This window comes from Tessaracoccus caeni (assembly GCF_029211185.1).
Taxonomy (GTDB): Bacteria; Actinomycetota; Actinomycetes; order Propionibacteriales; family Propionibacteriaceae; genus Arachnia; species Arachnia caeni.
This window is the reverse complement of sequence record NZ_JARGDO010000015.1, coordinates 1-113,654: the sequence shown is the minus strand read 5'-3', so window position 1 is coordinate 113,654 and position 113,654 is coordinate 1. Positions and strand designations below refer to the sequence as shown.

94 protein-coding genes, 3 tRNA genes and 1 pseudogene are annotated in these 113,654 nt (G+C 67.0%); 49 read left to right on the top strand and 49 right to left on the bottom strand.

Annotated features, from left to right (window positions below):
- The 3 genes and pseudogenes from P0D62_RS13655 to P0D62_RS13645 all read left to right on the top strand — a co-directional run.
- Positions 1 to 287 (top strand): annotated as a pseudogene (locus P0D62_RS13655) (hypothetical protein); the annotation flags it as partial.
- Between the two features lie 39 nt (positions 288 to 326).
- Positions 327 to 2,519, top strand: coding sequence for a glycosyltransferase family 2 protein (locus P0D62_RS13650; protein WP_275703098.1), 2,193 nt, complete (start codon positions 327 to 329; stop codon positions 2,517 to 2,519).
- Positions 2,519 to 3,748 carry a glycosyltransferase gene (locus P0D62_RS13645; protein ID WP_275703097.1) on the top strand — a complete coding sequence of 410 codons (1,230 nt, stop codon included), beginning with the start codon at positions 2,519 to 2,521 and terminating at the stop codon, positions 3,746 to 3,748. The genes P0D62_RS13650 and P0D62_RS13645 overlap by 1 nt, the downstream gene beginning before the upstream one ends.
- 11 nt (positions 3,749 to 3,759) lie before the next feature.
- On the opposite strand, the gene P0D62_RS13640 is transcribed toward P0D62_RS13645, so the two are convergent.
- The 6 genes from P0D62_RS13640 to P0D62_RS13615 all read right to left on the bottom strand — a co-directional run bounded on the left by P0D62_RS13640 (position 3,760) and on the right by P0D62_RS13615 (position 13,330).
- On the bottom strand, positions 3,760 to 6,159 hold the full coding sequence (locus P0D62_RS13640; RefSeq protein ID WP_275703096.1) for a glycosyltransferase: 2,400 nt from the start codon (positions 6,157 to 6,159) through the stop codon (positions 3,760 to 3,762).
- Positions 6,156 to 8,876, bottom strand: a complete 2,721-nt coding sequence (locus P0D62_RS13635; RefSeq protein ID WP_275703095.1) for an iron-containing alcohol dehydrogenase — start codon at positions 8,874 to 8,876, stop codon at positions 6,156 to 6,158. Before P0D62_RS13635 ends, P0D62_RS13640 begins: the two co-directional genes overlap by 4 nt.
- Positions 8,873 to 10,003 (bottom strand): phosphonopyruvate decarboxylase, encoded by a 1,131-nt coding sequence (gene aepY, locus P0D62_RS13630; protein ID WP_275703094.1) that lies wholly within the window; start codon positions 10,001 to 10,003, stop codon positions 8,873 to 8,875. The genes P0D62_RS13635 and aepY overlap by 4 nt, the downstream gene beginning before the upstream one ends.
- On the bottom strand, positions 10,000 to 11,307 hold the full coding sequence (gene aepX, locus P0D62_RS13625; protein ID WP_275703093.1) for a phosphoenolpyruvate mutase: 1,308 nt from the start codon (positions 11,305 to 11,307) through the stop codon (positions 10,000 to 10,002). The genes aepY and aepX overlap by 4 nt, the downstream gene beginning before the upstream one ends.
- Before the next feature lie 214 nt (positions 11,308 to 11,521).
- Complete coding sequence (locus tag P0D62_RS13620; RefSeq protein ID WP_275703092.1) at positions 11,522 to 12,493, bottom strand: NAD(P)H-quinone oxidoreductase; 972 nt, start codon at positions 12,491 to 12,493, stop codon at positions 11,522 to 11,524.
- A gap of 9 nt (positions 12,494 to 12,502) precedes the next feature.
- Positions 12,503 to 13,330 (bottom strand): pseudouridine synthase, encoded by an 828-nt coding sequence (locus P0D62_RS13615; RefSeq protein WP_275703101.1) that lies wholly within the window; start codon positions 13,328 to 13,330, stop codon positions 12,503 to 12,505.
- Between the two features lie 149 nt (positions 13,331 to 13,479).
- On the opposite strand from P0D62_RS13615, the gene P0D62_RS13610 reads away from it, so the two are divergent.
- The 4 genes from P0D62_RS13610 (at position 13,480) to P0D62_RS13595 (ending at position 16,623) form a co-directional block, all read left to right on the top strand.
- Positions 13,480 to 14,718: an ROK family transcriptional regulator gene (locus P0D62_RS13610; RefSeq protein WP_275703091.1), complete on the top strand. Its 1,239-nt coding sequence runs from the start codon at positions 13,480 to 13,482 to the stop codon at positions 14,716 to 14,718.
- 26 nt (positions 14,719 to 14,744) lie between these two features.
- Positions 14,745 to 15,989, top strand: a complete 1,245-nt coding sequence (locus P0D62_RS13605; RefSeq protein ID WP_275703090.1) for a CehA/McbA family metallohydrolase — start codon at positions 14,745 to 14,747, stop codon at positions 15,987 to 15,989.
- Positions 15,990 to 16,001: 12 nt separating this feature from the next.
- Positions 16,002 to 16,086, top strand: a tRNA-Ser gene (locus P0D62_RS13600).
- Positions 16,087 to 16,173: 87 nt separating this feature from the next.
- The gene (locus tag P0D62_RS13595) at positions 16,174 to 16,623 is read left to right on the top strand and encodes a hypothetical protein (RefSeq protein ID WP_275703089.1); all 450 of its coding nucleotides are present in this window, start codon (positions 16,174 to 16,176) and stop codon (positions 16,621 to 16,623) included.
- Between the two features lie 69 nt (positions 16,624 to 16,692).
- Here the strand turns inward: P0D62_RS13595 and P0D62_RS13590 are convergent, their stop codons facing one another.
- Positions 16,693 to 18,402, bottom strand: coding sequence for an LCP family protein (locus tag P0D62_RS13590; protein ID WP_275703088.1), 1,710 nt, complete (start codon positions 18,400 to 18,402; stop codon positions 16,693 to 16,695).
- Positions 18,403 to 18,582: 180 nt separating this feature from the next.
- Here P0D62_RS13590 and P0D62_RS13585 point away from each other — a divergent pair.
- Positions 18,583 to 18,676, top strand: a tRNA-Ser gene (locus P0D62_RS13585).
- Between the two features lie 131 nt (positions 18,677 to 18,807).
- Here P0D62_RS13585 and P0D62_RS13580 read toward each other — a convergent pair.
- The 8 genes from P0D62_RS13580 to serB all read right to left on the bottom strand — a co-directional run bounded on the left by P0D62_RS13580 (position 18,808) and on the right by serB (position 25,887).
- The gene (locus tag P0D62_RS13580) at positions 18,808 to 19,485 is read right to left on the bottom strand and encodes a DUF3800 domain-containing protein (RefSeq protein WP_275703087.1); all 678 of its coding nucleotides are present in this window, start codon (positions 19,483 to 19,485) and stop codon (positions 18,808 to 18,810) included.
- Positions 19,486 to 19,697: 212 nt separating this feature from the next.
- On the bottom strand, positions 19,698 to 20,594 hold the full coding sequence (locus P0D62_RS13575) for a 1,4-dihydroxy-2-naphthoyl-CoA synthase (protein ID WP_275703086.1): 897 nt from the start codon (positions 20,592 to 20,594) through the stop codon (positions 19,698 to 19,700).
- 3 nt (positions 20,595 to 20,597) lie between these two features.
- Positions 20,598 to 21,323 (bottom strand): glycerophosphodiester phosphodiesterase, encoded by a 726-nt coding sequence (locus tag P0D62_RS13570; RefSeq protein ID WP_275703085.1) that lies wholly within the window; start codon positions 21,321 to 21,323, stop codon positions 20,598 to 20,600.
- 74 nt (positions 21,324 to 21,397) lie between these two features.
- Positions 21,398 to 21,473 (bottom strand) — tRNA-Arg (locus P0D62_RS13565).
- A 78-nt stretch (positions 21,474 to 21,551) separates the two neighbouring features.
- Complete coding sequence (locus P0D62_RS13560) at positions 21,552 to 22,148, bottom strand: HAD family hydrolase (protein ID WP_275703084.1); 597 nt, start codon at positions 22,146 to 22,148, stop codon at positions 21,552 to 21,554.
- An 83-nt stretch (positions 22,149 to 22,231) separates the two neighbouring features.
- Positions 22,232 to 23,059 carry a siderophore-interacting protein gene (locus P0D62_RS13555; protein WP_275703083.1) on the bottom strand — a complete coding sequence of 276 codons (828 nt, stop codon included), beginning with the start codon at positions 23,057 to 23,059 and terminating at the stop codon, positions 22,232 to 22,234.
- Between the two features lie 338 nt (positions 23,060 to 23,397).
- A complete protein-coding gene (locus P0D62_RS13550) occupies positions 23,398 to 24,912 on the bottom strand; it encodes an acetyl-CoA hydrolase/transferase family protein (protein WP_275703082.1) in 1,515 nt (504 codons plus the stop codon).
- 93 nt (positions 24,913 to 25,005) lie between these two features.
- Positions 25,006 to 25,887, bottom strand: coding sequence for a phosphoserine phosphatase SerB (gene serB, locus P0D62_RS13545; RefSeq protein WP_275703081.1), 882 nt, complete (start codon positions 25,885 to 25,887; stop codon positions 25,006 to 25,008).
- 162 nt (positions 25,888 to 26,049) lie between these two features.
- Between serB and P0D62_RS13540 the strand changes: the two genes are divergently transcribed.
- Positions 26,050 to 27,723, top strand: a complete 1,674-nt coding sequence (locus P0D62_RS13540; protein WP_275703080.1) for a glycoside hydrolase family 13 protein — start codon at positions 26,050 to 26,052, stop codon at positions 27,721 to 27,723.
- A 172-nt stretch (positions 27,724 to 27,895) separates the two neighbouring features.
- On the opposite strand, the gene P0D62_RS13535 is transcribed toward P0D62_RS13540, so the two are convergent.
- From P0D62_RS13535 to P0D62_RS13525, 3 genes are all read right to left on the bottom strand, one after another.
- Positions 27,896 to 29,260: a S1C family serine protease gene (locus P0D62_RS13535; RefSeq protein WP_275703079.1), complete on the bottom strand. Its 1,365-nt coding sequence runs from the start codon at positions 29,258 to 29,260 to the stop codon at positions 27,896 to 27,898.
- A gap of 75 nt (positions 29,261 to 29,335) precedes the next feature.
- Positions 29,336 to 30,196 (bottom strand): alpha/beta fold hydrolase, encoded by an 861-nt coding sequence (locus P0D62_RS13530; protein ID WP_275703078.1) that lies wholly within the window; start codon positions 30,194 to 30,196, stop codon positions 29,336 to 29,338.
- A gap of 138 nt (positions 30,197 to 30,334) precedes the next feature.
- Positions 30,335 to 31,900, bottom strand: a complete 1,566-nt coding sequence (locus P0D62_RS13525; protein WP_275703077.1) for a glycoside hydrolase family 32 protein — start codon at positions 31,898 to 31,900, stop codon at positions 30,335 to 30,337.
- Positions 31,901 to 32,275: 375 nt separating this feature from the next.
- Here P0D62_RS13525 and P0D62_RS13520 point away from each other — a divergent pair, with 375 nt between their 5' ends.
- From P0D62_RS13520 to P0D62_RS13490, 7 genes are all read left to right on the top strand, one after another.
- A complete protein-coding gene (locus P0D62_RS13520; RefSeq protein ID WP_275703076.1) occupies positions 32,276 to 32,515 on the top strand; it encodes a substrate-binding domain-containing protein in 240 nt (79 codons plus the stop codon).
- Between the two features lie 64 nt (positions 32,516 to 32,579).
- On the top strand, positions 32,580 to 34,268 hold the full coding sequence (locus tag P0D62_RS13515; RefSeq protein WP_275703075.1) for an ABC transporter substrate-binding protein: 1,689 nt from the start codon (positions 32,580 to 32,582) through the stop codon (positions 34,266 to 34,268).
- A gap of 65 nt (positions 34,269 to 34,333) precedes the next feature.
- Positions 34,334 to 35,311 carry an ABC transporter permease gene (locus tag P0D62_RS13510; protein WP_275703074.1) on the top strand — a complete coding sequence of 326 codons (978 nt, stop codon included), beginning with the start codon at positions 34,334 to 34,336 and terminating at the stop codon, positions 35,309 to 35,311.
- Between the two features lie 13 nt (positions 35,312 to 35,324).
- Entirely contained in the window at positions 35,325 to 36,272 is a 948-nt protein-coding gene (locus tag P0D62_RS13505; RefSeq protein ID WP_275703073.1) for an ABC transporter permease, read from the top strand.
- On the top strand, positions 36,269 to 37,183 hold the full coding sequence (locus P0D62_RS13500) for an ABC transporter ATP-binding protein (protein ID WP_275703072.1): 915 nt from the start codon (positions 36,269 to 36,271) through the stop codon (positions 37,181 to 37,183). Before P0D62_RS13505 ends, P0D62_RS13500 begins: the two co-directional genes overlap by 4 nt.
- Positions 37,180 to 38,205: an ATP-binding cassette domain-containing protein gene (locus P0D62_RS13495; protein WP_275703071.1), complete on the top strand. Its 1,026-nt coding sequence runs from the start codon at positions 37,180 to 37,182 to the stop codon at positions 38,203 to 38,205. The genes P0D62_RS13500 and P0D62_RS13495 overlap by 4 nt, the downstream gene beginning before the upstream one ends.
- A 98-nt stretch (positions 38,206 to 38,303) precedes the next feature.
- Positions 38,304 to 39,605 carry a glycoside hydrolase family 32 protein gene (locus P0D62_RS13490; RefSeq protein WP_275703070.1) on the top strand — a complete coding sequence of 434 codons (1,302 nt, stop codon included), beginning with the start codon at positions 38,304 to 38,306 and terminating at the stop codon, positions 39,603 to 39,605.
- Between the two features lie 134 nt (positions 39,606 to 39,739).
- Here the strand turns inward: P0D62_RS13490 and P0D62_RS13485 are convergent, their stop codons facing one another.
- Together P0D62_RS13485 and P0D62_RS13480 are read right to left on the bottom strand one after the other, a co-directional pair.
- Positions 39,740 to 40,807: a LacI family DNA-binding transcriptional regulator gene (locus tag P0D62_RS13485; protein ID WP_275703069.1), complete on the bottom strand. Its 1,068-nt coding sequence runs from the start codon at positions 40,805 to 40,807 to the stop codon at positions 39,740 to 39,742.
- 41 nt (positions 40,808 to 40,848) lie between these two features.
- Complete coding sequence (locus P0D62_RS13480) at positions 40,849 to 41,847, bottom strand: class I SAM-dependent methyltransferase (RefSeq protein ID WP_275703068.1); 999 nt, start codon at positions 41,845 to 41,847, stop codon at positions 40,849 to 40,851.
- A 278-nt stretch (positions 41,848 to 42,125) separates the two neighbouring features.
- Here P0D62_RS13480 and P0D62_RS13475 point away from each other — a divergent pair, with 278 nt between their 5' ends.
- From P0D62_RS13475 to P0D62_RS13455, 5 genes are all read left to right on the top strand, one after another.
- On the top strand, positions 42,126 to 42,674 hold the full coding sequence (locus P0D62_RS13475; RefSeq protein WP_275703067.1) for a histidine phosphatase family protein: 549 nt from the start codon (positions 42,126 to 42,128) through the stop codon (positions 42,672 to 42,674).
- Positions 42,675 to 42,817: 143 nt separating this feature from the next.
- Positions 42,818 to 46,306 carry a transcription-repair coupling factor gene (mfd, locus tag P0D62_RS13470; RefSeq protein WP_275703066.1) on the top strand — a complete coding sequence of 1,163 codons (3,489 nt, stop codon included), beginning with the start codon at positions 42,818 to 42,820 and terminating at the stop codon, positions 46,304 to 46,306.
- A gap of 145 nt (positions 46,307 to 46,451) precedes the next feature.
- Entirely contained in the window at positions 46,452 to 47,930 is a 1,479-nt protein-coding gene (locus P0D62_RS13465; protein WP_275703065.1) for an alanine/glycine:cation symporter family protein, read from the top strand.
- Between the two features lie 8 nt (positions 47,931 to 47,938).
- On the top strand, positions 47,939 to 48,733 hold the full coding sequence (gene cobF, locus P0D62_RS13460) for a precorrin-6A synthase (deacetylating) (protein WP_275703100.1): 795 nt from the start codon (positions 47,939 to 47,941) through the stop codon (positions 48,731 to 48,733).
- Between the two features lie 42 nt (positions 48,734 to 48,775).
- On the top strand, positions 48,776 to 49,915 hold the full coding sequence (locus tag P0D62_RS13455) for a DUF2207 family protein (RefSeq protein WP_275703064.1): 1,140 nt from the start codon (positions 48,776 to 48,778) through the stop codon (positions 49,913 to 49,915).
- A gap of 156 nt (positions 49,916 to 50,071) precedes the next feature.
- Here P0D62_RS13455 and P0D62_RS13450 read toward each other — a convergent pair whose 3' ends face one another.
- Both P0D62_RS13450 and P0D62_RS13445 read right to left on the bottom strand, forming a co-directional pair.
- On the bottom strand, positions 50,072 to 52,432 hold the full coding sequence (locus P0D62_RS13450; protein WP_275703063.1) for a protein kinase domain-containing protein: 2,361 nt from the start codon (positions 52,430 to 52,432) through the stop codon (positions 50,072 to 50,074).
- Between the two features lie 81 nt (positions 52,433 to 52,513).
- The gene (locus tag P0D62_RS13445) at positions 52,514 to 53,971 is read right to left on the bottom strand and encodes an alpha/beta fold hydrolase (RefSeq protein ID WP_275703062.1); all 1,458 of its coding nucleotides are present in this window, start codon (positions 53,969 to 53,971) and stop codon (positions 52,514 to 52,516) included.
- Between the two features lie 164 nt (positions 53,972 to 54,135).
- Here P0D62_RS13445 and P0D62_RS13440 point away from each other — a divergent pair, with 164 nt between their 5' ends.
- The 3 genes from P0D62_RS13440 to P0D62_RS13430 are packed head-to-tail and all read left to right on the top strand — an operon-like array spanning position 54,136 to position 55,955.
- On the top strand, positions 54,136 to 54,900 hold the full coding sequence (locus P0D62_RS13440; protein ID WP_275703061.1) for a sensor histidine kinase: 765 nt from the start codon (positions 54,136 to 54,138) through the stop codon (positions 54,898 to 54,900).
- Positions 54,897 to 55,565 carry a response regulator gene (locus tag P0D62_RS13435; protein WP_275703060.1) on the top strand — a complete coding sequence of 223 codons (669 nt, stop codon included), beginning with the start codon at positions 54,897 to 54,899 and terminating at the stop codon, positions 55,563 to 55,565. Before P0D62_RS13440 ends, P0D62_RS13435 begins: the two co-directional genes overlap by 4 nt.
- 9 nt (positions 55,566 to 55,574) lie before the next feature.
- Positions 55,575 to 55,955 carry an ACT domain-containing protein gene (locus tag P0D62_RS13430; protein ID WP_275703059.1) on the top strand — a complete coding sequence of 127 codons (381 nt, stop codon included), beginning with the start codon at positions 55,575 to 55,577 and terminating at the stop codon, positions 55,953 to 55,955.
- Between the two features lie 168 nt (positions 55,956 to 56,123).
- Here P0D62_RS13430 and P0D62_RS13425 read toward each other — a convergent pair whose 3' ends face one another.
- The 6 genes from P0D62_RS13425 to P0D62_RS13405 form a co-directional block, all read right to left on the bottom strand.
- On the bottom strand, positions 56,124 to 57,281 hold the full coding sequence (locus P0D62_RS13425; protein WP_275703058.1) for an ATP-binding protein: 1,158 nt from the start codon (positions 57,279 to 57,281) through the stop codon (positions 56,124 to 56,126).
- 56 nt (positions 57,282 to 57,337) lie between these two features.
- The gene (locus P0D62_RS13420) at positions 57,338 to 57,832 is read right to left on the bottom strand and encodes a methylated-DNA--[protein]-cysteine S-methyltransferase (protein WP_275703057.1); all 495 of its coding nucleotides are present in this window, start codon (positions 57,830 to 57,832) and stop codon (positions 57,338 to 57,340) included.
- Entirely contained in the window at positions 57,829 to 59,316 is a 1,488-nt protein-coding gene (locus tag P0D62_RS13415) for a DNA-3-methyladenine glycosylase 2 family protein (RefSeq protein ID WP_275703056.1), read from the bottom strand. The genes P0D62_RS13420 and P0D62_RS13415 overlap by 4 nt, the downstream gene beginning before the upstream one ends.
- A gap of 124 nt (positions 59,317 to 59,440) precedes the next feature.
- On the bottom strand, positions 59,441 to 59,968 hold the full coding sequence (locus P0D62_RS13410; RefSeq protein ID WP_275703055.1) for a RipA family octameric membrane protein: 528 nt from the start codon (positions 59,966 to 59,968) through the stop codon (positions 59,441 to 59,443).
- Positions 59,958 to 60,431: a TIR domain-containing protein gene (locus tag P0D62_RS19195; protein ID WP_406708255.1), complete on the bottom strand. Its 474-nt coding sequence runs from the start codon at positions 60,429 to 60,431 to the stop codon at positions 59,958 to 59,960. Before P0D62_RS19195 ends, P0D62_RS13410 begins: the two co-directional genes overlap by 11 nt.
- On the bottom strand, positions 60,428 to 61,429 hold the full coding sequence (locus P0D62_RS13405; RefSeq protein ID WP_275703054.1) for a hypothetical protein: 1,002 nt from the start codon (positions 61,427 to 61,429) through the stop codon (positions 60,428 to 60,430). The genes P0D62_RS19195 and P0D62_RS13405 overlap by 4 nt, the downstream gene beginning before the upstream one ends.
- A 195-nt stretch (positions 61,430 to 61,624) precedes the next feature.
- On the opposite strand from P0D62_RS13405, the gene P0D62_RS13400 reads away from it, so the two are divergent.
- The 4 genes from P0D62_RS13400 (at position 61,625) to P0D62_RS13385 (ending at position 64,102) form a co-directional block, all read left to right on the top strand.
- Entirely contained in the window at positions 61,625 to 61,822 is a 198-nt protein-coding gene (locus tag P0D62_RS13400; protein WP_275703053.1) for a hypothetical protein, read from the top strand.
- A 73-nt stretch (positions 61,823 to 61,895) separates the two neighbouring features.
- Positions 61,896 to 63,002: a tyrosine/phenylalanine carboxypeptidase domain-containing protein gene (locus P0D62_RS13395; protein ID WP_275703052.1), complete on the top strand. Its 1,107-nt coding sequence runs from the start codon at positions 61,896 to 61,898 to the stop codon at positions 63,000 to 63,002.
- A gap of 59 nt (positions 63,003 to 63,061) precedes the next feature.
- On the top strand, positions 63,062 to 63,205 hold the full coding sequence (locus P0D62_RS13390) for a hypothetical protein (protein WP_275703051.1): 144 nt from the start codon (positions 63,062 to 63,064) through the stop codon (positions 63,203 to 63,205).
- Positions 63,206 to 63,421: 216 nt separating this feature from the next.
- The gene (locus P0D62_RS13385) at positions 63,422 to 64,102 is read left to right on the top strand and encodes a hypothetical protein (RefSeq protein ID WP_275703050.1); all 681 of its coding nucleotides are present in this window, start codon (positions 63,422 to 63,424) and stop codon (positions 64,100 to 64,102) included.
- Between the two features lie 77 nt (positions 64,103 to 64,179).
- Here the strand turns inward: P0D62_RS13385 and P0D62_RS13380 are convergent, their stop codons facing one another.
- The 11 genes from P0D62_RS13380 to phoU form a co-directional block, all read right to left on the bottom strand.
- Positions 64,180 to 65,064: an IS5 family transposase gene (locus tag P0D62_RS13380; RefSeq protein ID WP_275703049.1), complete on the bottom strand. Its 885-nt coding sequence runs from the start codon at positions 65,062 to 65,064 to the stop codon at positions 64,180 to 64,182.
- A 111-nt stretch (positions 65,065 to 65,175) separates the two neighbouring features.
- Positions 65,176 to 66,021, bottom strand: coding sequence for a class II fructose-bisphosphate aldolase (locus P0D62_RS13375; protein WP_275703048.1), 846 nt, complete (start codon positions 66,019 to 66,021; stop codon positions 65,176 to 65,178).
- Between the two features lie 106 nt (positions 66,022 to 66,127).
- Positions 66,128 to 67,414, bottom strand: a complete 1,287-nt coding sequence (locus tag P0D62_RS13370) for a D-tagatose-bisphosphate aldolase, class II, non-catalytic subunit (RefSeq protein WP_275703047.1) — start codon at positions 67,412 to 67,414, stop codon at positions 66,128 to 66,130.
- Between the two features lie 221 nt (positions 67,415 to 67,635).
- Entirely contained in the window at positions 67,636 to 68,688 is a 1,053-nt protein-coding gene (locus P0D62_RS13365; protein ID WP_275703046.1) for a galactitol-1-phosphate 5-dehydrogenase, read from the bottom strand.
- 18 nt (positions 68,689 to 68,706) lie between these two features.
- Positions 68,707 to 70,074, bottom strand: coding sequence for a PTS galactitol transporter subunit IIC (locus P0D62_RS13360; protein WP_275703045.1), 1,368 nt, complete (start codon positions 70,072 to 70,074; stop codon positions 68,707 to 68,709).
- A gap of 117 nt (positions 70,075 to 70,191) precedes the next feature.
- A complete protein-coding gene (gene gatB / locus P0D62_RS13355; protein WP_275703044.1) occupies positions 70,192 to 70,467 on the bottom strand; it encodes a PTS galactitol transporter subunit IIB in 276 nt (91 codons plus the stop codon).
- An 80-nt stretch (positions 70,468 to 70,547) separates the two neighbouring features.
- A complete protein-coding gene (locus P0D62_RS13350) occupies positions 70,548 to 71,000 on the bottom strand; it encodes a PTS sugar transporter subunit IIA (protein WP_275703043.1) in 453 nt (150 codons plus the stop codon).
- A gap of 5 nt (positions 71,001 to 71,005) precedes the next feature.
- Positions 71,006 to 71,773: a DeoR/GlpR family DNA-binding transcription regulator gene (locus P0D62_RS13345; protein WP_275703042.1), complete on the bottom strand. Its 768-nt coding sequence runs from the start codon at positions 71,771 to 71,773 to the stop codon at positions 71,006 to 71,008.
- A gap of 216 nt (positions 71,774 to 71,989) precedes the next feature.
- The gene (locus tag P0D62_RS13340; protein ID WP_275703041.1) at positions 71,990 to 72,742 is read right to left on the bottom strand and encodes a phosphoglyceromutase; all 753 of its coding nucleotides are present in this window, start codon (positions 72,740 to 72,742) and stop codon (positions 71,990 to 71,992) included.
- 42 nt (positions 72,743 to 72,784) lie between these two features.
- Entirely contained in the window at positions 72,785 to 73,729 is a 945-nt protein-coding gene (locus tag P0D62_RS13335) for a polysaccharide deacetylase family protein (protein WP_275703040.1), read from the bottom strand.
- Between the two features lie 80 nt (positions 73,730 to 73,809).
- On the bottom strand, positions 73,810 to 74,475 hold the full coding sequence (gene phoU, locus P0D62_RS13330) for a phosphate signaling complex protein PhoU (RefSeq protein ID WP_275703039.1): 666 nt from the start codon (positions 74,473 to 74,475) through the stop codon (positions 73,810 to 73,812).
- A gap of 180 nt (positions 74,476 to 74,655) precedes the next feature.
- Here phoU and P0D62_RS13325 point away from each other — a divergent pair, with 180 nt between their 5' ends.
- The gene (locus tag P0D62_RS13325) at positions 74,656 to 75,810 is read left to right on the top strand and encodes a sensor histidine kinase (RefSeq protein ID WP_275703038.1); all 1,155 of its coding nucleotides are present in this window, start codon (positions 74,656 to 74,658) and stop codon (positions 75,808 to 75,810) included.
- On the top strand, positions 75,807 to 76,484 hold the full coding sequence (locus P0D62_RS13320) for a response regulator transcription factor (protein WP_275703037.1): 678 nt from the start codon (positions 75,807 to 75,809) through the stop codon (positions 76,482 to 76,484). The genes P0D62_RS13325 and P0D62_RS13320 overlap by 4 nt, the downstream gene beginning before the upstream one ends.
- Here the strand turns inward: P0D62_RS13320 and P0D62_RS13315 are convergent.
- On the bottom strand, positions 76,481 to 76,981 hold the full coding sequence (locus P0D62_RS13315) for a hypothetical protein (protein WP_275703036.1): 501 nt from the start codon (positions 76,979 to 76,981) through the stop codon (positions 76,481 to 76,483). The two genes, P0D62_RS13320 and P0D62_RS13315, sit on opposite strands and share 4 nt — an antisense overlap.
- Before the next feature lie 165 nt (positions 76,982 to 77,146).
- Here P0D62_RS13315 and P0D62_RS13310 point away from each other — a divergent pair, with 165 nt between their 5' ends.
- The 14 genes from P0D62_RS13310 to P0D62_RS13245 all read left to right on the top strand — a co-directional run bounded on the left by P0D62_RS13310 (position 77,147) and on the right by P0D62_RS13245 (position 89,507).
- On the top strand, positions 77,147 to 77,632 hold the full coding sequence (locus P0D62_RS13310; protein ID WP_275703035.1) for a CarD family transcriptional regulator: 486 nt from the start codon (positions 77,147 to 77,149) through the stop codon (positions 77,630 to 77,632).
- A 453-nt stretch (positions 77,633 to 78,085) separates the two neighbouring features.
- Positions 78,086 to 78,781 carry a triose-phosphate isomerase gene (locus tag P0D62_RS13305; RefSeq protein ID WP_275703034.1) on the top strand — a complete coding sequence of 232 codons (696 nt, stop codon included), beginning with the start codon at positions 78,086 to 78,088 and terminating at the stop codon, positions 78,779 to 78,781.
- A 12-nt stretch (positions 78,782 to 78,793) separates the two neighbouring features.
- A complete protein-coding gene (locus P0D62_RS13300; RefSeq protein WP_275703033.1) occupies positions 78,794 to 79,642 on the top strand; it encodes a class II fructose-bisphosphate aldolase in 849 nt (282 codons plus the stop codon).
- 14 nt (positions 79,643 to 79,656) lie between these two features.
- Positions 79,657 to 80,187, top strand: coding sequence for a YjbQ family protein (locus P0D62_RS13295; RefSeq protein ID WP_275703032.1), 531 nt, complete (start codon positions 79,657 to 79,659; stop codon positions 80,185 to 80,187).
- A gap of 219 nt (positions 80,188 to 80,406) precedes the next feature.
- Complete coding sequence (gene srlA / locus P0D62_RS13290; protein WP_275703031.1) at positions 80,407 to 81,012, top strand: PTS glucitol/sorbitol transporter subunit IIC; 606 nt, start codon at positions 80,407 to 80,409, stop codon at positions 81,010 to 81,012.
- The gene (gene srlE / locus P0D62_RS13285) at positions 81,009 to 82,028 is read left to right on the top strand and encodes a PTS glucitol/sorbitol transporter subunit IIB (protein ID WP_275703030.1); all 1,020 of its coding nucleotides are present in this window, start codon (positions 81,009 to 81,011) and stop codon (positions 82,026 to 82,028) included. Before srlA ends, srlE begins: the two co-directional genes overlap by 4 nt.
- A 68-nt stretch (positions 82,029 to 82,096) precedes the next feature.
- Positions 82,097 to 82,468, top strand: coding sequence for a PTS glucitol/sorbitol transporter subunit IIA (locus P0D62_RS13280; RefSeq protein WP_275703029.1), 372 nt, complete (start codon positions 82,097 to 82,099; stop codon positions 82,466 to 82,468).
- Between the two features lies 1 nt (position 82,469).
- Complete coding sequence (locus P0D62_RS13275; protein WP_275703028.1) at positions 82,470 to 82,901, top strand: transcriptional regulator GutM; 432 nt, start codon at positions 82,470 to 82,472, stop codon at positions 82,899 to 82,901.
- 25 nt (positions 82,902 to 82,926) lie between these two features.
- Positions 82,927 to 84,234 carry an NAD(P)H-dependent oxidoreductase gene (locus P0D62_RS13270; RefSeq protein WP_275703027.1) on the top strand — a complete coding sequence of 436 codons (1,308 nt, stop codon included), beginning with the start codon at positions 82,927 to 82,929 and terminating at the stop codon, positions 84,232 to 84,234.
- 137 nt (positions 84,235 to 84,371) lie between these two features.
- Positions 84,372 to 85,340 carry a sugar-binding transcriptional regulator gene (locus P0D62_RS13265; RefSeq protein WP_275703026.1) on the top strand — a complete coding sequence of 323 codons (969 nt, stop codon included), beginning with the start codon at positions 84,372 to 84,374 and terminating at the stop codon, positions 85,338 to 85,340.
- 56 nt (positions 85,341 to 85,396) lie between these two features.
- Positions 85,397 to 86,158 (top strand): 2-C-methyl-D-erythritol 4-phosphate cytidylyltransferase, encoded by a 762-nt coding sequence (gene ispD / locus P0D62_RS13260; RefSeq protein ID WP_275703025.1) that lies wholly within the window; start codon positions 85,397 to 85,399, stop codon positions 86,156 to 86,158.
- Positions 86,155 to 86,631, top strand: coding sequence for a 2-C-methyl-D-erythritol 2,4-cyclodiphosphate synthase (ispF, locus tag P0D62_RS13255; RefSeq protein ID WP_275703024.1), 477 nt, complete (start codon positions 86,155 to 86,157; stop codon positions 86,629 to 86,631). Before ispD ends, ispF begins: the two co-directional genes overlap by 4 nt.
- A 15-nt stretch (positions 86,632 to 86,646) precedes the next feature.
- Positions 86,647 to 88,356, top strand: a complete 1,710-nt coding sequence (locus tag P0D62_RS13250) for a DUF2207 family protein (protein ID WP_275703023.1) — start codon at positions 86,647 to 86,649, stop codon at positions 88,354 to 88,356.
- Positions 88,357 to 88,553: 197 nt separating this feature from the next.
- Positions 88,554 to 89,507 (top strand): hypothetical protein, encoded by a 954-nt coding sequence (locus P0D62_RS13245; protein ID WP_275703022.1) that lies wholly within the window; start codon positions 88,554 to 88,556, stop codon positions 89,505 to 89,507.
- A 72-nt stretch (positions 89,508 to 89,579) separates the two neighbouring features.
- Here P0D62_RS13245 and P0D62_RS13240 read toward each other — a convergent pair whose 3' ends face one another.
- Positions 89,580 to 91,016 (bottom strand): glycine hydroxymethyltransferase, encoded by a 1,437-nt coding sequence (locus P0D62_RS13240; RefSeq protein WP_275703021.1) that lies wholly within the window; start codon positions 91,014 to 91,016, stop codon positions 89,580 to 89,582.
- Between the two features lie 147 nt (positions 91,017 to 91,163).
- Between P0D62_RS13240 and P0D62_RS13235 the strand changes: the two genes are divergently transcribed.
- The gene (locus P0D62_RS13235; protein WP_275703020.1) at positions 91,164 to 92,672 is read left to right on the top strand and encodes a gluconokinase; all 1,509 of its coding nucleotides are present in this window, start codon (positions 91,164 to 91,166) and stop codon (positions 92,670 to 92,672) included.
- A gap of 34 nt (positions 92,673 to 92,706) precedes the next feature.
- Here P0D62_RS13235 and rlmB read toward each other — a convergent pair whose 3' ends face one another.
- Together rlmB and cysS are read right to left on the bottom strand one after the other, a co-directional pair.
- Positions 92,707 to 93,651 (bottom strand): 23S rRNA (guanosine(2251)-2'-O)-methyltransferase RlmB, encoded by a 945-nt coding sequence (gene rlmB / locus P0D62_RS13230; protein ID WP_275703019.1) that lies wholly within the window; start codon positions 93,649 to 93,651, stop codon positions 92,707 to 92,709.
- A gap of 12 nt (positions 93,652 to 93,663) precedes the next feature.
- Positions 93,664 to 95,106 carry a cysteine--tRNA ligase gene (cysS, locus tag P0D62_RS13225; RefSeq protein ID WP_275703018.1) on the bottom strand — a complete coding sequence of 481 codons (1,443 nt, stop codon included), beginning with the start codon at positions 95,104 to 95,106 and terminating at the stop codon, positions 93,664 to 93,666.
- Between the two features lie 328 nt (positions 95,107 to 95,434).
- On the opposite strand from cysS, the gene P0D62_RS13220 reads away from it, so the two are divergent.
- Positions 95,435 to 96,610 carry an ATP-binding protein gene (locus P0D62_RS13220; protein WP_275703017.1) on the top strand — a complete coding sequence of 392 codons (1,176 nt, stop codon included), beginning with the start codon at positions 95,435 to 95,437 and terminating at the stop codon, positions 96,608 to 96,610.
- A gap of 158 nt (positions 96,611 to 96,768) precedes the next feature.
- A complete protein-coding gene (locus P0D62_RS13215) occupies positions 96,769 to 98,208 on the top strand; it encodes a siderophore-interacting protein (RefSeq protein ID WP_275703099.1) in 1,440 nt (479 codons plus the stop codon).
- A 742-nt stretch (positions 98,209 to 98,950) separates the two neighbouring features.
- On the opposite strand, the gene P0D62_RS13210 is transcribed toward P0D62_RS13215, so the two are convergent.
- Positions 98,951 to 100,363, bottom strand: coding sequence for an ATP-binding protein (locus P0D62_RS13210; RefSeq protein ID WP_275703016.1), 1,413 nt, complete (start codon positions 100,361 to 100,363; stop codon positions 98,951 to 98,953).
- 122 nt (positions 100,364 to 100,485) lie between these two features.
- Here P0D62_RS13210 and P0D62_RS13205 point away from each other — a divergent pair, with 122 nt between their 5' ends.
- A complete protein-coding gene (locus P0D62_RS13205) occupies positions 100,486 to 102,414 on the top strand; it encodes a hypothetical protein (protein WP_275703015.1) in 1,929 nt (642 codons plus the stop codon).
- An 89-nt stretch (positions 102,415 to 102,503) separates the two neighbouring features.
- Here P0D62_RS13205 and P0D62_RS13200 read toward each other — a convergent pair whose 3' ends face one another.
- From P0D62_RS13200 to P0D62_RS13180, 5 genes are all read right to left on the bottom strand, one after another.
- Positions 102,504 to 105,584 carry an ATP-binding protein gene (locus P0D62_RS13200; RefSeq protein WP_275703014.1) on the bottom strand — a complete coding sequence of 1,027 codons (3,081 nt, stop codon included), beginning with the start codon at positions 105,582 to 105,584 and terminating at the stop codon, positions 102,504 to 102,506.
- Positions 105,581 to 107,389: a trypsin-like serine peptidase gene (locus P0D62_RS13195; RefSeq protein WP_275703013.1), complete on the bottom strand. Its 1,809-nt coding sequence runs from the start codon at positions 107,387 to 107,389 to the stop codon at positions 105,581 to 105,583. The genes P0D62_RS13200 and P0D62_RS13195 overlap by 4 nt, the downstream gene beginning before the upstream one ends.
- Positions 107,386 to 110,193: a S8 family serine peptidase gene (locus P0D62_RS13190; RefSeq protein WP_275703012.1), complete on the bottom strand. Its 2,808-nt coding sequence runs from the start codon at positions 110,191 to 110,193 to the stop codon at positions 107,386 to 107,388. The genes P0D62_RS13195 and P0D62_RS13190 overlap by 4 nt, the downstream gene beginning before the upstream one ends.
- A gap of 125 nt (positions 110,194 to 110,318) precedes the next feature.
- On the bottom strand, positions 110,319 to 110,606 hold the full coding sequence (locus tag P0D62_RS13185) for a hypothetical protein (RefSeq protein WP_275703011.1): 288 nt from the start codon (positions 110,604 to 110,606) through the stop codon (positions 110,319 to 110,321).
- On the bottom strand, positions 110,599 to 112,182 hold the full coding sequence (locus P0D62_RS13180; protein WP_275703010.1) for a TROVE domain-containing protein: 1,584 nt from the start codon (positions 112,180 to 112,182) through the stop codon (positions 110,599 to 110,601). Before P0D62_RS13180 ends, P0D62_RS13185 begins: the two co-directional genes overlap by 8 nt.
- A gap of 347 nt (positions 112,183 to 112,529) precedes the next feature.
- Here P0D62_RS13180 and P0D62_RS13175 point away from each other — a divergent pair, with 347 nt between their 5' ends.
- A complete protein-coding gene (locus P0D62_RS13175; RefSeq protein WP_275703009.1) occupies positions 112,530 to 113,246 on the top strand; it encodes a DsbA family oxidoreductase in 717 nt (238 codons plus the stop codon).
- The last annotated feature ends 408 nt before the right edge of the window (positions 113,247 to 113,654 follow it).

Here is a 113,654-nt window from a genome sequence, read left to right as displayed (position 1 = left end):
CGGACGACCTGCTCCGGGGTGTGACGCTTCCTGCTGTTCGTCATGATCTGACCAGTCTCCCTGCCCGCGACCGCGGGCAACAGGACGACCCTCATAACGACTGGACCTACGAAACGGGGTCAGCCCACAACGATCGGACCAATGACAGTCACTATGCGGAGTACGCCGCGATCGCAACGCAAGAAACCGGAGTCCATTTCTGCGGACGCCTGGGGACGTACCAGTACACGGACATGCAGGACACCGTGTCGAATGCACTGGCGTTCGCACGGGAACAGTTCAGCTGACCGAGTAGGGCTGGAGGAGAGAAGGAAGTCGCGAGCGTCATGACCAACACAGGCATCATCAAAGTCAGCGTCATCGTTCCCTGCTACAACGTGGAGAACTACGTGTCGCAGTGCCTTGACGGCGCGTTGACGCAGACCCTTCGAGAGATCGAGGTCATCTGCGTCAACGACGGTTCCACCGACGGCACGCTCGCCATCCTCCAGGAGTATGCAGCTCGCGACGACAGGGTCGTCGTGCTCGATCATGCGAACGCGGGCTACGGATTCACGATGAACCGGGGCATCGCGGCGGCCCGGGGCGAATATGTCGCGTTCCTCGAGTCCGACGACTACATCAAGCCGCACGCCTACGCGACCCTGTATGCCGACGCCTCGCAGCACTCGGCCGACATCGTGAAGGGGGACTACTACGACGTCGTCGGCGAAGGCGATCGGCTGGTGGAGACGTACCGCAAGCTCACCGAAGACTCTTCGCTCTATGGGGTCGACCTCGAGTTCCGCACCGAGCCGCGAGTGTTCTACGTGCCGATGATGAACGTGCTCGGGCTGTTTCGCACGGACTTCCTGCGCCGGCACGAGATCCGCCACAACGAGACGCCCGGCGCAGCGCACCAGGACATCGGATTCTGGTTCCAGACGATCGCCTTGGCGCGTTCGATCCGCCTGATCCAGGACGCCTTCTACTGCTACCGCAAGGACAACCCGAACTCGTCGATCCATAACCGCGGCCTGGCCTTCTCGTCCTTCGATGAGTATGAGTACGCGCGCGGACGGGTGGCTCACCTGCCGTTGTGGGCAGAGGTCGAGCCGCTGTATTGGCATCGTTTCGCCTGCAGCCTGCTCTTCACCTTCCCTCGCATCGACGACACCTTCAGGCGCGACTTCCTACGGCGCGAAGCGGAGGCCTTCGCCGAGGTGGTGGACGACGAACGGCTGTCTTCTCGGTTCTCGGCGCACGAGACGTCGGTCTTCCGTGAGATCGTGGCGGACCCCGAGGAGTACTACTTCACGAAGGTGCGAGTGGCCTCCGCAGGCCCGGCGACTAGGGCGCCGGAGGAACTCGAGCCCTCCTGCGCCGTATCTGTCGTCGTGCCGGTGTTCAACTCCGCGCAGTATCTCGAGGAATGCCTGGACAGCCTTCTGGCGCAGGACTTCGCCGACTTCGAGGTGATCTGCGTCGACGACGACTCGACCGACGAGTCGCTGATGATCCTGCTCGGCTACGAGCGGCGAGACCACCGGGTGCGCGTGCTGCGGATTCCGCATGGGGGTCAGTCCGTCGCCCGCAACCGAGCGTTGCGCGAGGTGGGCGGCAGGTACGTCTACTTCCTGGACAGCGACGACAAGCTGGCTCCCGGCGCCCTGCGCACCATGGTGGAGCTGGCCGACAAGCGCAACACCGAAATCCTCTTCTTCGACGGCCAGACGTTCTTCGACTCGCCAGACCTCGAGAGCTCGTTCCGCGAGTACAACGACCGGTACCGTCGGCCGGTGTCGCACTCCGACATCATGACCGGCCCCGACATGTTCGCTCAGATGTATCGGGACGACACCTACCGAGTGTCCCCGTGCTTGGCCCTGATCCGCCACGACTTCCTCCGGGCCAGCCGGGTCCGGTTCCTCGAAGGCATCATCTTCGAGGACAACCACTTCATGTTCACCCTGCTGATGCAGGCCGGCCGGGTATCGCACGAGAACGCCGCCCTCTTCATGCGTCGCATCCGGGAGAACTCCACCGTCACCTCGGTGGTCTCTCCGAGGCAGTCGCTCGGCTACTTCGCCTGCTGGGTCGAGATGACCGCGTTCGCGATCCCCTATCGGTGGCCCGAGAGCATCACGGCTGCGGTGATCGGTCACCTCAAGGAGGTTCGTCGGTCTGCCATCGTCTACGGCGGCAAGGTGGATCCTGCTGAGGTGCGGGCGCTCGTCGAGCGGATCTCCCCGCTCTACCTCGACCTCTTCCTGAACACCGTCTGGCCCCCGATGCAGCAGGCGCGACGGGCCGCGTTGGCGGCTGCCGCGAGGCGGGCCGAAGCAGCGGCCTCGACGCCGGTCAAGAAGAAGCCGGATACCAGGGACAAGGAGCTCGCCCGGCTCCGGAAGAAGAACGCGAGCCTCACCAAGGAGGTGCGCATGGTCAGGGAGTCGACGTCCTTCCGCATCGGAAGTGTGCTGACCCGTGTCCCAGGCACCCTTCGACGACGGCTGGTGGCGAGAAAGAAGGCCGCCTGATGGCGCCGCGGGTGTCGGTGGTGCTGCCGTTCCACAATGTCGCCGCCTACCTGGAACAGTGCCTGCACAGCATCCTGAGCCAGACCCTGACCGACTTCGAGTTGATCTGCGTCGACGACGGGTCCACGGACGGGTCGGCGGAGATCGCGCGGGCCGTGTGCGAGGGTGATGCCAGGGCGACGATCATCCGTCAGGAGAACCAAGGAGCGGGGGTCGCGCGCAACGTCGGCCTCCGTGTGGCGACCGGCGAGTACCTTTCCTTTCTCGACTCCGACGACTTCTTCGAGCCCTCGATGCTCGAGCGTGCGGTGCATCTTGCCGACCAGACGCAGGCCGACGTCGTGTGTTTTCGCTCGGACCGTTTCGTGGAGGCGACCGGCGTCTTCGAGCGCGCCGATTGGGCGCTGAAGACCACCCGGCTGCCGAAAAAGAAGGTGTTCGCTCCGATTGAGATCCGCCCCAACGTCTTCCGATCCGCCATCGGGTGGGCCTGGGACAAGCTGTTTCGGGCGGACTTCGTGCGAGAGGCGGGCTTGACCTTTCAGGAGATCCGCGTCCATAACGACATGGTGTTCACCTACACCGCGCTCCTGGCTGCCAACCGCATCTCGGTGCTCGACAGCGTGCTGGCCCATCATCGACTGCGTAACTCCGGATCGTTGTCCAACGCGGACACCAAGATCGCGCATCTCGATTGCATCCGGGACTCGCTCGCGATGCTGCGCGACGAGCTCGCGACGCGCGGGCTACTGCCGACCTACGGCCGGGATCTCACCAACTATGCGTTGTCGCTGTTCCTCTACCACCTCGATTCGCTCGAGGGGCCGGGGCGCTGGGCGTTGCTCGGTCTGCTGCGCGACCACTGGTTCCGTGAGTTCGGGTTCGACCTGATGCCACGCGACTACTTCTACGATCGCTCCGAGTACGAGAGGTATCTCGTGATCAGGGACTCGGCGTTCGAGGAACTGCTCGCAGGTGTCGGAGCCAGCGAGACCGAGCGGCTGGCTGTCCGCGTGGACTATGCGCGGTATCAGGCCCGCCTAGCGGCGGAGCATCATGACCGGCAGCTGTCGGAGCTGCGTGAGCAGCTCGGCGCGCTCACGCTCCGGCTCGAGATGCTCGGTGCGCTGGTGGGACGGCTGGTGGAGCAGGCCGAATGCCGCAACGGCGGCCTTCCCGACGTCGCGGTTCGCGAGATGCCCGTCGATGCCACCCCGCAGAGGGCGTGACGACGCCGCGTTCAGTGTGACGGCGAACGGTGTGACTCGACCCAGGCGTGCACCTGGGAGAGCTTGTCGACGACCACGTCGAAGGTGGCCTCCAGCGACTCCGGGTAGTCCTGGCCCAGTCGAGCGAGTACTCGGGTTCCTGCCGGTGCGGCCGCAAGGATCGAGGCCTCGGTGAGCCCGCCCTTCGGGGTGGCGACGACGAGCAGGTCGTAGCGCTCGTCCTGGAGCGCGCGTCCCCACTCCAGCGAAGGGTTCTCGTCCGTCTCCGGGCTGGCAGTACGACGGACGAGCCGGATGCCGTCGGCGAGCAGCGCCTCTGCGCGGGCCGTTCTGGCCTCCTTGTTCCGGTCGGTGAACAGCACCCCGATGTCGGCGCCGGACCCGTGGATGTCCCGGATCCAGGTGGTGAGCGAGCGGGCCCGCTGCGCCGAGGTGTCGGTGGTGAATCCTCCGACATAGAGCAGAATCCGTAGTCCCGCGTCGGGATCGCCGACGACCAGAGGCCTCGGAGGGGTTGACGCGGCAGCAGCGACCGAGGGTTCCTCGGTAGCCTCCGGCGTCGACGGTGGAGCGTCCTCCTTTGCCGCGGCGCCGCTCTTGTCCCGGCGGCCGAACAGCCTCTTGGGCAGCGCCACCAAGCGGCCCAGCGCCCGTCGTCTAGGTGGCTGCGGGCTCGGGGTGTTGGTCTCGGTCTCCTGCGGCGTTTCGGGCTCCGGGGGAGCAGGCGGCTCCACCGGAGGGGCTTGCTGAGCGGCCGGCTTGGGGGCCGGTTTGGCGGGCGGCTTCTTCCGCTTGGCCTTCGCGGTCAGCCACTTCGCGTAGTCGAGGGAGATGCGTCGCGAGATCTCATGGTGGGAGGGCGAGGTGCGATAGTGCAGCAGCTCGCCGTCGTCGCCCGTGACAGGCGCGGGGTAGAGCGACGTCGTCGCCAGCCCCAGGCCGAAGTCGTTGATGAAGACGCCGGTGGCGTAGACCCGGCAGGAGTCGGGCAACTCGAGATACGGTGCGCGGAAGTCGCTCTCGATGGCGTCGTAGTCCCACTCGGCGCGTCCGGCGAAGTAGGCATCGAAGGCCGCTTCCAGCGGATCGGCGTCCTCCAGGTGCTGGCGGAACAGCGCGAGCAGATCGTCGATGACCTCTGCTCCCGGCACGGCGCCGAAGATGCGGGTCGAGACCTTGCCCGGCTCCTCGAACCCGAAGAACGAGCGGCTGGCGTGCAGCGCCCAGGCGATCGGCCCCAGCGTCTCGAGGTCGTCGCCGACGACGATACCCCCGTGTGCGGAGAGGTGGCTGAGCTGGAGGTAGTTGCGCAGCGCCTTGGGGCGGTGGGCGAGTTGCGTCGCCACCGGGTCCTCGGCGGGGGGAACCCAGGAGTCGACGTCGAGGTAGTTGGTGTCCGCGGCGTAGCCGAACCGGTCCATCCAGGCGCCGTCGACGTCGGCGGCACGTCCGCTCGACGAGAAGAGCACGGTCTTGGGAATGGTCTGGAAGTCCTCTGCCAGATACGGCTGGAGACGGACGAAGAGCCTGGGCTCGTCGAGAACGTGCTGTGAGCTGCCGATGATGTCACGGAACTCGTGCACGGCCAGCGCGAACTTGTCCGCATAGGCCGGACGCACTCGGGCGTCGAAGAGCAGCCGCTGGGCGGCCATGTAGGCCACTTGGTCGATGCGCTCGGGGTTGGCGTTGGCCAGGGCGAATCGCAGCGACGAGACCTCCTCCAGGGTGCGGACGTTGTCGTGGCTGGTGGTGATGGTGCCGTCGCGAAGGATGTAGTGGTAGAAGATCTCGGGCGTGTAGGAGATGCTGTCCGCGTACGACATGACCACCGGCGACCACGCCACGTCCTCGAACCAGGTGTCTTGGAAGGGCACCCTGCGCACCAGCTCCGCGCGGTAGATCTTGTTGACCACGATCATCACGCGGGAGTTCAGGAAGAAGCCCTCGCTGGAGAACACTTCGCCCTCGGGGAAGGGGAAGTTGCCGCCCACCACGTCGTAGCTCTTGTCGAGGCTGTAGTGACGGTAGCGGCAGATGGCGACGTCGCTGTCGGTGCGCTCCGCCTCTTCGTACAGGCGACGGTACATGTCGAGCTCGACGAAGTCGTCACTGTCGACGAACCCGATGTAGCGTCCCGTCGCATGGGCGATGCCGAGATTGCGTGCGCTGCCCAAGCCCCCGTTGGGCTGGGTCAGTGCGACGATCTTGTCCGGGTAGCGCTCGGCGTACTCGTCGATGATCGCCTGACTGCCGTCGGGCGAGCCGTCGTTGACGACGACGATCTCGATCTCCTCCAGCGACTGCCCCACCAGAGAATCCAGGCATTGAGCGAGGAAGGCCTCGGTGTTGTACACGGGTACAACAACCGAGACCTTGGGCATCTCGCGGCCCCGCTGGGGGCTGGTGCTCATGATCCCTCAGGCCCCGCAGAGCTGACATCGAGGGACTTCACGTAGAAGTCGTGCTTGCGGTGTCCTGCACCGGGAACCGGGATTCCCATGCAATTGGGGCCGTAGATCTGCGTGAGCATGTCCTCCACCCTATTGGGTACGGAGATCGAAAGGCCCTCGAACGGCAGACGTTTGCCCTCGCCGAACCACTCCTTCGGGAAGATCTGCTTGCGCAGGTCGTAATAGCTGCAGAGATTCGCCCAATGCGCCGAGGTGGGCTTGGCGTTGAACCTCGTCTGCATGTAGACGACCCAGCCGTGCACCACGGAGGTCGGCACCAGGCGGGTCACCAGGAAGAGCGGAACCCGGGCGAGCAGGTTCTTGCGCAGCCCTCGGGAGCGACCGGAGCTCATGAACAAGGCGCGGCGCAGTCCACGCAGCAGATACGCCTGCAGCATGAACTTCCAGCCGCTGGTCTTCTCGACGGGATCCACGGGGAAGATGTCGATGTGCGGACCGGGGTAGCTGGAGACGTGAGCGACCTGCGGCTGCGCGAAAGCACTCGGCTCGGTGGACTGGAGCTTCGCGCCGAACACCCAGTGCCTCGGGTTGGTCTCGAAGCAGTCGATGTTGAGCCCGGCAGGAAGCAGACCCTGCTTGTTCAGGTCCATCAGCTTGTCGTACTCGTCGCGCGGCATCATCACGTCGATGTCGTCGTCCCAGGGAATGAAGCCGCCATGCCGGACGGCGCCCAGCATGCTGCCCTCGCTGAGGTAGTAGGTGAGACCGTGCTGCCGGCAGAACTCGTCGAACTGCTGCAGGATCTTCAACTCTGCGGCTTGGAGCTCGGGCAGACGACGGTGGTCGACCTTCTCGTACCGCCCGCCTTGCCGGCCGCGGTAGCGCCGGAGCCCGGGGGAGGCGCGCAGACCCAAGGCGAACTCGTAGGCGCGTCGCAGGTCTTCGGGCGTCATCGGCACGGGGCTGTTCCCCAGCCGCTCGGCGTTGACCCCGCCCACCAGTTCGTCGACGTCGATCACGTCGTCGAGCTGAAGGGTGTCCAGGATCGCGTCGAGCTTGCCGAGCGCACGCTGGGTGGAGGTGACGCCGAAGATCTCGTTGAGCTCGGCCAGGGCCCGCCTCAGCTGATCGGCCTCAGGCCCGGCCTCTTCGGAGACGGCCTTGTAGTAGCTCCACACCCCGCGCAGGCTCAGCGCCGCGGCGTGGCCGTGGGCCAGCCCGTAGTGCGAGGTGAGGCCGTAGCTCATGGCGTGTGCGGCGGTGGTCTTGGTGAGGTTGATCGCCCTGCCGCTGTCGTTGGCGGCGAGCTGCATCCGGCGCGTGACCTCGGGATCGAAGCCGGTGCCCTTGTGGAAGTACGGGAAGAGGTTGTCGAGGATCGCCTCGAGACCGCGACGCGCGTAGCGACGGCTCTGCTCCGTGGCACCCTTCGCCCAGATGGACTCGACGCACTGCGCCAGCGCGTCGAGGATGCTGGCCTTCTTGTGATATTCGGGCAGGCTGCGCAGCAGCTCGGGCTCGAGGATCACGTAGTCGGGCAGCGTCGAATCGTGGGCGATCGAGTGCTTCTCACCCTCGATGTAGACCACCGCGAAGTGGGTGGACTCGCTGCCGGTGCCGGCCGTCGTCGGGAGAAAGATCTGCGGCACGTTGCGAACGATGGGCGCACCGAAGGCGGGGAGTTCATCGACGTCGGCCGACGCCAGGAGCTTGATGCACTTGGCGACGTCCATGGGGCTGCCGCCGCCGACGGCGATGATGGCGTCGCAGCCTTCGGCGCGGAACCGGCTCAGGCCCTCCTGCACCTCGGGCAGCTTCGGGTTGGACGAGTAGCCGGAGTACAGCACGTAATCGATGCCGGCGTCGTCCAGCACGCGCTGCACAGGGGAGCCCTGGAAGCTGCGGCCGCCGACCACCATCGGCTTGGAGGAGTGCACCTCGGCCAGCAGTTCGGGGATGCGCTCGACGGAACCCTCCTCGGAAAGGATGGGCTGCTCGTCGAAGTCGCGTAGTCGCAGCGCCGCCGAATGCACGGCGAGATCCTCGAGGGTATCGATCTCGTTGACGAAGTGGTCCGCGTAGGAGAAGGCGCGGATGTCCACCTCGCGGGCGATCTCGTTGAGTGCATTCTCCGCGTAGACCCCGGTGTTGCCGGCCTCGACGAAGTCGGCGACGCGAGCCAGCCAGGCACCGATGGCCTCGCGGCTCAACTTGTACATGGGCTGGAACGCGACGCAGTCGGCGTCGTGGATGGTCACCGAGACCTCGGTGATGAGGTCGCCGTCGAGTCGGGCCTTGAAGTCCTTCTCCGGCTGGGGCAGCGCCCGGTTCACGGCACCGAGGTTGGGGCGCGGGTCGGCGAGGATGGCCTGCAACGCGCCGCGGTTGAACACCAGGTCGCCGTGCAGCATCAGCACATCGTCGTCGAGGAGTTCGCGAGCCAGGTGCATCGAGTAGATGTAGTTGGTCTCTGCGTAGACCTCATTGGGCACGAACGAGACCTGCAACGCGGGGAACTCCGCGGCGACGCCTTCGAGCTGCTCCACATGCGGGCCCGAGGTGACGACCACGTCGGTGATGCCGGCCAGGGACAACAGCCGCAGCTGGCGGGCGAAGATGGTCTCGCCGTTCGACAGCACGGCCATCGACTTGTGGTTGCTGTGGGTGAAATCACCCATCCGGTTACCGACGCCGGAGTTGAAAATCAGAGCCTTCAACGACGAGCCCCTTCGAATTCCTTGAGCATGTCGACCTTGTTGGCCGACGGGGAGACCGTCGGCCGTCCCAGATCGGCCCGCGAGCCCTGCTGCGTTTCGATGATCAGCGCCGAGCGCGGCTGAGCCGCGACCCGGGCCACCGCGCCGGCGATGGCGTCGCCCTCGGTGACCAGCTCGATGTGCTCGAAGCCGGCCCCGCGGAGGATCTCGGGGATGTCGATGTCGAACGCGACCGTGGGCTGGCCGCCTACCGACTCGTGCGCGCCGTTGTTGATCAGGATGTAGCGGAAGTTGTCACGGGCCCGCTGCGCGATAACCGGGGCGGCGCCCGTGTGCATCAGGAAGCCGCCGTCGCCGTCGATGCAGTAGACGGGCTGCTCGGTGCCGAGGCAGGCGCCCATCGCGATCGACGAGCTGTGACCCATGCCGCCGACGGTGAGGAAGTCGCGGGCGTGTCCCTCGCCGCGGCCCTCGCGCAGCTCGAACACCTCACGGGAGGTCTTGCCGGTCGTGGACACCACGAACGCGTCGGGGCCGATCGCCTCGAGCACGCCGGCCAGGGCCTCCTCGCGCTTCAGCGTCAGGCCGTCCTTGCTGGGCGTCGCGAAGGGGTACTTGCTGAAGATGCCCTTGCGCACCAGCAGCGCCACCGGGGCGTTGGTCTCCCTCATCAGGGCCAGCGCGTCGTCGATCTGGGTTTCCCAGGACTCGGGATCGACGACGGTATAGGGCACCTCCATGGCGTCCAGCATGGCCGGGGTCAGGCGGCCCTGCGCGACGTGCTGCGGCTCGTCCTTCACGCCCGGCTCGCCGCGCCAGCCGATGATCAGCAGCATCGGGATGCTGTAGACCTCTGAGTGCGCCAGCGAAAGCACCGGGTTGACGATGTTGCCCAGGCCGGAGTTCTGCAGGTACACCGCGGCGTACTTGCCGGTCGAGACGTGGTACCCGCAGGCGATGCCGACGGCGTTGCCCTCGTTGGCGGCCACGATGTTGGCCTCGCGCGGCGTGCGCTCGTAGATGCAGGCGCACAGATCCTGCAGCAGCGAATCGGGAACGCCCGTGAACAGCTCGACGCCCTGAGTGGTCAGGTGGTCGTAGAACGCGCTGGTATCGATGGTGCTCATTCGGGGATCAACCTCAGGACTTCCTTGATGGACATGATCTCGTCGTCGACTTCCTTGCTTCGGCCGGCGTCCAGGATCTTCTGGGCGGTGCGCAGCATGGCCGGGTAGGCGCTGCGCAGCAGGTGGTTGGCGTGGATGATGACGTTGGCGCCGATCTCGTTCAACTCCTCCTCGTAGAGGTGGTTGTAGGAGGTGGGCACCATCACGACGGGGATGTCGGTGCTGTACTCGCGGAAGCGAGCCATGAACTCACGGATCTCGCTGCCGTCCTTGTGGCGGGAGTGGATCATGATGCCGTCGGCGCCGGCCTCGATGTAGATCTTCGCCCGCTCGATCGCGTCGTCGATGCCGGCCCCGGCGATGAGGCTCTCGAGGCGGGCGATGATCATGAAGTCGCGGGTGACCTGGGCCTGCTTGCCGGCGTTGATCTTCTCGGCGAAGGCGTGCGGGTCGTCGAGCACCTGCACCGCGTCGGTGCCGAACAGCGAGTTCTGCTTCAGGCCGGTCTTGTCCTCGATGATGACGGCGGAGACGCCCGCGCGCTCAAGGGTCTTGACGGTGTACTTGAAGTGCTCGATGCGGCCGCCGGTGTCACCGTCGACGATGATCGGCTTGGTGGAGACCTCCATGATCTCGTCGATCGTCTCCATCCGGCTGGACCAGTCGACCAGCTCGATGTCGGGCTTGCCCTTGAAGGACGAATCGCAGAGGCTGCTCACCCAGAACGCGTCGTACTCACGCACGCCGGGGCGGTCGGGGGAGACCGACTTCACGTTCTCGACGATCAGCGCGGACAACCCGTTGGAGACCTCCATCGCGCGGATGTAGGGGCGAAGGGCCAGCAGCCGGCGCAGCTTGGCGCGGCGCAGCTCGGTGGTGTTGATGATGGGGCGCAGCGCCTGGTCGATCTCGGAGCCGGAGACACCCTCGGTGTAGGGCACCTCGATCAGCTGGCCGCCGTACTCGGCGAGCACCTTGATCACCTCGTCGCGCACCATGGCCTGGACGCCGTTGCGCCAGTCGTCGCCGTGCACCACGTAGTCGGGCTTCAGTTCGCGGAGGTTGTCGGCGTAGGAGAGCGACTTCTGCGGAACGACGTGGGTCACATTCGACAGGGCCTCGAAGACGGCCTTGCGGGAGTCCCAGTCGACGATCGGCAGCCGCTTGTAGGTGGCGATGCTCTCGTCGGTGAGGAGACCGATGGTCACCTGCCCCAACTCGGCACCCGCCTGGATGACCTTCAAGTGTCCCTTGTGCAGGACATCCGCCGACATAGCGATATACACCGTCTTGTTGCTTGCCACTGGCTCTTCCTCGTAAAACTCGCTAGACAGAAGAATCGACGCCGCGACGAACCGGGGCATCCGTCGCCACATGCGGGCGCGCGGACCCCTGCTGCGGGTCGGTTACTGCTGGGAGCATACCGCGTGGCTTTTGGGCGGCCGAATTGCCTCGGTCATCGAAAGGTCACCGAAAGGGCATCCGGCGTTCACCGCATCGGACCGTGTCGTTGGCCCGTCAGTGCACCAGAACGATCTTTCCGACGTTGTCGCCGGCCACCAGCTGGGTGTGGGCTCGGACCACCTCGTCGAACGGGATCCGGGTTTCGGGGGAGGCGACGATGGTGCCGTCCGCGATGAGCGGCGACACCTTCTCCTCGACGGCCGCGCAGATCGCCGCCTTCTCCGCGTCCGGGCGGAAGCGCAGCGAGGTGGCCGTGATGGTGGCCTGCTTGCTGAGCAAGAGCCCCAGGTTGAGGGTTCCCTTCACGCCGCCCTGGAGGCCGATCACCACGATCCGGCCGCGGCGCGCCAGCGCCTTCACGTTCGACTCCAGGTACTTGGCTCCGATGATGTCGAGGATCACGTCCGCGCCCCGGCCGCCGGTGGCGTCCTTGACGCCCGCGACCCAGTCGCCGTGGTAGTCCAGGGCCACGTCGGCGCCGTGGGCTCGGCAATGCTCGAGCTTCGACGGGCTGCCGGCCGTGGCGATCACCGTGGCGCCGAGCGCCTTGGCGTACTGGGTGGCGAACGTGCCGATGCCGCCGGCGCCACCGTGCACGAGGAAGGTCTCGCTGCCCTTCAACTGCGCGACGTCGAGGTTGGACACCACCGTGGCGGCCACCTCCAGCAGGCCGCCCGCCGTGATCAGGTCGACAGATGCCGGAGGCGCGATCAGCTGGCCCTCGGGTGCTACGAAGTACTCCGCATAGCCGCCGCCGGCCAGCAGCGCGACCACCTCGTCGCCCTCCCTCCAGCGCCGGACGCCCTCGCCGACGCCCGCCACGACGCCGGAGGCCTCGAGGCCGATGATGTCGGTGATGCCGGGCGGCGGCGGGTAGTGGCCCTGCCGCTGCAGCACGTCGGCCCGGTTCACACCCGAAGCCACCGTCTTCACCAGAACTTCGCCGGGGCCGGGGGCGGGGGTGGGAACGTCGCCGATGGTCAGCGCATCGACGTCGCCGGGAGTCTCGACAATGACAGCTCGCATGCGCCCAGGCTACCGCCCGTCAGGCCAGGTGAGGTGGCGGCGGCTGGTGAAGCGACGAGGCGTGCCGTCAACGGGGTCGGTGAACTCGAGGCGCCAGGCGAGCAGGCGGAGTGGAGTGGAGAAGTCGTCGAGATCGGTGTCCAGGATGTCGGGGTAGAGCGGGTCGCCCGCCAGCGGGATGCCGAGTTTCAGGAAGTGCATCCGGATCTGATGGGTCTTGCCGGTCAGCGGCCGCACGATATAACGCGCCCACCGTCCTCGCACTTCGGCCAGCTCGATGTCGGTCGTGGAGTTGGCGGGCTCGTCGGGGAGTTCCTCGGCTTGCAGCACGCCCACCTTCTTGGTGAGGTGTGAGCTCACCCAAAGCGGGAAGTCCAGCTCCGGCCTGGCCGGCGCGATGGCCTGATAGGTCTTCGTGACGAGACGTTGTGCGAAGACGTCCTGATACGCGGCGCGCCACCGCTTCTCGATCGTCATCAGGAGCACGCCGGCGGTGCCGCGGTCGAGGCGATGAGCCGCCGACAGCTGCGGCAGCTCAAGTGCCGCACGGGCCTTGACCACCGCGCTCTGGACGACGTGCCGCCCGCGGGGGATGGTGGACAGGAAGTGGGGTTTGTCGAGCACCACGATCCGCTCGTCGCGGTAGAGCACCGTCAACTCCCCGGGCACCTCCGGCTCGTCGCGCAACTCGCGATGGAACCAGACGAACGTGTGCGGGCGATACGGCTCGTCGCCGGTCCAGGCCTGCCCACGGTCGTCGACGAAGGCGCCCTCGGCAAGCAGGCGGTCGACGTCGTCACGGATAGGGGCGAGTTTGTGCTTCAGGAAGTCGCGCATCGTCGGCCAGGGCTTGGGATGGGAGGGGTCGTGATCCGGCGTGCGCACCCATGCCGCTTGGAGCCCATGGCGTGGGGGGAGGGGCGAGTGGGGCGGCATGTTCGATTCTCCAGTAGTCTCTGGGGCAGATGCATCAGAACTAGGGGGCAATGATGCGGATTGGGGCCAGTCTTTCGCATGTCGGCCAATACAACGAGAATGCGGTTATTCACGCGCTGCGCGGCTTGGGGCCGACCAGCCAAACGGAGATCGCGGGAGCCACGGGGCTTTCGGTGCAGGCGGTCTCCAGCATCGTGCGCAATCTCATCACCCGGGGATATCTGCGGGAGGTGCGCACCGAATCCGTCGGGCGAGGCCGCCCTCGGGTGATCCTCGACCTGGTGGCGTCCGCGGGTTTCGCGCTGGGCATCCACGTCGATCCGTCCGTGATGACCTCGGTGATCCTGGACCTTCGGGGCAGCGTCGTGGCATCCGCCATGAGTCGTGACGTCGATCCGGACGATCCCGCGCAATCCATCGACCTGGTCGCGGATCTCACGTTGCGTCTGCTGGAACGATCGCGCATGGACCGCTCTCGGGCCGAGGGCGCCTGCCTCGCGGTTCCGGGCAGCATCGACCATCCCACGCAGTCGATCCGGGAGTCGCTGTGGCTGCCGGGATGGACCGGATCCGCCCCGGGTGAGGCCTTGGGTAAACGGCTGGGCATGAGGGTGCCCGTGGTGAAGGACACCCTGGCCGCGGTGATCGGCGAGAACTGGGTGCGGGCGGGCGCCAGCCTGGACTCCACCATGGTGTTCGTCTACATCGGCACCGGAACCGGCCTCGGCCTTTCCCTCAACGGTGAACCGGTGCTCGGATTCTCGGGCAACGCCGGAGAAGTGGGCCGGGTGCTGGTCGCGGTCGGTACCCAGGGCGGAGCCGGCCTGGACAACGACGTGGTGGTGCTCGTCGAACGGGCTCACCAGCAGGACATCCTGCCCGGCCCGGTGCCCGACCGGCGGGATCTGTGCAGCATGGAGGCCGACTTCCATGTGCTGTGCGCGCTGGCTCTCGACGGCGACCCAGGGGCCCGCGACCTGCTTCTCTCAGCCGCCGAACGAATCGCCGCCATGACGGTGATCGCCACGGAGATGGTCGACGCCGACACCGTCGTCGTCGGAGGGCCGTTCTGGCAACCGGTGCGCTCGCTCTACGAGCCCGTGCTGCGTGACGCGCTCGACCAGCCGTCGGCGCGGGGCCCGCAGGTCGTGCAGCTGCTGTCCACCGCCATGGGCGAGAACGTCGGTGCGATCGGTGCGGCTTCGGTGGTGCTGGATGCGCGCTACGTGCCCCGGGCGCCCGGCACGTATCGTCCCCTCGACGGCGGCTTCGCGGTCCACGACCTGTGACGACGTCCGTTTCGTAGAGTGACCCCATGATCGCTGTGGTGGAACGCCGGGTGCGTCTCGATGACCAGGCCGAGGACCGCTATCCGCGGATCCCGTTCGATGTGCCGGAAGGCGCCGAGTCGTTCGAGGTACGTCTCGATGTCGACGGCGAGGCCGTGATCGACCTCGGTTGCGAGGATCCGTCTGGGTGGCGTGGCTGGTCGGGCGGCGCCCGGTCGTCCTTCGTGATCACCCGCGACGACGCCACCCCTGGCTACCTGCCGGGCAACCTGCGGCCGGGACGCTGGCACGTCGTCGTCGGGCTGCACTCCTTGCCCGCGGGGGAGGCCGGCGTCCGAGTGACGGTGGAGACGCCGTCGCCCCGGCCGCCGGACCACGGACCGGTGGAAGCGCCTGTTCCGCGGGAGATCCGCGGTTCGGAGCGTGGGCTGCCCGCGCCCGCCGGACTCACCTGGTACGCCGGCGACACCCACTCCCACTCGCTGCACTCCGACGGCGCCCTCAGTCTGTGGGAACTGGCCAACGAGGGCGTATGCTCCGGCCTCGACTTCCTCTGCGTCACCGACCACAACACCACCAGCCATCACGCGCACCTGCCCGCGGTGGGGAGGCGCCATGGCATCACCCTGGTGCCCGGCCAGGAGGTGACCACCCACCGCGGCCACGCCAACGCCTACGGCGAGATCGGCTTTGTCGACTTCCGGCGCCCGGCCGGCGAATGGGTCTCGACCGTTGCCGAGCGCGGCGGGCTGCTGTCGATCAACCATCCTGTGGCCGACGACTGCGCGTGGCTGCACCCGCTCGACGAGGCGCCGTGGGGCGTCGAGCTCTACCACGGTTCCTGGTACGCCAACCCGATCGCGACCGGCGCCCTGGCCTGGTACGCGGGGCGCGACACCGCCCTGATCGGCGGCGGCGACTTCCACCACCGCTCGACTCCGCTTCGCCCCGGGCTGCCTACCACCTGGGTGCTGGCCGAGGACGACTCTGCCGAGGCGCTGCTGGAGGCCATGGCCGCCGGCCGCACCACGATCACGGCCGACGCGGAGATCGTCGACGGGGCAGGCCGGCCTCGCGTGATGACCGCCCCGATCCTGCTTCGCGACGGCGACGACCTCTTGGCGCTGGACGCCGCCGGCCTGGTGCTGGTGGGCGGCGGCGGGCGTCGCCGCGTCGTCGATACCGCGCGCCGGACGGTGACCGCTCCCCGCGAGGCCGGCCCCTATCGCCTGGAAGATGCCCAGCGTCGCACCCTGGCGCTGAGCCGCTAACATAGGGGGCCTGGCGAGGTCGCATAGTGGACTAGTGCAGCCGCCTTGAAAGCGGCCGAGTGGAAACGCTCCGTGGGTTCGAATCCCACCCTCGCCGCCGATTCGATCTCCGTCGTCGCGACACACCCCGTCGTAGAAGGCCCCATCCGAGCCGACTGTCGGCGGCTCCCGGTAGGGTGTGGGCATGGGTGAACAGATCTACCTCCTCAAGCCGCGTCCACCCGTTCGCGCGTACGGCATCGCCGCCGTGGCCTCCCTCGTGGGGGCCTTGTTCCTCGTCCTTTCCTTCTCCAACGGGTGGCATGCCGCCGTGACGGTGCTGGCCGGCATCGTCCTGCTGCTGGGCATGGGGCTGTTGGTGCTGGCGATGGTCTCCACGCAGCGCAACACCGTGCGCGTCACGCTCGACGATGACGGCTACCGGATCGAGGGCACCCTGCAGTCCCACGACGGGCAGTGGCACGACGTCTCCAAGATCACCCAGTCCGTCGAGGGCGGGCACGTGACGATCTACCACGGCAACGTCCGTCGCACGCACCTGATCTTCCCCGGCCCTGGCGACCCCGAACTCATCTCCGTCGTCCTCGATGACGTCAAGGCTCGCATCACCGAGGCCAAACGCAAGCGTTCCTGACTTTCCAACCTCTCACAAGAAGAACGACGCCTGCCGGATACCGGCAGGCGTCGTTCTTTGTCACTGGCGTCAGGGTTGCTCTTCCTCGACGGGGTGGTAGGCGCAGGCGTCGTTGACATCCTGGGTGCCCTCACCCAGATCGGCGGGGTTGCTGCTCCCGCTCGGATCCGGCTCGGACGACTCGGTCTTCTCTGGCTTGGGATCCTTCTTCGGCGGGTTGATCGCGTCGGCGACGGCTTGGCGCATCTCCTCGAAGTTAGAGTTCGCGTAGTTGTAGCCGTTCTTCCCGAGGGTGAAGCCCAGCCGCTTCATCGACTGATCCTGGATCTTCAGGGCCAGGTCGACGATGTGACGCAGCATCTCGGACGGGATGTCGGTGATCACCATGTCGCTGCCTGCGGCGGCGATGGCCTCGAAGCGCGTGACGAGGGTCACCGGGTTGGCTTGGTCGACCACCGCCTTGATCAGGCAGGACTGGCGAGCCATCCGGTCGTAGTCGTCGGTGTTGCTCCGGCTGCGGCCGTACCAGAGGGCGTCGTGACCGTCGAGGTGCTGGTTGGGGCCTTGCTCCAGGTAGCCCGTCGGCGGTCGTCCCTGGGTGTCGCCGCCGATGTTCAACCGCTGGTTGATGTTGACGGTGACCCCGCCCATCGCGTCGACCAGCTCCTTGAAGCCGTCGATGTCGAGCAGCATGAAGTAGTCGATGTCGAGGCCGGTGATGCCTTCGATGCCGAGCTTGAGGCCCTCGGCCCCAGGGTAGGTGGCGCCCGGGAAAAGGTCGCTGTTCTGCTCCGACCACGACCAGAGGTTGTTGAGCTGGGCAGCGTCGGCTCCGTCCCAGCGCAGGAAGCCGTCGGGGAACTGCTGGTCCAGCACGGAACCGTCGGGGAAGGGTGCGTAGGGTGTCTGACGCGGGATCTGGATCAGCGTGGTCTTGCCAGTCGAGGTGTCGATGGAGGCCACGATGATGGAGTCGGTGCGGATGCCGAGCCCGGTGTTGTTGTAGTCGCGCTTCTTGTCGTTGTCGGAGCCGAGCAGCAGGATGTTGAGCCTGGGGTGGCCCTCCCACGGGTTGTGGGCCTCGGCGTCGAGCGTCGGCCGGCTGTCGGCCTTGATGTCGTCGGACTTGTTGAAGATCCCGAGCGCCTTGATGGTGTCGTAGGAGTAGCGGGCGGCCAGGGCGCTGGGTACGGCGACGACGCTGCAGAGCGCAGCTACCACGCCGGCTGCGATCAGGCGTTGCGTGGTACGCAGGCCGCGGGGCCGGGTGACGAGATGGGTGACGGTGATCGTCGCCACCCACAGCAGGCCGAAGAAGATGGCGCCCACGATGACCATGGACAGGAACCCGCGGTTGATCGCGAGGCTCGCGTAGGAGCGCCAGTTGGGCAGCACGCGCAGCAACAGGTAGGCGATCACGGCGAGGAAGGCCAAGGCCAACACCGCGCCGATCGCCTTGGTGCGGCGCAGCGGTGCGCCCAGCATTCCGGACCCGGGAACGACGGTGGATGCGGCGGTCAGCGCGAGGCTGTTCTTGAAGCGCCGGTCGGTGTCGGAACGGTGCGAGCGACGCGACCCCGTCCTCGCACGCGGCGACGGTGCAGGTGCGGCCTTCGGCCTGGCGGCAGGGCGATTGGTGGGCGTCGTGTCGGAGTAGACGGTTTTGGGGCGCCCGAGGGCGAAGCGGGGCACCGCGTACTTGTCGTCCGCCTCAGGACTCGGTGCGGGCGCGTCTGAGGGCAGGCCGCGCCGGGCATCCTGAGAGTTGGGCTCGCTCATGTGTCTCTCCTCCTCCGGGCAAGTGTAGTGGCGTGCGGTGACAGGCCCTGTCAGCGGCGAGGTCGGGTGTGCCGGACCCCGCGTCGTCGGCCTGCTTTGAGGGCTCCTGTCGAGGCTCGGCGGGCACAGATCGGCTCGATTGGCGGGCTGATCGTCGCTCGGCTAGGCTTGCCCGAAGCTGGAGGTGTCGCCTAGTCCGGTCTATGGCGCCCGCCTGCTAAGCGGGTTGAGGGCTTCAACCCTCTCGCGGGTTCAAATCCCGCCACCTCCGCCAGCGGAAATCGGCCGCCCAGGTCTCACCTGGGCGGCCGATTCTCTTTGCGCGCTCGTCGTGCCACGCGGAACCTCCGGCTTAGCCGCTTGCTAACCCACCGACTTCGGTGGGTTAGCAAGCGGTTAGGGGGTTCATGAGCCAAATCGCTTCTTTATGATCTTGCGTAGGTAGTCCTTCTGTAGTGCCTGCTTGGACCGGAAGAAGAACAGATCTGATCGTGACAGGGCGCTGTCCTCCAGCTTCGCTCGGAGCAGTTCGAGTGTGCAGAACAGGTCCGCCGCTTGGAAGAGCCGGTAGTCCTTCGGCTTTACGTTGCGGAAGTCAACGTCGAAGAAGAAGGCATTGAACACGGAGTTCAGCGTCCGTGTCACCTCGGTCTGGCCGTTGTCGTAGTAGGCGATCACCTTGTCGAAGGATAGGAAATACTCAGCGTTCTGACGAAGAAACAGCCCCAACTGGCGAGCCAGCGCACCTTCGAGCTTGAGGGCGTCGCCGAACTCCTTCTTCCTGAAGACAAAGTGCTGGTAGCTGACATTCACCCGGCGTGCGAAACCGTGGAAGCGGGTGAAGATCGCCTTGCGCTCGGCGATGTCCATACCCCGATAGCCCTCTTCGCCACGAATGGCTGCCCCGGAGTGGACGACGTGCCCGCTCGTGAAACCGAGACTGCCCAACGTCGCGTCGAGAACGGCGACCTCGGTGGCGATGCTGTGTCGCTGTTCATGGAGGACGAGGGAGAGGACGTAGTAGCCCGCGCGAGATGAGTCGAAATGGCCGGACTCATCGATGAAGATGCTGAGTTCGGCCACGATCCCCCTTGAAAAGGAATGGCGGGGGACTTCCCCCGCCACCATGTGGGTCTAGACGTCTCCGCCAACCCAGTGACCTGAGTTTACCATGCGGCCTCAACGGACATCGGTAGCCAGCTACCGCCTGTGGATGGAGGTGTTGCAGGCCTTATGCAGGCTTGAAGGCCGCTCTAGACGTCGAGTTGTCACCTATCTACGGGACGGCCTCGGGTTCAGTAGTAGTACGGGAACTTGGACCAGTCGGGGGAGCGCTTCTCCAGGAAGGAGTCGCGGCCCTCGACGGCCTCGTCGGTCATGTAGGCGAGGCGGGTGGTCTCGCCGGCGAAGACCTGCTGGCCCACCAGGCCGTCGTCGATGGCATTGAAGGCGAACTTCAGCATGCGCTGGGCCGTCGGGGACTTGCCGCAGATCTTGGCCGCCCACTCCAGGGCCTCGTTCTCGAGGTCGGCGTGGTCGACCACCTTGTTCACCATGCCCATCCGGTGGGCGTCCTCGGCGGTGTAGACGTCGCCGAGGAAGAAGATCTCCCGGGCGAACTTCTGGCCCACCTGGCGCGCCAGGTAGGCGGAGCCGAAGCCGGCATCGAAGGAGCCGACGTCGGCGTCCGTCTGCTTGAACTTGGCGTGCTCGCGGGAGGCCAGTGACAGATCGGAGACGACGTGCAGCGAATGCCCGCCGCCGGCAGCCCAGCCGTTGATCAGGGAGATGACCACCTTGGGCATGAACCGGATCAGGCGCTGCACCTCGAGGATGTGCAGGCGGCCGAGCTTGGCCGCGTCGACGCTCTCCGAGGTCTCGCCCTCGGCGTACTGATAGCCGGCGCGGCCGCGGATCCGCTGGTCGCCGCCGGAGCAGAACGCCCAGCCGCCGTCCTTCGGCGAGGGACCATTGCCGGTGATCAGCACGCAGCCGACGTCGGAGGACATCCGTGCGTGGTCCAGCGCCTGGTACAGCTCATCGACGGTGTGCGGCCGGAAGGCGTTGCGCACCTCGGGGCGGTCGAAGGCGATCCGCACCGCCGGCACGTTCTTGGCGCGGTGGTAGGTGATGTCGGTGAAGTCGAAGCCCTCGACGGCGTCCCACAGCTCGGGATTGAACGGGTTGGTCATGGGTCAGCGTCCTTCCAGAGCCTCAAGAGCCCGGTCGGGGAAGTCGGTGATGATCGCGTCGATGCCCATCTCCGCCATGGCGACGATGTGCCGCGGGTCGTTGATCGTCCACGTGCGCACCGCGATGCCGGTGTCGTGGCAGCGTCGCACCAGGTCGGGATGCTGCAGAGCGAAGCCGACCGGGTGGATCGCCCCCGCCCCGACCGTCCGAGCGTAGGCCCACGGCTTGTGAAGCATGCCCTCGTAGAGCAGGGCGAGCTGCGCGGCGGGGATCCGGTCGCGCAGGCCGGCGATGCTGACATGGTTGAAGGACGAGTAGAGCACCCTCTCGGTCATGCCGACCTCGTCGACCAGATCGGCCACCTGATGGCCCATGCCGGGGTAGAGCTCGATGCTGTCCTTCAGTTCGACGTTCAGTTGCAGGTTCGTGGGCACGAGGAGTTCCAGCACCTCGCGCAGCGTGGGGATCTGGACTCCGGCGTGGTCCGCGTAACCGTTGCTGAAGTCGAGCGCGCGCACCTCGTCGAACGTGAGGTCGGCGATCGCCCCGGAACCATTGCTGGTGCGGTCGACGGTCTCGTCATGGATCACGACCAGCTCACCATCGCGGGTGCGCTGCACGTCGAGCTCGGTGCCCTTGGCCCCCAGCTGAATGGCCTTGGCGAAGGCGGAAAGGGTGTTCTCCGGAGCGAACTCGGTAGCTCCGCGGTGAGCCCAGATCTCAGTCATGGGACCAGCCTGGCACCTTGGACGCCGGAGGTAAAACTGAACCCCAAGGCGATTGCCTTGGGGTTCAGCTCACGTGGCGCGCTCGGAGGGACTCGAACCCCCAACCTTCTGATCCGTAGTCAGATGCTCTATCCATTAAGCTACGAGCGCTTGATCGGTGCGGGAAGAAACTATACGCGGGTCTTGTGGAGAAGCGCAAAACGAGGGATGTCGGCGCCTCACCAGCCCCTAGAGCAGCCCCAGTGCGACGAGGTCGGCGCGGAGCTGTGCCGCGGACTGAAACACGATGCCGGTCATGCCCACGGCCTCCGCGCCGGTCACGTTGACGGGGGAGTCGTCGATGAAGACCGCGTCCGCCGGTTCGATGCCGAGACGAGAGCAAGCCGTCAGGAAGATCTCGGGGGCGGGCTTCATCACGCCCTCGACGCCGGAGACGACGATTTCTTCGAAGCGCTGGAGTACGTCGTGAGTGCGAAACGCTATTTGGAAGGTGTCGGCCGCCCAGTTCGTGACGGCGCCGAGCCGGATCCCCGCGGCCTGAAGATCTGCGATCACCTCGCTGGTACCCGGCTCGAGATCCGTGATGGTGATCGGGAAGTGGGTGAGATAGGCGCGGATCTTCGCCTCGTCCTGGGGGAAGCGGAGCACCAGCTCCTCCGTGGCCTCCGCAGTGCTGGGTCGGGCGTCGTTGGACTTGTTCCAGGCGTCGAAACCAATGTGGGTCATGAACGCCTCGACCTCGTCCGCCGGCATCGCCTGCTCGAACGCGAGCCGCGGATTCCAGTGGATGATCACTTGGCCGATGTCGAAGATCACGGTGTTCATCGCCACATTCTGGCATTGGTGGAGACGACGGCGGGTCGTCTCCACCAAACGTGAGTGCCTCGTCGACGGTGGGCGGACGGTGGTCAGCTGAGGGCTGCCGCCTCCTCGGACTCCATCGACTCCACGAACTCGTGCTTCGTGCTCTGCCAGCGATCCTCGTTCATGCCGGTGCGCCAGTAACCGCTGATCGACACGTCTCCGCGGGAGACGCCCTGCTCGACGAACAGGAAGCGACGCAGATCCTTGACCATCTCGGCGACGCCATGCACGAACCAGCCGGTGCGCTTGGCCGGCACGCCCGCGGTGCGTACCGTGCGGGCGAGTTCCGAGCCGTAAGATGCGCCGTCGCGGGTCACCCACACCAGCTCGACGCCGTTGGGCTGGGGGATCTCGAAGGTGGAGTCGGCGTCGGCGATCTCGACGTAGGCCGTCGCGGTGGTGCCGGCGGGCAGGCGGTCGATGGCGGCTGCGATGGCCGGTGCCGCGGCCTCGTCGCCGGCCAGGACGAAGTGCTCGTAGTCCTCGGTGGGGTGCCAGGCGCCGCCGGGCCCGAAGAAGCCCACCTGGTCACCCGGCTGCGCCTTGGCTGCCCACGGACCGGCGAGACCGGTGTCGCCGTGCACGACGAAGTCGATCTTCGCGCGGCCGGTGGTGGGGTCGTAGCTGCGGATCGAGTAGGTCCTGGTCACCGGGGCCTGTTCCGGATTGGTGGCGCGGATCTGGTCGGGATCGAAGGGCCACGAGTAGTCGGCGCCGGCCGGCGGGAAGAGGATCTTCACGTAGTGGTCGGTGTGGGGGAGCGCCGCACCCACCAGATCCGGGCACTCGAACGTCAGCCGCGCCATCTGGGGGCCGATCCGCTCCACCTCGACGACGGTGGCCTGACGCGCGACGCGATTCTTCGGGGGCATGCAATCTCCTGAATAAGGTTAGGTATTCCTCACTTTATCCGGGAATCATGGTGGCGCAACCCTGGTCTGACCCATCACGCTCTTCGAGGTGCGACCAGATCACGCTCTTTGTGGTGCGAGCGAAGCGAGCCTCGACGGTCAGGGGGAGGGCGAAGAACCCCATCTACTCTCTTTGAGGTGCGGAGCGCAGCGGAGCCTCGAAAAGAGCCAGCGCGACCTTAGGCAGCGACCTCTGGATAGGGACTGTCGTTCGGCCGCAGGCTGGCTCTTTTCGAGGCTCAGGCTTGCGGCTCGTTCCTCGCCTTGAGCCTTCGCACCTCAAAGAGCGTGAAAGGGACTCACTGAGCCATGGTGCCCGTCTCGAGGAAGCGGACGTGCCAGCCGAGGGCGGTGGCCAGGTCGTGCGGCGTGTGCATGCCGTTGGCCTTCTTCTCCGCCAGCTTCACGTACTCGCGCAGCGGCTCCTTGTAGTCGGGATGCGCGCAGTTGTCGATGATCACCTTGGCGCGCTGACGCGGGGCCAGGCCGCGCAGATCGGCGAGGCCCTGCTCGGTGATGATCACCTGGACGTCGTGCTCCGTGTGGTCGACGTGGTTGACCATCGGCACGATGCAAGAGATCGCGCCGCCCTTGGCCGTCGACGGGGTGACGAACGACGAGATCCAGCCGTTGCGGGTGAAGTCGCCCGAGCCGCCAATGCCGTTCTGCATCCGCGAGCCCATCACGTGGGTGGAGTTCACGTTGCCGTAGATATCGGCCTCGATCATGCCGTTGCAGGCGATGACGCCCATCCGGCGGATGGCCTCCGGGTGGTTGGAGACGTCCTGCGGGCGCAGGATGATCTTCTTGGCGTAGTGCGCCGCGTTGTCGTTCATCTTCTCGGCGGCCTTCGGCGACAGCGAGAACGCGGTGGCGGAGGCGACGGTGAGCTTGCCGGAGTCCAGCAGGTCGACCATGCCGTCTTGGATCACCTCGGTGTAGGAGGTGAGCTGCTCGAACGGGCCGTCGAGCAGGCCCTGCAGCACCGCGTTGGCGATGTTGCCCACGCCCGACTGCATCGGCAGCAGGTTCTTGGGCAGGCGACCCTGCTTCACCTCGTTGCCGAGGAAGTCGAGCAGGTTGTTGGCGATGGCGCGCGAGTCGTCGTCGAGCAGCTTGAACGGGGTGTTCCGGTCGGGGCTGTCGGTCTCGATGATCGCGATGATCTTGTCGGTGTCCACCTTGAAGACGGGCTCGCCGATCCGGTCGCCGGGGTTCTGGATGGGCAGCGGCACCCGGTTGGGCGGCAGGGCGCCGATGGGGGAGTAGATGTCGTGCATGCCGTACAGGCCCTCGGACTGCCACGAGTTCACCTCGAGGATGATCTTGTCGGCGTAGTCGAGGTAGGTGCGGTTCATGCCCACCGACGACGACGGGATGAGCCAGCCCTCTTCGGTGACCGCGGTCACCTCGACGACGGCGACGTTCAGCTTGCCAAGGAAGCCCTGGGAGACCTGCGGGCCGACGTGCGAGAGGTGGATGTCCTGGTAGTAAGACACGCCCTGGTTGATGGCGGTGCGCATCTCGGGATCGGACTGATACGGCATGCGGTACGACACGCCGCCGGTGCGCGCGAGGGCGCCGTCGAGTTCGGGAGCGGTCGAGGCGCCGGTCCACACGCCGATCCGGAACTCCTCACCCTTGTTGTGATGGGCGTCGATGATGGCGGCCAGAGCCTCCGGGAACTCCTTGGGGTAACCCGAGCCGGTGAACCCGGAAAATCCGATGTTCCATCCGTTCTCGACGAGGGCTGCGGCGTCATGAGCCGACATGACCTTTCCCCGCAACGCATCGTTACGAATGCGACCTGACATCTGTCCTCCTTGAGAATGTGGTGCGCCCCTAACCATACCGACGTGCCCCGTGCGGTGGAGCAACACCCCCAGGTTGATGGGACTCGACTGAACTCAGGCTCGGGGCATGCCGAACGCCAGCAGGGCGACGGCGTCCAGGCGAGGGAAGCCGATGGAGGCGTCCGCCGCCTGCGCGGTGACGGGCTTCGCGCAGTAGGCGATGCCGAGGCCGGCGGCGGCGAGCATGTCGAGGTCGTTCGCCCCATCGCCCACCGCGACGGCCTGCGCTAGGTCGATGCTGTGCTCGGCGGCGAATCGACGCAGATCCTTGGCCTTCTGCTGCCGGTCGACGACGGTGCCGATCACGCGCCCGGTCAGCACCTCGGCGCCGCCCTGGAACTCGGTCTCCAAGACATTGGCGTTGTAGAAGTCCAGCTCGAGGCGCTCGGCGAGCGGTGCCACCAGGTGGGTGAAGCCGCCGGAGGTGACGCCGATCTTCGCGCCCGCCGCCTTGGCCGCCGCGACGAGGTTCTCTGCCCCGGGGGACAGCGTCATGCGGGGGGCTACCTCGTCGAAGACGGTGGTGCTGAGGCCCGCCAGCGTCGCGACGCGCTCCCGCAGCGACTCGCCGAAGTCGAGTTCGCCGCGCATCGCGCGCTCGGTGATCTCGGCCACCCTCTCGCCGGCCCCGGCGTACTCGGCCAGCAGGTCGATCGCCTCTGTGGTGGTGAGCGTCGAGTCGACGTCGAGCATCACCAGGCGTGCCGGCGTCGAGGCCAGCGGCTCGTCGACGACGGCCACCGCCACGTCGCCCGCCTGGCCGCGCAGCTCGTCGCGCAGCGCCCACGGATCCGAGCACTCACCCAGCACCTGCACGACGTGCCCGGTCTCCAGCCTTCCGCCCGTCATCCGAGGCTGCGTCATCGCCTTGTCGAGGCTCATCAGGAGCGCGCGGGGAACGGGGGAGGAGGGGGAAATCATGGTCACGCGGATCATGGCGACAGGCTATCGGTAGCGACCGCGTTTATCCCTTCCCGATCTTCGATTTTGATCTGTCCCGCGCGCCGTGCTTGAGTTGATGACAGGTACTAATTCGTGGCCCGAATTAAGTGCCCGTTCACGGTCGCACACCTCTTCACTCCAGGAGCCCTCCTCCCCATGACCACGCCCTCCGCCGACCTCACCGCGCCCGAATGGTGGCGCCAGGCTGTCGTCTACCAGATCTATCCCCGCAGCTTCGCCGACCTCGATGGCGACGGGCTGGGTGACCTGCGCGGCATCACGGCACGCGCCGACTACCTCAAGGAACTCGGCATCGACGCCGTGTGGCTGAGCCCCTTCTATCCGTCGGAGCTCGCCGACGGCGGCTACGACGTGGCCGACTACCGCGACGTCGACCCCAAGCTGGGCACCCTCGACGACTTCGACGAGATGGCCGAGGCGCTGCATTCCCGCGGCATCAAGGTGGTGGTGGACATCGTCCCTAACCACAGCTCCGACCAGCACGTCTGGTTCCAGGAGGCGCTGGCGGCCGGCCGCGGCTCGAAGGAACGCGAGCGCTACATCTTCCGCGAGGGCAAGGGCGAGGACGGCTCCGAGCCGCCCTCCGACTGGGTAGCCGCTTTCGGCGGATCCGCCTGGGAGCGCGTCGAGGACGGCCAGTGGTACCTGCACCTGTTCGCGCCCGAGCAGCCCGACTGGAATTGGAACCATCCCGAGGTGCGCGACGACTTCCTGAAGACCCTGCGCTTCTGGTCGGACCGCGGCGTAGACGGGTTCCGCGTCGACGTGGCCAACCTGCTCACCAAGGACCTCACCGAGCCACTGCCGTCGCAGGCCGAGCTCGAGGCGCTGCCCGGCGACGGCAATCATCCGATCTGGGACCGCGACGACGTGCACGAGATCTACGCGACCTGGCGCGAGGTGTTCAACTCCTATGACCCGCCGCGCACCGCCGTCGCGGAGGCCTGGGTGCCCTCCGACCGGGTGCCGCTGTACGCCAGCCCGAACAGCCTGGGGCAGTGCTTCAACTTCGACCTGCTGCAGGCCGACTTCGACGCCGCTCAATTCCGGGGGATCGTCGCGCACAACGTCGAGCTGTCCGAGCGATCCGCATCGTCGAGCACCTGGGTGCTGTCCAACCACGATGTGGTGCGCCACCCAACCCGCTACGGCCTGCCCGTGCCCGCGCGCGGCGAGGACGGCTCGCTGCCGGTGAAGCACGGCGGCGAATGGCTGCTGTCCGGCGGCACCGAGCCGGAGCTGGACCGCGAGCGCGGCGCCCGTCGAGGCCATGCCGCCACGCTGTTCATGCTCGGCCTGCCCGGCTCCACCTACCTGTACCAAGGGGAGGAGCTCGGCCTGCACGAGGTGGCGGAGATCCCCGACGAGGCCCGCCAGGATCCGACGTTCTTCCGCAGCCCCGGCGTGAACGTGGGTCGCGACGGCTGCCGCGTGCCGCTGCCGTGGACCCGCGAGGGAGTCGCTTTCGGCTTCGGCGACGCCGCCCCGCACCTGCCGCAGCCTGAGTGGATGGGTCAGTTCTCCGTCGAGGCGGAGGACGAGGATCCGGGCTCCACACTCAACCTCTACCGCCGTGCGCTGAAGCTGCGTCGTCAGTGGGAGTGCGAGGAGCGTTTGGAGTGGGTCGAGACCGGTCGCGACGACGTGCTGCGCTTCCGTCGTCCGAATGGCTGGGAGATCGTCACCAACTTCGGCGGAGTCGACGTGCCGCTGGCCGACCTGGGCCTGACGTCGGACGACGTGGCGCTGTCCAGCGTCGCGCTGTCCGACGTGTTGGCTGCCGAGTCGACCATCTGGATCGCCCCGTAGTCACCGGCCCAGACGAAAGGCCCGCCCACAGTCGCCTGTGGACGGGCCTTTCTTTAGCGTCGGTCACTCTTTTCGAGGCTCGCTTCGCTCGCACCTCAAAGAGCGTGAATGAGGTGCTTCGCCGCTCCGGATTGTCGAGGCTCGCTTCGCTCGCACCTGAAAGAGCGTGAAGTCAGCGACCCGAAGCGACGGGCGTGAGTTCGATCTGCTGTTCCTGGCCGCCGCGGACGACGGTCAGGGTGATCGGCTCGCCGACCCGCTGCGCCCGAACCAGGGCCACCAGCGACTCCGTCGAGGTGACGTTACGGCCGTTGACCGCGGTGATCAGGTCTCCCACCTGGATCCCGGCGCCCTCGGCGGGCGAGCCGGAGACCACTTCGGCGATCTGCGCGCCGAGCCGTCCCTGCTCCTGCGAGTCGGTCGCGGACACGCCGATCTGGGGATGCTGCGCGGTGCCGCTCTGGATCAGCTGATCCGCGACGTAGCGCACCTGGTCGGCCGGGATCGCGAAGCCGATGCCGATGTTGCCGCCCGTGCCGCCGTCGGAGGACTGGCTGAGCGTCGCGATCGACGACGTGATGCCCACCAGTTCACCGGCAGAGTTCAGCAGCGCGCCACCGCTGTTGCCGGGGTTGATCGCCGCGTTGGTCTGGATGGCGGCGGTGACCACCGTGTTGGACTGCGCGTTGATGCTCTGGTTGGTGTCGACCGCACGCGTGGTGACCGGGCGGTCGAGCGCGGAGACGATGCCCGTGGTGACCGTGCCGTCGAGGCCGAGCGGGTTGCCGATGGCCATCACGGGGTCGCCGACGCGCAGCTTGGACTCGTCGCCGAACGCGATCACCTGGAGATCCTCGGGCGGGTCCACCAGCTTGATCACGGCCAGGTCGGTGCTGGGATCGGTGCCCACGACCGTCGCCTGGTAGGTGCGTCCGCTCATGATCACCGTGAGATTCGCCTGGCCGCCCGAGCTGGAGATCACGTGGTTGTTGGTGACGACGTGGCCCTCCGCGTCGATCACGACGCCCGAGCCCTGACCCGAACCACCGGAGCCCTCCACCTGGATGGCGACGACGGCGTTCTCTGCCGCAGCGGCGACCTCGGTCCAGTTGGGCTCGTTGGGATCCGCCTGGACGACGGTGTTGCTGACCGCACTGCTGAGATCATTGCCGTCGGCGAGGTAGGTGGTGGCGGCCACTCCGCCGAATCCGCCGACGGCGGCCGCGGCGAGGGCCACCGCGACCAGCCCCGCGGCCCTCGCGCCGACCCCCTTCTTCCGGGGCTGAGACGGCGGCGCGGCGTAGCCGGTCTGCGGCGGGAGATAGGCCGCGAGGTCGGGCTGACGCATCGTCTGGTCTGTCCGCGGAGCGCTCAGGCGCTGCGTCGCGGGCTGGGCCTGCCAGCCCTGCGGCTGCTGCTGGGCGTAGGCCGGCTGCGGGTTCGGCAGCGGCTGCCCGCCCGGCGTCACAGGGTCACCGGCCTCCCTGCTCCAGGGATTGGGCCGCGGGTCGAACTGACCCGAATCATTGCTGCTCATCGTGTTCCTCCACACCTGAAAACCTTGACGTGATTCAGGTAACTCCTCGATTCTATGAGCCGCCTGTGAGGTCGCTCAGAGGTCACTGAGAGCGTGATGGTCGAGCCATCCGATCACGTCGGAGATCACCTCGTCGCGGTTGGTCTCGTTGACGATCTCGTGGCGGGCCTCCGGGTAGACGGTCAGGGTGACGTCGCCGACGCCGCGCTCCTGATAGGCGCGGGCCAGTCTTGCCAGGGAGTCCTGCAGTTGGAGCGGGTCATCGGAGCCGGAGGCGATCAGGATCGGGACGTCGGGGGAGAGACCCTCGGCCGGCACGCCGAACAGCCGCATGCCGTCGGCAGGGCCGAAGAGCTTGAGGATGTCAGCGTCGAAGCACAACTCGTCGGCGGCGAAGGCCTGGGCGACGGCGGGGTCACGGCTCAGCCACTCGTAGCCCGTCGTGCGAGGGCCGCCCCAGCGCTTGTTGAAGTTGCCGCTGGCCAGGTGCAGCGGGGTGCGATAGGCGCTGCCGGAGAGCACCACGGCGTCCCAGGTTCGTGGTGCGCGGTTGAGGATGCGCTGGGTCATCAGCGAGCCCCAGGAGTGCCCGAAGATCGCCACCCGCAGCTCGGGGTGGTCCGCGCGGATGCGTGCCGTCAACTGCACGATCGCGTCCTCGGTGGCACGCAGGCCGCCGGGGCCTAGGCGACCCAGCCGGCTGAGGTCGCTACCCCATTGGCGTCGCCCCGTCTCGCCGTGTCCGCGATGGTCGTCTGCGTAGACGGTGTACCCCGCCTCGACCAGTCGCTCGGCGAAATGGTCGTAGCGACGCGCGTGCTCGCCGACGCCGTGGGCGATCTGCACCACCGCCTTCGGATGCTCCGCGTCGTAGCGATACGCGGTGATCTCGACCCCATGGGTATCGACGTAGGTGAAGGCCAGCGGTTCCGTCATGACCCCATCCTGCCGCGCTCGACGCCCGCGTGCGGAGAACGCGCCCGACGAGGTGATTTCGCAGGAAGTGGCCTACTGGCAGGCCGAGCGCCGCCGCGGGGTCGGCGGCTCAAGAAGCAGACCCCGCGACGACTCGGTTCAGCGGACCTTGAGCTCCCGGATCACCAGGTCGCGGAAGGTGGCTCCGCCGTCGTGGCCGTACAGCCGGATCCCGGTGTCGGCCGGGAAGGGGAACACCCGGTTGGACTGCACGTGGCGGCCGTCGTTGACGAACAGCTCGACGCTGGTGTTGTCCACCAGGATGCGCAGCTTCACGCTCCGCGTCGAGGTGTCGAACGGCGTCTTCGACTCATCCGGGCCCGGGTAGAAGGTGGGACGCCGGTTGATGTAGGCATACGGCGCGGGCACGTAGACGCCGACGGCGATGTGCCGCCCTGTCTCGGCCGCGCGGCGCACCTCGAAGCCGGCATTGGGCTGGACGCCCTCCTTCCATTCGAGCTCGCAGGTGATCTCGTAGGCGGCCGCCTTCACCTTCAGGTCCACGGTGCCCACCACGTCGATGGTGCCGAGGCGATGGGTCTTGGTGACGTAGTCGCGCAGCGCCTTGGTGGGCGTCGAGGCCAGGTAGTACTCGCCGTCGCCCTTCTTCAGGCGCACGTCGCGCACGATCATGTCGTCGCCGTTGTACCCGTCGCTGAACACGGTGGGGGCGTTGTGCGGGTAGTCCCAGAAGTTCGCCCAGCCCAAGGCGCGACGCAGCGTCGGATCCTCCTTGCCGCGACGATCGTGGTGCGGGTAGGTGACGGCTCCGTAGAAGTCGAAGCCCCAGTCGAGCCACTGCGGCTCGTCGTGGGCGGTCGTGAAGCGCGTCCCGTCGAAGGCCCCCACCCAGTAGGCGTAGGTGGCGGGCAGCCCGCGGCCCTTCCCGTTGGCGCCGACGCCGAGGATCCAGTGCGAGGTGCCGTCGTCGGCGGTCATCTGGAAGATGTCAGGGCATTCGAGGGTGCCGATGTCCTCGCGCACGAAGTCGCCGACGTAGCTCCAGTTCTTGAGGTTGGGGGAGGAGTAGAAGGCGAGCCTGCGACCCTCCGCGTTGACCATCAGCCACTGCCGGCGCTCGGCATCCCAGATCACCTTCGGGTCGCGGAAGTCCCAGGTGCCGGGGTTGGGCAGCACCGGGTCGAGGCCACCGGCCTTGAAGGAACGCCCGCCGTTGGTGGAGTACCAGAGGTACTGAGCCTGCTTGCCCTCCGGTGCCTGGGTGACGATCGCGACGATCGCCCCCTTGCCGTAGCCCGCCGTGCCCTCCTTGTCGACGACGACGCAGCCCGACCAGCAGTCGCCGTTGGCGTTTGTGAACTTGGGGATCGCGACGCCGCGGTCCTTGAACTTCACGTGGTCCTTCGTGCTGGCCAGCCGCCACGCCGTGCCGCCCTTGCCGGCGATGTAGTCGGCGTTGTAGAGGTAGTAGTAGAGGTACTCGCCGTTCACATAGATGGGGCGCTGCGGGTCGTTCTTCCAGTTGTCCGGGGTGCTGAAGTGATAGGCGGGGCGCAGGCTCAGCTGGGGAGCGCGACCTCCGCCCTTGCCGTGCGCCTCGGCCGTTTCCGTGCCGAGGAAGCCGAGGCTGAGCACCCCGCCGCCGAGGGTGGCGCCGCCGGCGCCGAGAAACAGGCGACGCGTCGCGCCTTGGTTTTCCGTCATGATCGTGTCCTTACGTCGAGAGAGGGGAATCGGAGATCGGCGCAGCGGAGGCAGGTCACAGAGATCCCGCGCACAGGTGGCACCTCTGGGATCCACGCGCTGCGTGGGCGATCGTTTGTCCGCCGGGTTCGGGTGCTCGTCGCGTCTGCGCGGCGAGATGGGGATGACCCTCTCGGGAGGTCGACCGGCGGGGTGACGAGGAGTGGACTGAGCTCCTCTGGTCCCCAAAAATAGGCACCCGTTTCGGGGTGTGTCAATGGTTTGAACCGGAAATATCTCAGTTTGATAACAGCCCTTGACGCGAAAAACTAACACGAGTTAGTGTCAGCTAACACGAGTTAGCTCCGTGTGCAACGTTCGAAGGCGAGGTGTGCAGTGGTCAATGCGAGCGCGGACCATCGCCTTCGAGTTTCCACAGATGTCGCCGTCATCGGCTGTGACGATCGGGATGTGTTCTCGGCCTTCCCGACGCCCGGTTCGACGACGGTGGCGATGCCCTTCGACCAGAGGGGCGCGCCGGGTGCGGAAATCCGCACCCGACAGCAGGCGGGCGTACCGACCAGCACCAAGACGGTGATGGCGGACCGCCCGCTACTGGAACGCCCGTCCGTGTGACTGGACATCCCTCGGGACGAGCGTTCTTCCCCACTTCCAGTCAGACGAAAGGAACTGGACCATCATGGCACGATTCACGAGGCTGGTGAGGGCAGGGGCTTTGGCCCTCGCAGCCACGCTCGCCCTGACCGCCTGCGGCGGCAACGGAGAGGGCGACAACAAGGGCGGCGACACGCCCCCGGCGTCCTCCGGACTCGACGGTTCGCAGCTGCTGACCATCCCCCGCGAGGACACCGGCACCTTCGACCGCAACTTCAACCCGTTCTCCAACCCCGACTTCCCGATGACCAACCAGGCCATCTACGAGTCGATGTTCATCTTCAACCCCGCCAATGGTGAGGTCGTTCCCTGGCTCGCCACCGAGTGGGAGTCCAAGGAAGACGGCACCGGCGCCACCTTCACCCTCCGCGAGGGCGTGAAGTGGTCGGATGGCGAGCCGCTGGTCGCCGACGACGTGGTGCTCTCCTTCGACCTGCAGAAGAAGCTGCGCGGCGGCTACGAGTGGCTCGAGACGGTCACCGCCGTCGACGAGAAGACCGTCCAGTTCGACTTCAATCAGCCCTTCACCCCGGGCCTGATGGACATCGGCCAGCAGATCATCGCCCCGGCGCACATCTGGAGCAAATTCGAGGATCCGAACAAGGAGACCAACGCGGATCCGGTCGGCACCGGCCCGTACACGCAGATCACCAACTTCGCCGCGCAGTCCTTCGACCTGGGCAAGAACCCCAACTACTGGCAGCCGGAGAAGCAGAAGATCGAGGGCATCCGTGTGCTCGCCTTCGCCGGCAACGACGGTGCCAACCTGGCCGCGGCCAACGGCGACGTCGACTGGGCGCCCCAGTTCATCCCGAACATCCAGCAGGCCTTCGTCGACAAGGATCCCGATCACCGGTTCTACTGGTTCCCGCAGACCGGCTCGATGATCCAGTGGATGTTCAACACCACCAAGGCACCGTTCGACGACGTGCGCGTCCGCAAGGCGCTCTCGATGGCCGTCGACCGTGATCAGGTCACGGCGATCGGCATGCAGGGCTACACCTCGCCCGCCGACTGCACCGGCCTCAGCGGCCTGTACGACTCGTGGCGCGACGCGACCCTCGCCGGTTCCTGCGACTGGACCAAGCGCGACCTCGAGGCCGCCGGCAAGCTGCTCGACGAGGCCGGTATCACGCTGGGCGCCGACGGTAAGCGTGTGCTTCCCGACGGTTCGCCGTTCGCCTTCGAGTACTCCGTGGGCTCCGGCTCCAGCGACTGGGTCTCGGTGGGCAATGTGATCTCGCAGAACCTCGCCGAGCTGGGCGTCACCGTCACCGTCGGTGCGCGCGACTGGGCGGAGATCGTGGCCGGCTACGAGAACGGCACCTTCGACTCCGGCATCGTGTGGAGCGCGGGCGCTCCCACGCCCTGGCAGTACTACCGCGGCGTGATGTCGACGGAGACCGTCAAGGCCGTGAACGAGCAGACCTTCGATAACTATCACCGCTACGGCAGTGAAAAGGCCGACGCGCTGCTCAAGGAGTTCGCAGCATCGCCGGCCGAGGCCGATCAGAAGCGCGTGATGAACGAGCTTCAGGCGCTGTTCAACGAGGAGGCTCCGGTGGCCCCGCTGTTCACCGGTCCCGAGTGGGGCGCGGCGAACACCACCCGGTTCACCGGCTGGCCCAACGCGGAGAACCCGTACGCCACCTTGTCCACCCGGTCTCGCACCACCGTGCTGGTGCTGACCGGCCTGGAACCCGTCGTCAGCTGACGTCCACCTGAGCGAGGGCGCGCCGACCCTGAGTCGGCGCGCCCTCTTCTCGAAGGAGCTCATCCATGGGATTCATTCTTCGGCGACTGGGGTTCTACCTTGTCGCGTTCTGGGTGTCGATCACCCTGAACTTCGTGCTACCGCGCCTCATGCCAGGAGACCCCGTCTCCCGCATGGTGGCGCGCCTTCAAGGGCAGATCCGCCCCGACCAGATCGAGGCGCTGCGTGCCTCCTTCGGCCTCGACGACGCGGGGCTCGTAGAGTCCTACTCCCGCTACTGGGGGCAGCTGTTCACCGGCGACATGGGGTTCTCCATCTCGCGCTTCCCGACGCCGGTCACCGAGGTGATCGGCAGCCAGATCGGTTGGACGGTGCTGCTCGGCCTCACGGCGCTGATCATCGCCGCCGTCGTCGGCAACCTGCTGGGCATCATGGCGGCGTGGCGACGCGGCAGCCTGCTGGACTCGGCGCTGCCGCCGTTCCTGGTGTTCATCGGCTCGTTCCCCTACTTCTGGCTCGCCATGGGGGCGCTGTGGCTCTTCGGCGTCAACCTCGGCTGGTTCCCGGTGCGGCACGCATTCACCGTCGGCACCTCGCCGTCGTTCTCGTTTGGGTTCATGGCCGACGTGGCCTACCACCTCGTGCTGCCGGCGCTGACCATCGTGCTGGTCTCGGTGGGCGGCTGGATGCTCGGCATGCGCAACACCATGATCGCCACCAATGCCGAGGACTACATCGTGATGGCGGAGGCCAAGGGCCTGAAGCCCAACCGGATCATGCTGCGCTACGCGGCCCGCAACGCCATGCTGCCGTCGGTGACGGCGTTCGGCATGTCGCTCGGCTTCGTCGTCGGCGGCGCACTGCTCACCGAGGTGGTCTTCGCCTACCCCGGCGTCGGCTATCAGCTGCTGTCCGCGGTGCAGAACCTCGACTACCCCCTGATGCAGGGGCTGTTCCTGACCATCACCACCGCCGTGCTGGCCGCGAACTTCCTCGTCGACATCCTCTACGTCCAGCTCGACCCGCGCGTGCGCGTCAACTGAGAGGAGAACAACCATGTCTCATTCCACAGACACCGGCGGGAAGTTGAGCAAGCCCAAGAAGCAGGGCGGTCTGGTCAGCGGTCTGCTCGGCAACGTCAAGGCCGTCGTCGGCCTGATCATCCTGGCGATCTTCGTCATCGTCGCCCTCCTGGCCCCCGTGATCGCTCCCGGCGACCCGATGCTGATCCAAGGTCTCGGCGCGCAACCGCCGTCGGCCGAGTACTGGCTCGGCACCACGCCCAAGGGGCAGGACGTGTTCGCCCTGAACGTGTGGGGCGCTCGTGCCTCGCTGTTCGTCGGTTTCGTCGTCGGCTCGGCGGCCACCTTCGTCGGCCTGCTGGTGGGCCTGGCCTCGGCCTACTTCGGCCGCACCGTCGACAATGTGCTGTCGCTGGTGACCAACGTGTTCCTGCTGCTGCCTAGCCTTCCGCTGCTGGTCATCCTGGCCGCCTTCCTGCCGCCGGGCATGGGCACCGTGATCGTGGTGCTGATCATCACCGGCTGGGCCGGTTCCGCCCGCGTGCTGCGCTCGCAGGCGCTGTCCATCCGCGGCAAGGACTTCGTGGCCGCGTCGCAGATCACCGGCGAACGCTGGCCCCGGATCATGTTCCGCGAGATGTTACCGAACATGGCCTCGATCGTGATGAGCACCTTCCTTGCCTGCGTGATCGGCGCCATCGGTGCCCAGGCCGGCCTGGAGTTCCTCGGACTCGGCGACATCAGCACCATCAGCTGGGGCACCAACCTCTACTGGGCGAGCAACGACGGCGCTCTGCTCACCGGATCCTGGTGGGTCTTCGTGCCCCCGGGCGTCGGCATCGCCCTGGTGGCCTTCGCGCTCGCGCTGGTCAACTACGGCGTGGACGAGACCACCAATCCCCGGCTGCGCAAGCCGCGTCGCAAGACCAAGATCGGCGCGCCCACCCCGGTGGTGCGCACCTCTGCAAAGGAGGCCTCATGAGCAAGCCACTCCTGGAGATCAAGGACCTGGTCGTCGAGTACGTCACCGACGAGCGCGTCGTGCGAGCGGTCGACCGGGTCACCTTCTCGCTCGAGGAGGGCGAGGTGTTCGGTCTGGCCGGCGAGTCGGGCTGCGGCAAGTCGACGATCGCCAACGCGATCCTGCGGCTGCTGCGCGACCCTGCCGTCGTGGCGGGCGGATCGATCCGGTTCCGCGACACCGATGTGCTGCAGCTCGGTGCCGCCGGGCTGCGCGACTTCCGCTGGAAGCAGGTGGCGATGGTGTTCCAGAGCGCCATGAACTCGCTGAACCCGGTGATGACGATCGGCGATCAGATCCTCGACATCTTCTCCACCCACACCAGCCTCTCGCGGCGGGAATGCCTGGTGAAGGCGGGGGAGCTGCTCGATCTGGTGGGTATCCCGCGCAACCGCCTGAAGTCCTATCCGCACCAGCTGTCGGGCGGCATGCGCCAGCGCGTCGTCATCGCGATGGCGACCGCCCTGAAGCCACCCCTGTTGATCATGGACGAGCCGACCACCGCGCTCGACGTCGTGGTCCAGCAGGAGATCATGGCGCAGATCAAGGATCTGCAGGACGAACTGGGCTTCGCCATCTTGTTCATCACGCACGACATGAGCCTGATGGTCGAGCTGTCCGACCGGATGGCCGTGATGTACGCGGGGCGCTTCGTCGAGACCGCTCCGGCGGAGAAGATCTTCTCGGAGCCGGCGCACCCGTACACCAAGGCGCTGATGAACGCGTTCCCACCCATGTCGGGGCCCCGCGTGCCCCTTCGCGGGCTCGGGGAAGGCGTTCGGCTGGGCGCCATTCCCGATCTGGTCGAGGTTCGGCCAGGGCACTTCGTCGCCCCCGCGGGTGACACGAATCTGACGGAGGTGACCAAGTGACGGTAGAGAAGACCCCCGTGCTCTCGGCCCGGGATCTGGAGAAGACGTTCACCATCGGCGGGCTCTTCTCGTCGAAGAAGGTGCGTGCGCTCGGCGGCGTCAACCTCGACATCGATCATGGTGAGGTCGTCGCGCTCGTCGGCGAGTCGGGCAGCGGCAAGTCGACCTTCGCGCGGCTGATCGCGCGGCTGGAGCAGCCCACCGGCGGAACCTTCCTGTTCGAGGGGGAGGACATCATGAAGACGCAGGCCAAGCGGCCCCGCAAGGAGTACCGCTCGGCCGTGCAGATGATCTTCCAGGATCCGTTCGGCTCGCTGAATCCGGTGCATCGGATCGGTCACTTCCTCGAGCGTCCGCTGCGCCTGCACGGCGGGGCTCCCGCCGGCAGCGACGGGCTGGAGCAGGCCAAGCGCCGGCTCATGGAGAAGGTGGATCTTCCGGCCGAGTTGCTCGACCGCTATCCGCATGAGCTGTCCGGTGGTCAGCGTCAGCGCATCGCCATCGCGCGGGCGCTGGCCGTCAACCCGCGGCTGATCCTTGCGGATGAGCCCACCTCGATGCTCGACGTCTCGGTGCGCATCGGCGTGCTGAACCTGATGCGCAAGCTGTGCGTCGAGCAAGGCATCTCGATGCTGTACATCACCCACGACCTGGCCTCGGCGCGTTATCTCGCCGACCGGATCGTCGTGATGTTCGCGGGGGAGTTCGTCGAGGGCGGCGAGTCGATGGAGCTGCTGGCCAACCCCGCGCATCCGTACACGAGGCTGCTGATCTCGGCGGCCCCGGACCCGGAGCGCGAGGGCGGCTACGATCCCGTCGAGCGTGCGCAGCTGCGTCGAGAGGTGATGTCGGCGGACACGTGCGCCTTCGCCGGAGATCCCGACGTCCCGTGCACGGCCGACAAGGCGGTCTTCCACAAGGTCGGCGGCACCGCGGAGCACTGGGTGCGCTGCGGACGCTACACCCCGCCGTCCGACGCGCCGGGCACCGCGCTGGCGGCCCCCGACGAACCCGCCGCCTAGAAGGTCCTGCGGGTAGGTGGCACTGCGGCGCCACCTACCCGCAGAACCGCGCTGACCCTCTACCCTGGTTCGTCGGCCCATCTCTGAGAAAGGCAACAATGTCCCACCACGTGTCGCACCCGGATCGCAGCTTTCCGCGCCTTCATCCGCGCCCGGCGAAGGGATGGCTGAATGATCCCAACGGCATCCACTACGCCGACGGGCGCTGGCAGGTGTTCTTCCAGTACAACCCCCACTCGGCCAGACACGCGAGCATCACCTGGGGCCAGATGAGCTCGACCGATCTGCTGCGATGGGAGCAGGAGGGAGTCGCGCTGGAGCCCCAGCCGGGCACGCCCGACGAATACGGCTGCTGGAGCGGCGTCGCAGTGATCGACGACGGCGTGCCGACACTCGTCTACTCTGGTGTAGCGGACATGTGGGGACACTCCGATGTGATGCTCGCCCGGCCCGCCGCGGATGGCGGGGGCTGGGTGAAAGCCGAACGCGTGGCGGCGCCGTCGCCGGAGAGCCGGAAGGTGCTGGCCGAGCGCGACCCGTTCCTCTTCGAGTTCGAGGGACGCCGGTGGGGGCTGATCGGCGCGAGCCATGCCCCGGGCATCGGTGCCATCCTGCTGTACGACGCCTCAGACCTCACCGACTGGCACCCGCGAGGTGTGTTCACTCATTCCATGCTGCCCGTGTGCAAGACAGTGCGGCCGGCCAACATCTGGGAGTGCCCGCAGCTTGTGCGAGTGGGCGATGACTGGGTGCTCATCGTGTCGCTCTGGGTGGCGGCTCACACCACGGACGTCGTGTACCTGGTCGGTTCGCTCGACCTCGACGAGGCCACCGACGCGCCGCGATTCACGCCCCGGGCCAGCGGCCTGTTCGACGGCGGCCCCAGCTACTACGCGCCCCAGGCGGTGCAGGCGGGCGGCGCCGACGGCGGTCCGGAGCGCGTGCTGGTGTGGGGCTGGGCCCGGGAGGTGGCGGCCGATGGCGTGCGTGGACGCACCGAGGAAGACGCTGACGCGGTTGGCTGGTCGGGCGCGTTGACCTTCCCGCGAGAGCTCGTCGTCGACGGCGATGCCGTATACACGGTGCCGGCGCGTGAACTCGCCGGTCTGCGCGGTGAGCCCGTCGCCACTGACACGTTGCCCGATCAGGTCGAGGTGCTGCTCAGCGGGACCGGCGAGGCGGAGCTGCGCTTGGGTGCAGACGGTGAGGAAGGCCAGCTGATCTGGCGCGGAGACGTCGACGGCGGTGTGCGCGTCCTGATCGATGCCTCGCTGATCGAGGTCTTCCCGGAGGGCGCCACCGCCGTGACACTGCGCGCCTACCCCGACGACCGCGAGGCCTACCGCCTTGTCGTCGGTCCGGAGGTCTCGGTCGAGGCGTGGGAGCTACGGCTGCCCTGACAGACAGCGATAACGCTCCTTGAGGCGCGAGGCCGCCTGCGGCCGAGCCTCGAAAGGAGCGCGACCTTGAACAGGGACTGGAGTTCGGCTGCCGGTCACTCCTTTCGAGGCACCTCGCCAGAGCGAGGTGCACCTCAGGGAGCGAGGGGTGCCGTCCCTGTCGATCCGCGGGGGACGAGCGGGCAGGGGAGGAGAACCTGGCCGACGGGCGGCGGGGGGTAGGCGTCGGAGTCGGGCTCGAGCCTGGCGAGGACGGCCTGCATCGCCCGCCGTCCCATCTCGACGAGCGGAAGCGCCATGGTGGACAACGCGGGGACGGTGGTGTCGGCAAGGATGTGCTCGTCGTCGTAGCCGATCACCGAGAGATCCTGCGGCACTCGGATGCCGAGGCTCGCGGCCGCGAGGAGTACGCCGATGGCCGCGCGGTCGTTGCCGGCCATGATCGCCGTGGGCCGTCCGACGGCGGGCACGTCGAGCACCTGCATCGCGGCCTGGTGGCCGCGGTCGATCCGGAACCCGCCGTCGTGCACCCAATCCTCCCGCACGTCGATCCCTGCGTCGGCCATCGCCAGCCGGAATCCGTGCTCGCGGAGTTCGGACGCCGGGGAGTCGTGTGCGCCGCGGAGAAGCGCGATGCGCGTGTGACCGAGCCCGATCAGATGCTCCGCGCCGGCCTTGCCGCCACCCACCTCGTCGGGCAGGAACGTGGGCAGCGCCAACGCCGCCTCCGGTGAATCGGGGGACGGATAGCAGTTGGCCAAGGCCGACGGCACGCTGAGGAAGGACTCCTGGACCGTGGTCTCGTGCAGGCCGACGGTCAGCGAGATCAGACCGTCGACGCTGCGCTCGAGAAGAGTGTTGATGGCTCTCGTGCCCTGGTCGGCGTGCTGTTCCGCGTCGGTGGCGAAGATCATGAAGCCGTGCGCCTCTGCGACGGCGTCGGCGCCCGCGATGATCGCACCGTCGAACGGACTGATCACCGCGCTGTTGGAGAGCAGCCCGATCACCCGCGAGCGCTGATTGCGCAGGCTGCGGGCGATGAGGTTGGGCTTGTAGCCGAGCTCTGCCGCCGCTTTCCGGATGCGCTGCTGGGTGTCCTTCGCCAGGTATCCGTCGGCGCGCTCGTTCAGCACCAAGGACACAGCGCTACGCGAGACGCCGGCCAGCTTGGCCACGTCTTGCGCCGTTGTCTTGCGTGCCACGGCCCCGATCCTACCGAAAGGGGCTCCGTGGGCCTTTCGAGTCAGCGTTTGGTCGAGACGGCGACGGTGTAGTTGCGGTCCTGCGTGACCAGGCGGGTCTGGCCGAGCACCTGGTTGAGGTGCTTGCGGTAGGGCAGGTGGGAGTTGTAGACCACCCACAGCTGACCGCCGGGGCGCAGCAGGCGCGCGGCGTCGTCGAACATGGCCAGGGTGGCGGTGGAGTCCTTGGCCACTCCGTCGTGGAAGGGCGGGTTGGTGACGATGGCGTCGAAGGAAGCATCGGCGTAGCCGGAGGTGCCATCGGCCCAGGAGACGTCCACCTTCACGCGGTTCTCGACGGCGGCGATCATGGTGCCGGTGACGGCCGACCAGCTCACGTCGACCGCCGATACCTTCTTATGTCGCCGCGCCAGCCACATGGACAGGGCGCCGTTGCCGCAGCCGAAGTCGAGCACGTCGGTGCCCTCCAGCTTCTTGAGCTGCCCCAGCAGCAGCTTGGTGCCGGCGTCGATCCGGGCCCCGTTGAAGGTGGCGCCGTGGGCGGCGACGGTGATGTTGAGGTCGTCGTGATGGCGCACCTTGGGCCATTCCGACTCGCGACCCTCCGGACCCCAGGCCCGCAGCACCCGCGACTTCTGCCGACCGAGGCTGGCGTTCACCGCGGTGAAATGCCTGGTCAGCACCTCGTTCATCGAGAGGTTCATGTGCTTGATCCGAGCGCCGCCGATGAAGGTGACGTCCTGCGCGCCCTGGACGCTGACCGCCATCTCATCCAGCGCCGCCAGCGACTTGGGCAGCCGGGCCAGCGCCAGATCGACGCCGGCGAGGTCGCTGGGGTGTTCCACCAGCAGGTGCTCGGGGACGAGCAGCGCGTCGCGGATGTCGTCGCAGAACACGCGCACGTCGTCGGTGAGTTCCAGGGCGAACGGCACCAGCGCGGGCGCGTCCAGCACTGCGACGGCCGAGGCGGTCTTGGGTGCTTCGTCCCAGATCAGGCGATCGACGGGGTCGAGCTGCGGGGTCTCCTGGGATTCAGTCATGGACCGATCTTCTCGCGTGGCCCCCTCCAACCGCCACTTTCCCGCGAGACCCGAGCACAAATCTGCGTATACGCGAAGGCCTCGCTATATACGGGAGGCCTTCGCGTATACGCAGATTTGTGCTCGGGATGGGTGAGGGAACGAGAGGGGTGTGTGGGTTTGGGGGTGAGGGGAGAGGGGGAGAATGGCGAGGGGGTGTCGTGAGGAGGGAGAGGGGCGAGAGGGCTGCGGGGAGGGGGAGAAGCGCCACGGGGTGAGGGGCCGAATAGACTCCCGGGGTGATCTTGTACATCGTGCGGCACGGGCAGTCCACCTGGAACATCGAGAAGCGGCTCCAGGGACAGACCATGGACGTGCCGCTGACCGACCTGGGGCTGGAACAGGCCGCCCAGGCGCGCGACGAGCTGGCCGACGTGCCGCTCACCGCGATCTGGTCCAGCGATCAGGTGCGGGCCCTGCAGACCGCTCAGGTGATCGCCGCCGCGCACGCCCTCGACGTGCAGCCCGAGCCGCTGCTACGCGAGCACTGCTTCGGTGCGCTGGAGGGCCTGCTGCCCAGTGAGATGAAGGAAGAGCCCGTCCCCGAGGGTCAGCACATCTCCGAGATCGCCTGGGGTGGGGGAGAGTCCGTCGCCGACGTCTACCAGCGCATGCTGCGCCTGATCGAGCTGCTACGTGCCGAGTTCGGCTCCCAGGATCACGTCGCCTTGGTCTCGCACGGCGACGCCATCCGCATCCTCGCCTCGGCCCTGGAGGATCGCGGCCACCGCAACGTCGAATACTTCAAGGTCTACAACGGCTCCGTCCACCCCCGCCGCCTGGACTAGTACAACCCGCGCTCTCCGAGGTGTGCCCCACTCACGCTCTCCTCGAGGCTCGGCCGCGGGCGGCCTCGCACCTCGAAGAGCGTGGCGTGAGCCCGCGCCGCGAGGAGTGTCGATGATTTGACCACGGTGGGAGGATTGTCGTCGTGAAGTTTCCCGGTCTCCTCGCTGCGCTCGACGCCGACCAAGCACTCGTCGACACCCTGAACGACGCGCGTTCGGCCGGGGTGACCACCCTCGACGTCACCGCTGTGCAGGCGTTCTTTCCCATCGTCACCGCGGCCATCGCTCAGGGTTCCGGGCGCCACGTGCTGCTCGTCACCTCCACCTACCGCGAGGCCGAGCAGCTGACCGCGGAGCTGCAAGGGCTGCTGGGCGACGATGCCGTCGAGTACTACCCGGCCTGGGAGACGCTGCCCCACGAGCGGCTGTCCCCGCGCGCGGACACCGTCGGCCGTCGCCTGGCCGTGCTGCGCCGCCTCGCCGGCCACGAGAATTCCGTGCCCAAGGTGGTCGTCGCGCCCGTCCGCTCGGTGCTGCAGCCGCAGGTCAAGGGCCTGGCCGACATGGCTCCGGTGCGGATCGTCAAGGGCGAGGAGTACGAGCTGAGCGACCTGCTCGCCGACCTCGTCGGAGCGGCCTACAACCGCGTCGACCTGGTGGAGCGGCGCGGCGAGTTCGCGGTGCGCGGCGGCATCGTCGACGTCTTCCCGCCCACCGCCGAGCACCCCTTCCGTGTCGACTTCTTCGGCGACGAGGTGGACGAGATCCGCTCCTTCACCGTCGCTGACCAGCGCTCGACGGGGCAGACGCTCGACGAGATCGTCGCCCCGCCGTGCCGCGAGCTGCTGCTCACCGACTTCGTCCGCCAGCGCGCCAAGCGGCTCGCCCTGGAGCACCCGGAGCTGGGCGAGATGCTCACCCGCATCGCCGAAGGCCACGCCGTCGAGGGCATGGAGGCGCTCACCCCGGTGCTGGTGGATCAGCTGGAACTGCTGGTCGACGTGCTGCCGAAGGGATCGATCGTGCTGGCCAGCTCGCCTGAGCTGATCCGCGCCCGCGCCGCCGAGCTGGTGCAGACCAGCCAGGAGTTCCTGGAGGCCTCCTGGGCCGCGGCGGCTGGGGGCGGCCAGTCGCCCATCGATCTGGGTGCGTCGGCCTACTGGACTCTTGCGGACGTTCGTGCGCACACACTCGAGCGCGGTCACCGCTGGTGGTCGCTCAGCCCGTTCGCCGCCGACGAGGCCCCTGATGATCAGCCCTACGACGCCGACTCTGTGCACTCGCGCACGCTGCACGTCATGCAGGGCGACATCTTCCGCGGTGACACGGAGGCCGCCACCGCGCACATCCGCCAGCGCGTCTCCGACGGCTGGGCCGTGCTGCTCAGCGTCGAGGGGCGTGGCCTGGCCACCCGCATGGTGGAACTGCTGGGCGACGCCGGCATTCCCGCCGTCTTCGACGATCTGTCCGGTGCTCCCGCGCACGGCAGGGTCACCGTCGTGCAGTCGACGCTGCGTCAGGGCTGGCGCGTCGAGCCGGCCCTGCTGGAGCTGATCACCGCCCAGGATTTGACCGGCCAGGCCTCGACCGATCGGGCCGAGCGCAAGCTCCCTGCCCGGCGCAAGAACGCGATTCAACCGCTGGAGTTGAAGTCGGGCGACTACGTCGTGCACGAGACGCACGGCGTGGGCCGCTTCGTCGAGCTGCTGCAACGCGAGGTGCAGGGTGCCACCCGCGACTACCTGGTGATCGAGTACGCGCCCAGCAAGCGCGGGCAACCCGGCGACCGGCTGTTCGTCCCCATGGACCAGCTCGACCAGCTCAGTCGCTACGTGGGCGGCGAGTCGCCGTCGCTGGACAAGATGGGCGGCGCCGACTGGACCAAGCGCAAGGCTCGCGCCCGCAAGGCCGTGCGCGAGATCTCGTCGGAGCTGATCAAGCTGTACGCCGCCCGTCAGGCGACGAAGGGGCACGCCTTCGGGCCGGACACCCCGTGGCAGCGCGAGCTGGAGGACGCGTTCAACTTCGTCGAGACGCCCGACCAGCTCTCCGCCATCCAGGAGGTCAAGGCCGACATGGAGAATGTCGTGCCCATGGACCGCCTGATCTGCGGCGACGTCGGCTACGGCAAGACCGAGATCGCGGTGCGCGCGGCCTTCAAGGCCATCCAGGACGGCAAGCAGGTGGCGGTGCTGGTGCCGACGACGCTGCTGGTCACGCAGCACTACCAGACCTTCGCCTCGCGCTTCGCCGGCTTCCCGGTGCACCTCGCGCAGCTGTCGCGGTTCCAGACCGATGCCGAGGCCCGCAAGGTGGTCGACGGCCTGGCCACCGGCAAGGTGGATGTGGTCATCGGTACGCATCGCCTGTTCAGCAAGGAGATCCAGTTCAAGGACTTGGGCCTGGTGATCATCGACGAGGAGCAGCGCTTCGGCGTCGACCACAAGGAGCGCCTCAAGGCGATGCGGGTGGACGTCGACGTGCTGTCGATGTCGGCCACCCCCATCCCGCGCACGCTGGAGATCGCGATCACCGGCATCCGGGAGATGAGCGTCATCGCCACCCCGCCGGAGGAGCGGCACCCGGTGCTCACCTTCGCCGGTCCGTACGACAACAACCAGGTGAAGGCCGCCATCCGCCGCGAACTGGCGCGCGAGGGGCAGGCGTTCTTCGTGCACAACCGCGTCAACACCATCGAGAAGACCGCCGCGCAACTGCGCGAGTTGGTGCCCGAGGCCCGGATCGCGACGGCGCATGGCCAGATGAGCGAGTCGCGGCTGGAGCAGGTGATGCAGGACTTCTGGGAGCGTCGCGCCGACGTGCTGGTCTGCACCACCATCGTCGAGGCGGGCCTGAACATCCAGAGCGCCAACACCTTGATCATCGACCGCGCCGACGCCATGGGCCTGTCTCAGCTGCACCAGCTGCGCGGCCGCGTCGGACGGTCGCGTGAGCGCGGTTACGCCTACTTCTTGTATCCGCCGGACAAGCCCTTGTCGGAGGCCTCGCACGAGCGCCTGGCGACGATGGCCGCCAACACCGACCTGGGCGCCGGCATGGCCATCGCCATGCGCGACCTCGAACTGCGCGGCGCCGGCAACCTGCTGGGCGAAGACCAGTCGGGCCACATCGAGGGCGTCGGCTTCGACCTGTACCTGCGCATGGTGGGCGAGGCCGTCGCCCAGTACCGCGGCGAGCAGGGTGAGCCCGAGCCGCAGATGCGCGTCGAGATTCCCGTCGACGCCAACCTGCCGACGAGCTACATCGAGTCGGAGCGACTGCGGCTGGAGATGTACAAGCAGATCGCCGAGATCCGCACGGCCGAGGACATCGACGCCGCCCGCGCCGAGCTGCTCGACCGCTATGGCCCCCTGCCCGACGAGGTGGAGGCCCTGCTGGGCGTCGCCGGATTGCGCAACCTGTGCCGCGAACACGGCATCCAGGAGATCGTGCCGCAGGGCAAGGTGGTGCGCTTCTCACCGGTGTCGCTGCTGGAGTCCCGGCAGATGAGGCTGAAGCGGCTGTACCCGGGTGCGACGGTCAAGTCGGCCGTCGACCAGATCCTCGTCCCCAAACCCGATGGCGACTACCTGGCATGGGCCACGACGTTGATCGAGCAGATCTTCGCCTGACCGGCGTATCGCGACGATCTGTGACTGTTACAGGTGTGAGTCAAAGTCGGCCCCGTCGCCGCTGACCTACTACGACGTGCCCTAGTATCTGCCGAGTCTGATGCGCGACGCCGTGAGGGGTCGCGACGAGCAAAGGAGACAGCGCATGGTCACGCAGGTCGAGGAGTTTTTCGGCTGGCTGGGTGGGATCGTCTGGGGTCCGTATCTGCTCATTCCGCTGCTGTTGGGAACGGGTCTGTACCTGACCATTCGGCTCGGCGGTGTGCAGTTCCTCAAGCTGGGACCGGCACTGAGGCTCGGCCTCATCAAGCGCCGGGACGACGGCTCCGAGGGTGATATCTCTCAGTTCCAGGCCCTGACGACGGCGCTCGCGGCTACGGTCGGCACCGGCAACATCGTCGGCGTCGCCACCGCGATCGGCATCGGCGGTCCTGGCGCGCTGTTCTGGATGTGGGTCACCGGTCTGCTGGGCATGGCGTCGAAGTACACCGAGGCCTTCCTCGCGGTGCGCTACCGCACCGTCGACTCCGCCGGTGAGCGCAACGGCGGCCCGCAGCAGTACCTGGAGAAGGGCATCAAGGGCCCGCTGGGCAAGACGCTGGCTTGGATGTTCACCATCTTCACCGTGTTGGCGTCGTTCGGCATCGGCAACATGACCCAGGGCAACTCGATCGCCGCCAACATGGAGAACAGCTTCTCCGTGCCGCCGTGGGCGACCGGAGCCGTGCTCACCGTCGTGGCGCTGCTGGTTCTCGTCGGCGGCATCAAGTCCATCGGCAAGGTGACGGCGGGCCTGGTGCCGGTCATGATCGTGTTCTACGTGCTCGCGGCCCTCTACATCCTCGTCGTCAACATCGGCGACGTTCCAGCGGCCATCGGCCTCATCTTCACCGACGCCTTCACGGGCAGTGCGGCCGTCGGCGGCTTCACCGGATCGGTGCTGATCATCGCCATCCAGTACGGCGTGGCGCGTGGCATCTTCTCCAACGAGTCCGGGATGGGCTCGGCCGCCATTGCGGCTGCCGCTGCCAAGACCAGTCACCCGGTGCGCCAGGGACTGGTCTCCATGACCCAGACCTTCATCGACACCATCATCGTCGTCACCATGACCGGCCTGGTGGTCATCACCACGGGGGCCTACGCCTTCACCGACGAGGCCGGCGCGCAGATCTCCGCGTCGCTGATGACTGGGCAGGCGTTCTCACACGGCTTGCCCGGGGAGTGGGGACACTGGGTGGTGACGCTGGCGTTGGCCATGTTCGCCTTCTCGACCATCCTGGGCTGGGCCTACTACGGCGAGCGCACCATGGAGAAGATCGCCGGCCGGCGCGCGGTGATGCCGTATCGCGTGTTCTTCTCCCTGATCGTGTTCATCGGGTGCACCACCACGCTGGGTGTCGTCTGGAACTTCTCCGACGTGATGAACGGCCTGATGGCACTGCCCAACCTGGTGGGCATGCTGATCCTCTCCGGCTTGGTGGCCCGGGAGACCCGTGCGTACTTGAAGAACGACCCGAAGCTGGAGGCGAGCACCGCCGAGGTGGAGGCCTTCATGGCCGACGAGCCGGGTTACCGGGAGTGGAAGGCCAAGGAGAACCAGGCCGCGTCCTGGTACCACAGGTGACCCCCATCATGTCCGGCCAGGGCGCGGTCGACTCCGGAGAAGGGGTCGGCCGCGCCCTGGTGCTGATCGGGATCGGCGCCGGCGATCCGGACTGGATCACCGTCAAGGCCGTTCACGCCATCGAGAGGCTCGACGTGCTGTTCGCCGTGCTCAAGGAAGACGGCCTCGACGAGTTGGTCGAGGCGCGGCGGGTGCTGATCGAGCGCTACCGCACCACACCGCTGCGCACCGTCGAGCTGAAGGATCCGCCGCGTCCGTGGCGCACCGCCCATGACTACAACGCGGCCGTGAAGCTCTGGCGCCGGCAGCGCCTGGAGCAGTGGGGAGCGGCCGTGGCCGAGAACCTCGGCGGCGGCGAGACCGGCGGCTTCCTGGTGTGGGGCGATCCGTCGCTGTTCGAGTCGACCCTGGCCATCGTCCAGCAGCTGATCGCGGCCTCGTCGTCGCCGATCGGGCTGGAGGTGCTGCCCGGCGTGAGCTGCGTGCATGCGTTGACTGCCGCGCACCAGATCCCGCTCAACCGGCAGGGTCGTGCCGTGCAGATCATGCCCGCGCGCCTGCTGGCCGACGGGCTGCCCGAGGGCCTGGACGACGCCGTCGCGATGCTCGACGGCGAACAGACCTTCAGCCTCATCGACCCGACCGGCATCGACATCTACTGGGGCGCCTACCTGGGCACCGCCGACGAGATCCTGATCGCCGGCGACCTGGCCGAGAAACGCGACGAGATCCTCCGCGTGCGCGCCGAGGCCGTGGAGCGCAAGGGCTGGGTCTTCGACATCTATTTGCTGCGTCGCCGGTAAGACCCCTTCGCGAAGAGCCTCGTCGCCTGCCAAGCTTCTCGCATGGTTGTGCTTTGGGTGCTGCTCAGCGCGTTGATCCTGGTGGGCGCGGTCTGGTCGTGGCGCAAGACCCGTCAGGCCTACGCCAGCGAGGTCTTCGACGGACTGACGCCCGGTCTGCTGCCCGCGCCCGGCACCGACGCGGCCAGGCTTCCTGTTGTCGGCGGATATAAGGGCCAGATCGCGGTGGCGTTCGCCCCGCCGAAGGACGTGCGGCCGGGCTTGGCGGGGATGCTGGTCTTCGGTGCTCCTCGGGCGCGCGACGCGGTCGCGACCATCGTCGATCTGGCGCGGCGAGGGTTTCTGACCATCACCATCGTCGAGGACTCCGACGCGCGGTCAGGGCGCGATTGGGTGCTGCGGATCACCGACCCATCGCCGGAGGTGCCGACGGAGCCTGCGGAGAAGGAACTGCTGGATCAGCTCTTCGTCGACGGCCCCGAGGTGCGGCTTTCGGAGCTGTCCGGCGCCGGAAACACCGCTGTTCAGGACCACCGCGACGCCTTGTCTCGGGAGTTCGCCGACCGAGGCTGGACGCGGGACATCCAGTACAAGCCGCCCCTGCTGTGGATCTGGGTGGGGGCCGGCGGGCTGGCCGTGGCTGGGCTCGCGGGGCAAGGTTTCGTCCCGATCATCGGCGGGTTTCTCGTCTTCTGCGCCGGTGCCGCCGCCATCGGGGAGACGAACCAGCACCCGGTCCTCAACGCGGAAGGCACCGCGATGCGGATCCAGGTGCTCGGCTTCGAGCAGTACCTCGCGACCGCCGAGAAGGAGCAGTTCTCCTACGAGGAGGCCGCCGGGATCTTCTCGAAGTATCTGCCCTACGCCATTTCGCTCGGCGTCGCGGAGCACTGGACCAAGGTGTTCGCCGACCTGGCCGCGCAGGCTCAGACGGACGGATACACGGGCGGCTTCGCCGTGCCCTGGCTGAACATCGACGGCTGGGGCATAGACGGTTCCGGGATCGATCTGGCCGATGTCTCCTCCTTCGGGGATGTCGACGGCGGTGGTCCGATCGACCTCGGCGACGCGCTCGATGTGGGGTCGATCGACGGCTTCGGCGGATCGGACGGCGGCTTCGGAGGCGACGGCGGTGGTGGCTTTGACGGCGGTGGCGGTGGCGGCGATGGAGGGGGTGGATAGCCCGGGGCGACACCCCGAGCGATAGCCTCGGGACAGGCCATCGAACGCATCGTCGCCTTCCAAGACCGCTGACTTGCAGAAATAAAAGTGGCTGAGCGACCCCTATCTGTACCTATTGCACAGATAGGGGTCGCTCAGCCAGTTTTATGTTCGGGATCAGCCCATGTAGCCGGGTGCGGCCAGCGGCGGAGGGGTGGACCGCTCGGTCCAGCGAATCGTGATCAGGGCGATCAGAGACGGCACCACGGCGAGCGGCAGCAGCGCCGGCACGGCGAACACGATAATGACCGCAGCGAGCAACGAGCCCACGATCCCCACCCAGATGAGGGACGGCGCCAAGCGTTGCAGATCGTTGGCCGTCAGCATCAGCAGGTAAGCGAGAAGGCCGAACATCGTCAGGTGGATCGGGTCGTTGGCGAGCCCCAGGATGTCGATCTGCGGGATCGTGCGGTCCAGCCAACGGCTGGCGGAGGTGAACACACCGATGCGTTCGATGACCGCATCCGCGCCTCCGGGGAAGGGCACCACGGAGAAGAACCAGCTCGCGAGACCCATGCCGCCGGCCACCGCGCCGCTCAGATGCGCTAGGGGCAGGAAGAAGCGTGCCAGCCTCGAGCGTTGGCGATTGGAGTCGAAGCGGGTCAGCGGCACGCCGTTGGGATGCGTCTGACCCAGAAGCGCCGTCAACCACCCCATCAACAACGAGAAGGTCCAGCCACCGATGAAGTACAGCGGCACTTCGGTGGGCAGGCCCAGGAACACCCCGTCGTCGGAGAAGCTGCCCTGCAAGCCGACCACGGCAGCGGTCAGCCCGAGCATCCGGTTGGGCCACTGTCGGCGGAGGAAGAGCGTCTCAGCGAGGGTCGCGACGCCCACCGCGATCAGCGCCGCCGGGGCGTACCGACCGAACATCGCGGGAACGTCGCCGGCGTTGGCCTGCAACTCCGAGAGCGAACCGGAGAGGATCGTCGCGGCAATCATCAACAACCCCGCAGCGAGACACCAGGCGCCTGCCCAGACGAATCGACCGATCGTGCGCCCCACGAAGGACTGCCGCCACTGCTGACGCTGCGCCCGCTCGGCGGCCCGCCGCACCAGGCGCCGGATCTTTGCCGGGTTCACTTCGGGCTGAGCCTGTTCCGGTGACGGTGACGGCGCCTGAGGCGCGGACACCGGCGCGGCAGGCGGTGACATGGGAGACGAGACGATGGGCTGCGGGGCGTGGCGCACCTGGGGCATCACCCTGGTGGCCGGGGGCATGGGAGGCGCCGCGACGACGGTACGCGGAAGCTCGGGAGCCGGCGCGGCGGGGGCGGGCGGTGCATCCGGAACCACCGTCGGCGACCCGCCGGCGAGCCACTCCCGGAACTGCGCGCTGCCCCATCGGGCCTTGCGGTTGCGCGTCAGCAGGCCGCGCAGCAGCAGCCATTGACGATCGTTTCCGACGCGCTCAAGCACGTAGTCGCCGGTCGCGATGGCGTGCCGAAGCTTGGCGTCGTTGGGCAGACGACCCGTCGAGTCGGCCAGGAAGTGCCGCCCGGAGAGCAAGGTGTAGGCGATGACGCCCAGCGCCCACCAATCGCCCGCGCGCCCGATCTCGCCGTAGTGCGCCTCGGGCGGCATGTACGGGAAGGTGCCGGCGATGGTGCCCACATCCATCGACATGGCCATCTCCGTGGACAGCCCGAAGTCGGTGAGAACCAAGTCGAGCGGAGCGGTGCTGCGGACCAGCACGTTGGCCGGCTTCAGGTCGCGGTGCACGATCGAGAGTCCGTGCAGGTGCACGAGGGCGCCGCCCAACTGCGTCACGACGGTGTGGAACCGCTCGTCGGAGAGCAGCGGGAGCAGCTCTGGCGCCTCGAGCAGGGTGCCGTGCTGGCAGTATTCCTGCACCTCCCAGGCGTAGCCATCAGAGCTGCCCCGCTCCAGCACGGTGACCACGTACGACGGATCGGCCTGGTCGAGCCGAGCGCGGGTGGCTGCGTCGTAGGGGTCGCCGGGCATGCGGTAGAGCTTGATGACCACCTCGCGACCGGTGGTGCGTTCCTCGGCCACCACCACGTCGGCCTGGCTGCCGCCGCGCAGGTCGCGCAGGGAGCGGTACCGGGCGGCGAGTTCTGCGGGCAGGCGCCGCAGCTGCGGGCCGAGTCGGTTGCCGTGGGGGCTCTTGCCGTAAATGGCAGGGTCGACGTGCATGGTGGGTGCAGCGTCGTCGGGGCCTAGGGGCTGTGTGCCTGCCGCGTCGCGAGCCACCACGCGGGTCTCCGCGGCGTCGCGGACGCCGATCACGGGGGTCGTCGCGGCGTCGGGACCGCTCACCACGCGAGTGACCGCTGTGTCCGGGGTGCCGATCACACGGGTGACATCGTCGGAGAGGGACTCGACGACGCGGGTAACAGCGGCATCGGGAGTGCTGACCACGCGGGTAGCAGCGGCATCGACCGCGTCAAAGGCCTGCGTGGGGGTAGCGTCGTCGTGCGGCACCTCATGTCTCGTGGGTGGCAGATCTCCGCGCATGTCCCCGCCCTCGCGCCTGGTCCTCACCGCACCTCCCGAATCTCGAACCACCTCCACTATCCCTGACGCGGGCAAACCGGGCTAATCGGCGTCGAGTTCGAGCAGGATCTTGCGCAATTCGCCGGCTTGTTCGAAGGCAACGGAGTGGCCGGCATCGGGCAGATCGATCCACTGTTTGGCGGGCGCCTCCACCGAGTCGAACCACTCGCGCGCGGGGGCGGTGCGGGCCGCCAGTTCGTGTTCGCCGGCGAGCACCACCAGCGGCACCGAGAGGGTGGCGGCGTCGCGTCGCAGGTCAACGTCCTGGAGTTGCGGATACAGCACCGAGAAGACGTCGAGCAGCCCACGCAGCACGCTGACCTTCTCGATCGGCGAGTACTCGCGACCGAAGATCCCGTACGGCCCAAGGTTGCTCTCCCGGCCGCGGCGCAGGTAGTCGGTGGGTGGCATGTAAGGCCCTTCGAGCAGCGGGTAGAGCGACATGATCGTCGCGTAGTCGAAGACGCTCCGGTACGGCGGCGGCCCCATGCGGGTCAGCTTCGCGATCAGCGCGCCGTCGCCCGTGCCCATGGCGGTGGTCACGAGGTCGCGATAGATGCCCTCGTCGGTCTCCAGCGGCGCTACCATCTGACCGCTTCCGACGAACGCATGAAACAACTCCGGTGCCTCCCTCACGGCGAGCACGCCGAGCAGCGATCCCCACGACTCGCCCAGCAGATACACCTTCTCCTGGCCGTAGTGATGCGTCAGCCAGCGCGCCAGCTCGACGGTGTCGGCGACGGCGCCGTCGAGGGTGAGCGTCTCGGGATCGAGGGCTGGGTAGGACTTGCCGGTGCCGCGCTGGTCCCAGCCGACGACGAGGAAGTCTTGAGCGAGTGGCTCGAAGAGGACGCGCGAGTAGGCGAGGTCGCTTTGGCCTGGACCTCCGCTGAGGTACAGCAGGATCGGGAGCTCGTCGCTCGCGCCCCGCACCTCGATCCACTGCTCGCGGCCGTTCACCTCGACGGGGATCAGCTCCGAGACCTCCCCGACCACGGGCGCGCCCCGGGCGTCCCGAACTGGCGGTGAGCTCGGCGTCATGAGAAGCGACCCGGCAATCAGCGCCGTGATGGCGGTGGCGACGATCAGTCCGATCCGCAGCCCTGGACGCCCGATGCCCCACAGGGCGCCGACCGTCACGGACAGGCACACCAGCGGCCACGCCACGATACGACCGAGGACGAAGGCCAGCACGCCGAAAGCCGAGGTCGCGTCGAGCGGGCCGACCGTGGGCAGCGTCGATCCCAGGCGCAGCAGCTCGAACAACAGCAGGAAGCCGATGGGAGTGAGGACGATGGCCCAGCGGGAGCGCGTCGCGGCCCCCGCGATCAGGCCGGTGGCCAGGCCGCCGGCCAGCAGGGCGAGGGCTTCCGTGGCGGTGACCGGTCCGCGCGGCTGGAGCCAGGCGGCGAGGGCGCCGAACGCGGCGCCGCACAGTGCGGAGACACTCGCCCGCCACCAGCGTCTCGGAGCGGGGGAGGGGCCTGATGAGGTGGTCATGGTGTCAGGATCCGCCCGGCGGGGTGACGGCGGCGTCGGGCCGAGGCCCGATCTTCCCGCTGCGTCTGGGGCGTCGTGCGGGCGGGCGCATCCGTCTGGGGAATGACGCCCGGATACGGCTCCAGGCCATTGTGGACGGGCCGGGCGGGGGATAGCGTTTTGTCATGTGGCGCAGACTGCGTGAGCTCGACGACGAGCGGCCCTGGGTGCTCGACCTGGTGCTGGCGCTCGCGCTGCTCGTCGCGGCCTTGCTGTCCAACCGGAGCCCGGTCGGTGCGAGCCCTCTGCCCGAGTTGTTCATGATCGTGACCGCGGCCTGCTACGCATGGCGCCGCCGGTTTCCGGTGGGGGTGCTCGTCGTCGCCGGCACGCTCGTGGTGACGATGATCGGGCTCGGGTTCACCACGGCGGTGATCGGAGCCGGACTGTTCCTCGCCGCGTACACCGTCGCCGCTCGGCGGTCGTTGCGTCCGATGCTGGGGGCCGCGGCGTTCTGCCTGGTGCTGCTGATCGTCGTGGTGGTCGCCTTCCCCGAACACATGTCGCTTGGCGAGGGCGCCACCAATCTCGCCTTGTTCGTCGGTGCCTTCGTGCTCGGCCGAGGCGCGCGCACGCATCGCGCCGCCGTCCGACTGGAAGCGGAACGCGCTGCGCTGATCGAGCAGGCCGAGCGGGAGCGATCCCGGATGGCCTTGGCGGAGGAGCGCCTCGCGATCGCCCGCGAACTGCACGACGTGACGGGCCAGTCGTTGGCCGTGATCGCCCTGCAGGCCGGCGTCGGCGCTCGGGTGGTGGAGGACGATCCGGCCGAGGCGCGGGCCGCGTTCGACGCCATCGCCGAGACCAGCCGCGAGTCGCTGCGGCAGGTTCGCCACCTGCTCGACACCCTGCGCGACGACCCGCCCGGTCCACAGGAGGCGCCGTCATGATCCGCGTGCTGATCGCCGACGACGAGGCCTTGGTGCGTCGCGGGCTCGCCGTGCTGCTGCGGCATGAGCCCGGCTTCGACGTCGTGGCCGAGGCCTCCGACGGGCTCTCAGCCGTGCGCCAAACCCACGAGCATCGGCCCGACGTGGTGCTGATGGACATTCGGATGCCAGGCATCGACGGCATCGAGGCCACCCGGCGGATCGCCCAGGATCCGGAGGTCGGCGAGGTCAGGGTGCTGGTGCTCACCACCTTCGACCACGACGAGAACGTCTTCGCCGCCCTGCGTGCTGGGGCCTCTGGCTTTCTGCCCAAGGACACCGAACCGGAGCGGCTACTGGAGGCGCTGCGGGTGGTCGCGGCGGGGGAATGCCTGCTCGCTCCTCACGCCACCCGTCGGCTGATCGAGGAGTTCCGACGCTTGACACCCCCGTCGGCTGCGGGCGGCTCTCTCGACGGACTCACCGAGCGTGAGACCGAAGTGCTGGCGCTGGTGGCGTCGGGACTGTCCAATGCGGAGCTCGCCGAGCGGCTCGTGATCAGTTATGCGACGGCGAAGACACACGTCAGTCGGCTGCTCACCAAGCTCGGCGCCCGCGACCGGGCCCAACTGGTCATTGCGGCGTACGAGCACGGCGTCGTCCGACCCGGGGACGCGCCCCAGTAGCCTGGAGGCATGACCGGCCTCACCGATCTCGACGAGATCCTGCGCACCCTCCGACCCAGCGTCCGCGCGGGGGCTTTCGTCTACGTGGTGACCGACCTCCCGCTGCCATCGCACGCCTCTGTCGTCGAGCGCGAGGGCGGATCGTTGGTGGTGGAGCAGGCGGTCGCCGACGAGGCCGGCCTCTCCTACGAGGGCACCTTCGCCTGGATCACGCTGCAGGTGCACTCGTCGCTGCAAGCCGTGGGTCTGACCGCCGCGGTCTCCTCAGCGCTGGCCCAGAAGGGCGTGCCCTGCAACATGCTGGCCGGCTTCTATCACGACCACATCCTGGTGCCGTCCGACCGCGTCATCGACGCCCTGGCCGTGCTCCAGAACCTCAGCCAGCGCTAGGGTCTGTTGCGGAAGTGGTGGCCGTAGCGAGCGGCGTCATGGTGCGTCAGATGCAAGGCGCAGGAGGAAGGAGCTAGTGGTGCCTACCTTCGACGAGTGCAACGAAGCAGATGGCGTGCCAGGGCGTCGCGCAGTAGGCCATTTCCACTTTCGTAACAGGCCCTAGTCCTACTCGGACGACAGATCGTCAATGGTCTGCGCGGCCACGAGATCGGAGAACGGAACGACGGTGGCGCGTTCGGCCAGCCGGTATCGGCGAGTGCCCGGGTAGACGACGAAGAGTTCGTCCAGCTTCAACTCATCGAGTGCGGCCCTCATGGATGCGGTGAGCCTGGGAGCATCGGCCCGCTTGACCTCGATGCCGATCCGAGGCGTGCCGTCCAGGAGAAGGTCCAGCTCGGCGCCGTTGCTGGTGCGCCAGAAGTAGGGACGGGCTGTAGGGGCTCGCCGAATCGCCTCCTCCAGCACGAAGGACTCCCAAGAAGCGCCCACGCCGATGTGTCGGAGCAGGGCCTCCTGAGTGTTCACCCCTCCCCAGAGGGCGTGAAGGAGGCCGGTGTCGCGGTAGTAGACCTTGGGAGAACGCACCAACCGTTTGCCGCTGTTCACGTGCCAGGGCTGGAGCACTCGCACGAGCATCGCGTCCGCGAGCCCGTCGACGTACTTACGTGCTGTGGTCTCATTGATTCCCAGGGCGCGAGCGATCGCTGCTGAGTTCCAGAGGTTCCCGTGGGTGTGTGCGACCAGGCCGAGGAAGCGCTCGATGGTTGCCGGGGGCAACCCCATCCCGAAATCTTGGAGGTCGCGACCGGCGAGCGTCCTGATATAGGACTCGCGCCAGCGCAGGGAATCTCCGGCGCTGGCGGCAAGGAATGATCGGGGGTAGCCGCCCCTCAGCCAAAGTTCGTCGGTGTTGTCGGCGACGTCTTCGGCCCCGATGCCGCTGAGTTCGATGACCTCGACTCGTCCTGCCAAGGACTCAGAGGCCTGGCGCAACGCCTCGGGTGAGGCGCTGCCCAGTACCAGGAATCTCGCGGAGGAGTCTTCTCGGTCGGCGAGTACGCGAAGGATGGGGAAGAGATCCGGGCGACGCTGAACCTCGTCGATCACGATCGTGCCACGGAGACCATCGAGCGCGAGCATGGGCTGCTCCAGGCGTGCGAGATCGACGGGATCCTCGAGGTCGAAGTACTCGGCGGACCCCCTCCTTGTGATGGTGCGAGCGAGCGTCGTTTTGCCTACTTGGCGTGCCCCGACGAGCAGCACGATCGGCGATCGTGCAAGAGCCGTCATGAGTTCCGCTGTGGCGCGTGGACGCGAGAGCATGCCTTGAGACTACCATGCAATTCCGGGTGTAGCGCCAGGAATTACATGGAAGCGCGCTATGTGAGGTCGCCTACTTCCGGCGCGACGAGGCCTTGCTCGAGGGCCAGCAGGTATTGCTTGCGCTCGACGCCGCCGGCGTAGCCGGTGAGGCTGCCGGTGCTGCCGACGAGGCGGTGGCACGGGATGATGATGCTGACCCTGTTTCGGCCGGTTGCGGCGCCCACTGCGCGAGAGGCCTGGGGTTTGCCGAGCTGCAGGGCGAGCGCGCCGTAGGTGGTGGTCTCGCCGTATGGGATCTCTTGCAGAAAGGCCCAGACCGACTGCTGGAACGTTGTGCCGACGGGGGCCAGCGGCAGATCGAACGTGCGACGCTGCCCGGCGAAGTACTCCTCGAGTTGCTCCCGAGCGGCCGGCATGGCGTCGTCGACGCGCTCGCCGAGGCTGGTTGTGGGGAAGTGCCGCTGGTTCTCCAGGTAGAGGCCGACCAATGCTCCGTCGTGCTCGACGAGGATCAGCGGACCGACAGGGGAGTCGGTGATCGAGTGCTTCATGATGCCTCCTGGCAACCCGGATGTCCGGGAATGGTGTTGACGGCGTGGGGGCTGAGGGTCCAGAGGTGTTGGGTGGCGTACGAGCGCCAGGGTCTCCAGCGTTCGGCGTGGGCGGCGAGGTCGGAGATGCCTAGCTCGTGGGCGGCCTTGATCACGCCGAGGTCGGTGGTGGGGAAAGCATCGGGGTCGCCGAGCGCGCGCATTGCGATCATCTCGACGGTCCATGGCCCGATGCCCTTGAGGGCGAGCAGGTTGGCTCGGGCCTCGTCGCGGTCAGCGCCGGGGCCTAGGTCGATCGTGCCATCCGCCAATGCGGCGGCCACGCGACGCAGCGTGTCGCGCCGCGACTGCGGAAAGGCGAGGGCCTCGTCGGGAACCTCCGCGATCTCCGCGGAGGTGGGGGAGAGGTGGGTCAACCCCGGGATGCCGGTGTCGACGGGCTTACCCAGCGCGGCCACGAGTCGGGCGCCGTGGGTGCGAGCGGCGGCCGTCGAGACCTGCTGGCCCAACACGATCCGCGCTGCCATCTCGTCGCCGTCGATGCCGCGCGGGATGCGCCGCCCGGGGTGAGTCGCGACCAGAGGAGTGAAGGCGGGATCCTCGGAGAGGAAGTCGTCGATGGCGACGGGATCTGCGTCGAGATCGAGCAGGCGACGCAGCCGCGCCACCGCGGTGGGCAGCTGGGAGACCTCGGAGAGCCCGAGCCGTGCGTGCACGCCGCCCTTGTCGGGACGCAGCGACACCACGCCCCAGCCGACGGGCAGTCGAAGGGTACGGCTGTACGCACCATCCGTGAAGGTCTCGATGCCGTCGATGCGCGTCGCGATGAGGTGGCCGAACACGTTGCACGGGCAGAAGGGTTGGCGGGTGGCGAGCGTCAGGTCGATGAACGTGAGTCCCGACGACGATGCTGCCCGCGCGCCTTTTCGGTGGTGTCGCAGCTCCGACGGGGTGCTGGCGTACACCGAGCGCACGGTGTCGTTGAAGGAACGAATGCTGGAGAAGCCGGCGGCAAAGGCGATGTCGGACATCGACAGGTCGCTCGCCTCGATGAGGGTGCGTGCGGTCTGGGCCCGGCGTGCGCGAGCCAGGGCGAGGGGACCGGCGCCCGCGCCGTCGGCCAGCAGGCGCTGCACCTGGCGAGGCGAGTAGCCCAGTCGGGCCGCCAGCCCGGTGACGCCCTCGCGATCCACCATCCCGTCGTCGACCAGACGCATCGCGCGCGCCACCGCGTCGCCCCGCACGTCCCACTCCGGCGAACCCGGCGATGCCGCGGGCAGGCAGCGCTTGCAGGCACGGAACCCTGCGAGCTGCGCGGCGGCCGCGGTCGGATAGAACTCGACGTTATGCGCCGCTGGGGTGCGTGCAGGACAGGATGGCCTGCAGAAGATCCCCGTCGACGTGACTCCGGTGAAGAACACGCCGTCGAACCGTGCGTCCTTGGCTGAGATCGCGCGGAGACAGGCCTCCCGGTCGGTGTGCATGACCCCAGCATTGCGCACGATCTACTGCGGAGCTAGCAGGAATGCGACACTGCGCTGACGGTGTGCTCCGTTCCCGTGCTCTCCAACGCGTCCGGTACGGCTTCGTGTGGCCCACTGAGCTAGTTCAGATGACGACAACGCCAACTGCGACGGCGACCGAGCAGATCGTTGTCAGGCAGTAGAGACCGAGAAATGTCCACGGTATCCAGGCCTCTCGCGAGGTCGATGGACTGTATTTCTTGGGGTCTTTACCTTCGCCCAATGCTTGCCATTCTGCAAGGTATATCGCCGCTGTGAGCGTGAGCTCAAGTCGATTGATGACCGCGAACTTCCCTCGGTTTAGTTGTCCAAGTGATTTGAGAAGGCGAAGCCAGGTGATCGACAGAATTCCACCGGTCATGCCAATTATCGCGAGGCCTGCTGCCTTGAAGCTACTGTCGCTCCCAGCGTTGATCACGATTCCCGATGCGCTGAGAAGTAGCGTGTTTATTGTGAGGAAGAAAGTGTTCACGTTCTGTCGGCGACTGACCAGGGTCTCGGAGCTTGCAACCATCAGCTTGTACAACTCTATGAGCTGGTCTAGTTCCCCCTTGTTTCGAGGTGGGCCGTTAGGGAACAGTGTGTCGTCGAATGTCGATGCCTCATCGCTCATTGAGTTCTCCTGTGGGTCGTCGATAGCTGGCTTGTGCGCTGGTTTGGGATTCTGCCGGCCTGGATAGTTCTTGCTGTGTCGGCGGAGCGCTCCTCCAGGCCTCGATCTCTCGTGAAATCCAGTGGGGGTTCCAGTTGACTACAAGTTCGGGACGTAGTCCGTCAGGAATAGGGTGAATAGTCGTTGGATCGATTTGTACGCCGAGGATCCGTTTTCCTAAGCGGATTGTCTCGGATATCTCCCATGTGATGGGAGTGGAGTGGTGTGAGTTCTTTCCAACAAGGACGATTGTTCCGAATGTGAGAGATAGTATTTCTCGGCAAGTGTCTTGCCAAGTGTTGTCCCAAGGTGCGGTATTTGGATATGATATGAAGCTAACCCGGGAGAGTTCGGGCGAGTTTGTTAGTGCGTCTCGTGCTCCTTGGTCTTCTGACTTGAAGCTCACGAATGCGTTGATGGTCATAGTGGAGTCCGTCGGTTCATCCATGCCTTTCCTTGCGTACATGGCAATTCTTCGGCGGGAGGGCCGCCCCAATGCCACTTCACTCCGTAGCAGTAGCCCGGCTGCATTTGGTTGAAGGTGAAGACGTGGCGCGCCTCGACGTCGGTGATCAGGCGAGAGCCGGGAATAAGAACCGTGAGCTGCTCCGCCGGTGGAGGGGTGCAGAAGTGTTCCAGCACCTGGGGACGCCGGGGGCCGAATCTCAATTCCAGTGAGGCGTCGTAGCTGTTGGTGCGCGGCATGAAGCCGGCGATCGGGTCGAGGCAATCCTGGCTGGGTAGTTCGAACGAAACGACGAAGGTGTGGTCCTCGCCAGCCTTCAGCGGGCGTGGAAAGCGCAGCCTCCGGACCCAATGGATGGGGCTCACCCGTGTCGTGCTGGCGACCTCGCAGCCCTCGGCAGCGCGGACGTAGAGAGTGTCACCGTGGTAGGAAGGCAGCCCGATCTGGTCGTCGATGTGGTCGATGCCGTCTGATCTGGTGCCGATCGTGCGCTGCGTCGCGACCACTGGGCGGTCGTGCCGAAGGTCGATGCCGGTGCGTGACGCGATGAAGGAGTAGTCGATGTCGGCCAGTACCGACTCATTTCCTCGACGGGCGAGTGACAAAGAGATCTGGTGCGCCGCCTCCTCAAACCGACGCCGCACGGTGCGCGCGGAGACATCGAGTTCTGTCGCGGCTTGGCGGACGCGTTCGGAGACACTCGACGGTGCGTTTTGATGGAAGCCGCCTACGATGACGAACGCTGTGTGCAGCGGCGGAGGAAGAGTCTCCGCAACCGCAATAAGTCTACGGCCGACATGCTCCTGCAGGATGTGGAACGGAGCTGCACCGTCCACATGGAGGGCGCTGATCAACTCCGGAGGAAAGCTCGTGACGCGCCGAATGCCCCGGGTGCCGAGGCCCTCGATGGCTTTGCGTAACCCCATTGCAATGCCGTCAGTTTCGTTCGTATTCATGGCGCTGCGCCTGATCGTATCGGGCTCCTGGTAGGGGTTATCCTCCGGTCCACGAGGAAGGCCCGATGCCTGTCCGTCATGGTCGTGTATGAGAGGTTCCGCAGGTAGGTGCCACCTACTTGCGGAACCTCTAAGCAGATGAAGGGACGCACGGTGGCTCAGTGGCGCAGCGAGTTCGACGATTAGGCGCTGTCCTTGCTCGCGGATGATGCCCGGCGGGAGGCGCTGAGGCAGGGCAAGAGCATTGCCGTCGTCGAACTCAAGGACAAGCTCATCCGCACTCTCGACGCGGCCGAGGCTGGTGGGGTGCTGCTGACCGACATGGAGTTGGCCGCTGTCTTGTCCACGTATGTCTGTAACTGGGCCGCCTGTCCGCAGAAGGGGGACAATTGAGAATCGTAGATGGCGACGATGATCCCCCACGCCAGCGTTGGCTTGGTATCGCACGGGGAGCGAGGGCAGCGACGTGACGGAGCGGGACAACCTGACGGCAGCGTTGGAGGAGCTGGGGAAGGTCTTCACGCCGACCGAGTGGACGACGCCGCTCGACCTGGAGCGGCATCGTTGGGTGCTTGGCGCGCGACTGCGCGAAGGCGACTTCGGCCCGTACCGCGAGCCGTTCTCCTTCCCGGGCGTCGACCAGGATCGGGTGGCTGCCGCGCTCGCGGCGGTGGAGCGCGAGTCCGCGTCGTTGCCCGCCGTCCTTCGGCGCCTCGTCCGTGAGCATGTCGATGGGATCGCCGCCCAAGTGGCAGCTGTCGTATCGCGCGATGATGCCTTGTACGCGGCATGGGCCGTCGAAGACTCAGGGCTGCCAACCGTCAAGATACAGAACGCGGCACGCGAGGTTCTTCGGCAACCAGAGCACCTCACTGACGGGCCTCGTGAACTCGGTACCCGGGATCTTGAGTCGGCGATTCTCGATGCCCTCGAGCGCCATTCGGTGGAGGGGTGGCGCGTCGAGATCAGCGCCAACATGGCCGCCATGGCGAGCGTCAACGGAGCGCTGCGACGCATCCGTGTCCGCGAAGGCATAGAACTTATGGAACGCGAGGTGCATCGACTCGTGGCTCATGAGGTGGGTGGGCATGTCTTGCGGTGGGAGAACGCGCGACGTCAGGCCGAGCCGCTGGCCGCCTTCCCGTTCAGGAACACCGCCGCCACGGAGGAGGGCCTCGCAGCTCTACGAGAACGAGAGCAGGGACTCGAGAGCGCGGAGAACCTGCGACGATATGCGGTGCGAGTGCTCGGGGTGGTAGAGGCACAGCGGCGGGGTTTGGTGTCGTTGGCCGAGTTCCTGTGCGGATATCTCGACGCCGATGACGCTGCAGAGCTGGCATTGCGCCTGCGTCGAGGGCTTGCTGATCCGGAGTCGCATGGTGGGCTCACGAAGGACCACGGCTATCTGAGCGGCCTGCTGGATCTCGCGGAGCGCCCCGTCGAGGAAATCCGCCTCTTGCGAGCGACGAAGTGGGGCGTCGGATACCTCGATGCCGCACGGGAACTGCTGGCTGATGGAAAGCTGTCTACGGGTGATCTGATCGAGTACGTGCCGAGTAAGGGGGAGGGATAGACGTGCGGTACCAGAGGTTCTCAGAAGATGAGTGGGACGATCTTGGGCGTAGCCGCCCCGTGACGCGCGATGAGTTGGATGGCCTGATCACCCAGGTCGAGGGGTACTTCGCGACGGTGCGAGACCGGTTCCAGCATCAGCAGACTTCGGAGAGCGACGACCTGATCCTGGCCGCCTCCAGGGCGTGCGAGAGCGTTGTGTGAAACCTTGAGACGCGGTGGTCGATCGATGGAACGGCTGTTCCCAAAGAGGCATCCGAGCAGTATTACACCCGCGCGAAGAGTAACGCTTACACGGATCTGAAGCGGGAGCACAACGCGAAGAGCAACCCGTGGGTGGCCAATGGTGATGCCGACGTCACCGATCACGTCCAGGCCGGTGAACGTAAGGGACGCGTTCCGGTGGTCTCCGTTGCGTCGGTGCCCGAGGATCCGGAGACGGCGGCCCTCACCAGGCTTTCGGAGACGGTGGTTGGCGCCATTGTCAGCCGAGCGGTGCTGGTGATGGCCGGGCGAGCCAGGAAGCCCCAACTGACTGACACGGATCTCACGATCCTGGCCTTCCTTCTGGAGATAGACCATGGGCTCCTCGCGCTGCGTCAGGAAGAAGCGGAGCAGGCTCACGTCTTTGCTGAGGAAAGGACCTGGCGCCAGGAGCTTTCCGCACAGCTCGACGGGATGAACGAGAAGAAGCTCTCCGCCGCCGTGGATACCATCCTTGCTCGTGTGCGCGTCGCGCTGTACTTGTTTGCCCAACTCGCTCCGCCGCACGCTTCCGTCGATGATCCGGACGAGATGGACCGGCTGTTCGATGTGGCCTACATCGACGGGCATGGCCTGGACGCGACGGCACGCATGCTGCTCCACAAGGCCGGGGTGGAGCTCGGCAGAACAAGAAGAGGATGGGCTGTCGATACATCGAGTTTTGTCGTGGCCGCGCGGGAGCTGAAACGTATGCGGAGTGAGACCGATGAGGGCGTCATCGCTCGTCTGCATGAGTCCGAGGGCGAGTACAGCCTCGCGGTGCCCCGGCATACGAACCCACCCCTCTTCCAGTGTGTCCTTCGCTGCACCCCACACAGCCCGTTGAGAGAAGGCTGAATCATGACCGACAGTGACTTTTCTGACTTCACCGCAAGTGACCTCGAGATTCTGCGGCTCCTCGCCGCTAGGTCCTGTTACGTAAGTCGTTTGAGCCAGCTGTTGAGGACGGTGATCTGGACGGTCGCGGTGTAGCGGACGGCGGGTTTGTCGTAGCGGGTCGCGAACGCTCGCTGGTGTTTGAGCTTGTTGATGCCACATTCGACCGCGTGTCGGTCTTTGTAGACCGCGGGGCTGAACGCCGGTGGTCGGCCCCCGCGCCGGCCCGGTCGTTTCCGGTGCCTGGCTTGGTCGGCAGGCGACGGGATTGTGGCCTTGATCCGGTGCTCGCGCAGCCATGACCGATTCGCGCGGGAAGAGTACGCCCGGTCGGCCAGCACCCGGTCTGGTCGCCGTCGCGGTGCTCCAACCACGTTAGCGACCTTGATCGCGTCGAGCACGGCGACGAACTCCGGGCTGTCGTTACGCTGCCCTGCAGTGATGTGGAACGCGAGCACTCCACGATCCTGGTCCACGGCCAGGTGCGTTTTCGTGGACCAGCCCCCTCTCGATCGGCCGAACCCGTGGTCAGCCGGTTCACCTTCGACTGTGACAACACAGTCGCGTCGGGCTCCGGCCGCGTGGACGTGTCCGCGGCTGGTGGTGGAGTCGACAGATACCTGCCATTTCACCTTGCCAGCGGCCTGTGCGGCCGCGCGGAGCCTGTCGTTGAGGTGTCGCCATACCCCTGCGGTCTGCCAGCGGGAGAACACGTTGTAGACGCGCCACCACGGCCCGTAACAGGCCGGGACATCCCGCCATGGACAGCCGACCCTGACCCGGTACCGGGCTCCGTCGATCAGGCCTCTCAAGGGCCATTGCCGTGGACGGCCCAGCCGCGACACCTTGGGTAGTAACGGTTCGAGGAGTGTCCATTGGGCATCGGTGAGGTCATGACGACGAGCAGCGTCTATCGTGGGCATCAAGGTCTCCTGGGGAAGTGGAGGACGGCTAGACACCACCCGATCTACCCCATGAGACCTCCCTCACTCGTCAGCGACACGCGACCAACCAGCCGACTTTCGCAACACGACCTAGTTCACAGGCACCGACTGGTAGTGGGTCAGCAGCCGGGCCACCTCGTCGGACAAGGTCTGCGAGGCGGGGGCCGTCCACTTGCGGGTGTCGACCACGCCGGGATTCGAGGCGAGCGTCGCGCGCACTGCCTCGGTGTAGACCTTGTTCAGATGCGTGGACACGTTGATCTTGGTCATGCCTGCCTGGATGGCCAGGGCCATGTTCTCGTCGCTGACGCCCGACGATCCGTGCAGCACCAGCGGAACGGGCACTTCTTGGGCGAGGTCGTGGATCAGGTCGAGGTCGAGGGCCGCATTGCGGGTAGTCATGGCGTGTGAGCTGCCGACGGCCACCGCCAGCAGGTCGACGCCAGTGTCGGCGACGAACTGTTTCGCGTCGGCGGGGTTGGTGCGTACGCCGGGGGCGTGCGCGCCGTCCTTGCCGCCCACCTCGCCCAGTTCGGCCTCGAGGGAGACGCCCCGCAGGCGGCACCATCCGGCGACCTGGGCTGTGGTCGCCCGGTTCTCGGCGTCGTTCAGGTGGGATCCGTCGTACATGATCGACGTGAAGCCCAGCTTGATTGCTTGCTGGATCAGGCCGAGATCCTTGGCGTGGTCGAGGTGGACGACCACCTGCGTCCTGCTCTTTTTCGCGAGCGCGAGAGTGGCCAGGGCCAGGGGCTCCAGGTTGCCTTGGTGGAACTTCACGGCGTTCTCAGAGATCTGGAGCACCACCGGCAGGCCGGTTCGTTCCGCCGCAGCGATGATGGCCTCGGCGTTTTCGAGGTGGATGACGTTGAAGGCGCCGAGCCCGACCCTGCGGGCGCGGCATTGGTTGGCGAGTGTGTTCAGGGGCGCGAGCATCGATTCTCCTTGACGTGCGAGGTGGAAGGCGCCGAGAACCGGCGGCCCTGGGTGATCAGTGCCTCTGACAGGGAGGTCAATCCGCCCAGGGCGGCCGGTAGTCGGGTCAGAAGCCGCAGGCGGCGGCGTACGGGCGAAGGGCGTCCCGCACCCGGTCGACGATCAGCTCGTGGGCGGTGGGAGCCAGTTGCTGCTCGCGCACGCGGTCGAACTGCTTCGGCAGGTACTGGCTGATCAACGGCTCCGGGATGCCCGTCTGGGTGAGGTTCGCCACCATCCGGTCGTAGGCGGCCACGATGGTCGGGTTGGGCAGGTAGTAGCGGATGCGATCGGAGTAGCTGAACTTGCGGGCGATCGCCTGCTCGTGCGCGGAGCCCTCGTAGTAGGACGCCCAGTCGCCGGGATCGTTCACCATCACCTCGTCCATCACCGCGACGAGGTCCGAGCGCTTCGCGGGATCGTCGACGAGGTGTCCCTCGATGGCGTCCAGGGCGAAGAAGGCCTCGCGCAGGTTGAAGGTCAGGCCGGGGCCGACCTTGAGGATCGCCCAGTGATCGTCGACCAGATCGCTCAGGTTCTTCTCGGTCTGGTAGTCGGTCGAATGAGCCTCGAACAGGAGGGTGGGCTCGTCGGCCAGTGCGGTCTGGAGCTCGGTGGTGTTCGCGGACACGTAGTCGATCACCTGCACGTGATCGAACTCGACCGCAGGCTGCACGACGATGGCGACGACCTTCTCCCATGCCTCGGCGAGTCCCACCTCGGCGAACGCCTTCTTGTGGGCGGCGATCGTCTCCTGGGCGGCCTCTCGCGACGTGGGGGTGAGGGCGTGGAGCGTCTCGTGAGCGCCGCCGGGAACGGGCACCTCGGTGCCGATCACGTAAGAGACCGGGAGAGCGAGGTCCGCGTCCTTCGCCGCCTGCTCGGCGACGACGAGCAGCCGGGCAGCGCGCTGGGCGACGATCTCGTCGGTCAGCGGCACGGGATCGCCGGCGCACGACATGGAGCAGTCGAGGTGGATCTTGGTATAGCCAGCGGCGACGTAGGCCCGGACGAGATCCTCGGCCTTGTCCATGGCGGTGTCGGGGGACTCCTTCTGCCAGCGGTTCGGGCCGAGGTGGTCGCCGCCGAGGATGATGCGGTCCTTGGCGAAGTCCTGATTCTCGGCGATGCCGTAGACGAACTCGCGGAAGTCCACCGGGGTCATGCCGGTGTAGCCGCCGAACTGGTCCACCTGGTTGGAGGTGGCCTCGATCAGCAGCACGCTGCCGTCCTGCTTCGCCTGCCGCATCGAGGCCTCCAGGACCAGGGGATGGGCCGAGCAGACCGAGTAGATCCCGGCCTTCTGGCCGGCCTTGTTCTGGCCGAGGATCTGGCGGAGATGGTCCTGAGTCATGGTGTTTCCCTTTTCTCGTGACTCGTTGAGCTGTTTTTGAGCGCGCTCCCGCCGGGGCGACCCGTTTTCGGGTTCCCTGCTTGGGGGTTGGAGTACCCACGGTGCGCGTGGGGGAGAGGCCGCCGGGGCCCGTCGGTCGCCGCCGTTCAGCGGTTCCGGTGGGCGGGCCCCGGCGGGCCGTGGAGGCTGCCATCCGCTGGCAGGCCTCGTCGGGGTTGGTGTTACTGGCCTCCGCCGACGCGGAACATCACCTTCAGTCGGTGGGCGTTGCGTTCGCGCATGACGGCGAACCCGTCGGCCACCTCATCAAGGGAGAACACGTGGCTCACGATCTCGGCCGGATCCCCCAAGGCGTCGGCCAAGAGACGGGGTGCCTGGGTCCATTCGCCGCCCGGGAAGGGCGCCGAGTAGGACATCCACGAGCCTCGGACCAGGAGTTCCTTGCGGAGGATGTGCTCGAAGGTCTCCGGATCCAACGTGAGATCGGCGGTGGGAGTGCCGATGTAGACCACGGCGCCGTTGCGCGCCGCGATCTCCAGCGCCTGGCGACGCGTCGGGGTGGCTCCGGCGGTCTCGACGACCACCTGAGGCGCCCCGATCGAGGCGAAGTGCTCGGACAGATCCTGCTCGGCGACGTTGACGGTGTGCGTCGCGCCGAACTTCTTGGTCATCTCGAGCGCCCACGGGTTCACGTCCACGACGGTGATGTTGCGGATGCCCTTCGCCCGCAGGGTGATGACGGCCATCAATCCGATGACGCCACCTCCCAGCACGGCCGCGTCCTGACCGGCTTCGACGGGCAGTCGCTCCACGCCGTGGATCGCGACGGTGAGGGGCTCGATCAGCGCCGCGACCTTCAGGTCGAGGTCGCCGACGGGCACCACGTTTGCCTCCGGCGCCCGTACGTACTCGGCGAGCGCGCCTTGCTGGCGAGACCCGATGAAGGAGTAGTTCGGGCACAAGGCTGGCCGGCCGGCGAGGCATTCGTCGCACTGATGACACGGCACCAGTGGGGCGACGGCCACCCGATCGCCGGGGGACACCCTGGTCACGTCGGAGCCGACGCGTTCGACGACGCCGGAGAACTCATGTCCCAGCACCTGCGGGAAGGAGTGCACCCCGCCGTCGAAGTAGCGAGGCACGTCCGAGCCGCAGATCCCGCAGTAGGCGACGCGCACCAGCACGTCGGTGGGGCCGCATTCCGGCACCGGGGTGGGGATCACCGAGAGCTCTTGGATCCCGGTGACCGCGACGGTCTTCATGGTCGAAGACATGTGTGTCGCTCCCCCCGATCAGGCGTCGGCCGCTTCGAGCGACTCGACGTAGAGCGTCTGGCGACGGTACTTGATGAAGGTGTAGACGAAGCCGGCACCCCACAGGCCGAGGATGACGAACCATCCGATGGACAGCTCACCGGCTGCGCCCTTGGCGAGCAGGTAGGTGATCGGGCTGCCGGACTGATCCAGCGACGACACCTCGGTGGCGTTCTGCAGCAGGCCGGTGTTCTTCGCCAGCTCGGTCTGCAGCGAGACCATCTGGTTGGCGATCCAGATCGTCATCACCATGATCGCGGTGCCGGAGAACAAGGTGCGGAAGATGTTGCCCTTGTGCACGCCGACGGCGATCGCGACGAAGAAGCCGATGGTCGCCAGGTCGCCGAACGGCAGCACCCGGTTGCCGGGGATGAGGGCGGCGATGACGATGGTCAGCGGCACGAAGATCAGGCTGGCGGAGATCACCTGAGGATGGCCGAGAAGCAGCGCCGGGTCGAGACCGATCTTGTACTCGGAGCCCTTGAAGCGCTTCTGCAGGATCGAGCGCGCGGCCTCTGCGATCGGCAGCAGGCCCTGCATGATCAGCTTCACCACGAGCGGCATCAGGATCATCACGGCGCCCATCTGCACGCCGAGCTGCACCGAGGCGCCGACGCTGTATCCGCCGAGGAGGCCGATCACCACGCCGAGGATGGTGCCGATGAGCAAGGGCTCGCCGAAGGTGCCCAGACGCTGCTCCAGCTTCTCGGTGGTGAGGTTGATCTTGCGAACGCCGGGGATCTTCTCGAACAGGTCGTCGATGGGCGAGGCGAGCACGCCCATGTAGGCGGAGGTGCCGTGGGGAATGGACACGCCCTCCAGGCCGAAGAAGTTGTCGGTCACCTGCCCGAACATGTCGCCCAGCTTGTAGGCGACGGCGGCGTGCACTGCGACGCCGACGATGCCCCACCAGAAGCTGCCGGTGGCCACCTGCACGATGGCGCCGGTGAAGGCCATGTGCCAGATGTTCCAGATGTCGACGTTCACCACGCGGGTGGCGCGGATCAGCAGCATGACCACGTTCACCAGGATCGCGATGGGAATGGCGATCAGGCCCATGGGAGAGGCCCAGGCCATGGGAGCGCTGCCGGGCCAGCCGACGTCGACGACGGTGAGGCCGAGGTTGAAGTTCTCGGCCATGGCCTGGGCGGCGGGGCCGAGGGCGCTGGTCAGCAGGCCGACGACGAGACCGAGGCCGACGAAGCCGACGCCGATGGTCAGGCCGGCATGAAGCGACTTGCCGACGCCTTGGCGCAGCGACAGTCCGATGATGAAGATGATCAGGGGGAGCATCACGGATGGGCCCAGATCGACGATGTATTGGATGACGCTCAGAAAAGCATCCATAATTGAAAAGATCCTTTCGCGGGATTACTAGGAACTCCGCAGCCGGGCATTGCCCGTCCACGGTGCTCCAGGGGGTGCTACCTCCCTGCCCGGAGGTAGCGCCCCTGCTTGGTTCTACTAGCCCAAGATCTCCAGGATCTTGGCTTCGGTCGCCTCGACGTTGATGCCCGAGACGAAGGCGATGCCGTGGATGACCGGCACGCCGTAGTCGCGGCTCACCTTGGCCGTGGTGACGATGAGATCGGCCTGTTCCGCCCGGCCGCCAAGCTCGCTGATCCGGCACTGCTGAACGTCGACGGCGATGCCGTTGTCCTTGCAGAGCTGTCGGACGCGGTCAGCTGCCAGAGTGGAGGTGGCGACGGCGCCACCGCAGGCCACGAGGACTCGCTTCATTGTGTTTCCCTTCGGGGTGAATGGTGTTGTGCGGGGACTGTCGGCCGGGCGGCCGTGCAGCCTTTGAGGCAGGGCCTCTTTCAGTCGCCGAGCCTCCCGGCAAGGACGACGGACAGTTCCTCAGTTCCTCCGGCCTCGTGCATCGCATCGACGAAGCTTTGGTCCTGCAGGCTTTTCACGATCTTCGACAGCAGCGGCAGGTGCTGCGAGCTGTCCGCGAAGACCAGCATCACGACGGTGGAGACCTCCACCGCGGTGTCGGGGTCGCCCATCGCCTGGAAGGTGACGGGCGAGGTCAGCGTCGCGACGGCGATGGTGTTGCCGGTCACGTACTCCGCTGACGTGTGGGGGATGGCGACGCCTCCGGAGATGGCGAGGCCGGTGGGGTACTCGGCCTCCCGGTCCTTCAGCGCCTGCACGTAGGTGTCGAGGGCCAGGCCGCGGTCGGTGACGGCCTGGCCGAGCTTCTCCAGCACCTCGTCGCGGCTGGCGGCGGTGAAGTGCGGGAAGAGCAGGTCGGGGGTGATGTCCATAGGTGTTACTCCTTGACGATGGTGACTGTCACGTCGGCCAGCTCCAGGGCCGCGGACAGCTCGGGGCTGGGGGTGTCGTCGGTGACGAGGACGTCGATGTCGCTGAGATCTGCCAGCCTGTTGACCGCGATGGTCTCGAGTTTCTGGGAATCGGCCAATACTGCGACGGTGGAGCAGTGCGTCATCGCCTTGTAGGACGTGGCGGCTTCGAAGGCGTGGTGGTTGGTCACGCCGGCCGCCGGATGGACGCCGGCGCAGCCGAAGAAGCCGATGTCCATGTAGGTCGCGTCGAGCGCCTTCTCAGCCATGGGGCCGAAGAGGGAGCGCTCGTTGCGTCGCACGATGCCGCCAAGGAGGATCGTCTCGATCACGTCCGACTCGCCGAGCAGGTTGGCGATCGGCATGGAGTTGGTGATCACCCGGACCCGGCGCTGGCTGGCGAACAGCTCTGCGGCCAGCGCGTAGGTGGTGGTGCCGTAGTCGAGGTAGATGGTCGAGCCCTCCTCGATCATGGTGATCACCTTTTTCGCGATGGCCTCCTTCGCGGCGGCCTTCACCGCCCGTCGGCGCTCGTAGGCGCTCTCCTGCTCTACCGGACGGATCTGGGCGCCGCCATGCACCCGCACGAGCACTCCTTGTTCCTGCAGGTCGAGCAGATCCTTGCGGATCGTCTCGACGGACACATCGAACAGCTGACTCAGGGCGAGGGCCTTGACCCGCTTCTTGGACTGGATGAGCTTGGCGATCTCACTCTGCCGTTCTTCGATGTCCATCCCAGTCACCTCCTTGGTGGTTGGTGGAGCTGCGCTGCCACCTCGTGGTTGTAAGTCTGCAATAGATCCAAGTCAAATGCAACCCTTAAGTTGGATTTAACTTGGGAAATTTCTGGGTTGCGAGCGGACTCGCTCAGGACGAGCCCGTATCCGGGGGAAAAACAAGGTGGGCGCCCCATCATCGGGACGCCCACCTCGGTTGGGAACTGCCTGGAACTACTTCTTCTTGCCCTGGTTCTTCACGGCCTCGATCGCGGCGGCAGCAGCCTCGGGGTCGAGGTAGCGGCCACCGGGGGTGACGGGGGTGAAGTCCTCGTTCAGCTCGTAGTAGAGCGGAATGCCGGTGGGGATGTTCAGGCCGGCGATGTCGGCGTCGGAGATGCCGTCGAGGTGCTTGACCAGCGCGCGCAGCGAGTTGCCGTGGGCGGCGATCAGCACGGTCTTGCCGCTGGCCAGATCGGGCTTGATGTCGGACTCGAAGTACGGCAGCATCCGGACGACGACGTCCTTCAGGCACTCGGTGCGGGGACGCTCATCCTCGGGGATGTCGGCGTACTGCGGGTCGTTGTACTGGCTGAACTCGTCGTCGACGTCGATCACCGGCGGGGGAACGTCGAAGCTACGGCGCCACAGCGTGAACTGCTCCTCGCCGTACTGCTCCAGGGTCTGGGCCTTGTTCTTGCCCTGCAGGGCGCCGTAGTGGCGCTCGTTGAGCCGCCAGCTGCGGCGCACCGGAATCCAGTGGCGATCGCAGTTGTCCAGCGCCAGGTAGGCGGTGTGGATGGCGCGGCGCTGGAGCGAAGTGTGCAGCACCTCGGGCAGCAGGCCCTCTTCGGCCAGCAGCTTGCCGCCGCGCTTGGCCTCGGCAATGCCCTTCTCATTGAGGTCGATGTCCACCCAGCCGGTGAACAGGTTCTTGGCGTTCCATTCGCTCTCGCCGTGGCGGAGGAGAATCAACTTGTACGTCATGGCCAGATCCTAGCGTTTAGGTGTGGGCGTGATCGGGGTGGCTCAGGAGATGACCCCGAAGGTGTAGCCGGCCTCCTTGTAGGCCTTGATGATCTTGCGCAGCGACTTCACGGTGAGATCCTTGCCGATCGAATCGTGGGCCAGCACCACGGCGACCTTGACGTCGTCATCGATGGGGTCCGTCGCCATCGAGAGCATGCCGCTGACCGTGGTGGGACGCCGGCTCGCCGGCTCGGCGTCGCCGGTCATGCAGTTCCAGTCGATCCAGGAGGCGCCGCGCTTCTTCAGCGCCTTGTCGGCGCCCTCCATGGACTTCCACGACATGTGGCCTCCCGGGTAGCGCCAGGCGCCCGTCGAGAAGTCCTCGCCGAGGACGGCCCGCACCTCGGCCAGGGTGTCGTCGAACTCTTTCGCCACCCGCGCGGCGTCCGCGTAGCGGCCGGGATAGAGCTTGGAGTAGTCGTGGGTGTAGCTGTGCAACGCGATGGCGTGGCCCTCGGCGATCTGCCGCTCCAGCATGTTGGGGGCGTCCTCGATCTCGCTGCCCACGAGGAAGAAGGTGGCGGGCACCTTCTCCTCGGCGAGGATGTCGAGGATCTCCGGGGTGATCGAGTGGTTCGGGCCGTCGTCGAAGGTGAGGAAGACCACCTTCTCGTCGGCCTCCTTCTTACCCCTCAGCCACTTCTGCACCAGTTTCGCGGGATAGGCATAGGCCTCCGCCGCGTAGTTGTGGTTGGTGCCGGGCATGAGCTCGGTGGGCAGATGCGTCGGCGTGGGGGAGGGCGTCGAGGTGGCGCTCTGCGATGGCGACGATGAGGGTGAGGGCGACGGCGAAGGTGTCGACGTCTGGGTGGCGGAGGCGCTCGGGCTGCTCGATTGCCGCGGGGAGGTCGACGGTCTCGCGCTCAGCTCGACGGGCGCGCACGCTCCTGCGAGCAGCGCGACGATGGACAGGCCCGCGATCGCGACGCGGCGGGACGACCCCATGATTCAACCTCCAGGATGGGCAGACTTGAGAATCGACTCTACGCCTACCCATCCTCGGAGGGTGGTCAGGGCAGGATCTCTCAGGCGTTCGGCCAGTCTTCGCCCTCGGGCACGGCGCCGGTGCTGATGTAGATCACGCGGCGGCCGACGGCGACGGCGTGGTCGCAGAAACGCTCGTAGTAGCGGCCCAGCAGCGCCACGTCGACGGCCTCCTCGACGGTGGCGTCCCACTTGGCGCCGAGCAGCTCGGTGAACTGGGCGCGACGCAGCGTGTCCATCTGCGCGTCGACGTCGGCAAGGCGGATGGCCTCGTTGGCGTCGCTGCTGGCCAGGGCGTCCTTGGCCAGCGTGATCATCTTCTGAGCGATCTCGGCCATGGAGCGGAAGTTGTCCTGCAACTGCTCCGGCACCGCGTGGTGCGGGAAGCGCAGGCGGGCGATCTTGGCGACGTGCGCCGAAAGGTCACCCATGCGGGCCAGCTCGAAGACCACGCGGATCGCGGAGACCACGGTGCGCAGCTCGCCGGCGACGGGAGCCTGAAGTGCGATCAGAGAGAGGCACTTGTACTCCAGTTCCTCATGGAGCTCGTCGAGCCTGAGGTCGTTGCTGATGACGGACTCGGCCTTGTCGAGATTGGCGGCGAACAGCGCTTCGGAGGCGTCGCGGATGGCGACCTCCACCAGCGAAGCCATGTGGACGAGATCCTCGATGACGGAATTGAGCTCGTCGCGGTAGCTAGTGCGCATCCCTTTTACTCCTGTTGATCGGTGCGTCGAACGGGGCGGAACCCCGGTGAACCAGCTTAAGCCTCGGGGCTGACGAGCTGTGTCCGCTAAATGAACCTGGCGTGAACGAGTCGTGAAGTCTTGGGCTGTGGGATTCGCAGTGGCTCAGGGGCCCATGGAGACCCTCCTATGATGAACCACATGCCACCTGTTGTTGCGGCGCTCGTCGGCGCGGGGATCGTCGCGGCTCTTTGGGTCTTGGTGCACGTCGTTCGCGTCGGACTCCAGCACCGTCGCGAACTCGAGTCTCGCGAGGATCGCCCGCCCGTTCCCGTGGAGCTGGCCGAGGCACTCGACGCGCTCCCGGTCGGTGCGGCGCTGGTCGGTTCCCACGACGAACTGCTGCATCACAATCAGCATGCGGAGCCCATGAACCTGGTGCGCGGCACTCGGGTGGGGTTTCCGGAGCTGCTGGACGTGGTGCACCAGGTGCAGGCCACCGGAGAGCCGTACTCGGGTCCGCTGGTTCGGCCCGCGAGGCCTGGCCAGGAGCGCGTCGACCTCAAAGGCCAGGTGCAGCCGCTGACCGGCGGGCTGATTCTCCTGGTCGCCATCGACGAGTCCGCGCACAAGCGGATCGAGGCGGTGGGTCGCGACTTCCTCGCCAACATCTCACATGAGTTGAAGACGCCGATCGGCGCCATCGAGGTGCTCGCCGAGGCCGTCGAGATGGCCAAGGATGACCCGGACGACGTGGCGCACTTCGCCGCGCGGCTGACCGCCGAGACACAGCGCCTGGCGGATCTGGTGGGTCAGATCATCGAGCTGTCCAGGCTTCAATCCAGCGATCCGGTGCTGGCCCGCGACGAGGTCGACCTCATCGAGGTGGTCCAGGAGGCCGTGAGCCGAACCCACCCGCGGGCGGTGAAGCGCGGCATCGCCATCGCGACCAGCCTTGCGCCCGTGACTGTGACCGGCGACCGGTGGCAGCTCGTCGACGCCGTCACCAACCTGATCAACAACGCCATCAGCTACTCGGACGCCCCCGGCCGGGTGGCCGTGAGTATCTCCGAGGTCGCCGACAACGGCGACAAGTGGGCCGAGGTACGCGTCGCGGACAGCGGCATCGGCATCGCCGCCGAGGATCTGGAACGGATCTTCGAGCGCTTCTACCGCGTCGACGACGCCCGCAGCCGTGCGACGGGCGGCACCGGGCTGGGTCTATCGATCGTGCGCCAGATCGCCGCCGTCCATGGCGGTACGGTGACGGTGTGGTCGCGTCCTGGCGACGGCTCCACCTTCACCATCCGCATTCCCCTTTGTCTTGCCCCCACGTCGGAGGAGTACCTGATATGAGCCGGATCCTGATCATCGAGGACGAGGAGTCGTACCGAGAGGCGCTCAGCTACATGCTGAGCAAGGAGGGCTTCGAGGTGGCCACCGCGCCCGACGGCCGCAGCGGGCTCGCCGAGTACGATCGCGCCGGCGCCGACCTGGTGCTGCTCGACCAGATGATGCCCGGCATGTCCGGGCTCGAGGTGTGCCGGGAGCTGCGCGTCCGCGGCAACGTCGCCATCGTCATGGTGACGGCTCGCGACGCCGAGGTGGACAAGGTGGTGGGTCTGGAACTCGGCGCTGACGACTATGTCACCAAGCCCTTCAGCCAGCGCGAACTGACCGCCCGCATCCGCGCCATCCTGCGCCGCGGCCGCGACGAGGCGGTGCTGCCCGATGTGGTCGAGGCGGCGGGGGTGCGCGTCGACGTGGAGCGCCACCAGGTGAGCGTCGACGGCGTGGAGGTGGCCTTTGCGCTGCGCGAGTTCGAATTGCTCGAGCTGCTGGTGCGCAACGCCGGCCGCGTGATGACCCGAGGCCAGCTGATCGACCGGATCTGGGGCAGCGACTACGTCGGCGACACCAAGACCCTCGACGTGCACGTCAAGCGGTTGCGCTCGAAGATCGAGAAGGATCCCGCCAACCCCGTCCGGTTGCTCACCGTGCGGGGCCTCGGGTACAAGTTCGAGGGCTAACCCTGCGTCGCCTCGGCCCAGGCGGTGGCGAAGTCGGGGTGGGAGGCGTCGTAGACCGGCACCTCGAGCTGGATCTGGACGCCTTCGTCGAACTGGAGGCCGACGATGGCCAGACGACCGGGCGTGAGCTCGGGGGCCTGGAAGGCGTTGCTTGGGCCGCCGAGCGTCAGCTTGTTCTGCTGGGACGTGGCCTGCGAGATGGGCAGCTGGGCTGCGGTGCTCCAGGTGCCGTCGGGCTGCTCGGCCGAGTAGCCGGCGTCGTTCAGGGTGAAGGCCCGGTTGGCGGTGATCGAACCCTCCAGCACGGCGTTACCGGCATCGTCCGAGACGATCAGCAGGTTGCGCACCTTGAAGCCGTCGTCGGTGGTCGTCTGGACTCCGGCCGCGGGCGGGGCCTTGGGCTCCCACTGCCCAGCGGTGCAGCCGACGGCCATCGTCGCCGTCAGTGCGGTTGCGGCCAGCAGTGCCTTGGTTCGGCCGAGGAAGCGCACGCTCATCGAAAATCCCTCCGGTCAGGTCTGGGCTCATCCTAACCAGAATGGGGCGCCCTGCGCGACAGAACGGGAGTGTGGGCGGGCACCTTATCAGGTCGTTCTGGCAGCAGACTGGGGCCCCCAGGGTGAGCCTGCTAGACTGGTCTGTGGAAAGGGGCCCAGATACACATGAGCTTTTCTATTGGTGAGACGGTCGTATATCCCAATCACGGCACCGCAGTCATCGAAGACATCGAGAACCGGCAGATCAAGGGGGAGGATCGGCTTTATCTGGTACTGAGGATCATCGGTCAAAACGACCTGGTGGTACGAGTGCCGGCCAACAACCTGGACTTGGTGGGGGTGCGCGACGTCGTTGACGCCGACGGCCTCGAGCGGGTCTTCGACGTGCTTCGTGCGGAGCACACCGAGGAGCCCACCAACTGGTCCCGCCGCTTCAAGGCCAACATGGAGAAGCTGCACTCCGGCAATGTGATCAAGGTGTCCGAGGTCGTGCGCGACCTGTGGCGTCGCGATCGCGACAAGGGCCTCTCCGCTGGCGAGAAGCGGATGCTCGCCAAGGCCCGTCAGATCCTGGTGGCCGAACTCGCGCTCGCCGAGAAGGTCGACGAGGATCGTGCCGAGGTCATGCTGGACGAGGTTCTCGCCTCCTAGGCAACCGGTGCGTCAGTAAGTCAAACAACAGCCTCAAGGGCGGTGGGAGTTTCTCCCACCGCCCTTGTTCGTGTCCAGGACTAGGGTCTGTTGCGAAAGTGGAAGTGGCTTGACTCACGCGACGCCCTGGCACGCCATCTGCTTCGTTGCAGTCGTCGAAGGTGGGCACCATTAGCTCCTTCCTCCTGTGTCTTGCATCTGACGCACCATGACGCCGCTCGCTACGGCCACCACCTCCGCAACAGATCCCAGGGAGACGCGGATCTTTGGGCTCACCTGGCTGCCGCGAGCCCGCCGTAGGCCGTAGTCAGGTGCACCAGACGCTGAGATAAGCAAATACTTGCTCATGCGATGCAACTTATTGCTATTGGTCACGGGACGTGGAACCATCTGGGTTTAGCAACTTCGTTCACATAGATGAAAATATGTGCTGATCTCAGAGGAGAGGTGTTCATGTCCAGACAGCAGGTGGTTCGGTCCCCCTTCCTGATCGTCAATCCGAAGGCATATCTGGGGAGTCAGGACACCCTCGAGCTGGCCCGCCTCACGGACGAGTTGGCGGCCCAGTTCGGCATCGACGTGATCTTCACCGCGCAGCACGTCGATCTGCGGATGGTGGCTGAGAACACCCAGCACCTCGTCGTCACCGCCCAGCACATGGACCCGATCGTCAAGGGCCGCGGGATGGGGCACATCCTCCCCGACTCCCTGCGTGAAGCCGGGGCGCGGGCGGTGGTGCTGAACCACGCAGAGCATTCGCTGACGCTCGCGGTGCTCGACGAAACCATCCGGCGGGCGCGTGAGGTCGGGTTGGCGACGATCGTGTGCGCCGACTCCGACGCGCAGTGCAAGGCGATCGCAGGCATGGGGCCCGACGTCATGATCTGTGAGCCGACCGCCAACATCGGCACCGGCCAGATGGATGCCGGCGACTACATCGAGCGCACCACCCGGATCGTCAAGGACGTCGATCCGTCAATCCTGGTGATCCAGGCCGCCGGGGTGAGCACTGGGGCTGACGTGGCGCGGGTGCTCTCTCAAGGCGCCGATGGGTCGGGTGGAACCAGCGGCATCGTGAGCCACCCGGACTGGCGCGCCATCCTCACCGAGATGTTCACGGCGATCGCCGACCACAAGAACAAAGCCTGAAAGGACACGGCAATGCTCATCGGACTCGGCGAGGCGCTCGCCTACGCGGAAGACAACAATGTGGGGCTGGCTGCCATCAACACGCCGTTCTTCGAGGCGCTGCTGGCCACCATCGACGTCGGGGAGCGTACCGGCGTGCCGATCATCCTGCAGTTCGCGCAGGTGCATGAGGGCATCGTCGGCATCGAGGAGATCGGTCCCGTGATGGTGGAGCTGGCAAAGCGGTCCTCGGCTCCGTTCGTGGTGCACGTCGACCACGGCGACGACATCGACTACATCAAGAAGGGCTTGGACATCGGGTTCAACTCGTGCATGATCGACGGCTCCCACCGCAGCTACGAGGACAACGTGCGGGTCACGCGCGAGGTCGTCGACCTGGCGAGTGAGCGCGGCATCGGGGTCGAGGGCGAGATCGGCATGATGACCGGCAACGAGAACGGCGACCCGTCGCAGGGCGTCGCGGACGAGTCGTTGTATACGGACCCTGCGGTGGCTCGCGACTTCGTGCGGGCGACCGGTGTCACCTGCCTGGCCGCCTCCTTCGGCACGGTGCATGGCGTCTACCGGCAGAAGCCGAAGCTCGACTACGAGCTCATCGCGACGCTGCGCCGCGACACCGGTGTGCCGATCGTCATGCACGGCGGTTCGGGCTTGACCGATGAGGAGTACCGGGAGAGCGTCCGGCACGGCGTGCGCAAGATCAACTACTACACCTACGCCGCGAAGGCGGCCTACGACGCCGTCGTTCCGCTCATCGAGGACGACAACGTCATCCTGTTCTCCAATCTGGCCGCTGCCGCTCGCAAGGGCGTCGAGGCGGATGTGGAGGCGTTCGTGAAGACCCTGGCCACCACCAAGTAGGGAGAACGACCACCATGACCGTGCACCACACCACGCTGTCGCTGACCTCGCACGGCGGCACCCCCAGCTTCGTCGACATCACCGGCGATGTCCGCCGCGCGGTGGCCGAGAGCGGCATCGCCAACGGGATCTGCGCGGTGATCTCCCCGCACACCACCTGCTCGGTCTACTACGACGAGTGGGCCCACGATCGACTGGAAGACGGCACCGATTTCCTTCAGCAGGATCTCAACAACGTCCTGGGCAAGATCGTTCCTGATCAGCAGGGCTTCCCACCCGCCGATGGATACAACTACCCGGGGGAGGAGCACTTCGTCGCGGTCGAGAGCTGGCCCAGTGCGAAGGAATACCTACCAGGCGGGGATCGCAGCCAGTTGCTCAACGCCGATGCGCACCTGAAGGCGAACTTGATGGGTAGCAGCCAGGTCTTCCCCGTGATCGACGGCGAACTCGGGTTCGGTGTCACCGGCTACATCTTCTTCGCCGACTGGGATCGTGCCCGCGCCCGTGGGCGTCGGTGTCAGGTGACCATCATCGGCGAGTGATCCCGGTGCCCCGAACTCTGTGGGGGGCACGCGGAACGACGAAGGAACGAAGGACGGGCCCCACCGGGAGCTGCTATGGCAGCGATGGGCCCGCCCCATGCGAAAAGAAGAGCGAAAAGAAGAGGAGGAGAGACCTAGCCCTAGCCGAGGGCGGTGCCGCTGAGGAAGGTGCACCGTCGGCGTTCAAATGAGATCCCACTTATAGACATAGGAGTCCCCATGGGAGACAACCCGGTGATGAAAGCCATCACGTGGTTTGCCGAGCATTTCATCGGGCTGTTCAACGAGGCCGCAACCTCGTTCACAGGCCTGGTGACCGGCATCGTGCCATTGCTCATGGTCATGCTGACCGCAATGTATGCCATCACAACCTGGATCGGTGAGGAGCGCGTCACACGCGCCGTCAAGTGGGCGGGCCGCTGGGCCGTCACCCGCTACACGATCATGCCGTTCCTGTCCATGCTGCTGTTGACCAACCCGATGGCTTACACCTTCGGCCGGTTCCTACCGGAGCGCTACAAGCCCGCCTTCTACGACGCGACCGTGTCGTTCTGCCACCCGATCACAGCGCTGTTCCCGCACGCGAACGCCGGTGAGATCTTCGTCTGGGCCGGCGTATCGGCCGGCGTCATGACGGCAGCCCCTGAGAAGTACGCCACTCTGGCGATCCTGTACTTCCTCACCGGCCTTGTCGTCATCCTCTTCCGCGGCATCGCCACTCAGTGGATGACCGGGTACCTGATCAAGCGCGGTGGGCATCAAGAGACCTTCCAGCGCTACGACGAGGCGTATGCCGCCGGCCACATCCAGGGGGTTGCAGAATGAGCTACGAAACGATCAAGGTCGTCAAGGGTTCCGGCGGCTGGGGAGACGGACTCGTCCTGACCCCGACCGACGAGAAGAACGTCATCCTCTCTGTCACCGGCGGTGGGGTGCACGCCGTGGCCGCGCGCATGGCGGAGCTGTGCGGCGGCGAGGCCGTCGACGGATTCAACAACCACGTCGAGGACTCCCGCGTATTGGCCGTCGTCATCAACTGCGGTGGTACCGCGCGGATCGGGGTGTACCCGAAGAAGCGCATCCCGACGGTGGACGTCTACCCTGGTTCGCCCACGGGGCCGCTGGCGCAGTTCATCACGCCGGACATCTTCGTCTCCGATGTCGGTGTCAATCAGATCAGCGTGGCCAGCACCGTCGATGTGAATGCCGCCCAGGCTGCCAACGATGCGGCGCAGGAGAAGGCCGCGGCTGCGGCAGCTGCGTCGGAGGCGCGACCCAAGACGGTGAGCCAGACCCAGGCGGAGAAGGGTGGCTTCATGTCCCTCGTCGTGCGCTTCGGCAACTTCATCGGCTACGTCATCAACACGCTGCTGTCGTCCGGTCGCCAGGCCCTGCAGATCATCATGCAGACCGTGTTGCCGTTCATGGCCTACGTCGCGTTGCTGATCGGCATCGTGAACTTCACGGGCGTGTCGAATGTGCTGGCCAACTGGGTGGCGCCGTTGGCGGGCAATCCGCTCGGCCTCCTGCTGCTCGGCTTCATCGTTGCGATCCCGCTGCTGTCGCCGATCCTTGGCCCCGGTGCGGCGATCGCTCAAGTGGTCGGTGTGCTGATGGGCACTCAGATCGGCGCCGGTGCGCTCCCCGTCCAATACGCGCTGCCGACGCTGTTCGCCATCGACGGTCAGGTTGGTTGCGACTTCATCCCTGTCGGTCTGTCTCTGGGTGAGGCAAAGCCGGAAACCGTGTCGGTGGGAGTGTCCGCCATCCTGTTCACCCGCATGGTGACCTCGCCCCTCGCGGTCGCCTTTGCCTACCTGGTGTCTTTCCTTCTGGTCTAGCCCTAGCGGCGGGCGTCTCTTGGACGCCCGCCACTCATTTCAAACATCCTCATGAAAGGACAACATCCATGTCCAACACCCTTTGGAGCACCACTGCCAGCCTCGTGGGAAGTGAAGCCGGCGGCATGATCGAGGCCGGCGTCCTCATCCTCTTCGGCCATCCGGTTCCCGATGCCCTGGCCGAGTTCAGCGTCGTTCACGAGGGCGCCAGCCCGCTCTCGCGTACTCTCCGGCCGGGAGATCTCTTCCACTTTGCCGGGCAGACCTACACGCTCGATGAGGTCGGTGATCGGGCGTGCGAGAACCTCACCGCCCTCGGGCACATCGTCTTGTACGTGAACCAACCGCAGCAGACCCTGCTGCCTGGGGCCATCAAAGTGACGGGGCCCGCATACGACACGCCGGCTGTTGGGAGCACGATCTCTTTCAGCGAGGCATGAGATGCCGGACTGGAAGTTTCCCGCGATCCTGATCGTGGCCATGCTGCTCGGGGTCCTCCTCACCTACTTCCAGCAGAGAGCCTACGTCCGCGAACTCAACAGGGTTTTGAAGGACAACAGCGGCGAGCATCTGCGGCTCGTCTCCGGACGGGGGCGAACCTGGCGCGGCGGAGCGATCGTGATTCTGGTGGTCGACATGATGCGCCGGGAGATCGTCGCCGCGTCGAAGCTGTCCGGGCTCAGCGTGTTCGCGCGGTTCCGTCTCGCACCAGCGCTGCTCGGGCCGGTGGAGGGCGCCGTCGAGCGGGTGAAAGGGAAGCCCTCCAAGGCGGCCGTCGAGATGGCTCTCGCCCAGACGGCGCCGGCCAAGCCACTGCCGAAGACCAAGACGTCACGCGTGCTGCGGGCACGTCGAACCCCCGCGACCTCCTGAATCCCTACGTAGAAAGAAGAGAAAAATGGGTTACACCAAGGGCCTCCTCGAACGTCAGCAGAAGCTGGGGCGCCCCGTCTACGTCGGCGTCGTCGGCGCCGGCCAGATGGGCTCCGGCCTCGTGGCTTCCATCCAAAAGGCGCCGGGCCTGGCCGTCGTGGCGGTCGCCGACATCTTCATGGAGAAGGCCGAGTCCGCGCTGCGCAACGCCGGCCGCGATGACGTCGTGGTCGCGGGCGACGACCTGGAGGCTGCCGCCGAGGCGGTCTCCCATGGCAAGGCTGTGGTGATCCGGGACGGGCTGCGGATGCCAGACCTGCCGGTCGATATCGTGGTGGAGGTTTCCGGCGTTCCGGAGATCGCTGCGCAGATCGCCTACACCTGCATCACTCGGAGCAAGGATGTGGCTTTGATGACCGTCGAGGCCGACATCACCGTCGGGGTGCTGCTGAGCAGCATGGCCAACGCCGGCAACTCTGTCTACACCGTGATGCGGGGCGACGAGCCGGTCGAGTGTCTGAAGCTCGTCGAGTATGCCGAAGACCTCGGCCTCACCGTGATCTGTGCGGGCAAGGGCAAGAACAACGTCAACATCATCCATTCAGTGCCTGCGGACAACGAGGAGGAGGCCGCGCGCAAGAAGATGAGCCCGCGCATGCTGACGGAGTTCACCGACGGCACCAAGACCCAGTTGGAGATGGCGGCGCTGTCTAACGCCACCAACTTCCCTGTGGAAGTCGATGGCATGCACGGCCAGGAGATCATGCTGAAGGATCTGGCGACCAAGCTGATTCCTGCGGCCGATGGTGGCATCCTGTCTTTCGAGAAGGGCCCCGTCGTCGAGTATGTGACAGGAGATGTCGCGCCGGGCATCTTCGTGATCGTGAAGTCGGAGTCCGAAGTGGTGACTCACGAGCTCGACTACTTGAAGTTGGGCAAAGGGCCTTACTACCTGTTGTTCCGGCCATGGCACATTGCGTCCATCGAGGCCCACCTGTCCATCGGGGAAGCGGTCCTTAATCGTCGTTCGGACTTCCAGTCCCGCTACGCGTGCACGGAGGTTGTCGGGCGGGCGAAGGGTGACCTCGAGCCGGAAACGACGCTGGAGGGCCTGGGCGGCAACCACTTCTACGGCTGGGCGATCCCCGCCGAGAAGGCCGGCGAGCTAGGAGCCGTGCCGATCGGGCTGCTGCAGCACAGCCGTCTCAAGGTCGCCAAGAGCCAGGACGAGATCATCACCTACGCCGACCTTGAGATCGATGAGACGCGTCCGATCGTCGCCATGCGCCGGCTGCAGGACTCCTTGATCCAGCGCGGGGTGATCGGAAACTGAGTCACTCAGGCGAGTTGTGATGGGTGGGGCCCGAGGTGTTCTCGGAACCCCACCCATCTTCACAAATTTGCGCAAAGACCGAGTACTCTGCACACTGGCTCGCGTACCCACCTTGGAAGGTGGCCTAGGAGGACACAATGCCTGCCAAGCGTGACCAGCAACTCCTGATCGACGCTGCGCGCATGTACTACGTAGAGGGACTCGATCAAGGCCAGGTAGGGCGACGTCTTGGACTCTCACGCTCGGGGGTATCGCGAATTCTCGCCAAGGCACGAGAACTCGGAGTCGTTCAGGTGCGCATCATCGGTGATGAGCACGTTTCGCGCAATCGCGATCTCGAACGCGCTCTGGTGCGGAAGTTCGGGCTGCGCGAGGCGCTGGTCGCCGAGACCTCTTCTGAGAGCGCGAGCCTGCGCGCCGTCGGTCAACTCGCCAGTCAGGTCTTCACCAGAAGGAGCGCAACGGCGACAAGGATCGGGCTCAGCTGGGGGTTCACCGTCGGCCAGTTGGTCGAGGCGATTCCCCAGGTGACGCTTCGCTCTGCCACCAAGCTGACGCCCTTGGTTGGGGGAATGCCTCTCCTCGATACCGGTCCGTCCGGCAACTCCTATATCCAGACCCTCGCTGAGAAGTGCGGCGTATCTGCGGAGCGATTCGATGCCCCGGCCGTCGTTGAATCGGCGGCGACGTTTCACGCCATGATGTCTGAGTCGACGGTCAGAGGAGCGCTGGCCCGGGCGAGGGACTGTGACCTCGCGTTCGTCGGTATCGGATCGTTCGGCGTCCAGACCAGCAAGCAGACAGTCGACGCGATGCACTTGACAGAGGCTGAGTGGTCCGAGGTGCTCCGGGCGAAGCCCGTGGGTGATCTTGCCGGACGCCTGTTCGACATCGAAGGAAATCCGCTAGGCCCTCCGGCATCCGAGCGGGTGATCGGCACGGACATCGACGAGATTCGCGAGATGCAGATCGCCACCGGTCTCGCCGCAGGCAAGGAGAAGGCGCCTGGCGTCCTCGGGGCGCTGCGCACCGGGGCCTTCGACATCCTGGTGGTGGACGAGGCGCTTGCCGCCACGGTGCTCTCGATGGCAACGGCACGAGAGTAGGGCGCTTACTGCTGGGCGGTGCATTTGGGGTCGGTTGCAGTGGCATACTTGGCGCCATGTCCGAGCCCGTCGTTGCTGTTGTTGTCGCCGCCGGTCTGGGGCTTCGATATGGCGGGACTAAGCCGAAGCCCACTCTGAGAATCTTGGGGCGTGCAGTGGTCGGTATCGCGGTGGAGGGCCTGGCCGCGGGAGGCTGCACCCACGCCGTCGTGGTCATCAATGGGAAGCTGTCGAAGCTCTACCGCACGGCGCTGCAAGGGACACCTATTCCGGTGATCACCACGCCGGGAGGGGAGACAAGGCAGCAGTCAGTGCAACGCGGCCTCGATGTGGTGAAGAACCACCCAGAACTCTCGAAGGCCAAGATCGTCTTGGTTCATGATGCTGTGCGACCACTGATGCCGGCCTATGTCATTGAAGGCGTCATCGATGCAGTCAGAGGTGGCGCTGTTGCCGTTACCCCGGCGGTTCCGGTTGCTGACAGCGTCAGGGAAGTGTCCGAGGATGAGCAGAGCAATCATGCCGTCGATCGGTCACGACTACGCGCGATCCAGACGCCCCAGGGTTTCGACCTAGCTGTCCTGCTTGAGAGCCACGAGGCGATGGCCGAGCGTGGACTGGATTTTACGGACGACGTCACGTGCTGCGAGCGAAACGGCTACCCGGTCACGTTGGTTCCGGGGTCGAAGATGGGGATCAAGATTACGGAGCCGGCTGATCTCTCGATGGCGCGAGCCTTGTGGCTGACCCGTGCGAGCCTCGGTCACCATTCGGGTCGTCGATTCTGGCGCCCGCGTCATCGCGGGACCAACCGGTGAGGGTCGGCATCGGCACCGACGTGCACCGTCTCGAACCCGGCGTCGAGATGTGGGTCGCCGGCCTGCACTTCGCCGACGAGCCCCTGGGGCTTGCTGGGCATTCCGACGGCGACGTCGCCGCCCACGCCGCCAGCGACGCGCTGCTCGCGGCCGCGGGCCTGGGCGATCTGGGATCCAACTACGGCACGGCGGAGCCCGAATGGGCGGGAGCCAGCGGGGTGTCGTTCCTGCGCGAGACCGCTCGCCGGGTGCGGGCCGCGGGCTTCGAGATCGCCTCGGTGTCGGTGCAGGTGATCGGCAACCGTCCGAAGATCTCGCCGCGTCGGGCCGAGGGTGAACGCGTCATGTCGGAGGCACTCGGGGCGCACGTCAGCCTGTCGGCCACCACCACGGACGGACTCGGCCTCACCGGTCGAGGAGAGGGCGTCGCCGCCATGGCGGTAGCCTGCCTGATGCCCGCCTCCACCAGCTGAAGGATCCACCAGACCATGACCGTCGCCCCCTCCTCGCGCTGCCTCCGGATCGCCCGCCGCTTGGGCGCGGGAGCCGTGCTGGCGACGCTGCTCGCGGTGGGCGTCGTGCTGCCGGCGCGGGCAGATGGCGGAACCGCGGAGTCGTTCGAGTTCGAGGGCTGGCTGAGCTCCGACGGCGTCCTGAAGGTCACCGAGACGGTGACCTTCGCCGAGGGCCAAGCCCCCGAGGAACTCACCCAGGCCATTCCCGTGGCCCAAGAACTCAACAGGCACGACAGCCGGCTGTTCGAGGTGGACGAGGTGACGGTTCGCGTCGACGGCGCGCTCGTCGAGCCGGAGACCGCCACCGGGAGCGAGGACATGACGCTCACGATCCCAACCGATGGTGCGCATGAGGTCGAGGTGTCGTACCGCGTGTTGGGAGCCACCCGCACCGTCGAGGGCGAAGGGCACATGCTCACCATGGCCGAGTGGCCGGTGGTGCGCGGGCTGTCCGTCGCGGTGACCAGCGCCAAGGGCGTGCTGAACGCGGAGGCGCCGGTGCAGCTCATCGACTGCCGGGCGGGACAGCCGGGCTCGGTGGCCAAGTGCGACGCCTACGCCGCCGGCATGTTCGACTCGCCGCAGCCCACCTTCTCGCACGCCTCTCTCGCTGCCGGAGACGAGGTCTGGTTGACCACCGCGTTCCCGCCGGACGCCGTCGCGGCGACGGAGCGGGTGCACGTGCGGTGGTCGCTCGACCGGGCCTTCGGCTTCTCCGCCAACCAGATCCTGATCGCGCTGGGTGTGGCGCTGCTGGGCGCCGCCGGCCTCTACCTGCTGCACCGGCGCGGAGGCACCGATCTCGCGCCCGGTGAGACCACGGCGATCGGCGGTTTCCAGCCCATCGGGCACGGGGAGTCGGTCTTCGTCGTGGCCGAGGGGCTCCGTCCCGGCCTGGTGGGCACGGTCGCCGATGAGCGGGTGGACCCCGTCGATGTCACCGCCACCCTGCTCGACCTCGCGGTGCGCGGGCATCTGCTGATCACCGAGCTGCCGCACGAGTTGCACGGCCTGCTCGACTGGCGGCTCACCCGCACCGAAAACCCGCCCGCAGGCGACGAGCTGCTGCCGTTCGAGCGGGATCTGCTGGCCTCGGTGGGCGACGGGGTGCTCGCGTCTCAGCTTCCGGCCCAGTTGGCGCCCGCCCTGGCCCAGGTGCAGGACGATCTGTACGACGAGGTGGTGGCGCGTGGGTGGTTCGAGTCACGCCCCGATTCCACCCGGAACTCGTGGCGGACCCGCGGCTATGCGGCGCTCGGGGCGGCTGTCGTGGCTGCGGTGCTGCTGATCGCCTTGACCGGCTTCGGGCTGTTGGCGCTGGTGCTCGTCGCCTTGGCTCTGGGCCTGATCTGGGTGTCCGACCGGATGCCGCGTCGCACTATCGCCGGCAGCGAGGTGCTCGTCTCGTTGCAGGCGCTCTCCGTGCTGCTGGCCACCCACCCCACCGACCACGCGCCCGCCGGCCGTGAGCTCCAGGAGCTGTCCAAACTGTTGCCCTACGCCGTGGTGCTGGGCGGCAAGGACCGCTGGATCCAGGCCATGGCCGACGCCGACCGCGACGACGATCCCGACCCCACCGCCATCTCCTGGTACCACGCTCCGGACACCTGGCATCTGCGCGACCTTCCCGCGTCGCTGACCCAGTTCATCCACACCATTCAGGGCGAGCTGTTCGGACGCTAAGAGATTCCGCAAGTAGGTGGTGCCGTTGCGAGGACGTGCTGGATGGATGAGCTGGCAAGGCGGAGAACGAAACTCGCATTGGGTATGCCAGTGAGTTGGACAACGTAGCCAGGTCGCCATCCAGTGCGCCGCAGTAGGTGCCATCTACTTGCGGGATCTCTAGGTTTGTGTCAGAGCCGGATGACAAGATGGGCGCCATGAGCAACGACGACTCGGGCACCAACCCCGGCCCCGGCTACCCGCCGCCGCAGGGCTACCCTCAGCAGCCGCCGCAATACCTTCCGCCCTCGTCCGGCGGATACCCGCCGCCTCAGCAGCCGTATGGACAGCCTCAATACGGGCAGGCGCCGCACGGCCAACCCCAGTACGGCCAACCGCAGTACGGTGCGCCGCAGCAGCCGGGCTACCCGCCTCCGCAGGGTGAGGGCTTTGCCGGGGGATACGCCCAGCCGCCGTACGGCGGTCAGCCGGGCCAGCCAGGCGGTCAACCTCCCAAGCGGAGCAAGGGGCCGGTGATCGCGATCATCGCGGGTGTGCTCGGGCTACTGCTGGTGGTGGTCGGGGTGGTGTGGGCGTTGAGCGGACGCTCGGATGAAGCCAAGCCGGAGCCCTCGTCGACGGCGACCACGCCGTCGACTCCCGTCGCGACCGATCCCGCGGAGACGACGCCGCCGGAGTCCGACTCCCCGGTGGATCCGGAGCCCACCGATCCCGGAGGGCTGCCCACCGACCCGGCCTCGCTGCCGACGGAGGGCCTCCCCGACTTCGAGGACGAACTGGCAGACCTGGAAGGCCTCGGCGATCTCGGCATCGCCGATCTCGACGCGTCCGTCTTCCCCGAGAAGATCGGCGACTACGAACTCGATAGCTCCTTCGGCTTCCTTGGCTACATGAAGGGCTTCACGAGCGTGGTCACCATCATGGGAGTCGGAAACCTCGGGTCGGGCGACATGGACTTCGATTTCTGGCGCGAGGGCATCGTGGACCGGACCGAACTGGCCGATGGCAAGGCCTTCTGTGGCGACAGCGAAGGCGAATACCTCTGCTTTGTCGACACTGAGTCGCAGGGCACCTTGATGGCCTACGGGCTCGACGTGAGCGGCGAGGACATGCAGTTGATCACCACTACCTTGGCGGAAGAGGTCGCCTGAGACTGGCCTCTGGCAGGAAACGACAAGGGCCCCGGCTGTGAAGCCGGGGCCCGTACGCGTTCTCGAGCTAACTCAGAGCTCGAGGCCGGGGTACAGCGGGTGCGCGCCCACGAGCGCCGCGGCGCCGTCGAGGGTGGCCTGCTTGGTGGCGTCGTCGAGCACGAACTTCGCCTTGCTCGGCTCGCCCTTCGACGTGGTAGTGGGCGTGGTGTTCTTCAGCACGCCGGCGATCAGGTCGGCCACTGCGTCCATGTCGGAGGTGGTGAAGCCGCGCGAGGTGAGCGCCGGGGTGCCGACGCGCACGCCGGAGGTGTACCAGGCGCCGTTGGGATCGTTGGGCACCGAGTTGCGGTTGGTGACGATGCCGGCGTCCAGCAGCGCCGCCTCGGCCTGGCGGCCGGTCAGCCCGAAGCTGTTCACGTCGAGCAGCACGAGGTGGTTGTCGGTGCCGCCGGTGACCAGCGTGACGTCGCGACGCAGCAGGCCCTCGGCCAGCGCCTTGGCGTTGTCAGCCACTTGCTGGGCGTAGTCGCGGAAGGCCTGGGTGCGGGCCTCGGCCAACGCCACGGCCTTGGCCGCCATCACGTGCGACAGCGGGCCGCCGAGCACCAGCGGGCAGCCGCGGTCGACCGACGGTGCGTAGGTCTCGGTGGCCAGCACCATGCCGCCGCGCGGGCCGCGCAACGACTTGTGCGTGGTGGTGGTGACGACGTCCGCGAAAGGCACCGGATCCTCGTCGCCGGTGAACACCTTGCCCGCCACCAGGCCGGCGAAGTGGGCCATGTCCACCATCAGCACCGCGCCCACCTCGTCGGCGATCTCGCGCATCTTGGCGAAGTTCACGCGACGCGGGTAGGCGGAGTAGCCGGCCACCAGGATCAGCGGCTTGAACTCGCGAGCCTGAGCCAGCAGCGCGTCGTAGTCGAGCAGCTGGGTCTCGGGATCGGTGCCGTAGGAACGCTGGTGGAACATCTTGCCGGAGACGTTGGGGCGGAAGCCATGGGTCAGGTGACCGCCGGCGTCCAGCGACATGCCCAGCAGGCGCTGATCGCCGAAGCGACGACGCAGCGTCTCCCAGTCGGCCTCGGACAGCTCGGCCACGCCCTTGGCGCCGAATTCGGCGAGGGCGGGGCGCTCGATGTGGTGGGCCAGGATGGCCCAGAAAGCGGTCAGGTTGGCGTCGATGCCGGAGTGCGGCTGCACGTAGGCGTAGTCGGCGCCGAACAGTTCACGGGCGTGCTCAGCGGCGACGGTCTCGACGGTGTCGACGTTCTGGCAACCGGCGTAGAAGCGGTGCCCGACGGTACCCTCCGCGTACTTGTCGCTCAGCCAAGTACCCATGGTGGCCAGCACCGGGAGGCTGGCGTAGTTCTCGGAGGCGATCAGCTTCAGCGAACCTCGCTGATCGGCCAACTCGGCGCGGGTGGCTTGCGCAATACGGGGTTCGACTTCTTCGATGGCGCTCAGGATGGTCTGGTAAGCGCCGCTCAGGGCTTGGGCGTCGGTCACGTCTCTCCTTCATAAAGGTCCGTGCGTCACAGCTTAGTGTTCCGCCGCGTTTGGCCCTATTTGTGTGACCTCCCTCCCCAGCGGGCGGCTGGATGTGGGAGAGTTCAAGGCAACGACGACGCAACGATGCTCTGAGGAGGGTCTGTCATGACCATCGGATTCACACCTTCGCTCTCGCCGACGCGGTTCCGGGTCTCGAAGGCCGAAGCGACGGCCCCGTACGTGCTGGGCCTCGACGTCGGCTCGGGCGGTTCCCGGGCCGCCGTGTACGACGCCACAGGCCGGGAGGTGAAGGGCCGGCGGTTCAAGGTGGAGCACGTCTTCAACTCCGGCACCGATGGGACGTCGACGATCGACGCCGACCAGGTGGTGGCCGAACTGTTGGAGTGCATCGAGCGCTCCGTCGACAAGATCCCTCAGCCGATCAGCGCGATCGGCATCGACACCTTCGCGTCGACGCTGGTGCCCGTCGATGCCAACGGCAATGCGCTGGGGCCTTGCATCACTTACGCCGACACCCGGTCGCGGGACAAGGTGACCCAGCTGCGCGAGAGCCTCGACGTCGCCACCCTGCACGACCTCACCGGCGCGCGCATCGCCGCGTCCTACATGACGCCCCGGCTGGTGTGGCTGCGCGAGGACCACCCCGATGTCTTCGCTCGCGCCCGGCACTTCATGGCGCTGGGGGAGTACATTGCCTTCAAGCTGCTGGGCACGCCGGCCATCGGCACCGCGGCTGCCGCGTGGGGCGGCATGCTGAACCGCCGAACCGGCGAGTACGTGCCCGAGCTGATCGAGGCGGCGGGCGTCGATCCCGATTCGCTCGGCGCACCGCACGACCCCAGCGACGTGGTGCCGGTCGCCGGCTCGCCGCTGGCGAAGCTGGTGCCTGAGGTGGCCAACGCCGTGTGGGTGCCCGTCGTCGGGGACGGTCTCGGCGCCAACATCGGCACCGGAGCGCAGGGCGGCTCCACCTGGGGTATCTCGACGGCCACGTCCGGCGCCATCCGGATGCTGCTGAACACCTCTATCGATTCGCTCCCGAGCGGGCTGTGGGCCTACCGGGTCGACGCGCAGCGCACGCTCTTCGGCTCCGCGATGAGCGACTGCGGACGGGTGCTCGACTTCGCCCAGAACACCTTCCGGCTGCCGCCCTACGAGGAGCTCAACACCGACTCCCTCTTCGCCGCCGACCCGTCGTCGGGCACGCCGCTGGTGGTGCCGTTCCTGTCGGGAGAACGCGGCACCAAGTGGCGCGACGGTGTGCGCGCCTTGTTCGCCGGGGTCAGCGCCGCGACCACGCCCGAGCAGTGGCTGCGGGGCTCCGTCGAGGGCCTGGCGCTGTCGTTCCTGCGGATCGCCGACCAGATGAAAGACGCCGGCGGAACTCCCGAGCGCATCGTGCTGTCCGGCAGCATGACCAACCTGGTCCCGGGGTGGCTGCAGATCCTGGCCGATGCGCTGGGGCAGGCCGTCGAGCACATCGACATCCGGCGTGCGACGATGAGAGGCACCGCCGTGCTGGCGTTGGAGCAGGTCAGCGATCAGCCGCTCGCCGAGGTTCCGGTGCGGGCCCGCGTCGAACCGGTCGCCGGCCGTGCCGAGTACTACCGCGAGCGCCTAGCCCGCTTCGAGGATCTCGCCGACCACGCGTGAGTTCTCGTGGAAGGGCCCGTGACGACCGAGAGGACTATCCCTGGTCGCGCTGCTGCGAGATCTCGTAGAGTGCCACGGCCGCTGCGACGGAGGCGTTCAACGACTCGATCTCGCTGGCGATCGGGATCGACACCAAGACGTCGCAGTGCTCTCGCACCAGTCGGCCGAGGCCCTCGCCCTCCGAGCCGACGACCACCAGGAGCGGTCCGTCGACGCCGGGGATACCCGTCAGCGGGACGTCCGACTCGCCGGCCAGACCGACGACGGTGAAGCCCATCCGCGAGGCCTGCTCCAGCGCACGGTTCAGGTTGGTGACCATCGCGACGGGCACCCGGGCTGCCGCGCCGGCGGAGGTCTTCCACGCGGCGGCGGTCATCGAGGCGGAACGACGCGCCGGGATCACCACGCCCTGTGCACCGAAGGCGGCGGCGGAGCGGATGATCGCACCCAGGTTGCGGGGATCGGTGATGCCGTCGCAGAACACGACGATGCCGTCCTCCTCGGCCGCGTCGGCCAGCAGATCCTCGGCGTCGGCATAGTCATAGGCCGGCAGCTGGATGGCGACGCCCTGGTGCACGAGGCCGCCGGTCACCCGGTCGAGCTCGCCGCGGGTCACCTGCAGCAGCGGAAGCGAGTTTTCGGCGGCGAAGCGCAGGATGTCGCGCAGCCGGTCGTCGCGCTCGGCGCCTTCTGCCACGTAGGCCTGCTTGACGGGCATGCCCGCCACCAGCGCCTCGTAGACGGGGTTGCGGCCGACCACCCAGTCGGCGCCGGCCAGCATCTTGCCCGACCTGCGGGGCTGCGTCGCCTGGCGCTTCTGCGCGGCCTGCTTGGCCTTGTGGGCCTTGTGATAGACGCGGTCCTCCGCCTTGGGCGTCGGCCCGCGGCCCTCGAGGCCGCGCTTGTTGCGGCCGCCGGAGCCGGCTGCCTTGTTCTTGCCTTTGGTGGTGGCGCCGCGGCGCTTGGAGTTACCAGCCATGATGTGTCCTGCTTACTTCTCCAGGGACCACTTGGGGCCCTGGGGGGTGTCGGTGATTTTGAGGCCGAGGGTGGCCAGGGTGTCGCGGATGGCGTCGGCGGCGGCCCAGTCCTTCGCCGCCCGGGCGTTGGCGCGCTGCTCCAGCAGAGCGCCGACCAGACCGTCCACGACGGGACGGAGGTCGTCGTCGGAGCCGGAGTCGGCCCATTCGGGAGCATCCGGATGGATGCCGAAGACGTTCAGCATCATCGAGACCGTCGAGTGGGCGACGAGGACAGCCGCCTGGTCGCCGGTCGCGAGAGCCTGATTGCCCGCCCGGATGGCGTCGAACAGGGCGGCGACGGCGGCAGGGGTGCTGAGATCGTCGTTCATCGCGGTCTCGAAGGCCACCCAGGTGGGATCAGTCCTGGGCGCGTAGGCGAACCAGCCGACCTGCGTCTCCTCGCCGGCGCGCGACATGAACGAATCGATGCGCTCGATCGCCTTCTCGGCCTCGGCCAGCGAACCGCGCGAGTCCTCGTCGTCGGGGGAGAACTCGATGGTGGAGCGGTAGTGGGGGGCCAGCAGGAAGAAGCGCACCGCGCGGGGGTCGTGGCGCTTGGTGACCTCGGAGACGAGCGCCGTGTTGCCCAGCGACTTGCTCATCTTCTCGCCCGACATGGTCACCCACGCGTTGTGCATCCAGTAGCGCGCGAAGCCGAGGCCCGCGCCGGCCGACTGTGCCAGTTCGTTCTCGTGGTGCGGGAAGCGCAGGTCGATGCCGCCGCCGTGGATGTCGAAGGTGTCGCCCAGGTACTTGCCGGCCATGGCGGAGCACTCCAGGTGCCAGCCGGGGCGGCCGCGTCCCCAGGGCGACGGCCACGACGCGGTGCGCGGCTCGCTGGGCTTGTGGCCCTTCCAGAGGGCGAAGTCGCGGGGGTCGCGCTTGCCGCGCGGGTCGGCGTCGGCGGCCGGCTCCATCTCGTCGACCTTCATGCCGGAGAGTTCGCCGTAGCGGGGCCAGGAGCGCACGTCGAAGTAGACGTCTCCCGAACCGTCGGGGGCGACGTAGGCGTGGCCACGCTCGATCAGTGCCTCCGTCAGCTCCAGCATCTCGGGGATGTGTCCGGTGGCGCGGGGCTCGTAGGTGGGCGGCTTGCAGCCCAAGGAGGCGTAGGCGTCGTGCAGTTCGCGCTCGAACTTATAGGCATGGGCGAACCACTCGACGCCCTCCTCGGCCGACTTGGCGAGGATCTTGTCGTCGATGTCGGTGACGTTGGCGACGACGGTGACGTCGAGGCCCTTGTGCTCCAGCCATCGGCGCAGCACGTCGAAGACCACCTCCTTGCGGATGTGACCCAGATGCGGCGACGCCTGAACGGTGAGCCCGCAGTGGTAGATGGACACCTTGCCGTCGACGAGCGGGACGAACTCGCGCACAGTGCGCGTGGCGGTGTCATACAGATTCAGGCTCACGCGACGTGATTCTACCGTCGCCCAGCCCCTCCCCACCTCGTCCAGGCCTCGCGCTCGCTGACGGCGAGCACAAATCTGCGTATGAGCGAAGGCCTCCCGTATATAGCGAGGCCTTCGCGCATACGCAGATTTGTGCCCGGACCCGCTCCACGAGGGGCTCGCAAATCTTCAAGAAAAGCCCCGCAAATCTTCAAGCTGAGCGTCGTGAATCTTCAAGTTGAGGCTCGTGGATCTTCAAGTCGCGTGGCAAGATGGGGCCATGGAACCTGGTGCTGTCTATCCCCGCCACGTGTGGAGATCCTTGTCGGAAGCGCTTACGGACACCCCTGTGGTGATTCTGCAGGGTGCCCGGCAGGTGGGGAAGAGCACGCTCGCCAACCAACTTGCCGCTGATCGGCCAGCGGTGGTGGTCACGCTCGACGACCCGGGTGTTCTCGCGGTGGCAGAGTCCGATCCTTCCTACTTCGTGTCTCAGGCCGGAGATGGGATGCTCGTGATCGATGAGGCGCAGCGAGCGCCCGGGCTCATTCTTCCGCTCAAGGCAGCTGTCGATCGGGATCGCCGCCCCGGAAGGTTCCTGTTGACGGGATCTGCGGATCTGCTGCAGGTCAAGGGGGTTGGTGACTCGTTAGCTGGACGGGCAGAGACCTTCGAGCTCCAGCCCCTGAGCCAGGGGGAGCTGGGACGTAGGTCGACGCCTGAAGACTTCGTCTCGTGGCTGCTCGCTGAACCCGTGCTCGGAGAGTTCGACCCGCTCGATACGGCTTCTGTCGTGCGTGGTGGCTACCCAGAGGTGCAGACGCGTCTGCCCCGACGCGCGCGCGACTGGTTTGCGTCGTATGCCGGGCGGCTTTCTGATCACGATGCCCGAGAGCTGCATGGCGGTGGCTACGCGGACCATTTGCGGGCGCTCTTGGCCATTCTCGCGGCGGGAGGGCAGCAAGAGATCGTGCGAGCGCGATTGGCGAGGGATCTGGACATCGCGGAGAACACCGTCGATGTCTACCTCCGCACCGCGGCCACGATGCGTCTTGTTTTGACGTTGCCGTCGTGGGGTCGCAGCCTTCGGGGGCGGGTCGCCCGTCGTCCCAAGACCTCCCTCAACGACACCGGGTTCACCGCAGCGCTGGCAGGATTCACCGAGGCCCACGCCCTTTCGCTCGGTGGGCGTGAGTATTACGGCGTGCTGGTCGAGCAGTTCGTCACGACCCAGCTTCATGCCCAGAATGGCTGGAGTGACCAGCCCTATCGGATGTTCCACTATCGGGAGACCGATGGCCTGGAGGTGGACATCGTGCTCGAACTCGCCGACGGCCGGCTGGTCGCGATCGAGGTGAAGTCGGCGTCCGAGCTGACCCCCAGGGCCTGGCGAAATCTGGAACGGTTCCGTGAGCGGTTTGCGGACCGTGAGGTCGTCGGCGTGTGCTTCCACACGGGCTCGCGCGCGTGGAGGGTGCGTGGCTGGCTCAACCTGTTGCCGGTGACCTCGCTCTGGCAACACTGATTTCGCCGATGGTTCCGCCCGCATGGTCGGCGGTGTGGCCCGTCAATGTGATGTGTTTCGTTCGCGTTCTTGGTAGTCGCGTGGTGAGAGTCCGTGGAAGCGTGAGAATGCGCTGCTGAAGGCCGGCAGGTGGGAGTAGCCGAGGCGACGAGAAGGGCCTGGACCTACCGAGGGAGCCCCGGCCAATGTCCAAGGTGTACACGGTGCGTCGTTGGGATCCGCAATCCCGAGAACTGGACGTTGATTTCGTGAAGCACGGCATCGGGGTGGGCACCACTTGGGCATACAGGGCCAGGCCTGGAGATCGCATCCACCTCTATGGGCCGAGCGGATCGCGTGCACTTCCAGAAGAGGCGGACTGGCTCCTGGTCGCCGGCGACGATACCGCGATCCCCGCGATCGCACGCCTGCTCGAGGACCTTCCCGACGACGCCCGGGCGCAGGTGTTCATCGAGGTCGCCGAGGCTGCACATCGGCTGGACTTGCGGAGCTTGCCGCACGTCGCGGTGACATGGTTGGTGCGCGACGGCTCTCAGGCGGGAATCGGCACGCTGCTGCTGGGTGCGGTCAAGGAGGCCGATTGGTGGGAGGGTGAGCCATTCGCGTGGGTCGCCGGGGAGCAGTCGACCGTACGCGATATTCGCCGCCACTTGGTCGAGCAGCGCGGTGTGGCCAAGGAGGACATCGAGTTCACCGGCTACTGGCGTCGTGACGAGGTGGTTGCGCTCGAAGAGGACGCTGCGGTGCCGGATCCGGAGAAGAACACCGAGGCGCTTGACCGGCTGCACGAACTGGTCGAGGTGGTTCCCCCGATCGCCGTGCGCACCGCCGTCGAGCTCGGCGTCCCGGAGCTGATCTCCCGTGGCATCACGAGCGTGGCGGACCTGGCCGTCAGAACCGGCAGTGACGAACGAGCCCTGGGCAAGTTGCTTCGCTACCTGCACGCCCTCGACGTGCTGACCGAGACCGCACCTGGTAGCTACGGTCTGACCGCGATGGGCGAAGGCCTGACCATTGATTTCGTCATAGATGCACTGCAACCCACTGGGGTATATGGCCGCGGCATGCTCGGTATCTTTGCGCTGACCGAGTCGATCCGCACGGGCAAGGCGTCCTATGCCTCGGCCACGGGCCAAACCTTCGCCGAGGTGCGGACGGAGCAGGACTACGAAGACCGTTATCTGGAGCGGCTCGCAAAATTTCAACCACTACTCGCTGAGCCGATCGCGAAATCAGATCTGCTCCGCGGTGTGCATCATCTCGTGATCCACTCCGGTGGAGCCGGCGCTCAGGCGCGCGAGTTCATCGCCGCCCATCCCGATCTACGGGTAACGATCTGCGCACTGCCGGCCGAGAACCTCACTCCGGGCGGGCGGATCCTGCTCGTTGAGGACACCTTCGACACCGAGCGCCTGGACGGTCCTGACGAGCACGACGGTGAGGCGGATCTGATCGCTCTCACCATGCACGGCTCCGGCCTACGCACCCCGGCTGAGCTTGAGGATGTCATCTTCCGCGCTGGTCTGATCCTCAATGCCAAGCACACCGTCGGCTGGGGCACCACCGTCTATGAGCTGGTGCCCGTCGTTACCCGTTGACATCCCCACGCCCAAGAAACACGATCAAGAGAAAGAAGAACCCTTCCATGATGACACCCTGGAGGCGACGTACATCCGCCCTGGCTGCGGCGCTGTTGAGCACAGCTCTCGTCCTCACTGCTTGCGGCAGCGATGATGACGGTTCGAGACCGGCGAGCGATGATTCTCAGGCTGTGACCGATGAGACCCAAACCTTCCAGGCCGACAACGGGGCGATAGCACCGACCATCTTCTACACGATCGAGCCCGGACAGTGGAAGGAGAAATCTGCCACGCTGGCGGAGGCGCTCGGCGTGATCGACGTCCAGACGCAACAGAAGGAAGCCTATGAGGCGGTCGTCGCGGATCTTCGCGAGAAGTATGGCGAGGCAATCGACTCGATGACCTTCGCGGCGGTGAACCAGTGGGGGAGCGATCCGGGATCGTTCTACCGCGAGTACGCGAACTCGACCTGCACAACCTACGCCGGCGACGCTGGACTGCAATTCCCCGGAGCGGCGCAGGATGCGGCGAACGGTGCTCCGTTCGAAGAGATCTCCGTCGAGCGCTTGGGTGAACTGTCGGAGTTCGACGCGGTGCTTTATCCGCTCGGGCCTGACGGCAAGCCGACCCCGGCCATAGTGCCCCTCCTCGAATCCAATGCGTGGAAGTCACTGCCCCTGGTGCAGTCGGACAAGGCGCTTCCGGGTGGGTGCGTTACTGTAACATTTATTCAGTATGTTACAGCTCTTTGGTCTTGCGCTCAGGACAACTCCCAAACGGCTCGGGGATCGCGCTTCGAGGTGCCCCGCCAGGTAATGAGACCCTCCTCGCTGAGCAGGTTCAGAGCGCGGGTCGCGGTCATGCGGGTTACTCCGGTGAGCTCCGCGAGTTGTCCGGTTCTCAGCGGCGTTCCCGATAGTCGGAGAGCGTCAAGGATCTGCCTGGCGCTCGGGGTGAGCCTGGTGAGCACGTCGTCCGGAAGGGCATCGGTGGTGAGCAGTGTGAGGCGGACTCCCTCCGCCGACTGTGTGTAGATCGGAGCGTCAAGGCCGCGACGCCGCATCTCGGCGAACATTCGCTTGATCCCTTCGCCCAGTTCGCGGGTGATGCCGAGATCTGAGCACACACGGGCGATGCGTGGATTGCGGGCGTAGCGTGAGATCTGGAGTGGTCGATGCGGATCGGCGATGCCGGGGAAGCGGCCGGGGGAGGAGATCTCGATCCGGTTGGAGAAGATTTCCACTCGGATGTGATCGCCCATCATGCTGTATGAACGGTGGATAACGGCGTTGACCAGGCCTTCGAGCCAGGCCTCTCTTGGGATCTTTGGTACCGGTCCAAAGCGTCCGTTGTCGCCCAGTCTTTGCCACTTGGGAACCCACGCCTCGATCACTTCTGCCGCGTCCTTGATCTGGGTAGGCAGGGGGCCTCCGAAGCGGAGGTCGGTTCCTTCTTCGAGGGTCATCGACGATCCGACACCGCGCTCGGTGCCGTCGTATCGCAGCACTCGGACGTAGGCGCTAGGGAACTCGCTTTGGGGATGGGCGTCGAAAAGAAGTGCTGCCGCGACCCGGAGCTGTCCCCGACGGTTGATCAGGTCGCGCGCGTGCAGCATGTCTTCGACAGATGATGAACCGATCATCGTGGCGTAGGACTGGAGTTGCTCCTGGTTGAGATCGCCTTGCTGGAGCGTCGTTGGTGTGGAGTCATAGGGCGCGGCGCCCCGGTCGAACATGAGTTCCTGGTGCTGGGCCGCGTTCAGGCGTCGAGACTCGTCACCCACCCTGAGGTAACACTGTCCGTTGGTGAGGGTGTGCACCTGGTCTCCGGGGTCCACGCGAATGACCAAGAGAGTCACCGGCTTTCCGTCAGGCGTTTCGACGCGGAGTTCTGACGTGTGAGCGCGCACTGGAGGGACGGTGTGGTCGAACGCGGTTTGGCGTAGGTCGTTGATGCGCTGGTCGGAGACCCCGTCGATCTTGCCGTCGTGCAGTCCGATCGCGACGACGCCGCCGTCGGCGTTGGCAAGGGCGACCAGTGCGATGGCGGCATCCTTTGGACTGATCCGCCCCGACTTGCGCTCGAACCACTGTCCTTCGGGCAGCGTCAAGAGCTTCTGGGCGGCGTCTGTGGGGGACTCGGAGAGTGCGCGGTCAACGTCAGAAGGAGCCATGCAGTAACTGTAACATTTATACAGTATGTTACAGCTTGATCTGGATGCGGTGCACGACGCCAGGTCTGACGGAACTCACCTGGGTCTATCCGAGAGGATGTCGGGTGTCCTAGAGTCTCGCTATGTACCGCCTTCTTGCGCGCATCGGCCTCTTTGCGCTTGTCGTCTTGCTCTTCGGAGGCGCAGCGGTTGCACGGGCCGACGAGGCGTCTCCGCCCACTGGTGTCAGTGTCGTCCCCGGCGACGAACTCGTGTTGAGCCAGCCGACCAGCGCCGGCCCCGCGACAGCGACCATCACCATCGGAAACGGAACCGACCAGCCGATCGAGGTCCGACTCACCGCTGTCCTACGAGACAAGGACGCGAAGAAGGTGGCCCCGAGCACTCTCTCGGGGCCAAAGACGCTTGAGATAGGCGACGTCGAGGAGTTCGAGATCGGCGCGACCGGTGTCGACGATGGCGTGGTCCTCGTCACAGCGGTTGCGGCTTCAGACAAGGCCCAGGTGGCTGTTATAGAACTGCCGGTCTCCACCGTCACCGAGGATGACTCGAAGGCTCCACAGCCTGCGGTCAGCGAGTGGAAGGTCACCCAAGGCACGTGGGGTGCCGGCCGACTGAGCAGCTGGGTTCAACGGCGGACCGCTGCTCGCGACGAGCAGCCCGTGACCTTCACCCAGGCTCAGGCCACAAAGAAGGACTGTCTAGATCTGAAGTCTGATGCGAAGGGGCAGGGCGACGAGGTCACCTGTGTGCGCATGAACATTCCGCAAAAGGCGGAATGCAGCCAGTGGACGTCCCAAGACCTTGTCTTGGCCGGCAGTAGCGGTTCTGTGCCGGCGAGGGTGATCTGCAACTTGGACGGTCAACTCCAGGTCTCCTATGCCAGCGACGGCATCAGGCCAGGGCTGTATTCGGGGACCGTCAAGTTCGGCGACGCCGAGCTGGCCGTCACACTCACGCAGCAACGGCCGTTCTGGACGGCTCTACTGCTCGCAACCAGTGGCATGTTGCTGGTCTGGATCGCCACCTCGTTGTGGACGATCGTGGGTCCACTCGCCCGGGCACACGGGAGACTGAGAGCAGCGGAGTCTGAGACACTCGAGGCGACCAAGCAGAGAATCAAAGGCAACCCTCCCCGGCCTGAGATCGTCCTCGCCCTTCGGGCGATGTCGCCCGACATAGGCCCGGAGCTTGCGCGCGTCGCCTCTTACATGAAGCCAAAGATCATCTGGCCGCTAGTGGCCGTTCTCTCGTCCGCCGCGGCAGCGGAGCTCGACAAGGCCGTAGGCGAGCGACAGCAAGACGCAACACACGTGGATAGCTTGGTCGACGCCCTCGAGACCCTGGATGCGCGGAGACAGGGGCTTGTCCCGAACAAGCCGCTGCGCAAACAGGCGGACCGGTTCTTTGCCACGGCGCCGGGCTGGAAGTACCGCGGCGCCGAGACCATCGCCAAGATCAGTGCGCTCACTCAGGTCGCGATCCTGAGGGCGGACCTCAAGAAGATCAAGGACATCGCTGTGTCCCTTGGCGGGCCGCTGCTACCTGAGGCCGAGCGCGCTGCCCTGAGGGTCGTTCGCGCTGAGATCGAGCGACTTTCCGAGTTGGTGGACGACGCCGACGATGCAGCTGCTCTGTTGACGGGGGGCCTCGTCGAGTCTGTGCGAGCAGTCCGGGCGAACTGCACCGCCCTGTTCGTGTCCGTGAACGGGGAGGCCCGCGCAAGCGAGCTGGGGGCTGACACCGAAGGAGCAGTCCCACCCCAGGTGAAAGCGGTCATCGAGGGAGGCCTGCTGATACCCGGTCTCTCCCAGATGCTCGACGGCCTGACCAAAGCAGCCGCAGTCGTTGCGGGAGGAGTGGCCCCTTGGCTCCTCTACCTCATCACCGCTGTGGTCGCCTTCTACGGGGGCCTTGAGGCGTTCTACTTCGACAAACCGTGGGGGACGGACCGCGACTACATTGCCGCGTTCATCTACGGCGCCACCGTGCTGGCGGTCTCCCTCAGCCTCGGTACGTTCTTCAGCAAGCGAGGACAGAAGGAAGGCTGATCACGCTGCGGAGGGAGCACCTCCGGCGACGCTATGGGCCCGTTGTGGCAGCCCTCGGTACAAACCCCCGCACAAGTCCAATGCGCTCCTCAGCGGAAGCTGGGGAGTTCTCCGCGCGGTTTCGCGAACGGGAACAGCAGGTTCTCGAGGCGCTTGATGCCTGCGAGCAGCTGGTGCGCGAGCCGGGTGCCCGTCCGCGACGCGGCGGCGTCGACCAGGTCGATCAGGAGTCCGCAACGGTCGGCCGTCTCGATCAGCCCCGTGAGGGTGGAGGGGGAGAGCCCGGCTCTCATCCTGCCGATGGCCTCGGCGGTCTGGTCCGACGGCCAGAAGATCGACCGGTTCTCGATGCCGCCGATGACCTCAAGGAGCGCGGCCTGGTCGAGCGGATCCAGCGTGGCTCTGATGGCGCCGTAGAGGAAGGACAGCAGCGTCGGCGCGGCTCGCAGTCCCGCCGCGTCGAGGACCGGGTGCGGTGTCTCCTGCCTGAGAGTCACGCGGAGGCGGTTGAGGTCACCGGTGGCCGGACGCGTTCGCGCATGCTGCTCCATGAACTCCGCAAGGAGTTCAGGAGCTCGCGAGTCGCGGGTGGCCCTTGCGATCTCAGAGAGATGCGAAAGGCGGAACATGTCGAAGGCATCGCCGCTCACGATGGTGCGCAGTTCGGTGAGCCCCCCTGCCGACAGGGCCGCTTGGACGATGATCGCCTCGTCGACCTCTCCGAGGGTCCGCTCCGAGATGCCGAGCGAACTGGCGTATCCCTGCAACTCAGCGGCACCCAGAGACTCAAGAATGCGTTCGTGCCCCGCCCGGTCCCCGGCTACTGCCGTCAGCGCTGCTCCGTAGAGCCGGACAGCCGCGGGACGCGGCTCCAAGGCGGGGAACGTCTCCGCTGCGAGGAGCCGCTCGCTCCGATTGTCCAGCATCAGGTACGCGAGAGCGATGTACCACGGATGATCGTGGGTGTTTGCGAGGAAGAGCCCGTGGCGGGGCCGATCCTCGAAGAACCGGTCGACGGTGTGCAATGAGCGGGCGGAGTCGCGCATGAACTCGAACTCCCCGCGGTCGAAGAGCAGCACCCACCGCGAGTTGGGAATCGTCGGCGTGGTCGCAGCTACTGCCATGGTCCCTCCGCCAGGTCTGGCGGCGTCGAGCTGCCTCTCTTCCCAGCTGGAATGGCCGACATCGCCCAGGCTGCGGTACTTGTCCATCCGCGCGTCGCGGGTCGCGTACTGGTCCTCCCAACCCAGCGAGGCGACCTCCTCCTCGGAGAGGGTCTCGTGCCTCCCGGCCCACGACTTCGCCTTCGCCCGTGCACGCAGCGGCCAGAACTCGATATCCGGCCCGAGCGCCAGGACGATCTCCTCCGCCTCCGGCGGTGTGAGCCTCCAGAGGTCGTCGTCGAGGAACCCGAGATGGTAGTTCTCCTCGACCCATGCTGTCCGAGCATCTACCGACGGCGGCTGTGCCGCGTAGTACGCGACGGCCTCCTGGTGGATCCTCCTGGCGTCGATCTCCGGACTGGTCTCCAGGCCGGGAACGAGCAGGCGGCGAACGTCTGCGCGGTGCTCGACGACGTCGTCGCCCACCCGGCTGACAAGCCACACGTGCTGGGCGAGTTCCGCGAACGCCTGATGGGCCCGCTCCTCGGTGTGGACGTCGAGCGGAATCGTCGACGCCCGCGCCAGCACCTGGAGGATGAGTTCCGGGGTGACGCGCCGCAGCACGACTCCGGGGTAGGCGAGCGCCTGCACGACGGGGTTCTCGATGCGCTTCAGGATGCGTTCGTACACGAAGCGCAGCCCGATCTCCGCCGTCGGCGATTGGCGTCGCGCGGCCCGGCCGTCGCTGAGGAGCTGCGCGACGCCCGCCGTGTCGTTGGCCGCGATGAACCGGTGGAGGAGCTTCAAGACGAGCGGGTTGCCGCCGAAGACAGGGGGAAGGTCCCACGCGGTGACGCCGTCGACGCCGAGCTCCATGAGGAGCGTCGTGGCGTCGCCGTCGGAGAGGTCGCCCACGAACAGCGGGGGAACGACCTCGTTGAACATCGCGCGCACCTCCTTGGGCGACACGTGGGGCGCGTCGGGGATCACGGCCCGCCCGCAGACGACGAGGCGCAGCTGCGGCAGGAATGCGCTGTCGCTCAGGTCGGCCGCCCATTGGAGGACGTCTCGCACCGCCGTGTACCCGCGGATCGCGACCTCCTCGAACGTGTCGAGCACGATCGTGATCGGACCCTCCCTTCGGGGCCACCCGCTGAGGACGGAGCCGAGGTCGCGCAGCGCGGCCGCCGCCGTTCCTCCGGTGGAGTCCACTCCGATGGCGGGATCGCTGTCGCTGAGCAGCGCCTCGGAGCGTTCGCGGAACTCGGCGAGCGCCGGCTCCAGCGTGGCGTCCGCGAGCCCCAACTGCCGGGTGAACTCGATGGTCAGGTCGATGGGGCCCGCGCCGATCAGCCGGGCGCGGTCGAAGTCGAAGTAGACGAGGGGAGCGGCGCTGGGGTCGCGTCGCTGCGTGTAGACGAAGGTGGACACGAGCGCGGATTTCCCCGCTCCTCCGGGGCCCTCGATCACGAGGCTCGGCACCCAGCGCGATGTCGGCCACGGGGTGGCGCAGTAGGTGGAGAGCCGCGCGAGATGGTCGTCGCGCCCGATGAGTCGCGGGGGAATGACGGCCAGCAGGGCGTCGTCGGCGTCGTTGAGCGCGATCTGCCGACGCACGGTCGCCGCCGTGTCCTCGTAGCTGCTCTCCGCGTCGGAGATGTCGTCGAGCAGGCGCACGGCCTGGAGGAGGTCGTCGAGGTCGACGGCATCCGACGGACCGCCCGCGCCAGGGGCGGCGGGCTTGGTCGGGAGCGTCCCCGCGAGGCCATCGACGACGTAGGCGGCGAACCGGTCGTCCGACGACACCTCCACCGAGCTGAGCAGCTCGGCGAAGTCCGGTTGCTTCTTCAGCGATCGCAGCACGGCCCGCCGCGCGTCTCCCTGCATCTGCCACTGCCGGTGGCTCGCGCCGGCGACGTCGACCTCCTCGCACACCGCGGCGAGAGCGTTGATCGCGCCGATCGGCTGTGCCGCGAACTGAAGCGGGTCGAAGGTCGTCGACACCGCCGCCGTCAGCCGGAGGCCGGCGTCCAGCTGGTCGAGTCCCGGGTTCGGCATCGCGCTCATCGTGCATCCTCGGCGTCGGACAGCATGCGGTCCACCTTGTCCGAGACGTAGTCGCTCAGCTTTCCGATGCTCGTGCCCGCCGTGAGCATGACAAGCCGGGTCAGCCGGTCAATCTCCTGCGTGGAGTACGCGAGCCCCTTCGCCGTCAGTCCGTAGCGGATGTAGGACGCGACATCGGCGGCCTGGGGCGGCAGGATATCCTCGCTGTGCGCCAGCCCGTTCGGGAAGCCGCTCGGGACGGTGCGGAGCCCGAGCAGCACGATGCGAAGATTCGCGAATCCCGACGATCGGCGGTAGAGCTCGGAGAGGAAGTCCTGCACGCTGCCGTCGGGGACCGCGAGCTTGCGCTTCGAGAGGTCGTCGACGACAAGCCAGACGGTGCGGCCCTGGAACGCTGCGGCGAGGCGCGTGACGAATGCCGTCGCCAGGTTGCTGATCCACACGCCGCGGCTGGAGTTGGCCTCGGCGATCGTCGGAAGTCCTGCCGTGTCGACGCCGAACCAGCCGAGGATGAGCTCCGCGGTGCGGAGGGCGTCGGAGTGGAACTCGCTGGCGCTGAACGTCTGGATCGCGTGGCTGCCGGGCGGGAGGCACGCCCGCATGATCTCGACGGTGAAGCTCACCCCCTTGTCCCTGGGCGCGGCCTTGACGCGGACGAGGGGCTGGGGCGCGCGCCGGATCCATTCCTGACACCGGGTGCGTCCCAGGATGGGGCGGCTGCCGTCGACCAGTCGGTAGGCCTGCGCGTAGGAGCTCTCGAGCAGATCGATGTTCTGGCTGCGTACGTCGGCGCGGATCGCCGTGGCGGAGATGGCGGTGTTGATGGGCGGGTTGCCGTAGGCGCCCTGGTGCAGGCCGACGAGCGCGTAGGTGCCGTCGAGGAGCAGTCCGCCCGACGACCCGGGCAGGGAGTTGGCGTCGTGGTCGACTCGCTCGTTCGGCGACTTCGGGCGGAAGCCGACGAGCGTGCCCGAGGCCTGCCGCTGCTGGACGCCTTCCGGGTGCTGGAAGAGGTGGATGGGGCCGCCGATGACCGGCTCGACGGCCGCGTCGAGGTCGTAGTACCCGCGCTCCGCACCGGGGGAACCGGCGAGGAGGATCACGGCGTAGTCGAGGTGTCCGGCCAAGGCGCCGAGCGCGTTCGGCTCGTGGAGTTCGACGCCGCCCGCCTGGGTCCTGCTGACCTCGTCGGGGTGAGGAGGCCGGGAACACACGAGCCAGTTCTCCGGCACGCGATAGAGGCTGGGCTGGTTCGCGTCGGTCGCGTGGTCGAAACGGACGGTGAGTTGGCGATGCGCGTCGGGTCGCGGTGCCTCCGTGGCGGGGTCGACGAGCGCCGACACCACGTGGAAGGAGGTGACGACGGTGCTGGTCCCGACGAGGAACCCGGTGCCGGTGACCGCTCCGGGCCGGCCGTCGATCTCGACGTCGACGCGGCACAGCCGAGCGCGTGCCCGCAGGCCGCCCCGTTCCACCTCTGCGGTGTCGGGGAACCCCAGTTCGCGCTTCACGACGGCTTGAAGGTTGGTGACGGGCGGTGCACCCGACCGCAGGAAGCCGTCGCGCAGGAGCCGCTCGGCGAGTTGGGTGAACCAGCCCTCCTCGTCCGCGTGCCGGAGCGCAGCCTCGAACGCGAGGCCGTCGCTGCTCGCGCCCAACGCGGCCACCATGAAGGAGCGGGTCTCGCGATCCTTGGGGCGCACCTCGTCGTAGAGACGCTCGAAGTCCTTCCTGTTGCAGGTGACCTGTCCGGCCAGGTCGCGCAGGTCGAGGGGCGGCGCCGCACCGGCCTCGGTGTCGGTCATCGCAGGAAGTCCGCGATCTCGCCGCGAACCCTGTCGATCGCGTGGGCGAAGTTCGCGCGCAGCCAGTCGCCCGCGAAGTGGAGGCCGGCGACATCGAGGTTGTCGTCGAAGGAGAGGACGCAGGATCCGCTGTTGCCGCCGAGCGACGTGGCGTCGTGCGTGAACACGCGCGGGTTGGGGTCGTCGGGACGGAACTGCGTCGGCGTCTGCATCACGAGCCCCGGGCTGAGGTAGCGCACGCCGAACGTCGTTGCGTAGATCTCACCCAGGCGCCGGATGACGTCCATCCGCCGTCGTCCCTCCTCGTCCGAGGGGAGGGCGGTGGGCATCGCCGGGTACCCGATCACGAACAGCTTCGCGCCCCCGCCGGCGGGCTTGCCGGAGAGCCGCAGGGGCGGTGGTGCCTCGCCGTGGGCGTTGGTCTTCGCGATTCGGAGGAGCGCGAGGTCGAGGTTGCGGTAGTCGACGACGTCCGCCGGGTTCGGACCGCTGAACGCCACCTCGACGATCTCGAAGCTCTGCGACGGGTCCTTCGCGGAGGCGGAGAAGTTGATGGTCGGCCGGCCGTGGAGCACCCACATCGACGGCTGGACGCGGCGCGGTGCCGGGAACGCGAGCGCCTCCAGGACGTGGCGGTTGGTCATGATGAGGCCGTCGCCGACCACGAACCCCGTTCCGGCGTGGATCCCGGCGGCGGTATCGATCCGGCCGATCGAGCCCTGAATCCCGCGGAGTCGGGCCTCCTGGAGGAGGACGGCGCCGGCCCATTCGCCGAGGCCGGGATCGTCGGGGTCGACGACGTCGTCGGTCATCCGCAGCGCTGGCCGTCCCTCGAGCTGCACGAGCGCCTCGAGCCCGACCTGCGCGTCGATGTCGTCGGGGATGAGCTTGCCTGCGCTCAGTCGCTTCACGACGCGTCGGGTATCGCGCAACAACTGATCGTGCAGAGGCTTTAGTTGCGCGGCACGCTCAGTCTTGGCGAGCGACGCGCGCACACTCTTGAGCCGCGCGTTGATCGCGTCGATCGGGGCGTCCCGGTTGGCCGCGAGCAGGTCCCGCGCCGCCTCGGGCGAGATGTCCGCCGTCGACTCGAACCCGCCCGCGCGGGCGGCGACGATGACGACCGGGTCGGCGGCGTGGGCCGGCTCGGTGCGCTCCGTCGGCCGCACGTGACCGCCAGGAGGCGGCGCCGTCGGGCCGATCGCGGCGGCCAGCTGCGGGCTGATGCCGTTCCTGGTCATGCTCGACTCGGCTCCACCCGGCTCCGCGGCACCGACGCGGGCGTCCTCCAGTGCCAGCGCGCTGAGTTCCAGTTGGAACCGGGGATCGGTGGCGACGTCGCCGAGCCGGACGGCGTCGGCCGGTCCCCAGGCCTCGGCGAGCAGCTCGAGCGTGTCGGGAGCGCTGGCACCCGGAGCGGCCTCCAGCTGGATCGGGGGCGGACTGTTGAGCGGCCGGGCGAGAAGAGCCCCGGCGTCGACGATGCCCTGCCCGAAGTCGGACGTGTCCCAGTTCGCGGGGGTGCGGGCGGTCGCGACGAGGAACTCGCGGAAGAGCTCTTGCACGGTGATCCCGCGACGGGCCGCGGCGTCGTGGACCGCGTCGATCCCGTGATGGGAGAGCCACAGGGCGGCGGTGCCCGCCGTGAGGGCGACGGCGAAGGAGGTGCCCTGGCCGCCGCCGATGTCCGCCCCCGAAGGCCCCGCGATGGCGCGCCAGACGTTCTCTCCGGGAGCCGTGATGTCGACGCGGGCACCGCGACAGGATCCCTGCCATGGCAGGTCGTGCACGTTGCTGCCGGCCACCGCGATCACCTCGTCGTACCGGGCCGGGTACACGACGAGCCGCACGCAGTTGCCTGCGGCCGCCAACACGATGATGCCCTCGCCGATGGCGCGGTCGATGGCGCGCCGCATCGCCCGGCTCGGCGTTCCGCCGAGGCTCATGGTGATGACGTTGGCGCGGCGGAGCCGGGCGTGATCGATGGCCTTCGCGATCGCGGAGCCGTTGAAGAGGAGGACGACGGACTCAATGGCGCGGATGGGGATGAGCGTCGCGCCGGGCGCGGAGCCCTTCACGTCGCCCCCGGGGCCGCTGACGGCGACGCTCGCCGTCGCCGTGCCGTGTCCGGGGAAACCGCTGGTGCCCATGGGATCGGCGGCGTCGGGAGTGTCGGTGAGGACGTTGAGGCCGTCGCGTTGCACGACGTCGGACAGCTCGACGTGGTGCGTCACGCCAGTGTCTGGTTGTGCGATGGTGACGCCGGCCCCGCGGGCAGGTGACTGTGCCCACGCCGCAAGCACGCCCGCTCGCTCGAGCGCCCACAGCTTGTCGGTCGGAGCGTCCCCCTCCACGAAGCAGGTGCCCGCGAAGGCACGAGCGATGACGCCCTCCGGTGCCGCGTCCGGCGGGAGTGGCTCGACGTAGATCTGAGTGCCGAGGTCCGGTTCGACGGTGACCGCGCCGAGGGCGTCGGCCAGTTCGTAGGCCATCGCGAAGAGCATCTCGTTGCCGACGGTGCGCTCCAGCCCGGGGAACTGCAGGACGTAGAACTCGCCGAACTCGCCGTCGGACGGCCCTTGGGGCTGGTCGCCGGGGCTGGGTGTTTCGTCGAACAACGGGTAGAACTGGAAGGAATCGGGCTCAGTCTCAAGGAGCTCGGCGATCTGGCCCTTGACGGCATCGACGTCGACGACCGTCTGAAACTCGACCACGAAACGCAGCGTCGTGAGGTCGAGCCCCGTGATCTCTACATCCGGGTCGCGGGCGGCCAACAGTAGCCTGAGGACGTCAACACCGTTCATTGCGGACCCCTTCCGCAGCAGGCAGCTGTGCTTGTGAGCGTCACTATCCTCCTTCGGGTACCGCGAAGCAAGAGTCTTCGACGCCCGAAGCGTCGTCAATGACAGTCCGGTCGAGCTCTTGTGGCTCAGCTCGGGCGAGCGGGTTTGCGCTTGATGACCAGGGCGACGAGTTCGCGGCTGCAGCCGATGCCGGCGGCGAGCGAACCGTACGACCATTTCTCCGGATCCTCGGCGCGCAGGCGTTTGATCAGGGAATCGCGTTCCGCGCGGAGACGGGCGGCCAGTTCTTCGGCCTCCGCGGCCTTGCGATGCAGCTCCCTCGCGCGGGCGAGTCGGGCGTCGGAGACGCCCCCACGACGACGCGAGGCGGCACCCCGCTGAGGGGTGCCGCCTGCGCTGGGCCGCTCAGTCACGGGCGAAGTCCGCGATCAGGGTGGGCACGGCTGCGTCGAAGCCGGCGACGTCGAGCATGCCTGCGTCGTCGGGGTCGGCGATGCTGAAGGCGGTGGCCGTCATGCCCACGACGACGAGCTTGGCCGGGATCCCGGTCTGCTCGCGGTAAGCGCGCAGCGCTTGGTGCGGGTGCACCTTGCCGGCCCAGGTCTCGTTGTCGGTGTAGACCACGAAGGTGTCCACCTCGATTCCCTTCTCAGCCGCGTACAGCATGGGCAGGGAGCAGTCGGTGCCGCCGAACGGCATCGCGTCGATCACCCGCAGCGCATCGTCGAGACGCTTCCGGGGCGAGATCGCCAGCGTCTTCAGCTTCGTTCCCCAGGCGAGGCCGGCCCCAAAGCCCACCGCCATCGACGACGGCTCCGTGGCCAGCTGCACCAAGGCCAGTGCCGCCGATGCTTCGCGGGCGGTGATCGGCATGCCCGAGATCGGCGCCCCCATCGACCCCGACACATCCACCGCCAGCAGCGTGCGCTTCCCCGACGGACGCACGGCGCCGAAGGCCGCGTAGAACGCCGCATCCAATGCGTCGGCCACCTTCTGGGTGGGCTCCCAGGAGGACGAGCCACGCGCCGATGTGCCGGCAGCATAGGTGCGCTGCGCCACCAGCACGTTGACCGGGTGCACGCGCGCTCGCCGCAGACGCTCGGCGTCGACCAGCTGAGCCGTCACCTCGGCGGTGCGTCCGCCCATCTCCGGCAGCAAGCCCAGTCGGGTGAGCCGGGGGAGCTGACGCAGCAACGCCGTCTGCGGGAGACCGGCGTCGAGCAGGGCGTCCCAGACGGCACGCTCGGCGAGCGCCGCGTCGGGCAGCATCTCCCAGGACAATCCGTATTCGCGCACGAGTCGCGTCCAGGTGGTTGCGTCGGTGGCCTGCTGTGCGGCGGTGAAACCCTGGATGAGCCGCGGGATCTCGGCGCCGACGGTGCCGCGCACCACCCACTCGAAGATGTCCCGCATCGTCGGCGCGGATGCCTGCGGGTGGGACAGCCGCAGCAAGTCGCGGTGCGACCAGCCCTCGCGCTGGCGGTACTTCGCCAGCTGGTAGGCGAGCTGATCGACGTCCTTCGACGTGTACCAGCCGGCCACCGCGCGACGCAGTCCGCGACCCCAACCGCGGAACTGCTCGACGTAGCCGGCGAAAAGGAACAGGTGCGTGCCGGTGCGCGCCACCTGAGGCAGGGCCGCCAGCGCGGCCGGAGCCGACTCCGGCACCGAGGCCGCGTAGGCCAGAGCGAACAGGGCCGGGTTCTGCTTGGGTGCGGCGCCGCTCGTCGAGACCTCGACGATGGTAGCGACGAGACCCTCAGGATCGTCGGCTGCCATGCGCGTGAGCACCGCGGCGTTGTCGAGAGCGAGGGCATGGTCGGAGGCGTAATAGGTGCCGCCGTCGACACCCAGGGTGAGGAACCGGCGCAGCCTGGCTGCGTCGTCGATCATGAAGGTGTAGCCACCCGCCGAGTTCGCGACCTGCTTCGGGTTCGCCGCCTCGTTCTGTGGCGTGCGACGCAACCCCAAGGTGCGCAAAATGTCCATTCCTCTTCCTCCTTCCGATGTCCGTGAGCCACGAGGCGGGGGCGGGGGCGGGCGTGTCGTGCCAACCGGGTGTCCTGTCCTGTCTGGACCGGCCCTATGCAGAGGTAACCGATCGACTCCGGCCCGCCCCCTCGCTTCATGGGGCTAGGCGGGCAGGTGTGTGACAACCGGGATTGGTTGCTGCTCTACCAACTGAGCTACTGATTAATCAGCGGGGGCTCGAACCCCGGACCCGCAAGTTAGAAGTTAACCGATCGTCTTCGGCCCGCCTAGCTGTCACTAGTGTGTAGTGCACTACACACCTTTGTCAAGCCGGCCGGGTTTGCGGGTGGTGGTTGAATCTGGACATGAGCATCGACGTCCAGATCTGGTCCGACATCGCCTGTCCCTGGTGTTTCATCGGGAAGCGGCGCTTCGAGAAGGCGCTGGCCGCCTTTCCCGAACGAGATCAGGTGCGAGTGACCTGGCGCAGCTATCAGCTCGACCCGACGCTGCCCGAGCACTACGACGGCAGCGAGGTGGACTACCTCGTCGCCGCCAAGGGCATTCCGCGAGAGAACATCCAGGAGATGATCGGCTACGTGGGGCAGCAGGCTGAGGGCGAGGGCCTGGCCTACGACTTCGGCCGGCTCGTCGTGGCCAACTCCCGGCGCGCCCATCGCGTGCTGCAGGCCGCCAAGCGCGCCGATCAGGCCGATGGTGGCGGTCGGACCGACGCGCTGGAGGAGGCGCTGTTCTCCGCCCACTTCGAGAACGGCGCCGATATCGGCGACGTGGACACCTTGGTGGCGCTGAGCGCCGAAGCCGGACTGGAGGAGACGACGGTGCGGGCAGCGCTCGACTCCGTCGAACTGGACGCCGCCGTCGACGCGGACGTGCAGGATGGCCTGACCATCGGTGTGCGCGGGGTGCCGTTCTTCGTGGTGAACAACGCCTACGGGGTCTCCGGGGCCCAACCGTCGGAGGTCTTCACCCAGGTGCTGGAACGAGCGCTCGCTGACCAGCGGCCGAAGCTGATCGACGTCGGCGGAGAAGGAGAGGCCTGCGGTCCCGAGGGCTGCTAGCCGCCCACCCACGCTCTTCGAGGTGCATCCCACCTACGCTCTTCGAGGTGCGAGGCCGTCTGCGGCCGAGCCTCGAGGAGAGCCAGCGCGAGAATCCGCAGGAACCCGACCACACGTCCCCACGCATGGTCGCGCTCTTTTCGAGCTTCCCAGGGGCCCTGGAGGGGCCCCTGCCTGGGAGCAGAAGATGTGGCGGGAGGGGTTGCGTTGGGCGGGGGGTCGGGTTCATGGTGGTAGTGCTTGGTCACGGTCGAACCCCGGTAGTCAGCCTTGGGGCCCCTCCTGGGAGCCCGTTTTCGAGCTTGGTGGTGGAGAGCATGCGCAGAAGCGCGGATTGTTGCTATAAGCACGTGTAACAGACTTGGTTGTTTGGGACCCTTCGCTCTCCCCGTGACCAGCAGGCCACCA

Excerpts from the sequence above, each read along its gene's own strand:
- P0D62_RS13650 (WP_275703098.1), top strand. The coding sequence starts at position 327 with ATGACCAACACAGGCATCATCAAAGTCAGCGTCATCGTTCCCTGCTAC.
- P0D62_RS13645 (WP_275703097.1), top strand. The coding sequence starts at position 2,519 with ATGGCGCCGCGGGTGTCGGTGGTGCTGCCGTTCCACAATGTCGCCGCC.
- P0D62_RS13640 (WP_275703096.1), bottom strand. The coding sequence starts at position 6,159 with ATGAGCACCAGCCCCCAGCGGGGCCGCGAGATGCCCAAGGTCTCGGTT.
- aepY (WP_275703094.1), bottom strand. The coding sequence starts at position 10,003 with ATGAGCACCATCGATACCAGCGCGTTCTACGACCACCTGACCACTCAG.
- P0D62_RS13620 (WP_275703092.1), bottom strand. The coding sequence starts at position 12,493 with ATGCGAGCTGTCATTGTCGAGACTCCCGGCGACGTCGATGCGCTGACC.
- P0D62_RS13615 (WP_275703101.1), bottom strand. The coding sequence starts at position 13,330 with ATGCGCGACTTCCTGAAGCACAAACTCGCCCCTATCCGTGACGACGTC.
- P0D62_RS13610 (WP_275703091.1), top strand. The coding sequence starts at position 13,480 with ATGATGCGGATTGGGGCCAGTCTTTCGCATGTCGGCCAATACAACGAG.
- P0D62_RS13605 (WP_275703090.1), top strand. The coding sequence starts at position 14,745 with ATGATCGCTGTGGTGGAACGCCGGGTGCGTCTCGATGACCAGGCCGAG.
- P0D62_RS13595 (WP_275703089.1), top strand. The coding sequence starts at position 16,174 with ATGGGTGAACAGATCTACCTCCTCAAGCCGCGTCCACCCGTTCGCGCG.
- P0D62_RS13590 (WP_275703088.1), bottom strand. The coding sequence starts at position 18,402 with ATGAGCGAGCCCAACTCTCAGGATGCCCGGCGCGGCCTGCCCTCAGAC.
- P0D62_RS13575 (WP_275703086.1), bottom strand. The coding sequence starts at position 20,594 with ATGACCAACCCGTTCAATCCCGAGCTGTGGGACGCCGTCGAGGGCTTC.
- P0D62_RS13570 (WP_275703085.1), bottom strand. The coding sequence starts at position 21,323 with ATGACTGAGATCTGGGCTCACCGCGGAGCTACCGAGTTCGCTCCGGAG.
- P0D62_RS13560 (WP_275703084.1), bottom strand. The coding sequence starts at position 22,148 with ATGAACACCGTGATCTTCGACATCGGCCAAGTGATCATCCACTGGAAT.
- P0D62_RS13555 (WP_275703083.1), bottom strand. The coding sequence starts at position 23,059 with ATGCCCCCGAAGAATCGCGTCGCGCGTCAGGCCACCGTCGTCGAGGTG.
- P0D62_RS13550 (WP_275703082.1), bottom strand. The coding sequence starts at position 24,912 with ATGTCAGGTCGCATTCGTAACGATGCGTTGCGGGGAAAGGTCATGTCG.
- serB (WP_275703081.1), bottom strand. The coding sequence starts at position 25,887 with ATGATCCGCGTGACCATGATTTCCCCCTCCTCCCCCGTTCCCCGCGCG.
- P0D62_RS13540 (WP_275703080.1), top strand. The coding sequence starts at position 26,050 with ATGACCACGCCCTCCGCCGACCTCACCGCGCCCGAATGGTGGCGCCAG.
- P0D62_RS13535 (WP_275703079.1), bottom strand. The coding sequence starts at position 29,260 with ATGAGCAGCAATGATTCGGGTCAGTTCGACCCGCGGCCCAATCCCTGG.
- P0D62_RS13530 (WP_275703078.1), bottom strand. The coding sequence starts at position 30,196 with ATGACGGAACCGCTGGCCTTCACCTACGTCGATACCCATGGGGTCGAG.
- P0D62_RS13525 (WP_275703077.1), bottom strand. The coding sequence starts at position 31,900 with ATGACGGAAAACCAAGGCGCGACGCGTCGCCTGTTTCTCGGCGCCGGC.
- P0D62_RS13515 (WP_275703075.1), top strand. The coding sequence starts at position 32,580 with ATGGCACGATTCACGAGGCTGGTGAGGGCAGGGGCTTTGGCCCTCGCA.
- P0D62_RS13510 (WP_275703074.1), top strand. The coding sequence starts at position 34,334 with ATGGGATTCATTCTTCGGCGACTGGGGTTCTACCTTGTCGCGTTCTGG.
- P0D62_RS13505 (WP_275703073.1), top strand. The coding sequence starts at position 35,325 with ATGTCTCATTCCACAGACACCGGCGGGAAGTTGAGCAAGCCCAAGAAG.
- P0D62_RS13500 (WP_275703072.1), top strand. The coding sequence starts at position 36,269 with ATGAGCAAGCCACTCCTGGAGATCAAGGACCTGGTCGTCGAGTACGTC.
- P0D62_RS13490 (WP_275703070.1), top strand. The coding sequence starts at position 38,304 with ATGTCCCACCACGTGTCGCACCCGGATCGCAGCTTTCCGCGCCTTCAT.
- P0D62_RS13480 (WP_275703068.1), bottom strand. The coding sequence starts at position 41,847 with ATGACTGAATCCCAGGAGACCCCGCAGCTCGACCCCGTCGATCGCCTG.
- P0D62_RS13465 (WP_275703065.1), top strand. The coding sequence starts at position 46,452 with ATGGTCACGCAGGTCGAGGAGTTTTTCGGCTGGCTGGGTGGGATCGTC.
- cobF (WP_275703100.1), top strand. The coding sequence starts at position 47,939 with ATGTCCGGCCAGGGCGCGGTCGACTCCGGAGAAGGGGTCGGCCGCGCC.
- P0D62_RS13455 (WP_275703064.1), top strand. The coding sequence starts at position 48,776 with ATGGTTGTGCTTTGGGTGCTGCTCAGCGCGTTGATCCTGGTGGGCGCG.
- P0D62_RS13450 (WP_275703063.1), bottom strand. The coding sequence starts at position 52,432 with ATGCGCGGAGATCTGCCACCCACGAGACATGAGGTGCCGCACGACGAC.
- P0D62_RS13445 (WP_275703062.1), bottom strand. The coding sequence starts at position 53,971 with ATGACCACCTCATCAGGCCCCTCCCCCGCTCCGAGACGCTGGTGGCGG.
- P0D62_RS13440 (WP_275703061.1), top strand. The coding sequence starts at position 54,136 with ATGTGGCGCAGACTGCGTGAGCTCGACGACGAGCGGCCCTGGGTGCTC.
- P0D62_RS13435 (WP_275703060.1), top strand. The coding sequence starts at position 54,897 with ATGATCCGCGTGCTGATCGCCGACGACGAGGCCTTGGTGCGTCGCGGG.
- P0D62_RS13430 (WP_275703059.1), top strand. The coding sequence starts at position 55,575 with ATGACCGGCCTCACCGATCTCGACGAGATCCTGCGCACCCTCCGACCC.
- P0D62_RS13425 (WP_275703058.1), bottom strand. The coding sequence starts at position 57,281 with ATGCTCTCGCGTCCACGCGCCACAGCGGAACTCATGACGGCTCTTGCA.
- P0D62_RS13420 (WP_275703057.1), bottom strand. The coding sequence starts at position 57,832 with ATGAAGCACTCGATCACCGACTCCCCTGTCGGTCCGCTGATCCTCGTC.
- P0D62_RS13415 (WP_275703056.1), bottom strand. The coding sequence starts at position 59,316 with ATGCACACCGACCGGGAGGCCTGTCTCCGCGCGATCTCAGCCAAGGAC.
- P0D62_RS13410 (WP_275703055.1), bottom strand. The coding sequence starts at position 59,968 with ATGAGCGATGAGGCATCGACATTCGACGACACACTGTTCCCTAACGGC.
- P0D62_RS19195 (WP_406708255.1), bottom strand. The coding sequence starts at position 60,431 with ATGACCATCAACGCATTCGTGAGCTTCAAGTCAGAAGACCAAGGAGCA.
- P0D62_RS13405 (WP_275703054.1), bottom strand. The coding sequence starts at position 61,429 with ATGAATACGAACGAAACTGACGGCATTGCAATGGGGTTACGCAAAGCC.
- P0D62_RS13380 (WP_275703049.1), bottom strand. The coding sequence starts at position 65,064 with ATGCCCACGATAGACGCTGCTCGTCGTCATGACCTCACCGATGCCCAA.
- P0D62_RS13375 (WP_275703048.1), bottom strand. The coding sequence starts at position 66,021 with ATGCTCGCGCCCCTGAACACACTCGCCAACCAATGCCGCGCCCGCAGG.
- P0D62_RS13370 (WP_275703047.1), bottom strand. The coding sequence starts at position 67,414 with ATGACTCAGGACCATCTCCGCCAGATCCTCGGCCAGAACAAGGCCGGC.
- P0D62_RS13365 (WP_275703046.1), bottom strand. The coding sequence starts at position 68,688 with ATGTCTTCGACCATGAAGACCGTCGCGGTCACCGGGATCCAAGAGCTC.
- P0D62_RS13360 (WP_275703045.1), bottom strand. The coding sequence starts at position 70,074 with ATGGATGCTTTTCTGAGCGTCATCCAATACATCGTCGATCTGGGCCCA.
- gatB (WP_275703044.1), bottom strand. The coding sequence starts at position 70,467 with ATGAAGCGAGTCCTCGTGGCCTGCGGTGGCGCCGTCGCCACCTCCACT.
- P0D62_RS13350 (WP_275703043.1), bottom strand. The coding sequence starts at position 71,000 with ATGGACATCACCCCCGACCTGCTCTTCCCGCACTTCACCGCCGCCAGC.
- P0D62_RS13345 (WP_275703042.1), bottom strand. The coding sequence starts at position 71,773 with ATGGACATCGAAGAACGGCAGAGTGAGATCGCCAAGCTCATCCAGTCC.
- P0D62_RS13340 (WP_275703041.1), bottom strand. The coding sequence starts at position 72,742 with ATGACGTACAAGTTGATTCTCCTCCGCCACGGCGAGAGCGAATGGAAC.
- P0D62_RS13335 (WP_275703040.1), bottom strand. The coding sequence starts at position 73,729 with ATGGGGTCGTCCCGCCGCGTCGCGATCGCGGGCCTGTCCATCGTCGCG.
- phoU (WP_275703039.1), bottom strand. The coding sequence starts at position 74,475 with ATGCGCACTAGCTACCGCGACGAGCTCAATTCCGTCATCGAGGATCTC.
- P0D62_RS13325 (WP_275703038.1), top strand. The coding sequence starts at position 74,656 with ATGCCACCTGTTGTTGCGGCGCTCGTCGGCGCGGGGATCGTCGCGGCT.
- P0D62_RS13320 (WP_275703037.1), top strand. The coding sequence starts at position 75,807 with ATGAGCCGGATCCTGATCATCGAGGACGAGGAGTCGTACCGAGAGGCG.
- P0D62_RS13315 (WP_275703036.1), bottom strand. The coding sequence starts at position 76,981 with ATGAGCGTGCGCTTCCTCGGCCGAACCAAGGCACTGCTGGCCGCAACC.
- P0D62_RS13310 (WP_275703035.1), top strand. The coding sequence starts at position 77,147 with ATGAGCTTTTCTATTGGTGAGACGGTCGTATATCCCAATCACGGCACC.
- P0D62_RS13305 (WP_275703034.1), top strand. The coding sequence starts at position 78,086 with ATGTCCAGACAGCAGGTGGTTCGGTCCCCCTTCCTGATCGTCAATCCG.
- P0D62_RS13300 (WP_275703033.1), top strand. The coding sequence starts at position 78,794 with ATGCTCATCGGACTCGGCGAGGCGCTCGCCTACGCGGAAGACAACAAT.
- P0D62_RS13295 (WP_275703032.1), top strand. The coding sequence starts at position 79,657 with ATGACCGTGCACCACACCACGCTGTCGCTGACCTCGCACGGCGGCACC.
- srlA (WP_275703031.1), top strand. The coding sequence starts at position 80,407 with ATGGGAGACAACCCGGTGATGAAAGCCATCACGTGGTTTGCCGAGCAT.
- srlE (WP_275703030.1), top strand. The coding sequence starts at position 81,009 with ATGAGCTACGAAACGATCAAGGTCGTCAAGGGTTCCGGCGGCTGGGGA.
- P0D62_RS13280 (WP_275703029.1), top strand. The coding sequence starts at position 82,097 with ATGTCCAACACCCTTTGGAGCACCACTGCCAGCCTCGTGGGAAGTGAA.
- P0D62_RS13275 (WP_275703028.1), top strand. The coding sequence starts at position 82,470 with ATGCCGGACTGGAAGTTTCCCGCGATCCTGATCGTGGCCATGCTGCTC.
- P0D62_RS13270 (WP_275703027.1), top strand. The coding sequence starts at position 82,927 with ATGGGTTACACCAAGGGCCTCCTCGAACGTCAGCAGAAGCTGGGGCGC.
- P0D62_RS13265 (WP_275703026.1), top strand. The coding sequence starts at position 84,372 with ATGCCTGCCAAGCGTGACCAGCAACTCCTGATCGACGCTGCGCGCATG.
- ispD (WP_275703025.1), top strand. The coding sequence starts at position 85,397 with ATGTCCGAGCCCGTCGTTGCTGTTGTTGTCGCCGCCGGTCTGGGGCTT.
- P0D62_RS13250 (WP_275703023.1), top strand. The coding sequence starts at position 86,647 with ATGACCGTCGCCCCCTCCTCGCGCTGCCTCCGGATCGCCCGCCGCTTG.
- P0D62_RS13245 (WP_275703022.1), top strand. The coding sequence starts at position 88,554 with ATGAGCAACGACGACTCGGGCACCAACCCCGGCCCCGGCTACCCGCCG.
- P0D62_RS13235 (WP_275703020.1), top strand. The coding sequence starts at position 91,164 with ATGACCATCGGATTCACACCTTCGCTCTCGCCGACGCGGTTCCGGGTC.
- rlmB (WP_275703019.1), bottom strand. The coding sequence starts at position 93,651 with ATGGCTGGTAACTCCAAGCGCCGCGGCGCCACCACCAAAGGCAAGAAC.
- P0D62_RS13210 (WP_275703016.1), bottom strand. The coding sequence starts at position 100,363 with ATGGCTCCTTCTGACGTTGACCGCGCACTCTCCGAGTCCCCCACAGAC.
- P0D62_RS13205 (WP_275703015.1), top strand. The coding sequence starts at position 100,486 with ATGTACCGCCTTCTTGCGCGCATCGGCCTCTTTGCGCTTGTCGTCTTG.
- P0D62_RS13200 (WP_275703014.1), bottom strand. The coding sequence starts at position 105,584 with ATGAGCGCGATGCCGAACCCGGGACTCGACCAGCTGGACGCCGGCCTC.
- P0D62_RS13195 (WP_275703013.1), bottom strand. The coding sequence starts at position 107,389 with ATGACCGACACCGAGGCCGGTGCGGCGCCGCCCCTCGACCTGCGCGAC.
- P0D62_RS13190 (WP_275703012.1), bottom strand. The coding sequence starts at position 110,193 with ATGAACGGTGTTGACGTCCTCAGGCTACTGTTGGCCGCCCGCGACCCG.
- P0D62_RS13180 (WP_275703010.1), bottom strand. The coding sequence starts at position 112,182 with ATGGACATTTTGCGCACCTTGGGGTTGCGTCGCACGCCACAGAACGAG.
- P0D62_RS13175 (WP_275703009.1), top strand. The coding sequence starts at position 112,530 with ATGAGCATCGACGTCCAGATCTGGTCCGACATCGCCTGTCCCTGGTGT.